We start from the raw sequence: 82262 nt of genomic DNA, 5'->3' as shown, positions 1-82262 counted from the left end.
GTAAAAGGAGTTTGAAGCACAACTGGAGCAATTAAGCATTAATGTGAGAAAAATTAGAGATGGGAACATCTATAAAACTGTACCGGTGGTGAGTCCCATTGACGGCATAATAAAAAAAATTGTTTGGTACAGATAGGTCAGTTTGTGAATGCCGAGGAGCAGAAATACTCAAGGATCATAAATATTGAATATGTACATGCCGATCTGATGGTTTCGAAAAGATGTCAATAAGGTCAAGGAAGGGGGAATGGTTATCATTTACAGTGGAATCGGTTCGGGTGAAATTTTATCTGCCAAAATTTTTCAGTAGGCAAAAACTTTGAACAAGGCGTAGGATAGTCCATGCTTGCATGCCGAGATCGATCAAAAGAAATTTTTCTTATTCACGGGATGTATATCAATGGAAAAATTTACACAGAAAGTATATCAGTAATAGCATTGCCTGAAGAAGCTATTGTCGTAGAGGGATGGTAAATCTTATATTTTATGGCGGAAGAACTCCAAGAAGATGGACAAACGGGTGGGGGTTTACCCCTGAAAATCAGAGCTGGAAACTCTGATGAAGGGTGGGTGGAAATCAACCTACTAGAATCGCTGCCTAAAGACGCGCAAGTGGTCTGGAACAATGCCTATTAACTTGATCGCAGAAAATGAAGAAAGGCGAGACCTCACACACGAACATTAGGTTTTCATTGCAGCCAATTCGCTAATATAAATTATGCATATCAGGGGGAAGTCTTGGTCTTAAAAAGTTATTTTATGGGTAAAAATTAGATGCTTCATAAAAAACACTATACAACAATCGGCCTTTTTCTCACTTTTGACCCATTGATTCACTAAACAAGAATGATGAAGCTAATCAAATGAGAAGGTTAACAATGGGACACAGCCACGATACCGAAAGTTTGGGTGATGGGCGTCTGTATGCTGCTGTTGCCGTCAATGTACTTGCTGACTGTGGCACGAAGTCATTGGTGGAAGTATCTCCGGTAGCTTGTCGCTTAATTTGCCGATGCGTTGCACTTCGCTTAAGCGATGCTGCTTCGCTTGGTATTGCGTTGTTTGCACGCAAGAACCGACCGCAAAGCCACCGGACAAGTTCAAGACCTTTGGTTATAAGCGAGCCGAAAATTATTGCTTTCTTCATATCAATCTTACTACGTTGATAATTATTGGTTTCTATCTCATCTATCAGGCAATGTGGCGTTTTGTAGAGCCTGAGAAAATTGAAGGTTGGATAGATTGTGATTGGCGGGAATTGCGCTCTGTATGAATGTGATCACCGCCACTTTAACCTACACCATGTCAAAAAAAGAGCGCAGATATCCAAGCCGCTTTTTTTGCGCAACGTATCGGACGCGCTGGCTTCTGTAGGTGTTCTAATTACCGGAACACTGATTTTGCTCTCTACTGGTTGGTATTGGACTGATGCGTTATTAACCCTCATGATCTGCCGATTACGTTTTATGGCAAGGAAGCTTCACCATGTTGCCAAAAACTATACACCTGCTTATGGAAAGTACGCCAGACCATCTCTCAATTGAAGAAGTTATCAGCGAGTCAATGGAGTTATTAGAAGGGTGTTGAAAACATCCATCATATCCACATATGGCAACTCGACGAACATCTCAACGCACTGGAAGCTCATGAAGTAATGCGCTCCAATGAGCTGGCCCAAATTGAGAAGAAATTAAAAGTGCACTGAAAAAATTGCCCAGTCGCTTTGAGATTGGCCATTCGACCTGGGATTGGAACACCCACGACTGTATTTGTGAGTCCTAGAAAACTGGATTTCAGAGAAAATATCTCTAAGGAATCCCGGGGGCTGAATTCGAATCTACTCAGCTGGTTTAGTAAATTCCACCCAAAGAAGGTGGAGGGTTCTTTCACTGCTGTTCGAATTTTGACGATCATTTTTTGAAAATTAATCAAAACTTCCAGCGGAAAGTTAATTCTCGGTATTTTTTGCTGCCTTGGCAGAATTTGAACGTGAGTTGATTAGTGAGCGAACAAAAGCAGCTTTAACGGCAGCAAGGGCAAGAGGAAAAAAGGCGAGTGCAAAATTCTCTTTAACTTCAGCTCAAGTAAGATTAGCTCAATCAGCAATGATTAAGAAAAAAGCAGTTATTTTCGAACTTTGCAAAGAGCTGGGCATCACCAAGCCTACTCTCTATCGTTACCTTTTTTTAATGGTGCGTTAAGAGATTATGGTAAAGGGTTTTGGGTGTTGACCAATGGTGTGCAGTAAAAATGGGGCCTTCTTTTCTTAGTTTTGCCACTAAATCCGTAGGCTTTAGAACCTTTTGTTTATTAGCACCTTACTGGCGCTACGGCAGGTATTATGTAATGCTTGTGCATTTTACTTGATGTTGATTCACGACTCACTCCAACCAGAGGATTTTATGACAGAAGAAAAACCGAGATGTCCATGTCCTTTGAAGTACGCGCGCCGCGTCGACGCGCACGGTGGCACTGGCACTACGTTGTCTAGATACTTCGCCGGCCAGGATCTCCGCAGCATGAGTGCATACCATCAACATAACTATCTCCGCATATTTATACCGGGTTGCTTTGCGACATTTGTGATGACCGCACGCATGAATCTACAGGCTAGAGCGACTATTACTTGCCTGAGAGCAGCATTACAATCCGATAGGAAATCATGTGTGAATATCCAATTGAACTCTTACACAGTCGGTACCCCAACGAATATTTGGTATTTATTTCAAGAAGTATGGAATTTATTGAAAAGTTAGCCGTTTTCACAGCTATGCGGCGCTAGGCCAAGCGGGAATGGAGGAACAAGAAATGGCAAGAACAATTAGCAAGGTTGCAAAAGAACTTGATATCAACATTGAAGCTGTCCGTTTCTATGAACGACGAGGTCTAGTGCGCAACCATCCAAGCCAGCGCAAGGCTATCGTCATTACCCAAGCAATACCGTCAACCGTATTCGCTTTATTAAACGCTCTCACAGGAATTGGGATTTACTTTAGACGAAATCGCCAATTTGATTAAGCAGAATGACACACCCTGTGGTCAAGTTCGAGGTTATTTGAACAAAAACTCTGCGCCGTGAGAAAAAAAATGGCGGATTTGCGATGTCTTGAAAAAGTTCTTAAAGAACTTCTTACTCAGTGCCAGAGTAATCAAGATGATAGTCACTGCCCGATAATAGACTCGTTACAGCCGTAAAATCACTCCAGCCATAAAATAAATTATAACGCTTGATTCCGTACCATAGTCGGCGTTTACTACTCTATAACTTGGTTAAGAGGAGTAAGTTGTGGCAAAAGAATCCTAAGCTTCAATTATTGGTGGAACCATTGCCGCAGTTGGTGCAGGAATATGTTGTGCAGGACCTTTAGTGCTACTGATGTTAGGAGTAAGCGGGTCATGGATTGCAACTTAACGCTATTAGAACCGTACCGCCCGTTATTCATTCTCGCTGTCTTTGTCTTGTTCGGTTGGGCTGGCTGGAACGTTTATCGCCCCATTGAAGATTGTGAACCCGGGGATCAGCATGTGCAGTGCCGCAGGTGCGTAAACAACGTCAGATCATTTTTGGTAACCGCTTTGATCGCGCTCGCTTTAGTGACCAGTGTTTACTGGATTCCAGTATTTATGTGAAAAATATAGCTTGTCTAACTATTGGAGAATTAACCATGAATAAAATTATTATTACTTTCGTACTCACCATTGTTAGCTTTACCGCTTGGGCTAGATCCGCAGACCGTTACTCTAGATTTGCCTACCATGAACTGTGCTATGTGTCCAATTGCAGTGAAAAAAAGCCTTAAATAAGGTAGATGGTGTAACCAACGCCGATGTCAGTTATAAAAAGACAAGCCGTGGTGACCTTCGACGACGACGCCACGAACGTTGAAAGCGCTCGTCGAGGCCACAACCAATGCCGGATACCCATCCACGATCAAGGGTAGTGTTCATGGATAAGAACAAGCTCTTGCTGCGTACTGGCGTGATTGGCACTCTGATTGTAGCCCTTTGCTTCCCGCCGCTGTTGGTTATTCTACTTGCTGCGGTTGGCCTATCAGCCTTTACGGGCCATCTGGATGTTGTCCTTTTCCCCGCTCTGGCATTTTTCATCGGCCTCACGGGATATGCCTTTTACAGAAAAAAAATCCCAACGTAATCCCGTATGTTACAATACCGATCGTCATGGCGGAGAAACCAATGAGTAAATTTTATTTTCAGATAGAAGGTATGACCTGCACTAGTTGTGTAACCCATATCAAGAAACACTAGAAGCCATTGAAGGGATCAATCGCGCAGATGTTTCTTATGCTAACGCCAGTGCCGACGTGGACACAAACGCCAACGTGAACGCCAATGATATCATTGGTGCTATCGAGCATTTGGCTATACGGTACAGGAACGGAGTTCACAAAGGCCGGCTGTGCATCTGATAACGTAGCCACTCAGGAAAGTGATGAATCTCTGCATGTGGCGATTAATGGCAGTGGTTCCGGGGCATTTGCGTGTGCAATCAAAGCGGCTGAAGGCGGAGCGCGAAGTCACCATCATTGAAGGTGCGGACGTTATAGGCGGTTGCTGTGTCAATGTGGGATGTGTCCCTTCAAGATTTTGATTCGGGCAGCACAATTGGCCGAACAACAGCGCAATAATCCATTTAAAGGTCTGGAAAATCACGCGCCACAATTAAGCCGTGCATTACTGACACAGCAACAAACCGCGCGCGTTGAAGAACTGCGAGCAGCTAAATATCAGAATATTCTCGAATCAAACCCGGCATTGAGTCTTGTAAAAGGTCATGCTCGATTTAAAACTACCGCGCCTTGGTTGGCAGAGCAAGCCCGATGGTAATGAGCAAGAAATTATAGCCGACCGCATTCTCATCGCAGCCGGTTCAACTCCAACTATCCACTCATTGATGGTCTGGCTAACACTCCTATTGGACATCCACGGAAGCCTTGTTTGTCGAGGAAACACCAGAACACTTGATTGTCATCGGTTTCCTCCGTGGTAGCGCTGGAAATCGCACAGGCCTATCGCCGCCTAGGTGCCCAAGTTACTGTATTGGCGCGACATGCTTTGTTATATGCTGAAGACCACTCTTGGGTGAAAAGCTCACAACATCCTTTGAGAAAGAAGATATTCGTATACTCCAACCATACCCGAGGCGAGCAGTGTCGACTATGATGGAAAACGCTTTACCTTGGAAACGAATGCAGGATCATTCCAGGTAATCCTTACTTAGTCAGTACAGGTCGTCATGCTAATACACGCCAACTCAATCTGGAAGCTGTCGGCATTAAAACCGAACGTAATGGTGCCATTACAGTTAACGACCATATGGAAACCACGGTGCCGAACATCTATGCGGCGGGTGATTGCAGTAACATGCCACAATTTGTTTATGTGGCAGCTGCGGCGGGTAGTCGAGCGGGTGTGAATATGACAGGTGGTGACGCCAAGCTCGATCTCTCCACTATGCCTACCGTGATCTTTACCGATCCTCAAGTCGCTACGGTTGGATTAACAGAAGAACAAGCTAAGGCACAAGGTAATAATACCAATAGCCGTGTTTTGGATATGGAAAATGTACCCAGAGCACTGGCCAATTTCGAAACCGATGGCTTTATTAAACTTGTGGCTGGAAGCAAATCAGGTAGGATCATAGGCGCGCAGATTTTGGCTCATGAAGGTGGTGAAATCATTCAAAGCGCGGCATTGGCCATTCATAATCGCATGACCGTGACGGATCTGGCAAATCAGCTATTCCCTTATCTAACAATGGTGGAAGGTTTAAAACTCTGCGCACGAACCTTTAACAAGGATGTGAAAGAGCTGTCTTGTTGTGCCGGGTAAAGCAGCTTGATTGTAGTGTGCTACAGGCTACCGATTGGCTATGGGTTATTGCAAACAAAAATTGATGCGCAGCTGACCTACTTGCATTCATTAGATTCACAACTACACCAATTAACCAGATAACTGAATAACGGAATACACGATGTCAGAGAAATATGAAGCCAGCACAAACGACTGGGTGGCTAATAAATCCCGGTTTTTTGCCGCATGGGATTGCCCACTTTTATTATGCTGGTTACGGTTGATGCAACTAACGCCACTGCTCACTGGTATTCTCTGGATGGGTGCTTTGAGTTGGATGGGGATTTCCTGTTTAAGAAATGCCCGTCAGTGTGGCCGAATACACTGTTTCTTCAGTGGCCCCTATTTTTGCTTTCTGCTGTTTTGGCGTTAGCCACTGGGATCCAATGGATACAAATCTTATCATTTAACGAATTAGGGCTCTTTCTATTAATTGGTACGCTGCTAGTATGCGTGTTGCCGGAAGTTTTCTGGGAAGATATAAAAGCCCAAGAGAGAAGTAATGGAATTTCAGCTTATCCAGCTTGGATGCTACCACTGATTTAGGTGCTGACATGAATACATGGTATTTTCCATTTTTAATCTCTTCCGGGTTAAATTCCTCGCCCCTTGGGGCGGAGGCTGGTTGAAAACCAGCAGCTTGAAGAAGTGCTCTTAATACCTCGCTGCTTGCGGCGGGGTGATTTATTCAATGATATTTCCTATGTACTCCTGCATCACCTTATGGGATCTACCCCTATGTAAAGATTATGCTGGAATAACTTATGCTTAAACAAATGCAGTTTAGTCGCCTCGCACTAGAACGCCAACAGGTATGGATCTATCTCGTCGCTATCATAGCGGGCTTGGTCTTTGGTAGTTTTCAATTCGAACTCGCAACGTTGTTCGAGGCGCTTTTATGGTCGGCACTTGGTTTATTGCTCTACGCAACTTTGCGCAGGTTCCACTGCTTCATCTGAATGATGCGTTCCTCGATCATCGCTTTATCAAGGCCGTACTGATCGGCAATTTCATTTTAATTCCGCTATTGGTTTGGGGGCTGGTGCAGTTTTTGCCTGACCACCCTGCATTACGCCTGGGCGTACTGCTGGTATTACTGTTACCTTGCACCGATTGGTTTATTACTTTTAGTCAACTGGGCGGTGGCAATGTGCCGCGTGCAATTAGCATAACACCCTATCAATCTTTTGCTACAATTGTTGTTACTACCGGTCTATCTGTGGTTAATGGTAGGAACTGAGTTGAGCGCAGATCCTGAAGCTAACTGATATTTGGCCAGTTATTGCCAGGTTCTAACTCCTCTACTGCTAGCAGCAGTATCGGAAAGCTGGATTGAAGCGCGGCCCAAACGTGCTTGTGGCGCGATCGTTTGGCTGGTTGCCGGTGCCGTTGCTTGCTCTGGTTGTGTTTCTCATTGCGAATACAGGGTGAATGTAGTAATCGGAGCACTTGCGTTCATGCCAGTTGTCGTGCCAATATTTGTAATATTTCTTTTACTGGCTGCGCTAATCGCATGGATACTTGCCCGCTGGCTAAGATTGCCAACTGATCAGGGACGGACGCTAGCCTTCAGTCTCGGTACGCGCAATTCTTTCATTGTCCTTCCATTTGCTCTGGCGCTGCCCGTAGGTTGGGAGGTGGTCGCCGTAATCATTGTTGTGCAATCACTGGTGGAGTTTTGGGATGGTTTTCTATCTTTGGTGGATTCCGAGGCCGACTGTTTAGTGCTGAAGACTCATCGCACCATTAAAATAGGCTATGTCATCGAACTGTGTAGAATCGTATTAATCTGGCTATGTCAGATGAATATTAGGGTTTAGTGGGAGCAAATCATGGAAAACTATTCAGTCGCTGGTGAAGCCGTTGGAATATTTCCACACAGTTCGATGACATAGCCTTAAAATAAGACGCTGATTAGCGAGTATCGCCTACGTTCACGGTAATTCTCGATATCTGAATGGCATGTTTCTGTTGGAGTCGTTTAAAATTTCCCCAAGAAGCAAAGGAGCTAGAGAGCCATGAAAAAACAAGGGAACATTGAATTTGAAAACAGCTCAGGTAATGTTTTTGATGATCTTGGAATAGATAATGCCGAGGAGCTACAAGCGCGCGGTATGGTTGGTTTTCATGTGGTTGAGCTTCTTAAAAGAAAAGATATGAAACAGCGGGAAATTGCTGAACTGTTAGGAATTAAACAAACTGAAGTGTCTCACTTGCTAAACGGCCATTTTAGCCGTTTTACCGTTGATAAATTGCTCGATTTTCTAAAACGGATGAATCAAAAAGTAACAATCCAAATAAGCCCTCATAAGCAAGGGGAACCCTATCATAACGTCGCTTTTGACGCTTAACTATACTGGTTACAGTATATTCTGAAGGTTAGGAGTTAATATATAACTAATTGATAATAAGTTATATATTTAATACTATTTAACATAATAAACATTATGAGCAATTTATAAAACCAGTATAACCAATTGATTAATAATATGTTCTTAACACATCTGGACCTCTGATGCGTAAATACATAAATGCTACAAAATAAGGAAATTAAACCGATCAGACGACAGCTTTCAGACCGCGCTTTTGCACCAGATGTAGCAACTTAAGAGCGGTTCCTGTTGGCCGTTTCTGTCCGATTTCCCATTTCTGTATTGTCGAAACACTTGTGTTTAGTATGGCAGCAAACACCGCCTGACTGACTCGTGTGGCTTCGCGAATTTCTTTTATCTGCTCCGGTCTCAACGGTTCAATAGGCGGCAAGCACAATCGATCGAATTCACGCAACGTAACTTGATCCAGCACGCCGGCTTTGTGTAAACCCTTTGCCGTGTCATATACGGCCTCAAAAATAGTTGATTTAGTCTTGCGCATCGCAATTAACCTCCATTAATTGTAACGGCTCGCGTTTAAAAACAGCCGCTTGCATTCAACGTTTTTTTGAACTCACAATAACTGCAAATGAAAATGCACTTGGGCTCACATTCAAATTAAAACGCCAGTTTTGGCGTAGCACCCTCCTAAAGGTTACCCTTAGAGAAGAATAATAGTTACCCCAATATACTCATCAGGTTGACGGACATACAATGGTTCCAAAGGGAAGTTATAGGAGAAACCATCATGAGAACAACGACCAAAAATATGTTTTAGTTTTTCGTTATTTATGTTCCTGATCTTCGGTGCCTCTATGAATTCTGTTGCATCTGATGATGTAAATCATGAGGTCCTGGCTAATAAATTTGAGTCCATGGCGGCAGAAATGGAAGCCAAGATTACCGAGCAACAAGAAATCTTCAAAAACAAACCACGTACCAGCCACTTCGGTATAAATGGCAAGAACATTAAATCGCACGTGATTTACAAGATTCGTAAATACGAAAAAGCAGCGGAAGAATATTTGGAGCAAGCTGCTCTTCACCACGCGATGGCAGCGGAGCAATCAGATATGAAATCAGTTTCAACCACAAATAAAACGAGTGGTAACGACGATTCATAAATATCGAAAATAATTGGTTTGGCTAAAAAGGGCAATGCGTATTTCTACGCATTGCCCTTTTATTTCTTTTTAGCTCCTACTAATCCTTCACAGGCCGGATCAAGTGTTAGGCATGTCAGCTAAAGCTCGTCCGCTAGAGTTAGCCTTTCGGGATAAACGTGTTCTTCGAATACGAAGGTATTGCCGACACGCTTACCTGTGATAGCTCTTTGATCGTAATCCGAGAAATTCGCGTCATCACATCCATAGTAGGCGGAATACTCGACTATGTACTTTATGAAGATTGAGTTCTTTTCGCACTCGATAGCTTCAATAGCGATTTCATCGATTTGGATGCGGTTGTCAGCGTCCTGACCCACATCGAGATCCATGGCGGGATGCAGATCATCGACGTTCTCTAGGAAATGTTGGTGTATGTCACCGTCATCCATATCCAACGAAAGTTCGATTTCTAGATGTTTGGTCACGATAAGCTTCCGGCCAGTGCCTGGCGGCCTAAACCTTTCCTGATTAGTTACCTGTCTCATCTAAGGCAGACGGATTGTTGGCATGAGTACAAGCTGAATGCCAAGAATTTCTCGCTTATGGAGATTTTGCTCTCTTCTTGATTGAGCTGATCATACTGCTTGGGCGTCTTTCGCATGAAAGGCAATAATGCTTCTAGCTACCAGGGTTTTATTGTACCTTTAAGCAAAATCAGATGCTTTTGTGATCGTTCGGGACAAACGTTGGATTTCGTCACCGGTAACGGACCGCTCACCAAGAAACTTCTTGTCGCCGCTCTAAAACCGACGCTGGATACGGATGCTCTTCTGGTCAGTGATGCTAATCCGACCTACAAGACCTTTTGCATGGCAGAAGGCATCAGTCACGAAATCGTCAATCTTAGCCAAGGTCAGCGGGTTCGTGGCGCTTATCATGTACAGAATGTTAATGCTTATCATAGCCGGCTTAAACGGTGGCTGGAGCGCTTTAACGGCGTGGCGACCAAATACTTGTCAAACTATCTGGGTTGGCAACGAGCTTTTGAACAGCACAGTCAAATCACACCAGAAACCTTGCTCAATTCTGCCTTGGGTGATTTCCAACAATTAACGGTGACATAGCCAATTCAATAGTCTACAAATTTATCGATAATCTCGCTTAATGCGACAGAGCCAAATCCTCATATATATTTTTTGTTGCATTGGAGGAAAAAACCTTTATCCTTTCTGTAGGATGAGCAGCAAGCCATACCGTGCGAGGATTGGGCACTGAAGATCATCCTTTTTACGCCGTCACGCGCTGTCATGAACAGAACATCGAAATATCTCTTGCAACAGGCATTCGCACTCGTCTTTTTCCTGTGCGCTACTGTGCCGGTCTGGGCAGTAGCGATACACGACCACTGCAATATAGTAGAGTGGACTCTCACCGCCAAGTTTCCCGACACAGAGAAAGAGGGGATTATGGAAAATGGTGGCTTGGTCATAAGGCCGATAAATCCCATTCCGGCTGCAGGGAACGGCACGCCTCAATGTCCGTACGAAGTCTCGGATGTGACTTTAGCCGAACTGACACTGACCTTTGAGGGCGCAACCGGCATGACTGCTAACAACCTACCATTGGGTGGGATCGCCCCAGTTACTCCTTTGGACGGGAGCGAAATCGATATTTCGTTTACCAGTGGCATCATGACCTCTATAGTCTACGCGGCGCACAATACCAACGGTATCATCGGCGACCCACCAACTGGGTCGGGCACCCCGACGAGCCTGTCCTTCCCCATGGATTTCATGAGCCTCACTTGGTATGGTACTTCCATTGTCGATATCGTACCATCGGGAGATTGGGGTATCACGTCAGCATTAGTCAATCTCAAGGGACATCACTACTATCGCGGTTTGCCGGTCCCTTCGACACCTATGCTGTTCGTTCTAGGTCTGCTGGTGATGGCTGGTTTTCGGAGCCGGCACGTTTCACGACCGGGTCTAAAAACGGCTCTGTTGCAAAAAATAGCGTTGGCTAGAGTAAATCTCTGATATTTTTGATTATGCGGTGTAAATATCGAATTGTCTTTCAATAAGACGGATTTCTCCTATGAGACCTTGCCCATATTTCCATGCCTCCATCTGTCCTTTCTTGAACATGTGCATGAGTTCAAACCCCTTGATCGTTGCATAGGCGGTCTTCATGGATTTGAACCCGCGTACGGGATTTATCAGCTGTTTGAGTTTTCCATGATCAGCCTCGACAATATTGTTCAAGTACTTTACCTGCCGGTGTACCGTATCCTCATGGCATTTCCCTTCTTCCTTCAACTCATCAATGGCAGGACCGAAAGTCGGCGCTTTATCTGTATTAATCGTCTGCGGATGTGCCCATGGTTTTATGGATTTGAGCGCTTTGCCTAGAAACCGTTTGGCGGCTTTCTTATTACGGGTAGGTGAAAGATAGAAATCAATCGTGTCACCGTGCTTATCAATAGCGCGGTACAAATATGTCTATTTCCCTTTAACCTTCACATAGGTTTCATCTACCCGCCAGCTGTAGCCCATCGTCGGCTTGTAGTACCACCGCATGCGTTTTTACATTTCGGGTGCATAATGTTGAACCCAACGATAAAGCGTTGTGTGATCGACTTCAAATCCACGCTCCAACATCATTTCTTCCAATTCACGATAGCTAATTCCGTACTTGCAGTACCATCTAACACAACCCAGGATTACACCGCTCTGGTAATGTCGCCATTTGAAATCCGACATTGAGAAATACCCTGAAAAAATTCAATAATGCACCAATTTGCTTATTTTTTGCAACAGAGCCAAGGATTTTACCGGGCGCGGTATCCGCGTCGAATTTGTCAAAGAACGTTTAGTCTTTACCGGTGAAGATTCACCGATGGCCAACCTGATGTTGTCAGTAATGGGATCTTTTGCGGAGTTCGAACGTGCCCTGATCCGTGAACGGCAGCGAGAAGGTATTGCGCTTGCCAAACAGCGTGGAGCTTACCGAGGTCGCAAGAGGTCACTGAATAGTGAGCAGGTTACAGAATTAAAGCGAAGAGTCATGGCAGGGGAACAAAAAGCACTGATCGCTCGTAACTTTGGTATCAGCCGTGAAACGTTGTACCAGTATCTGAAAACAGTGGATTGACATATCAGTCAATATGTTTTGGTTTTACACTTGACGCTTAAGTCTCCTTGATAGAGTTCCCTAATTCTTAGTTGAATTTATTCAAGTACCGGCTTGAACAGAAAACCAGGAAATCCGGATTTCATTGTGGGGTTTGTATGAATCGCATTGACCATGACACAGAGGAAGCAGTCCGTCGCTTCCTCACCTTGATCGGTAATCGCTACGACATAGCTGGGGTCATTGTCTATGGCAGCCGTGCGCGTGGCACACACCGCCCAGACAGCGATGCGGACGTTGCTGTACTCTTGCGCGGCGAGCATCAACGCTTCCTGGTCGCCAAACTGGATATGGCCGATGTCGCTTTCGATGTGTTACTCGAAACTGGCATTCTCATCTCGCCGCTTCCAATCTGGCTTAACGAGTGGGAGCAGCCGGAGAACTACGCGAACCCCGCCTTGTTACGCAACATCATCCGGGAGGGAGTTAGACTATGAGCAATCGACAACTAACACCAGACATCTTGCTGTCGAAGGCTGACACGGCCTGTTCGTCCGCGCGAGCCTTGCTCAATCTTGGTGACGTGGATGGCGCAACCAACCGTGCCTACTACGCTATGTTCGACGCTGCCCGCGCAGCGTTACTGGCGTCGGGTGCACCGGTAGAGCCGAATATTGGTCGCACCCATAGCGGCCTGATCGGGGCTTTCAGCAATTTTTTGGTCAAGAATGGCCCAGTATCGAAAGAGGTGGGACGCCTTCTAAACCGGGCGCACGAAATCCGGCTGGTAGCCGACTACAAAGGTGATTCCGTCGAGCTTGCCGATGCGCAGGAGATAGTAGAACAAGCTGAAATATTCGTTACCACTATACGGGCCAAGTTCATTCTTGATACGATTTGACAACAGTCAGTTGTCGGCTAAACCAGTCTGCTGCCAATTCCCCAAGGGGATGGAATTGATTGAGGTTACCGAGGATACAAGTGCAGTGGGCGGTGGATAGACTTAACCATCGACCACGCAAGGTGCTTGGATTCAGAGCTCCGTTTGAGGTATTCTTCGGGAAGACGGGTGCAGGAACACCGCAGTGAGTATCTCTCGCTGTGGTCGACGATTGAATCCATCGCGCCGAAGATCGGCTGTTCAGCCCACACATTGCTTGAATGGGTGCGCAAACACGAGACCGATACCGGCTTGCGAGACGGCGTGACCAGTGAAGAGCGCGACCGCATCAAAGCCCTGGAACGCGAAGTAAAGGAATTGCGCAAGGCGAATGAGATTCTGAAGCTGGCCAGCGCTTTTTTCGCTCAGGCGGAGCTCGACCGCAAACTCAAATCCTGAGGTCGTTCATCGACCGGTACCGCGACGCCCATGGGGTCGAGCCGATCTGCAAGGTTTTGCAGGTCGCCCCATCAGGGTGTCGGCGATATTCCGCGCAGCAGCGTAATCCGGCTTTGCGCTGTGCCCGCGTCCTGCGTGATGATGAACTGCTGCCGCAGATACAGCAACATGCAGGTCTACGGTGCCGACAAGGTCTGGCGTCAGCTTAAGCGTGAAGAGTCTTCCCCACGCATGTGGGGGAACAGGTTCTTAGGACAGCCACAGAACCAGGCCGAACACAGCAGCAAATATCCCTAGTCGCGTGATGATGAACCCGGTCCCATAATTTTTAAGATATTCATCTATCAGTTCACGCGGGATTGTAACTTTGCGCCGCTGTTCTTCATTCATCTCTGACCACACGGGTTGCTCGATCGACATCTGCACGCCCCGATCTGCTCCTACCGCTAAAACTTGTGAGAGAAACTCATCTGCTGCTTCCCGATTGCGAAATACACCGTACTTAGTGTATCTCAAGGCGAAATCGTATGCATGCTCAATCCGTTCCGGATGACCAGCAGAATAGCGCAAGGCTTCTAAAAGAACATTGCCATTCGCTTTCGAAACGAAGATTGGCGACCCTGGCATTAAAGTGTCAGAAGCCATACCTTCCATATATCGATCCACCACGAACTGACCCGGAAAATCCAGTCCGTATTTCTTTGCAATGAAGCGCCGATACCAATTGGGAAGTAACACGCGAGCACTTTCCAGTGACTTGACCACCCAATCAGGCACTGTTTCGCGGGTCGTAGTTGAGCGCTTTTCGAACAAGAATTGATAAAGCCAACTTCCGATGACGCTAGCGATAATCGCCAAAATAAACTCTAATACAGTCATTTCAGGATTCCTTGTCTTGATCAAGCCGAACCAATCTTGGCCAACGATCATGTATCCAGGCATATTCTGGCGGTGTGCTGACTGTTACCACATAAACCCGCAGCTCATCATTCCTTTCTGCCAATAGCCCTTGAATCATCATGCTTGTGCCTAAAGGTACCCAGTGGGATTGTTTCTCCTGGTCTTTTTCCATGAACTGATCAGCGACAATTAAGACTGGCCTTGGATGCCATGGCTTCCATTTGCCGCTCTTGATGGAATTGAGGCGTGCCCAACCGCCATTTGGAAATTTACCGAGGGCTTCGTCCTTGCGTCTGCCCCACGTTACCCAGGTGACATTGCCATTTCGTAAACGCACAGGCAGCCGCGCAATAATCAATGTGGTGTAACCCGATAATAAGTACCGCTTTGTTTCTTTATTAAACTCTCCCGCCCACACCTTTGAACTTTTCAACGAAACTAGCAATCTGTTGAAACACGCTTTGTTTCTTGGTGAGGTATTGTGGGTTTAACGGGCTCATCTTTGGCAGAATGGCATTAAGCTCTGTTCCTGCGTCGCTGGCGTACTCCCGCTTGAGTGAGTTGGTGATATAGCGTCGGGCTTCTTCCGCATTCAGGCTTTCTGTGTTGATCAGCTCCTCGGCTTCTCGTTGTTGCTCAACTTGGGCGAAGGAAAAGAAGGCCTCGATCACGCTGGACTTTTCACCGATCTGATCAAGGTCGGTTTGATTAATAAAATCCACAACCAGACTTTCTTTAGCGCGGTTGCCGAGGCTGGCGCGGATCACCCGGCGTACTTCGTCAACCAAATCGGCTTTGCTTTTGGTTTTCTTGTTGTGTTCGAAGATTAGCTCCAGAATGTAATCAAGGTTGATCTCCAGTGACTTGAGCAGGTCTATCTCGAACACCACGTCATCCCAGTCGATGGTGGATTTTTCTTTCTCTTCTGCTGATTTTTGTCGGCGCTGCCAATCGCGGATATCGTTGTAGATAGAACGGTAATCTTGAATCTTACGTTCGGCTGGCAGGCGTATTATCTGTAACTCAGCCAGTTTTTCATCATCCAAATAATGTTCTGCTTTAAACGCTTCAACCGCTTCGGGGTCCTTCATATCAAGGCTTTGCATGGCTTTCAGGCTGGCAAACTCATCATAGTTTTGCAGCACGTTCTCTACGCGTAGGTATTCGCCAAAGAGTTTGGCAAAGTCTTTTTTATCGGATTCTTTTTCAATGGCAGTCGCCGGATCAGGAAAGCGTTGCTCTAGCTCGCTCACCACATCCTTAAAGCCGCGTCTAGCTTCACCGGTCACCACATCGGTAAAGCCTTCCATGTATTCCTTGTAGCTTTTTTCTAGCACCACATTTTTGGTGTTTTTATCGCCAAACAGGGTGATAGCATCCACGGTTGCCATTTCCAGATCCCGGAATGTGACAATATTACCGAACGTTTTGGTAGCGTCATAAATGCGGTTAGTGCGCGAATAGGCCTGCATCAAACCGTGGTAACGTAGGTTTTTGTCCACAAACAGTGTATTGAGCGTAGGGGCATCAAAGCCGGTGAGAAACATTCCCACCACTATCAGCAAATCGATTTCCTTGGTTTTCACCCGCTTGGCCAAATCACGGTAGTAATTCTGGAAGCCGTTGTTATCGACACTGAAATTGGTTTTAAAGAAGGCGTTGTAATCGCCTATCGCCGCGTTCAAAAACTCTTTGGCACTGCTATTCATGGCCGAGACATCAAAGCTTTCATCCAGAATATCACCCACCGCATCCTGCTCTTCATTGGCAGCAAAGGAGAATATGGTGGCGATTTTCAGCGGCTTTTCGCTGTTTTTATTTGAAGGGTCAGCCTGCAAACTATTCAGCGATTCATAATAGAGCTTGGCGGCATCCACACTGCTCACCGCAAACATGGCATTAAAGCCCTTGGCGTTCGACTGCAATCGGTGGGTCTTCTGGCGATAGTTGTTCAGAATGTACTGGGAAATTTCGCGAATACGCTCTGGATGCAACAGCGCCTCTTTGTTTTCAGCGGCAGATAGTTTTTTCTCGTCCTGCTCAGTTTCAATGGCCTTAAATTTGTGGCGCACATCGTTGTAGTCCACCTTGAACTTAAGCACCTTTTCATCGCGTATCGCATCGGTAATCACATAAGAATGCAACTCCCGACCAAATACGCTGGCAGTGGTTTCTGCACCTAAAGCATTTAGCGGGAAGATGGGCGTGCCGGTAAAGCCAAACTGATAGAAGCGTTTGAATTTCTTGTTCAGGTTTTTTTGAGCTTCACCAAATTGGCTGCGGTGGCATTCATCAAAAATAAACACCACCTGCTTGTTGTAGATGGGTAGATCGCCTTCGTTTTTCATCAGGTTGTTGAGCTTCTGGATGGTGGTGACGATGATCTTGTTATCGTCTTTATCCAGATTGCGCTTTAAACCTGCGGTACTGTCAGAGCCATTCACACTGTCGGGTGAAAAGCGTTGGTATTCTTTCATAGTCTGGTAGTCGAGGTCTTTTCTGTCGACCACAAAAAACACCTTGTCTACAAACTCTAGTTCTGTGGCCAAACGCGCGGCCTTAAAGCTGGTTAAGGTTTTACCAGAGCCTGTGGTATGCCAGATAAAACCGCCACTTTCCGGGTTGCTCCAGTTTTTTGCCTCATGGGAACTTTTCACCTTCCACAAAATACGCTCGGTGGCCGCGATCTGGTAGGGGCGCATCACCAGTAATGTATCACTTACATCAAACACCGAATAATGCAGCAACACATTGAGCAGGGTGTTTTTTTGGAAGAAGGTAGCGGTAAAGTCTTTTAAATCCTTAATCAGGCTGTTATCTGCCTTCGCCCAGTTCATGCTGAAGTCGTAGCTGTTTTTGTTGCGCTGGGTGGTATTAGCAAAATAGCGGCTATCGGTTCCGTTAGAGATGACAAACAACTGCAAGTACTTATACAGCGAATCCTCGCCGTTGAAACTCTCTTTGCTGTAACGATGCACCTGGTTAAAGGCTTCACGAATGGCTACACCACGCTTTTTCAGCTCGATTTGTACCAGCGGTAAGCCGTTCACCAGAATAGTCACATCATAACGGTTGGCATGGCTGCCAGTTTGCTCAAACTGCTTGATCACCTGCACCTTGTTGCGGGTGATGTTGTTTTTATCCAGCAGATAAATATTTTTAATGCGGCCATCGTCAAACACAAAGTCGTGAATATAGTCATCATGGATCTTGCGGGTTTTATCAACGATAGTGTCACTGGGCTTATCCAGATAGGTTTCCACAAAACGCCGCCACTCACCCTCGGCAAACTCCACGTTATTGAGGGACTGCAATTGCACACGCACGTTAGCCAGCATGGCCTGCGGGTTATTCAGGCCAGACAGGTACTCATAGCCCTGGTTTTGCAAATCCTGAATCAGCTCGCGCTCTAAGGCGTCTTCACTCTGGTAGCTCTCGGCCACTTTCCAGTCTTTGTTGTATTTATCCAGTACGATAAAGTTATTGGATTCGGCTATGGTTTTATAATCCGTCATGCGTCTTTATCCTTGCTGTTCAGTAGCTTTTTTATTTCGCGATCAAAGTCTGATTCGATGCGTTGTTGCTTGTTGAATTTGTCGTATTCCGCATGGGCCTTTTGCTCTGCCAGCTGGCGCGACACTTTTCCGAAACCTTCCAGAATTTGATATTCATTAAAGGCGAGGAACTTGTTCACGCTCTCGGTAAACGCTTCCATGGTGAAGGTGTTACGCCGCTCTATGATGCCCTCGATGTAGTCAAAAAAAGCCGATACGCTGCGTTCCAGCTTTTTGATTTCATCTTCACTTAAATAATTTTTGGCCACTGAAGCGTCCGATTTTAATACCCGCCCGTCCGGTGCATTTTTATAGGTGCTCATGCCCATCAGGGGTTTGCTGGCATCGGCCTTCAGCGCAATGATTTCGGCGGCGGTATGGCCGGTGATAGCAAAATGAAACTTGTCCTGCACATGAGCGTAAAACAGCCGGGTGGTTTTTGATTTTGGATCGTAATCAATACTGCACTCGGCGAAAATATCGGTAATCTGCTGGTAAATGCGCCGCTCGCTGGCGCGGATGGAGCGTACCCGCTCCAGCAACTCGCGGAAGTAGTCCTTGCCAAAAAAGCGGCCATTTTTCAGGCGCTCATCATCCATGGCAAAGCCCTTGATAATGTACTCTTTGATGAGTGCTGTCGCCCAGATGCGGAATTGGGTAGCTTGGGTAGAATTGACCCGGTAACCGACAGAAATCACAGCATCCAGGTTGTAGTATTCGAGCTTACGCTTAACTTCGCGCCTCCCTTCTTGCTGAACTGTTTCCAAAAGGGAAATAGTTGCCTTTTGATCTAATTCACCGCTTGAATAGATATTCTCTAAATGCTTGGAAATGGCCGGTACGCCCACGCCAAACAGCTCGGCCATACGCTTTTGCGTCAGCCACAGAGTTTCGCCACTGAGCAGCACCTCGACTTTCACCGCCCCACTGGGTGCGGTGTAAAGCAGGAACTCCGTGCTTTGGTCTTGCAGGCTTAATTGCTTGGTCATAGGGTTCCTTCCTTATGGCTGTAGCTGGGAGCAGTTTGTCCCTACGGGTTTTAGATGATGCATTAGGCCGCTACCTCGGCACCCGGCTTGGGAAGTTCAACAACAAATCGCGGTAATACTCGTATTGCTTTTGGCGCAATTCAATTTCGCGGGGTAAGCCATCGCTGATGGAGTTGATTAGGGCATCGAATTTATCGAGAATAGAAACAATACGAGCTTGCTCAGCCAGCATTGGTAAGGGGACTTTAATTTCATTCAATATTGCTTGTGTAAGACTAGGCCTGCCAGAGCCAGTATCCAACTGCATTAAATCTAGCGTCTTCATAAAGTAATAGAAGAACTTAGGAATAATTTGGTCGGTATCAATCTCGGTGTAGTAAATCGTATCGACATTCCAAAATGGCGATTCAACATAAAAGATATTTGTGATTGATCCTTTTCTTGGAATCAACACCGTTGGCTTGTCATAAGCAAAAGTGTCAACATACAGCATGACACCGCCAGAACCGTATACAGGAATATTTCCAGCCCCTAACTTCTTCCAGTCTTTACCATTTTTTATATTTACTACCGACCCCAACGTCTTCCACTCCACTTCCCCTTCTTCAAAGCTCAATAACTGCTCGCGGTAGTAGTTGTATTGTTTTTTGCGGGCGGTCAGCTCGGTGGTCAGCTCGGTGGTCAGCTCGGTGGTCAGCTCGGTGAAGGTGTCCAGAATACGGACGATTTCGGTTTGGATTTCTAGGGATTTTTTGGGGTTGTCTGGGCAGGGGATTGGAATTTCTAATCTAGCCAAATCAGACTTATTGACAGCAGGAACTCCACCTTCTTTTTTTAAACCTAATAACAATGCGCTTTTTGATTGAAAAAATAGAAGATATATTTATTAATCAAAAAAGCATTATCAAGTGACTTCATCTTGTAGCACAAAGGACCTAACCAAAACGGATCTTTTTGATATCCTACATAACCGATCCCTCCTTGCCCTCGGGATGGAGTTGTAACCGTGTCACCTTCGCAATTGCTAGTTGCGCTATATCCTGACCTAGATGTACCAGCATTGATATAATCAAAATCTGTCGCACTATCAAGAATTTCAGATGGCTTTTGACCGGTATTAATCGCAACAACATCACCTAACGCCTTCCACTCTACCTCAACGCCATCAAGCAGCTTTTCCATATAACTCATGCTGCTCATGCTTCAACCTCATCGCCTTCAATCTCGGCAACAATCGCATCAATATCAATACGCAGTTGGGTGATCTTAGCGACAGTAATTTTTAGATCAGTATTTAGCTCAACAATGTTAGTCACTGTGCGGGTGTCTTTGGCTTCTACATAGCTGCTCACCGACAGGTTGTAGTCGTTAGCGGACACCTTCTCAAACGGTATGGATTGAGCGAAGTGTTCCACATTTGCTTTGCTATCGAACACCTGCATGATCTGTTCGATGTGGTCATGGGTAAGCGTGTTGGTATTGGTGTTTTTTTCAAATAAACCACTGGCATCAATAAACTGGGTGGTGGTGTCGGCTTTGTGTTTGGAGAGCACCAGAATGGTCACAGCAATGGTGGTTCCAAAAAACAGGTTGGGTGCGAGTGAAATAACCGTTTCCACATAGTTGTTATCTACCAGATATTTGCGAATTTTCTGCTCGGCACCGCCACGGTAAAAAATACCGGGAAAGCAAACAATGGCCGCGCGGCCTTTGCTGGATAAGTAACTTAGTGCATGCAGCACAAAGGCAAAGTCGGCTTTGGATTTAGGTGCGAGCACACCTGCTGGCGCAAAGCGATCATCGTTAATCAGGGTTGGGTCATCACTACCTATCCACTTCACCGAATAGGGCGGATTGGAGACGATGGCATCAAAGGGTTTATCATCCAGAAAGTGCGGGTCTGTTAAGGTGTTGCCCAGCTGCATATTGAACTTGTCGTAGTTGATGTTGTGCAAAAACATATTCATACGGGCAAGGTTGTAGGTGGTGTGGTTAATCTCCTGCCCCCAAAAGCCATCTTCAATAATGTGATTATCAAAGTGTTTTTTGGCTTGCAGCAGCAGCGAGCCAGAACCGGCCGCTGGATCATAAATTTTGTTAACGCTGGTTTGCTTGTGCATGGCAAGTTGGGCAATCAGCTTTGATACGTGCTGCGGGGTAAAAAATTCACCACCGGATTTACCGGCATTGGCGGCATAGTTGGAGATGAGGAATTCGTAGGCATCGCCGAACAAGTCAATTTGCGCGGCATCAGGCTTTTCATAAAAATCATGGCCAAAATCCAAGCCTGCCACGCCTTTCAAAACGGCCGCTAAACGCAGATTTTTGTCTTTAACGGTATTACCGAGTCGGTTACTGGTGGTATCGAAATCGGCAAACAACCCTTTGATGTCCGGCTCAGAGGGGTAGCTATTAGCGGAGGCTTCGATAGCGGAAAAGATCGCGGCCAAATCGGTGTTCAGGCTTTCGTTGTTGTTGGCGTTTTTAGCCACAGTGGCAAACAACTGGCTTGGGTAGATGAAGTAACCCTTGGTTTTAATGGCATCGTCTTTGATGTCTGGCGTGATCACCTCATCGCTAAGCGCAGCGTAATGAATACTGTCGTCACCGGCCTCAATATAGAGAGCAAAGTTTTCGCTGATGAAGCGATAAAACAGGGTGCCCAGGACATATTGTTTAAAATCCCAGCCGTCTACTGAGCCGCGCACATCGTTGGCAATGGCCCAGATCTGGCGTTGTAGGGCGGCACGTTGTTGGATGCTTGTCATTCTGTAGTTCCTGTTGTTTTTTTTTGGTATTAGTCGTTTATTGGATGTCGTTAAATGCCTTATCAAAGGGTCTTTATCTTTTAACGGACAAACCTGTTTATTGTTGGGTCAGCTCAAGTAGATCGCCTACTTGGCATTCAAACAGCAGGCACAGCTTCTCAATGGTTTCCAGATCCACTTTCTGCGCCGTTTCTTTATAGAGCAACGTCACCGTGGCGCGACTCAAGCCCGTTTCTCTGGCAACGTCGGCAATACGCATCTTGTGTTCGCCCATCATGCGGGCGAGATGGCAGCGGATCATGGCTTTACACTTTACGAATATTTGCGACAGAACCCATTAGAATTACTTCGTCACGCCTTCATGGGTAATCCACTTCAGCCTGCTTCATGCTGAGCTGTCACAAATATTTTTTGATAATTCTATATTGGTTTTTGTAAATTCCAACAAAACCACGCCATGCACATCAGGGTCCATTGCATTGATCTAGCCGAACCAACCTCGGCCAACGATCATGTATCCAGGCATACTCTGGCGGTGTGCTGACTGTTACCACATAAACCCGCAGCTCATCATTCCTTTCTGCCAATAGCCCTTGAATCATCATGCTTGTGCCTAAAGGTACCCAGTGGGATTGTTTCTCCTGATCTTTTTCCATGAACTGATCAGCGACAATTAAGACTGGCCTTGGATGCCATGGCTTCCATTTGCCACTCTTGATGGAATTGAGGCGTGCCCAACCGCCATTTGGAAATTTACCGAGGGCTTCGTCCTTGCGTCTGCCCCACGTTACCCAGGTGACATTGCCATTTCGTAAACGCACAGGCAGCCGCGCATCAGGTTGCGGGAAATAAATCTTCTGATTTTGGTATTCAATACCGCCGCACATCCTGCTCAACCTGTCGCCTAATTGAACGCTGCTTTGTTTGGAGAAAGGCAAAGAGATTGATCATTTTTTACCTGGCCAGTGCTCGTTTTTGCTGATTCTCCTGCTGGTTTTGTTCAAGACCGTTTGTCAATTTTCTAGCTCTGCCTTGATCCCTGGCTTGTTCCAATGCGCTCGCAGCAACAGAACCAACCTGGCGCTTAACACCCTCAACCCCTAAAGTGCTTTTATTCGCCAGATCATTAAAATCACTGAGCTTCATTGACACTTGCTCACCCGGTGCAAAAATCGGAAAAACTGCCTCGCCGTTCACCAGCTTTGCGGCTTCGATGGCTTTTTCCCGGCCAGGATTGGTACCATTGACCGATTCCTGTATGAAATCATCATCACCGGCGATCACAGTCGGCTTCTGCGGGTATCTTTCATGCAAGACTTGAGCGACCTTGGGCAGATTACCTGAATCAAATGCGGCAACCACCGGGCAATCCAGGCTTTGGGATAAAGTGTCGGCGGTCGCATAGCCTTCGGCGATGATGATCATCAGTGCATCGTCCAGGGCACCCACTCCTCTGCCCTGCCCATCAACCACGTAGAAATTACTTTCCTTTTTACTGCCGGTCACAAAAAACTTGCCTCCGCCAGGCTGTATGGTTTGCACACTCCAGATCTGGCCATCGATGTCTTGCACCGGTAACAATAAATCACCAGCGGTTAGAACAATACTGCCAGGATTTTCCTCACGCAATATCTTGGCTGCTTGCCAATCCTGACCGATTTTGATGATGGAGTCGTCTGGTAAATCATCCGCATTCTGTGGCACGATCTTTAAATCACCCGGTCGGGCATTTTTGTCCAACAGATAGGGATGCTCGGCATTGGCTAGCGGTGCGATTGCCAGCAATGCCTTGATTTCCCCAGCCACCTTCAATTGCTGCTCGTGTTGCTCGATTTTTCTGTTTTGCTGCTGAATGACAGCTTGTGCCGAAAGTACTGCTTTTTGCTCGTCATTTAAAGAATACCCCTTGGCTTTCCAGCGTGTCTCGGACTTGGTGCGGTTATTGATAAAGTATCCGGCAGGATGACCGTCAAGATGCGCGACATAAAAGCCCGATTTTTCGCCGGAAACGTCATGCTCGACTTTAATTCTTTGTTTGCTGCCATCCATCACCGGATGATGGCCGTCTACAATGCAGCCATGAGAACGTAATAATTCGGTAAATTCCGCCTGAGGATCTATTGCAGGTTCCGGTTGGTTGGCTACATTCTCCGGCAACCAGCGTTCTAGTGCGCGAATATCAGCATTGTCTCCGACGTACCAGGACTTGGCATGATTGTCCCAGCTCGCACCGGCAGCTTTGGCCTGATCTTTTTCAACATAAGGGACAGCCAGGTATTGGCGGGTACTGTCGGCCAGTGCGTCCTGTTTGATCTGATCCATCCTGATTTCCTCCTGTTCAACAACTTTTTGTTGCTGTGAGAATGAAAGCACATAATCCTGAATTTTCTCAGCATCGGCAGCCGCACGAAATATTTCTTTCGGATCGTCTTCCAACACCTTAATCCATGAACCCACATAAGCAGCATGTTGTTCTGGATCATGACCAATACCCAGTTCACCACCTAAAATCATGCTGGCAATTTCAGCGCGTAATTCTTCTTTTGCGTATGCTTCACTACCAAAAGGATTACCCAGATCACGATTAAGACGTGACTCATGCCCAGTCCAATGACCCAGTTCATGCAATGCGGTTGCGTAATATTGATCCGGCCTTTGAAATTGCTCTTTGTGCGGCAGGTGAATCTCGTCAGATGATGATCGGTAAAATGCCCGGTCATTTTGCCCATGATGGATGACGGCTTTGGATGCCTGTAATATTTGCTCAGCACGCTCTATCGGTTCCCAGTCAGGGGATGTAATCTCAAGTCTGGGTAGATTATCAATCTGTTCAGCATTAAACACCGTGGCGTAAAACGCTTTTGGACGTTCGAGCTTGAATTGTTCTTTAACAGGCTTGCCTTCGCTGTTCAGAATGGGCTGACCATGCTCATCTTTTTTAATGCGCTCATCATTGAACTTCCAGTATTGAATCAGGATGCTTTTCTCACCCTTGCGCACTTGCGCGCCCAGACTTGCTGCCTGTCTATACGTCATCCAGCGCGGATCAGTACGCCCCTGACTCATCAGATGGAGGATATTAATTCCACGGTAGCGTTTACCAGTTGTTGGATTGTGGGGTAATGTTAAAAGTGGATCACCGGGTTTCCACGGCTTTTGCCAGGGTGCAGTGCCCTGCCTGAGCTGTTTAATGAGGTTCTCAGCGACGGTTTCGTGAAATGATTTTTTTGGCTTGGTAGCATCGTTACGATTGGGTTTCATCGGATTACCTTAGCTATTATGATTAGGTGTGCTCGATTACATCAATGGCGCTTTCCCAGGCATCTTGTTCGCTCAGCGCATCTTCTTCAAATGCACCGATCCTGTCCGCTTCCAGCGGATTGAATTCAGCCGCAAAGCCCGGTGTTTCCATGTCGATGAGCTTCTCGTCAATCACTTCATCCATGGTTTTCAGGTCTGGTTCCTGACTTTCATTTTCTGACTTTTTCATTACACGCACTCCTTTTACAAAACACAAATGTGCCATCGGGTTTTTGCCCTGAATAAGGCAGCGGCAATGTCCATCGTGTACCCTCGTACTTAGGATGGTTGCCCACTGGTTACACACAGGGTTATCCCCGTATTTTGTGGATAACCCTGTCCATTACAAACAGCGAATCGGAATAAAACCTCGCATTACTTTTCTTGACGATTTGCTGTAATCAGGTAATTTTCGAGCCAGACTGCCCATTTTGCGGCTTTGGCAATTAAATCATCGCGGTACCTGGCGTTATATTCTGGCGTCCGGGAATGATAGTTAGCCGCCTTTGTCCAGATATCGCCCTGGTCATGTTTAAGATGTTGTCGCACCCGCCAGGCTGCTAAATCAAACGGATAACAACCTGGTTGCGCCACATCGTCCGCTGTGATCCCATGTGGTAGATAGGCCGTATTGAATTGCATGGTGCCCACATCGTGAGTGCCATTACGGTTGCTTACCCATTGACCCGGCTTGCCACCCTCTTTCTCAGCGATGGCCAGTAAAATATTGGCCGGTATTTCATATTTGATCGCTGCAGTCACTGAGCACACAATCCGTTCCTGCATGTCTGGCGGCAAGTCCATCATTTGTTAATATACCGGCTGGATTGGCTGTTGGTATTGTTGCTGCATTTGCTGTTGTTGTTGGTATGGTTGTTGTATTTGCTGCTGCTGTTGTTGCGGCTCGAACATAAAAACTTCTATCCGGCGGTTTTTCGCACGATTAACGGGGCTGTCATTGGGCGCTATCGGCTCGTAAGAACTGCGGCCATCAATGGCAATCCGATTCGATGCGATGCCCTGACTGACTAAATAGGCGCGTGTATTGCCTGCGCGATTAATCGAGAGCGGATTATTGATCTCATCGCTACCGGTATTATCGGTATGCCCGATAATCATGGCTTGTGACTGCGGATTACTTCGCAATCCATCAGCCAGGCTATTTAAAATCGGGTACATATCCGGTCTGATGGTTGCACTCCCGCTATCGAATGAAAAATCCCCTGGGATGTTCATCTTCAATTGATTGTTTTCGGTTTGCGTGACCTGGATATTGGTACCGGCAGTCGCCTGTTCCATACGTTTTTTCTGGTTCTCCATGTGTGACGACCAGATATAGCCACCGGCTGCACCTACACCGGCGCCAATCCCTGCACCAAGGGCGGGATCACCTGCAAGCGCACCAATGATTGCGCCAACGGCGGCACCTGCGCCTGCACCTAGTCCAGTGCCTTGTGCGGTGTTTTTCTGGCTCTCATTCATGCTGGCACACCCGCCAAGTAATAGTGCTAACACGACGATCATCATTAATTTGCTATGCATGGCGACTCCATTGTGAATAGTGTTTTGTTACAGGACACGTCCATATGCCTTGTTAATTTTGTCTCCCCATCCATTGTTGGCCGAGCACTGATTGAGGAATTTTCCACGCGCTTTAAATGTCCTGCTCCAACTAATTCCACCATGTAGAAATTTAACAATGCTGAAATAGTCTTCGACTGGTTGACTGCAATTGCTCACCACACCCGACCCTTGCAACATGCCTGCCATGCACAAGACTGTCGCGCAAGCGTCTTTGGCGTGAGCTGGGTTTGCGAGTAGCATCAGATAAATAATGACCGTTAATGTTTTCATCAGCGATACTTTTGCCTGGTCATATTATTTGGGTCTTTCAGGAGGAGTTCCAAAAGGATAGTTTGATACGCCCTTACTCTGCCTGGGCGGGCCAAATTCTCCCCCTATCGATCCAAAATCTGCTGACTTAACCGCATCCATTCCACTACTGCTGCCCATGGCGCCTTTCGCTGCTGAAGCGATTGATCCCAATGCACTTGCTGCCTTGGTCATCCCCATACTCGCAATGGCCAGCGATGTGGCTGCTGCGCCCATTACCTGACCCCCCGTATAATTAGTTACCCCGCTACTATTGAAACCACCGCCAGTCACAATGCTTGACAGCATTGAGGGTATTTTTGAAGTCAATATTAAAAATGCAATCGCAGAAATTAACATGACCCCCAGCTCTTCAAAGTTCAGGATGTTCTGGTTCATTTTTGCGTAATAATTACTCAGAAAGGAACCGCCAATGCCAATGATCAATGTCATCGCAAGCAATTCAATGCCGACGCTTAATACCGTCCTGAAATAGTTAATGGCGATGTCCGATGTCCACCGCGCACCACCAAAACCCAGGAAAAAGATACCGGCATACAACAGCACCCAGGAAGAAATTATGAGGAACAACATGTTGACTGCAATAACAGTTAAAACAATCATAATGATTAGGGTGAGAACAGCGGCAATAAAGCTATCAACTGGATTCCAGACAGATAAGTTTTGAGTGAGCGAGTGCCATAGCTTTATAGCCATCTCCACAATATTTCCGTGAGCCAGACCAGTCTGCCCTGAAGCTTGGCTACCCAATACCTGCATGGATTCAATAATGGTGCCGCCAATGTTGTGTCCTGATACAGCATTGGTTAGCAGCCAGAAAAAAAACCCTGTAAAGATGATGAAGCGGGTAAATTCAGCAAAGAAGTCCCCTATATCGGCCTTGCGTAGAATCATCATGCCAAATGTCCATACCATTGACATTAATACCAGTGACCAGAACAGGCGTGTCGCCGCTGCTTCCAAGATGATGTGCCAGTTTTTGGCTGAACTGAGGAACTTTTGAGTCACCTGGTCGAGGACACCTTGGTTCGTTGCTGGATCGATATAGGCCAACTCTGCAAATGCAGCAGTAGAGAACAGCATCAGCGTCAGGGCGCACAAAAGAAGGGCTAGGCTCGGTTTATTCAACGGTTTGATCCTCTAATAACAAGATTTAATGACTACTTTGCTTCTTCAGGTGCAATAAGGTTACCGGACGCATCAACCGGGCCGTTTATCGTCCAGTGCAACGCGTCTCCCTTTAGCTCTGGCTTAGGATCCTTAAGCTCTAACCCACCCTTTGGTTCCTCACATCCGACCAGGGTAAAAAGTAATACTGCAGTAGCTGCAAAGATAGTTGTTTGTTTGGTTCTCATGATTGACTCCTTTGGTTTAAATTAAAATATATCCCGAACATTCCATTTTTTTGCCGGTGGAAAATTAACTGGACTCAACCGTCTGGTTGATGCCTCGTGTGAGGCCTGCTGTATTGCTTCTTTATCGATACGCACTTGTTCTCTGGCGTTTTGCGCGTTGAATTGTGCAACCAGCATGGAGCGTAACTGTAATAACTGGTTGGAATGGTAAGCCGCCAGCTGATTGGCATACTGGATCGCTTCCATCTTCCCTTCCGCCGTTTGTGCCCGTGATTGCAGCACTTGCAAATGGGCGGCATCCATGGGCAATCTGCTTTCATGCACCTCCAGGCCCCTTAATGACGCATCGTTAGCAATTTTCTGTACATCGGTACTCCTGGTCTGCCCTTCCCGCATTAACCGCCAATCTTCGGTAGTACATTTAATGCCAAACTTGAAGCAAGGCGAGTTACTGTAGTAACCCGCGTTTCTGTACCGGTTCAGATAGTTGTCTATACCGCCTTGCGACTTATAGTATTTCAGTGTGTTCGTTGCCTGCACCAGCCTGTTCATCGTATATTCCGCTTGCGTCCACACATAAGCCGCTGGCGCAATGGTGTTTCTGATCATGTTTTCATACTGCTGCAATTGGGTTTGATATTGCTGGATTTGCTTGACGACCGCAGCCACATTCTCCATTGCCGATATAGTGGCTTGCGATACATTCATCGCATCCAGAACCGGAATGCCGCTGGTATGGGTTGGCTGCGCCAACCCCGCCATAAACAGCACCCCTACCCATTTAGCGACTAATTTCTTATGGAATTTCATGCGTTCATTCCTTGGTAGTATCAATTAATTGAATGCCTGATACGGTTTAGAAAAAACCATGTCTTTGGTCACCACTACATTGAATCTAAAGCCAGGGCGAATCTCTAAAGTTGGCGCAATATTGAGATTTTTCATCATCAGGCGCGTGGCGGCTTGCCCCAACTGCTGACCGAGTGACTGGCTCAATACGCTACCGGCGTTTTGTCGTCCGTATACTCCCCCTCCGCCGCCTGCATCGCGTTGACTATAGGTCGCGCCAGCGATCACGGCAGACATTAGTAATGCTGATCCGAATATCCGAAGATAGTGATTATTGGTCTTGTCATTGAATCCGGACTGACCAATTCCATCAGTCCCCGGCATGGCTCCGATATCCATTGTTTTACCATCAGGAAAAATGATTCGTTGCCAGGCAACCAGCACACGCGACTGACCAAACGCAACCTCACTGGAATACTCCCCGACCAGACGCGCCCCTTGAGGCATCAGACGGTGTTTACCAGTAGCGGTGTCATACACATCCTGACTGACTTGCGCCAGAATCTGGCCGGGTAGTTCTGAATTAATACCGGAGATCAAAACAGCCGGTATCACAAACCCGGGAAGCAGGCTATAAGGTGTTCTGGGTGCGACTGGCTGGCTATCCAGCTTCCAGCGATCTTCCTGCCCCGTTGCATCAAAGTTTGCATAGTCATTATTTGCGCGGTTGGTGTCCGCATGAAGCAAATGCGGGGCTAATCCATCAGTATCCGTACCATCACCCGCACCTCCAGGCCCACTGTCTTTAATTTGCTGTAACCGTGCCTGGTAAGCCGCCGTGGGATCATCATTGGCCTGGGCATTGATCTGTTGCCTGATCGCTGCCAATTGTGCCAACTGCTCAGCCCTGCCGGGTGCGCCGCCTGAAGCTGAAGGCGCATAACCAGGAGAGGATGCTGCGCTTCTTGGTGCGGTCATCGGGACGTTGGTGCGCGCCTTAACCGCATCTTCGAATTGCTGCATCTTCATCATGCGAATATGATTCAGATCAGGGTGGTTCCCGGCATGCATTTGCTCCCCAGGCGGCAATGGTGGCAAATCCAGATTCTCAGCATGATCCGGGTACGCAATGATTATCTCTGACTGCGTATCGGGAACAACCGGCGGTGCTGCTTTGGGTTCGATGATGCCCTCTTTAAAATCACCGGTAATCATGGCCGCCAATAAATTGGTATTTCCGGTTTCGGTAGCTGCTTCTTCTTCGTGCGCCACATTCTGTTGTTCCGCACGGTTCATCGCCACAACCATCATGATGAGCAAAAAGACCATGGCTATACCGACCACAATGTAGACAGGCAAATTGTTGACGCGGCGCACACCCGCTCTCCTTGGGGCGGTATCAGGTGAGGCATCAGGCAACATGGTGTCTGACATAGCCCCTCCTATTCCTTCATAACCCAGGAACCCGCAGGTTGCATCGTGTCTTGATGCGACACGTAAGCGCGGGTCAGTATCTGTTCATCAATCATGACGGAGAGACGATACAGACCACTGGATTGATCAAAAATATAGGCCAGCCTGATGCCGTCAGACGGCTTGACAGCCTGCTGATCTGGCTGTGCCAGACTGGTTTTAACATGCTCCTGGATGGCATACCCCCCCTTGCGCAGATTTTCCATAAAAGCAACGCCAAATGGATCAGTCGTGGGATGTTGCATATTGATTTTTGTGCTGGCAGGTGGATAAAGCTGCATGAGTTGATATGCAGCATCACTGGCGATCACGGCTGTGTTCTGGCTGGGCGCATCACCATCAACATAATTGCCATAGGGCGGGGTGGCACACCCTGCCACAAGCAATAGCAAAAGCGATGCCAGCAGCGATGGCTGATTCAACATCATTGCCCGCCCCTGCTAATGGTTACACGGTCCTGGCTGTTGCCGACACCCGCGATTAAAACTGCTTTGTCGAAAACATTGTCCACAATGTAACGATCTGCCTGTAAGCGGTAATTCACCAGCACCGTTTCTGCTTTTGAGAACACCCCCCCGTCCTTGCGCACGACCATCAGGATGGGCGCTTCGTTTTGGGAGAAGGTAGTGGGCATCTGAATGATGGTTTTCTTGCCATCGTTGTATACGCGCAGTGGTTTCCATGCAGCCGAGCCCGATACCGTGTACAGGAAATCAAGATCGCCAAGATATTCTCCCGTTGCCGGGATGGTTTGGGATTGCTTGATTTCCAGCGCATGATTTTCTCTTTTTTTGACGGAATCCCATTTTGCCTGGGCATCCTCGGGATAGATAAAGGCAACCCGTGGCATAAATTCATGGCGGTGTGATCTCAGCCGCAGGTGATAAGTGCGCCGGTCGGTTGTGACAACCAGGGACGTTTCCAGTCCCACATCCAGGGGTTTTATAATCAGATGCTGAATCTCAGAGCTGCCGCTGCCTGTAATGGCTGGGTCAACCTGCCAACGCACCTGATCGCCCAGGTGAATGGAATTGACCTGTTCTCCCGGCTGCAACTGGACATCACAAATCTGCAATACCGCACACACGACACTGGGTTGTTGTGCGCCAAACAAAAAACGGATCGATCCATCAGGCCCGGCAACGGGTTTAACCCCTGTCGCGCTGGTTGATTGCCATTTCCTGGCGATTGCAATGGATGCGCTTTCTTGTGGCGTAAGCGTTGGGTTGGCTTTTTCAAAATAAGCATCCGGAAAATTACCTCCGGCGCCTGCCAGCACGAAGGTTGGAAACAAGCTCATGCAAAGGGTAGTCAGGATTGATTTAGTGAGTTGCATTGTCGGTACCTTTAAGTCTATTGAGCCTTTAAACCTGCTTTGACCAGGAATAGTCCTGGATAAAAATCCCTAATGGGTTGTTTCTCATTTGCTCTTCAGTCGTACTTTTTGTTTGTGGCCGACTATAGACACGCAGCAAGGCGCGCATCTTAAATGGCGGCTCAGCCAGATTGCCTTGCCGGTCATAGACTTTTTCCAACCAATCCACCTGCCATGTTTCTGTGGTTTGTGGAATCACTGAAATGATCTCGACATTCACTGTTTCAGTGGTCGCCCGTTTAAAAGGATTGCTGTCCTCTGTCCCATTTAGCCATTCGTTGGTTTTGGCCGTGGCCGGGTCATTCGGTGAAAGCATCGCGTATACCCTGAAAATGGCGCGACGCTGCAAAGCAATGTCCGGCGTAACCATGCGTAAATTATTAATAAACTCTGAAACCGATGCATGAATCACCCGTGGATCAGCCGTCTGTGCCACATCGGCGCGAGAGACTGCGACGGCTTCACCAAGTTTGTCGACTTGCACCACATACGGGATAAACCTGGATTGACTGCCGATATAAATAATGCCGCCAACGGCTGCTAAAACGATCATCAGACTGAGAATGGCCAGGATTTGCCACATATTGCGCGATGCGGTGACTGCCGCCATGTGATCATTCCAGGTGCGACGCGCATTCAGATAAGGATTGGTGTTCTCCCCTTCCCTTCTGCCACCGTCGATTGGTTCATCATTCAAGCGTTCATTCGTGCCTGAATTGCGTGTCAGGAAAGCTTTAATTGCATTCATGCGGCGGCCTTGTCATCATTAAGTTTCAGTCCACTGATATTCAGGCCCTTGATATCCAGCCATTGGTGCACCCAGTCATCACCATACTTCGCGATTAAATGTTTAATGGTGGCAATGGATTCCTTGTCGGATGCGCCGACAAAGGCCAGGGTGATGGGGCCTAACGCCAGGTCATACAGTCGTCGACCATTTTCTGATACGGAGTAATATTGACGTTTGGGTACGGCTGTCGCCAGGATTTGAACCTGACGGTTATTCAGCCCCATACGCCGGTAAAGTGCGCTGGCATCTTCATCCCGGGCATGCACATTCGGTAGAAATATCTTGGTGGCGGTGGATTCAACAATGATATCGAGAATGCCACTGTTGACCGCGTCCGACAGGTTTTGTGTCGCCATGAGTACCAGACAATTGGCCTTTCTCATGACTTTTAACCACTCACGAATTTTTTCCCGGAATGCTTTATGACCGAGCATCATCCAGGCTTCGTCCAGAATGATTGCCGCCGGTTGGCCATGTAGACTGCGTTCAATGCGCCGAAACAGGTAGAGCAACGTCGGCAGCGCATATTTATCGCCGAGATTCATTAATTCTTCAATCTCGAAGGTCGTGAAATCGCTTAGTTCCAGGCCATCTTCTTCGGCATCGAGTAAGTGTCCCATCATGCCATCGACGGTATATTGCAGGATCACTTCACGAATGGCCTCATCCTGAATCGTCACTGAAAATTCAGATAAGGTGCGCGCACCACTTTGATGCATGCTGGTCAGGGCGCTGCTTATTTCGTTGCGCTGGTTCGGTGTAATGACCAGGTGATTGAGTTCAATCACGGTACAAATCCATTCCATCGCCCAGGCACGATCCCCTTTGGTATCCAGGAACTGTAATGGGCAGAACGCCAGCGCCTCATCATCTGAGGCTACGGTGAAATGTTTACCGCCCACTGCTTTGGTCAGTGGATACATTGACATGCCCTTATCAAAGCAATAGATCGACATGCCCTGGTAACGACGCAGTTGCGCGGCGATGAGTGCCAAATGAGTTGATTTCCCTGCACCCGTTGGCCCAAACATAAAAGTATGTCCAATATCGCCGACATGCAAATTCAATCGGAAAGGTGTCGCGCCTTGCGTAACGCAATGCATGAGCGGCGGTGCCATCGGTGGATACATTGGGCAGGGTGCGGCAATTGCGCCCGTCCAAATCGTGTTGAGCGGCATTAAATCTGCCAGATTCATGGTGTTTAACAAAGGGCGGCGAACGTTCTCGACACCATGACCAGGCAGGCTGCCCAGATACGCATCGATAGTATTGATGGACTCAATACGCGCGGTAAACCCCAAATGATTAACGGCTTTGGCAATGTACATTGCCGAGGCTTCCAGTGTTTCCCTGTGCTCATCCATCAACACGACGACACTCGTATAGTAGCCTTGTGAGATAAGACCACTATTGGTCTCTGAAATGGCGGATTGCGCATCCTGCGCCATGTTTTGCGCATCTTCGTCGAGGTTGTTGCTTTGCAAATGGAAAACCTGATCCCAAAACCCACGGATTTTTTGTTTCCATTTCCTGCCAAATTTCTGGAGATGCGCGACAGACTCATGATTGTCCATGAAGATAAAACGTGTTGACCAGCGGTATGCGCAAGGCAGTTCCGACAAGGCCGTGAGCATGCCGGGCGAGGATTCGAGCGGGTAGCCATCGATTGATACCACCTGAATGAAATGGCGGCCAATCTTGGGAATGGTTCCTCCAAAGAATTCCTGGCCGGAAATCACCCCATCCAGATAGACGCGATTTTCAGGTAAAACCATTGGATGATCCAGGCCGGTTATACAAAACTGTATCCAGCGTAAAAAATCATCATGGGTCGTGGTCGAGTCGTCCTCATTGGTTATCTTTTTACTGGCCAATCGTGTCAATTCGATCACACCAGACAAGCGCGACTCAATATTCAAGCACTCGCGTGTAAAGTAATTAATTAAGTTAAATGTTTGTGATTTTTTGTCTGGTGCGCTTTGGTCATCATCAAACATCAGATCCACAAATTGGCGCTCAGCAAGCAAAGGAGGCAAGTAAGTCAACGTCAAAACAAAGTAACTCTCGAACAAAGTACCGACACGCTCGAAAGCCTTGCGCCGCTCGGCATCAATGGCCGCTGAAACCGGATCGGGAAAATGGGATAGCCCCTTGTCTGAATAACCCGCTGCGGGTTTGCGCACCGCATCTATGTGTACCATCCACCCGGAACCCAGGCGTGATAACGCTTGATTCATGCGTAGAGAGACATGATTACGCTCTTCATCCGTAGTGCTTGCCATGTCAGCGCCCTGATAAACCCAGGCTGTCATCAGCGCTCCATTTTTACCAACAATCACGCCATCGTCGACAACCGAAGCATAAAGAAGCAAATCGACAAAGCCTGGTTCTTGAGATCGGTGTCGGTCTAATTTATATTGGCTCTCAACCGAGCGGATTCGCATGAATAGCACAGACAAAAGCACGATTCCGCTGCCAGAGAAAAAGAAAATGATGCTCTCGATCATCGGTATTGACGCGCTTGCGTTCTGGTGTTGGTGTAGAACGGAGTGCTTCGTGCGGGGTAATACGTCCGATAAAGGCGGTGACGCAAATAGACCTGGCGCAATTGCGGGTCACTCTTTGCCATCAAGCGCAGGGCGTACAGGGCAAAGCTCCATAAAATAACGCCAAAGAAAAATGCCTTGAATTCAAAGGCGCTGAACATCAGGGTGAATGCCAGCAATCCTGAGAACATGACCAGCTCACGATCACCGCCCATAAAGAGATTGGGGCGATTCGCGGACTGGCGGATCAATGTGGTGCGCAGCGCCATTAATCAGCCTTATTATTTGGCGTAATCATGGGTTGTGAAGTACCGGAAAATGCGGCTTGTTCTGGCAGGGTGATGACAGCACCGCCAAACAGGTTTGTCATGATATTTTGTGCGCCAACCAATAACGCCATGACCAGCACAATGAAAATTAACGATCTGAAAAACGCATTCAACTCGCCGCCAAAAATCAAGATGCCGCCGGCAACGACAATTCCGACAATCGATAATGAGAATGCAACCGGGCCGGTCACTGAGTTTCTGAGATTGACCAGCCAGGACTCATACGGCAAACCACCGCCGCTGCCAACAGAGGCCAGCGCCAAGTCAGGGACAAGCAGGAGGATTGCAGCGATTGCAATCAGTGAGGCGTTAAGAACCGATAATTTAAGGCTTACTGGTGAAAGTGCATAGTTCATTTAAAATTCCTTTGATACTGATTAAATTTTCTGGATGCGGTAACTGCCTCGTTTGTAACCATTTACTTCTAAAACTTCCTGGACGCGACGACCGGTTGGTGTACGCGACACATGCACAACCAGATGCACCGCATCTCCGATGAGCGGCTGAATAGCCTTTGGTGCTGACTTGTGTCTTGTAATCAGGGATTCAAGTCTGGTTAAACCAGATAATGCGTCGTTGGCGTGAAGTGTTGCTGCACCGCCTTCATGCCCTGTATTCCAGGCATCGAGTAAATCCAGGGCTTCTTCTCCCCGCACCTCCCCGACCAATATTCGATCCGGACGCATACGCAAGGTCGTTTTAAGCAGCTGGGTCATCGATACATCCAATGTGGTGTGATATTGCACACAGTTTTCAGCGGCGCATTGAATCTCGCCGGTATCTTCAATGATGAAAATACGTTCTGATGGGTCCTGTATGACCATCTCATTAATGATTGCATTAACCAGGGTGGTTTTACCCGAACCCGTGCCACCCACGACGAGGATATTGCGGTGATCTGCAATGGCTGATTTAATTTTCTGATATTGCTTTTCCGTCACGATGCCCTGCTCCACGTACTGTTCTAACGTGAATATCGCAATGGCTTTCTTACGGATAGCAAAGGTTGGTGAGGTGACAATGGGCGGGAGTTGACCGGCGAAACGTGAGTTATCGAGTGGAAACTCACCTTCTATGATGGGTTTTAATCGAGTGATTTCTTTGCTGTGATAGCCAGCCACTGTTTTGATAATTGCTTCAGTTTGGGCAGGTCGTAGATTACCGATACATGCCATCGCTTCACCCAGCTTTTCTTGCCAGATTCGGCCATCAGCATTGACCATGATCTCAACTGTTTTGGGATCACCTAATGCAGCAACTAATAATGATCCCATGTCCCGCGCCAGCTTTGCCCTGGCGCGTTCTTTCAAATTTGTACCATTAACATCTGTATCTGACAGTTGCGCTTGCATATTTTTTGCTCACCATTATGCGGAATAAATATCACAATATAATGAATAAAAAATATAAGCAACATATTTCTTTTATTTAATCTTTAATTTCCTGTTCTTTGAGACTCGTTTTTGGTTTTCGGCATTCCAGAGACTGACTTGGTAGGCTTGATACTCGGTAAGCACTCCACAAGCGTGTACTAATCCCTTGGGCAAGCTGGAGCGAGGAGCTTCGCTTTTCCTTAGTTCATTCATATCTTCTTCGGAGAGCGTCGTTTGCTCCAAAAGAATAGGAAGTGGCGTTTGCAAGGCATTTGCAATCGCTTCCATGATCCTCAGTGACGGATTTGCTCTGTCCAGGGTCACGCCCGATAAAAAGGTGACCGAGATACCAGCTTTTTCAGCTAACTCTAGTTTGGTCATTTTTAGCTCATCCAGTATCCGAGCTATATTTGTAAGGAATATTTGGTTGTACAAGCCGACTGCCTCCTTTGATCAGCTTTTTTCAATTGGCTGTATTGGTATTTTCTAAGCAGCTTAAGTGTTAATTTTTTGAAGCATGATGCAATAAGTGGCCCGTATTACATTTAACTTTAGTTAATATATACTTAAAGATAGTTGATATACCGCTCTGCGTTCATTATAAATTCCAAATAGATTTAGGTAATCTAATTAAAGATTAATAGCTTATGCAATGAAAAATGCTACTAAAGAGACAAAAAAAAATAAATTTGTCACAGCTGACTCATTAGAAATTGATCTAAGTCTGATTGACGAAGACCCTGACCAGCCGCGCACAGAGTTTGACCCTGTTACTTTACGAGAACTTGCAGATACCATCCGGCTTCGCGGTGTAAAAACCCCGATATCAGTACATCCCAATCCGCAATCGGAAGGACGCTTTATCATCAATCATGGTGCGAGGCGGTATCGAGCATCCATACTCGCCCAGAAGAGAACAATCCCTGCATTTATTGACACAGACTATTCCAACGTTGACCAAGTCATTGAAAATTTACAGCGAGACAACTTAACCCCAAGAGAAATCGCTAATTTTATAGGCTATCAATATTCCAAGGGGTTTAAGAACGGGGACGTTGCCAAGATGATCGGTAAGTCTACTGCGTTCGTTTCACAACATTCCATGTTGTTAGATTTGCCAAACCCAATTGCAGCATTATTAGATTCTGGCAGAGTCCGAGATACGATAATTATCAATAAACTTGTCTATGCCTTTAAAGAATCACCCGAAATCGTAATTGACTGGATTAATAATCCAGAGCAAGAGATCACACGCGGATCAGTCGATCTTTTACGTCAGTTCATCAAAATAAAGTACAGAAAAAATACAAGAAATAAAAATGAACCACTCTCTAAAACTATTGATAAGACTAAGAATATAGAGAAAGACCGGTCTTCCCCCGAAAAGACCGAGAAATTAGTATCACTTTTCAGCCGGTTTTATGAAAACTTTGACTCAAGAAAAGATATTTCTGTTGAAGCGCTTAGTAACCTGACAACGAAAGAACAAATGAATTTATCAGTTTTACTGAATAAAATAAATAATTTTGCAGATCCTTAAAAATAGATATATTATGCTTATATAACTTTTTAATAAAAATAGTATGTTTTTGCTTGATATCGACCTTCGAATATGAATAACTCTAGAATTATTGAGTTAAAACATTTAAAAAGTGACGTTTCAATATGAGAAAGCGATTAATCGTCATGAATGGACAGAAATTAGTTCAGAACGACATGAGCGGAGAATGGAAAACAGAAAAAGTTAAGAAAGCTCATGGAATAAACCCTGGTATATATAATTTGTACAATGCAGTAGATGCCAATACATCAAAAGATAATATTGGGGAAGTCGTTCATATTGATAAAAAAGATAATGTGCTTTACCAAAAAAAAGAATCACAATACATTAAGCACATTCTGAGTTGTTTTGACAAAATGCCAGAAACAGGTCGGTTGATGAATATCAAGTACGAAAATAATAAAGCTACTACGACTGAGATATCAGAAAAGCTCAGTAAAGCAATTAAATTATAAGTAGTGCGGAAAAACAATGTATAGTACGTTGGGATAGTATTTTTCTAATTTCTAATTTTTAAATTAAAAAAGAAAAATAAAAAGTGAAGTCAGGAAGATTCACTTGTTTTTGAACTTAACTGAAGCAGAAAAGAAAAACCCGGCTGGGAGGCCGGGTCACACAGTTAAGTTCTTTCCACGCCAAGCAGTTAGAAACTAGGAAACAGTGTGTTGATGCATTATAACAAAACTTTGGGTTTAGCAACAAGATTTTCTACTAAATCACAAAAAAGTTTAATCACAACTCAATTATTCCTAGTGAAAAAAGATACTAGGAATAATTTTGATACCGAGAAAATTCACAAAAAGAATTAACGGTGGTGGCAACTACTGCGGCCATAATCCAGTAGAACCGGTATTAACACTTGTTAAGCCTGCGCTGGTAGGTAAAGGTGGTATTCCCCGCATACTCACGTTATGTATGGAACGCCTCGATGCATATTTCATTCGACCAAAATTAATTCCTTCCCTGAACTTCGCAAATGGCAGCACGCGTAAACAACGTAGTGAACGCCGCGAATCTTGCGTACTCTTGCTTAAAGCGCTGTTAAAACGTGTAGATTTGGTTAGTTTAAGAGTCGGAAATCCTACTCCGGATGGATTTTTAAACTATACGCTTGAGTACATTGCGCTTGATACGGGGATGAAAGCCAGGCGAATAGAGCGTGCGATTCATGATCTCAAGATCGCTTGCATTGTCACTGTGTCACAGCCACGCGAACAACAACCCGACGGGTCATGGAAAGGATTGGCAGCTGTTAAGACAATTACAAAAGATTTGTTTGGACTTCTCGGTCTTGCTGAAATGCTGAAAAAAGAGCGCTGCAAAGCCAGTAAACGTCTAAAGGATAAAATAAAAGACTGGGCAGAAAAGTTAGTTACCCGAACCAGTCAAGCCAGAAATACCCTCTCTTTAAAATCAGCCTATAAAAAGGCCAGTAAGGTCAGTCAAAAACAAAATAATCATACCAAAAATAAAACCACTGCCCCACCCGACATAGAATATCGAAAGCGGCTACAGTTAAAAGCCGCCGAGCTGAAAGAAAAGAATATGGACTGGGACAGAGATAAATGTTTCGAAGAGGCTGAAAAACTGCTGCTTTAGGATACCCCGTTTCCTAAAAATTACTAGCAACACCAATTAGTACTAATGGTCTCCTTTTATGGGCTTAACCTCCCCTCATGAGGCCATTCATTCCTTCCAAAAGAAAAACTCTCTCTTTTCTAGCTTAAATAGCCGCTGAAAAATAGCCGCATTGTGCATAACTTTGCATAATTAAAATTAAGTGTCGGTTAGCTCAAATATTAAGTGTCGGACATTAATCAGATAGTTTTTTATAACAAGAAGAAATGTTTACCTTCGTATGAAAATACCAATTCATTCAAACCAAAAACATTTTATTGATCGCTACGCTCACAATTACAAAAAACAATCCATAACCTATATCGGCACAGAACTTATCTACTTTAGAAATATTTTATATTCCACTAAAAAAACTTAAATCATTAATAAGACAACTCTTAGTAGTAATTTACGCTTAAAAATTCAAAAAAATTTACGCCAAAAGAAAAACAAAAGAACCAAACCACGAGCAGTATCTGTATTGGACTCTGTCGCAAATATTCGTAAAGTAGAAATCAGGAAAGTAGCAAATATATACAACAAGAGCTTGACGCGCGAAGCGATACGCGATACGGTACGATATGATTGACAATTTTAAGCATCGTGGCTTGAAGCGTCTTTATCAGGCAGGCGATAAAAGCAAATTACGCCCCGATATTGCAGATAAAGCCGAACGCTTCTTATCTGTTTTGGATGAAGCGAGTTGTCTAGAAGATATTGATATACCCGGTTATGGGCTGCATGCTTTGACGGGAAATAAACGCGGCTTCTATAGCGTTACCATGTCTAGAAACCACAGGATTATTTTCAGATTTGAAGATGGCGTGTCCTATGATGTTGATTTGGTAGATTATCATTAGGAGGTAAAAAATATGGTTATGAAGAATCCGATACATCCGGGGAAAATTATTAAACATGATTGTATAGAGGCTTTAGGGCTGAGTGTTACCGATGCCGCAGAAGCTTTGGGTGTAGTGCGAACAACCCTTTCCAGAGTTATAAACGAAAAAGCATCTGTATCGCCAGAAATGGCTATTCGTGTTTCAAAGGCTTTTGGCGGAACACCGGAACATTGGCTCAAAATGCAGCTGGCCTATGATGTGGCACAAATGCGCGATCAAATAGATCGTATTCAGGTTAAACGTCTGCATATGCTGAATGAATCGAAAACATCAGCCTAAGAAAGGGTCACTTCAGGTGATTCAGGTAGGCCATGAGTCAGGCGGTGCTAGCTACCATAATGATCAGCTACGAAGTAGCAAACACGATCAACAGCAGATCCTTTCACTTACGCTTGATGCCAAAATACGGAAAGAGAAGAGGGGATAGAAATGGAATAAATGTCGGGGGCAGTGTATGCGCTGGAATTCAGGGAGCAGGCGGTACGGATGTATGAAAAAAGTAGATTGTCTTCGGCGTAGTGCGCGCAACGACTGTTAATACCGAAGGGGTTGCTGAAGCATTGAGTAAGTGCATGGGATAAAAATGTGTATTTTGATAGTACCGAATTCATCGAGCGCTTACCTGGCTTTCCCGGAACCTGGTTAAATTATGGGCTGTATGCTGATGCAGCAATTCGCTAAATTTGTCTGCTGTTACAGGCTTGCCCAGTAGGAATCCCTGTACTTCATCACACATCATGCTTTTTAATTTCTTGAGTTGCGAATCGGTCTCAACACCCTCAGCCACCACATCCATTCCGAGTGTATGGGCAAGTTTAATTATTGCAGAAACGATAACACTGCCTTCAGGCCCGCACTTATCCATACCACTGATAAAAAAACGATCTATTTTCAGTTGTTTGGCACGGAAGCGTTGTAAGTAGGCAAGGCTCGAATAACCTGTCCCGAAATCGTCGATGGCAATCTCGAAGTTGTTTTCCTGGAACTTACGGATCATATCAGTTGTTTTAAGTGCATCCTGCATCGCCGCGGTTTCCGTGATTTCAAACATAATCTGTTCACATGGGATTTGCTCAGATTGGACAATATCCAGCATCATCGTGATCAGATCCGGCTGTTCTAGTTGTCGGGGAGATAAATTGATTGCCACCTTGATTGCTGGCAAACCGGCTTCCTTCCAGCGGCGTAGTTGTTGACAAGTTTCACGTACCACCCAATATCCTATTGGGACGATTTGTCCGGAACGTTCAGCGATCGGGATAAACCCCATTGGTGACAAAAATCCAAGTTCTGGATGGTGCAGACGGAGTAGCGCCTCGGCACCGACTAGCTCGCTATTGCTACCACGGAATTTTGGCTGGAAATGCAGTGAGAAGTAACCGGCTTTGAGTGCTTCGTGCAAGGCACGCTGAATCTGCAGCGTGCGAGTGGCCGCTTCATTCATACTTATCTCAAAAAATCGGTAGGTGCCACGTCCACCCCGTTTTGCTTCGTACATCGCGGCATCCGCATTCTTCAGCAGTTCTTCAACGGTATCCCCGTCTTGTGGAAACAGTGTAATTCCGATACTCGGCATCACCTGTAGAGGCTGATCTTCGGCCCATAGGCCTTGGCGCATGCGGCTGAGTATGCTGTCCGCCATTTCTGCTGCATCGTCCGTAGTCGCTATATTTTCGAGCAATGCCACGAATTCATCACCTCCCAGCCGGGCGACCGTGTCGCGGCCACGCACGCAATGCAGCAATCTCAGCGCGAACGCCTTCAGGACTTCATCCCCAGTTGAGTGCCCAAGAGAATCATTGATGACCTTGAATCCGTCGAGATCCATGAACAGAATGGCAAACATATTTCCGTCACGCTTGGAAGCTCCAATCGCACGTTCCATTCGCTCTATAAGCGTCCAGCGGGGCTCTGTCGCATTAAGGAACCTCTGAAAAACAAACATTCTGAACGGCAGTCACTCAAAAACTGACCACTACTTCAAATAGTGACGCTGATTTTTATGAAAACAGCCGTTCCTCTCTGGAAACAAGCTCATTTACTGGCTTGTTTTCAAATTTCAGACGCAACAAGACATCGACGTTCATAAGCATCACCACGGATGACGTTGGCAATGGCTGTCAGGAAGGTCAAACGGGCCGCATTTTTGGCCAGGCCGCGATAGCGATTTTTAGCATACCCAAAGCGGATTTTGATATCCCGAAACACGTGTTCGACTTTGGCGCGGCGTTTCGCCAGTTCGCGGGCGGCCCCGCGCAGTAGTTGAGCCGCGCCGGAATCGTCTTTCGTGAGCCTGGCCAGTTTGCCCGGACGCATCGTGATTACGCAGACTGGAGGGTTTTCTGCCGGCATCTCCGGGCGTTTATCCAGCCCCTGATATCCGGCATCGCCATGGACAAACTGTTCCTCGCCATGCAGCAGGGCGGCGGCTTCGGCAACGTCGCTGACATGCCCCGAGGTTACTTTGAGCGTATGCACCAACCCGGTTTCATGATCGACGCCGATATGAAACTTGCTGCCGAAAAACCATTGATTGCCCTTTTTGCTGGAATGCATTTCTGGATCACGCGACCGGCTCTTATTTTTGGTTGAAGTCGGCGCGGCAATCAGGCTGGCATCGACGATGGTGCCGGCTTTCAAGAACAACCCACGCTCACCCAGCGTTTGGTTGATGACCTGGAAGATCTGATCCATTAACCCGTGTTTTTCCAGTAAATGCCGAAATTGCAAAATGGTGCTTTCATCCGGCACGGCTTCCAGACGAATGCCGCAAAAACGGCGCAGTGATTCAATCTCATACAGCGCATCTTCCATGCCCGGATCGGAATAGTTGTAGATAATTTGCGCAACATGCGCGCGCAGCATCAATTCCAAGGCAAATGGTTTGCGGCCACGCCCATTGCCTGGCGCATAGTGTGGTTCAATAACATCAATCATAGCCTGCCAAGGCAATAACCCGTCAAGTTGATCGAGAAACTTCTCGCGGCGCGTGACTTTGCCCTTATTGGCGTATTCGGCATCAGCAAAACTCATCTGTTGGTAAGGTTTCATGAATAGCTTCTCGAAAAAGTTTGATGCAGAATTATATTACTTGCGGGGAATTAATCAGAGGTTCCTTAAGCGTTTTTCGACCAAATCTCTCAATGATTTCATTGAAGAAAAATTGCCAAGAATTGCTTAATGCGACAGATCCAACAATCAAGCATTCAGCCGCTTGACTACCTACCTACTAGTAGGTAGTATACTGACATGCATAAGTGAAATGCATGCTTCTCTTCCATTAATCTATTTAAAGGTACCTCATGACTTCTTCGCTCAATGGCATCAATGTAGCTGCTCTCACACAGTTTGCCGAAGGTATCCGTCAAAACCCCAGCAATGCCGAGGCTAAATTTGAAGTCCATACTCGCTGGGATGGTCAGACGCGCTCGGTGGCGACCGTGAAGTCCTACGGCTTGCGCGGGCAGAGTCACGCACGTGACTTCACCATCGTGGCCGATGAGCCTCCCGAACTGCTGGGCGAAAATTCCGCGCCAAATCCACAGGAGTTGCTGATGGCAGCACTCAACGCGTGCATGACTGTAGGCTATGTGGCCACCGCGGCCGGCATGGGTGTTACGGTGCGTTCTTTAGAGATCGACACGACGGGCGCGCTCGACCTGCGCGGTTTCCTGGGTTTGGACAATGGGGTCAATCCTGGCTACGACGAGATTCAGTACACCGTGCATATCGATGCCGATGGCACCGCCGAGCAAATGGAGAAAATCCATCAGGAAGTCATGCGAACCTCGCCAAACTTCGCCAATTTCGCCCGTGCCATCCGCATGGTCCCTAAGCTGGTCGTGAACGGGAAGTAGAGTTACTACCATGAGCCACCCCGTGCCTTCTAGCACACGAGAATCCCTCATGCAGACAGCTGAGTCGCTGCTGCGTTCCAAGGGCTACTCTGCCTTTAGCTATGCAGATTTGGCAAAAACCATCGGCATTCGCAAGGCTAGCATTCACTATCACTTCCCCAGCAAAGAAGACCTTGGGGTAGCTGTCGTGCAAGCTTATGTCGAGCGGGTTGCGCTGGCTTTCGATGAAATAGAACGAGTGCATTCATTCGTGGGTGACCGCTTGGTGGCTTTTGCCAAGTGGTTCATGGCAAGCGCGAAAGAAGGGCGGTTGCCGCTATGCGGTGCACTGGCCGCAGAAATGGCGGTGCTGCCCGAGCGTTTGCAGGAACTGACTAGATATTTCTTTCAACTTCAACTCCAGTGGCTGCAAAAATTGCTTGATGAAGGCTTGACTAGTCAGCAGATACAGCGTGGCACTGATACAAAGGCGTGCTCCCGTCAGATTCTGAGTTTGCTGGAAGGTGCCAGCTTTGTCGACTGGACACTGGGTGACCACACGAGTTTCGATGCCCGTGTTCTATGCCGTATCGCCGGAGTAACCGATGACAGCCAAGCGCTGCACTGATAGAGGCAGAAGATTATTGAGGCACTATCTTTGGCGAGCATCACCAATGGGTGCGTTTAAACAAACGGCACCAAAGTTTCATAGAATTTTGTTGGACGGGTTATCCAGTATGTCATTCAGGGGGCATCTCAGAAAACGGAAAATAAAGCACGTTAAAGCCGGTAGCAGCGGTCGCAACGGCCTGAACTTTCCCGCGCCAACCTTGGCGCTGCTACGCCAGAGGTAATCTACGGCCAAAATTATTTGGCCGTATCTCAAAGCACGGCATGTAGTTTCCCCACATGTCAGAGCTTCGTCTTGCATAAAATTTCATGAGTTAAGCTACTTTTGTACTTGTGTTGTAGGGGACTCTCACCCTTTACTCCTTCACAGTTTCCCGGCGCATTAACGTGCTTTATTTTCCGTTTTCTGAGACGACCCCTAGGGTCTGTTGACATTTCACATAGATAGCCACAGATATCCACAAGCCATAGCAACCATACTTTCGTAATTTCTCTTCAGCTTGTCATATCGTGTTGCCACTGCGCGATACTGCTTTAATCGCGCAAAAGCGTTTTCCACCAAATGCCGATATTTATATAATCCCCAATCCATGTCTGCATTACCTTTCAATGAATTGCGCTTTCTTGGTATTACAGGCCTAGCTCCCTTCTTTGTTATCTGCTCCCGTATACAATCACTGTCATAGCCTTTGTCCGCTACTATCGTTTCCGCGTCAGGTAACCTGGCAATCAAATCGGGTGCTGCAGAACAATCATTGACTTCTCCACCGGTGATCTCAAACTCAACTGGCAAACCATAACTATCAACCACCAGATGAATCTTCGTGGTATTCCCCGCACGGCTTTTCCCGATGGCCTGCAGCTTCTTACCAACCGCTCCCGCACTATGCTGATGTGCTTTAACGTAGCTGCCATCAATAAATCCCCACTCCCAATCCGGGTCAATGATCAGCGCCTTGAAAAGCCTGCTCCACTTGTTACTCAATGACCACGCATTGAATCTTTTGTAGACAGAATTCCAACATCCAAAAGCCTTCGGCAAGTCTCGCCACGGACAACCAACTCGCATTCGATACAGCATGCCTTCTATCGTCATGCGCAAATTACGCTTGTTATAAATGGCTTCCTGAAGCAGAATCTTCTCTAGCTTCGACCAGAACTCATCACTGAGCATCAATCGGGGCATCGCAAACTTGTTTTATTGGTGGTATAGGAATCTCAATATTACAAGTTTGTCTCTATTTATTAAATAGTTGTATTGAAATGTCAACAGACCCTAGTACACTTGAAACGATCCACGGCTTTTGCTGACTTTGCGCAAGCTCATTACTGATTCATCACTGCTCCTTATACTTGGTCGTTTAAGAAGCTCCGATACTACCGCAGCTCGCTTCCTGAACTTCCTTATAAAAGTTGCACTTCAAAGTTGAACCCACCCCTTATTATTCAGATAATTTGGCACTTATATAACGATTCAGACTAACTCCTTGTTCGCTTGCAATCACTGCAAGATTACGATGTTGTTCCGGTGGAATTCGGACTTGAAATTTTCCACTAAAATGCTTTTCAGAAAGAGGAACTGGTATGGTTTCACCGTTGGTTTGCATGTCAGTTACTACGTCTTTTATAAGATTAAGTATACCTTGCATGGCATCTATATGGTTTTTGTCAAGATGAGACAGACTTGGAAATTCAGCACACAGGCCAACATATTCTTTGTCATCTTCTGACCAAAGAACGCGGTAGGTATAATGTTCATAGTTCACCATTTTTTTCCCCCCTTTAATTTGTTGATAGCTGCAATTACCTGCATAACTTGGTAGGGCTTTGCTTTGCCGTCCTTGTCTTTTTGAATATTTATTCGTGGATCGCCTTTCCACGGAATTTTATAGATTATATGGCTTGTTCCTTGCTGCCTTGGTTTTCCAAAATACTGGTTGCATATTTTTACCAGATCAGAAAACCTGACATTTTTAGGATTCGCCTTAATAGATTCTAATAGCTTTTCTGTCTGTGTCATAAGACTACCTTTCTATTATAGTATCATTATTGATACTATATAAAGATTTGTTTGTCAAAAAACTTTTATTGAAATTATTGTGTTTTCAGCAGGCTGGGGATGCTTCACAAAACGGAAAAAATAGCACGCTAGTGCGCCGGACCTATCGTGAATCGATATGAATAGATTCAAGCAAGCGTGAAACTGGTGTTGGGGTTTGAAGTCCTCCGGTACGGAAACGTACGCGAAGGGAAACCAGACCCGCTTTAGCGGCTAAAAAAATAGATTAATAAGTGGGCGCCTCGAAAAACCTCGACTCGCCCACTCTTGATAGACTTGGTAAAATTGCGCTATCCTGAAACCCATTCTTCTCCTGCCGATGAAACCACATAGCGCCATCAAGCTCGACCTGTTCGCCGACGAACACCACCGCAAGAAAATCGACTCGCTGGGTGACCCACTGGTTGAGATCGAGTCGCACATTGACTTTGCTGCCTTGGCGATGGAGGTTGATCGGGTGGCACCCCGTCCGATGAGTCCGCAGGGCGGACGTCCGCCGTACCCGACCGAGACGATGGTTCGCATTCTTGTTCTGAAACGTCTGTACAACCTCTCGGATGAACAGACGGAGTACCAGTTGCTCGACCGCATGAGCTACAAACGGTTCTGCGGCCTGGCGAACGCGACGAACGTCCCCGACCGCACCACCGTGTGGACCTTCGAGAACCGGATCGGTGAAGCAGGGGCCAAGGCGCTGTTCGACGGCGTCTCCGCGCAGCTGCTCCAACATGGATTCATCGCGCGTGGCGGTCAGATCATCGACGCCACGCTGGTGCCGGCGCCCAGGCAGCACAACAGCCGAGGCGAGAAAGGACTCATCAAGCAAGGCGCGATGCCCGCCGACTGGAAGCCGGCGAAGCGGCGCCAGAAGGACACCGACGCGACCTGGACGAAGAAACACGGCAAGAGCCACTTCGGCTACAAGCTGTCAATCAGTGTCGACAAGAAGCACAAGATCATCCGCCGGATTGAGACCGATACCGCCTCCACGCACGATAGCCAGCACTTTGACAACGTCTTTGACACGAGCAACACGAGTCGTGATGTCTATGCCGATCGAGGCTACCCGTCGGAGGAGCGTGCAGCCTGGCTCAAGGAGAACGGTTTCCGAAACCAGATTCAGCGGAAGGGCAAGCGCAACAAGCTGCTGTCCGAGTGCCAGCAGCGACGCAACAAACGTATTGCCAAGACGCGCGCACGGGTCGAGCACGTGTTCGGCGCTATCGAGCAGATGGGCGGCAAGTTGCTGCGCACTATCGGTCAGGCGCGGGCCAACTTTGCGATGACGATGGTGGCGGCCTGCTACAACCTGAAGCGACTGGTCTACTTCGAAGAGACAGGAATCAGGGCCTTTTAACACCCGAAATGGGCCGAATCGCCAATGTCCAGGGCGATTCGGGGTAAAAACGGCGCGACATCGCCAGGAAAAGTGGCGATTTGTCGTGGAAATCGAATCGAATTCGGTCGCGGTCATCATTTTGCGGCAGGATTTACTGAAAACATCGGGTTATTCGAGGTGCCCAAGTATTAATACCGGTTCAATAACATTGAATGGCATAAATAATAATATTTAGCGCTATATTTCTTAACCTTATAACTGACAACAAATCAGAATGTTACTGCTTAACGTACGTTTCCGTACCGGAGAACTTCAAACCCCGTTAGCGAACGGTTCGACTCAGAAGTTTATTGCCAAGCGCTATCATAAGACTGACGCAAATCTGCATAATTGGCTTAAGAAAAACGGGTTGAAGGCAGCCAAAGCCAGCATCCCTTTGTGAATCAGAGGATACATTATGAGTGAAACAGAGCGGGTGCCAGCTGTGCTGCAGGGAAAATACGACGAAATTGCAGCGCTTACAGATCAATTCTGCCAGCAGCATTTGAACAAAGAGTATCAGGACCTTTGTAGGCGCATGACAGCCAAGCTTTGCTGCAAGCGTTCATCACCGGTCGTCACTGGAAAAACCAATACGTGGGCCTGTGGCATTGTTTACTCGGTGGGCCGAGTCAACTTTCTGTTCGACAAGAGCCAAACGCCGCACATGCGGGCGGATGAGTTGTGCCAGCACTTTGGTCTCAGCCCGAAAACAGGTTCTGCGAAATCGACAGCGATTATGAAGTTGTTGAAGTCTGGACAGGCTGACCCAAACTGGACACTCCCAAGTCGTATGGCAGACAATCCAATAGTCTGGCTAATCCAGGTGAACGGTCTTATTGTTGATGTCCGACATGCGCCACGTGAGATCCAAGAGGAAGCCTTTAGGCGTGGGTGGATTCCTTATCTGCCGTGAGCGTTTTTATGAAGCAGGCGAAAAAGAAAAGATACTCGAAATCCTATGGGACTTTAGTGTCGTTTGTTAAATTCACCCTTTATTGAAATAATTGTGTTTTCAGCAGGCTGTTTTCCTTAAATTAAGGCTCAATTCGCGTTAAGTAATGACAGCGAGCTCTGAGAGTCAGGGCGAGTAATGACGCAGGCGATGCGTTGGCCAGAGTTGACCGTTCAAGGGTGCGGAACCAAGGAAGATAAGAAGCGAGGTGCTTGGGGGAGACGCCATGGAATCGGTGCATCTGTATCTTGAGACGACTGTCGTAGGCATTGGCGTTCTGGATATGATAAACGCCGGCAAGGGCACGCCACAGACTTACTCTTTATCTCGATCGCCTCGATCACCGCTGCCCCCTCGTCCTCGGCAACCAATTCTTCCTTCAGTGCCCTGCCCTGCCCTGCCCTGCGCGTACGTCAGCGTTGCTAACACTCCTGTGAGTTTCCTCCATTCACGTTGCATAATTTCACCCTTCTGACGTTCTGATACTGACATCACTTTGACAGCGCCAAGGATCACTGGTTGTGGGTTCACTATTTAATGTGGTGAGCCTAAATTAAACCATGGTTATAGTTCACAACTTTATAAAATTTGTACGTAAAGAAGTGTTATTAAAATAACAATTATTAACTTCATAATTATTAATTTAATAACTAATAATTTATTAATTAATAACTATGAAGTTATTATTATATTAACTTAATAACCGCTGGACAAAAGTAGTGCAATGTGGGATTCTTAATAACATAATAATTATTATGTTATTAATTACGATCATCACGACTTAATAATTGTTTTATTCATAGTTAATAACTATGAACTTCATGACTAAAAAGGAGAGTCTATGCCTGTTATTGTATTTGCCAGTCCAAAAGGTGGTGCGGGGAAAACCACTTCCGCTTTTCTATTGGCAACAGAGCTTGCCAACAGAAATATGAGTATTACCATCGTTGATGCAGACCCCAATCATCCGATTGAAAATTGGAGGAAAGGGGGAGGGAAGGCCAATAATCTTACTATCATGGTCAACAAAAATGAGGAATCTATCCTTGATGATATCGACACAGCAGCAGGAGAAAGTGATTTTGTTATTGTTGATCTTGAGGGAACCGCAAATTTATCCGTTGCTTATGCAATTTCAAGGGCTGATCTGGTCATTGTGCCTTCACAGCGTTCGACACTGGACGCAGGAGAAGCGGCAAAGGCCCTTTCCCTGGTCAAGCGGCAATCCAGTGTAGCTCGGCGTGAAATTCCCGTAGCATTACTTTTGACGCGAACCAGCCTTGCCATTCGCAGCAAAGGATTAAAGCGAATGCTTGAGAGTTTAGGGGCAAACAAGGTTGAATCTTTCATCGTGGAAATAAACGAACGCGAAGCTTTTAAAGCTGTTTTTGACCATACATGTACATTAGCTCAACTAGAAGATTCGCAAGTCAGTGGATTAGACAAGGCCCGTAAAAATTCTGCTGAATTTGCAGCCGAGGCAATCCAAAAATTAGACAGTCTACAACCCAAAAAAACTAAAATATTTAAAGGTGTGGCATGAGCAACCCAAAAAATGATCCTGTAGATCCCTTTGTGGGCATCGATCTTGATAGATTTAAGACAGAACAGGGGAAGAAAAAAACGTCTCTTAGAAAACCACAGCCAGATAAGGAAGCTATAAAGGCTGTTGCCGAGCAAAATGATTTCCAAAGTCGGCAAGCCGCACCAAAAAAAAAGAAAATAATTACAAAAACATTTTCTTTATTTCAAGATGAATGCAACATTATCAATGATGTTTTGAGGGCTTATCTGAATAATCCAGACGAAGGACTCTCACAGCCTTCCGGATCAGATATTGTCCGAGCCGCCTTGCATATTTTTGCTGAAAAAAATTCGCAGGAACAAGTGAAACTTATCAAAGAACACCGGGGCAGGGGACGGAAATAACCCTCCTTAAAGGAAGCTATAGAGCAGGGACAATTAAAAGCGTATAGATACGTGAAAAGTATAAATAAATATTTACATATGCTTAAAGAGTTTATGAGATGTCAAAGTGAAAAACGCCAGAAAAAAAACGGCTCTGTCGCATTAAGCGAGGTGATCTTGTCATCAAAGCCAACTCTGCAAGTTTGGTGCTTGGGAATAATTTGTGGCTCGAAACTGACTTAACGGTCACGAGGAATCTCGATGGGCAATTCACCGAATTCACCTTTTAGGGTCTTACGACTTTTATCATTTCTGGCATTGCCAGTGGAATTTGTTACAGTTTCGTGCTTATCGTGACAAGGGTGCCTGGCTATTTCTGCTTGCAGGGCACATTCAACCAACCGTGCTTATCCGGTTAACTCCCAAGGTAGCTAGATGTAGTAGTGGGCCGTGATTTTTTTGTATAAAGTTCAGCATAGGTCGGCGCAGTGACATCACCAGCAATGCCAAGCAGGGAACGGAATGCGTTGAAAGGGTAGAAACGGCGGTTGAATCGAAACGTGAATTCGTTGAGATAGGCTTGCAGGTGTTGCGGGCTGACGCCGTGGTGAATGCCACGTAACCATGTTTTGAGATTGGAGAACACGAGGTGAATGATGGGCAGAAAAGTTTCGGCAACTTGCATGTCGCCACGTTCCGCAACGGCGGTATGAAGATACCCTCGCTTTTCAAGCGCCGCGTAGCCGCTCCAGTCATCGGTAATGATGGTGGCGCCTGGCGTAACGACGCGCTCAATGAAACCGCCCAACGATTTGGCACTGCGGTCTGGCACCACAGCGAGCCGAACACGTCCGGCGTAACGCCCAGTCCTCCGCTTATTGAGGCTGCCACCGTGCTTGCGCTGTTTAACCTCGACCGCACCGGCGACGAGAACCATGTCGTGAACGCCTCGACCCTTGCCGCGAGTACGTCCTCCGACGTAGGTTTCATCGGCCTCGACGGCATCGAAGGGGTTGCCACCAATCCGATCTTGGTCGGGACGCACCATGCCGACCCGCAGTTTGTGGAGAATCTGGAAAGCAGTCTCATAACGCGACAGCCCGAGTTGCCGCTGGAATTGGGCAGCAGACATACCGGGTGTTTGGCTGGCAACCAAGTAGGCTGCCCAGAACCATACGGAGAGAGGTTTGTGGGTGCGTTCCATGACGGTGCCCGCAGTGAGGCTCGTGTCTCGGTTGCAGTGACGGCACCGACAAACGCTGGGGCGATTGGCGAAGCGATGATATGAGCTGTCAAAAATGGAGTCCATCGGTTTAAGCAACAAGCAGATTTGCATAATATTGCTGCGTAAATTGTGCTGGTGACAAGTAGCCCAGCCTTTTCTGTTTTCGCTGCCGGTTATAGAAGATTTCTATATATTCGGTAATCTCCTGAATGGCTTGTTGTCGTGTTTTGAATCTCCGATGATGCACCAGCTCGGTTTTAAGTATTCCCCAGAAACTTTCCATCGGCGCGTTATCATAGCAATCACCCTTGCGACTCATGGAAGCGATCATGCCAAATTGTTGCAATAAATTCTGGTAATCATGTGCACAGTATTGGCTGCCGCGATCTGAGTGAGCAATCAGTCCCTTACCGGGATGTTTACTTGCAGTTGCACGAAATAATGCCTGTATAACCAGGCTCCTAGTCATTCTCTCATTCATGGCATAGCCTACCAGCTCTCCATTAAACAGATCCTTTACGCCAGCTAAATACAACCAACCTTCGTCTGTAGGGATGTAAGTGATGTCACTGACCCACACTTTACCCGGTGCGTTAACAGCAAATTCCCGGTTCAGAATATTGGGCGCAACCGGTAAATGATGTTTAGAATCGGTTGTCGCCTTGAGTTTCAGTTTTTGCTTACAACGCAAGTTCAATTTCTTGCGCAATGTTCTAACGCGGTATGGTGTGGTTTGTACTCCGTGATCCGCCAAGTCATGATGCAAGCGCTCGGCACTGTAGGTCTCTCGTGTACGTTGGTGTGCGGCCAGTATTTCTATTTCCAGTCTTGCATTCTCCTGCTTACGCTTACAGACTGGGCGAGTCCTTTGGACATGAAAGCCGCTCTCGGAAACATCAAATGCCCGGCACATGAGCGCAATCGGATATCTTTGTCGCATCGATTCAATCAGACCGTATCTCACCGCGACCCCTTCGCGAAATACGTCGCACACTTTTTTTATAAAGTCACGCTCCATCTTCACTTCTGCTAATTCTCGTTTAACTCTGGATAGCTCTAATTCAACTTCAGTCAGAGGCTTCTGATGCTTACCTACCAATGCGAGTTCTCCTCGTTTGTCAGCATAAACCCAATTCTTTAATGTTCCTTTCGGTAAAGATAGCCGTTTTGCCGCCTCAACCAAAGTTAATCCACTTTCTTTAAAAAACTTAACTGATTGCTCCCTAAATTCCTGGCTATATTGTGCGCGGCGTAATTCCATCTCCATCCTCCATTTCATGTCTTCATTTTATGAAACTTCGGACTCCATGAAAATCAGCATACCTCAGTTGCTTGAGAAGACGATTCTCACCGGTTAATTATTCTAGTTTTCTGTAATCAGCCAACTGACTATCAATTAAGTCGGTAGGTAGGAATTTGCGTGTAGTCAGCTTCACTCCAAATGTAACTTTGCATTTTATGAATATTGGCAACGGAACCGTTAAATCCCATCAACATAAAGGTACGTAATTTTATGTATGGCAGTGCGTGTCTTGGAATGTTAAAAATAACAGCACTGGTCTCGTCAGGCGATGACCGCCCAGTGTAGAACAAACACTAGAAATATAACTTATTTAACTTATAGGAATTTATCATGGCAATAGCAATTGATGCTTTACCTCCCGGAATTAGCATTTCAGAAGCGCGTGATTTTATTTTCGCGAATGTTGATCAACCCGGTATTATTTTTAATAAAGCAGCAGAGTTCGGTATAACCACTGAAATGCTTAGCGAAATCACAGGATACTCATCTGCTGTAATCAGTGGTTATCTTGCATCTTTTGGATTGGATACTAAATTACTGGACGAAGTAAAAATATTAATCAATTCTGATCCAGGAGATCTGTCTTATCTTATTGACTTCAACGATCACACTGGTGTTTTATCCACAGCCTCTTTGAGAGATCAAGTTAAAGCATTATTAAAAAATCCTGGTGACTATGACTCTTTTTTTGAACCTGTGTTCTTTTATCAAAATAAGGATAATGTATACACACCAGATGAACTGGGTGTTTCTCATTTAGGTAATGTGCCAGCAAATAGCGAAAGCCTAGAATCCATATTTTTCGGCACATTGATAAATATAACTAATTCTTTAGACGCTATAGAACTTAAAAGAATTATTGATTTCCCGCCACTCGATTTAAACAATCTTAATGATTTTATTGCGATAGTGGCCGATGCTTTGAGTGATCCTGCCGCGACACCATATTCAGACGAATTCTTAGTAGACTTTACGGTACAAAATGCCGTGGATGAGATTGAAGAATATTGGGCTGGTGACTCTAGTCTTGTCGGTATTCTTGATAGTAGTCCTTTTTTAGGGTTAGTTATTTCTTAACTTTAAATAATGCGACAGAACCGATCTGCTTCCTCATCATGAGTCATCAATGCGCTGATGCTAGAAATGCCCTGTGCAAGCAGAAATCAGCTTGAACTCCTAACCATATCGTGGAACTATTTTAATGAAAATCATGGTCGCCTTTACAATTTCCGCCACGCTTCTTTTCTCAGGGTGTGCATCAGTACAGATGGCCCCAAAGGCTGAGTCAGCAAAAGCAAAGGAATTCAACGCTCCAAGCCAAGGTAATGCCGGCGTTTATCTCTATCGTAATAGCTTCGTTGGAAAGGCCCTCAAGAAGGACTTATGGATTGATGGAAAGTGCATCGGTGAGAGTGCGCCTGATGTATTCTTTTATACAGAAGTTGAGGGCGAAAAACTTCACAAAATCGACACCGAATCTGAGTTTTCACCAAACACCCTTGAGCTGGTGCTAGAAGCCGGAAAGAACTATTTCATTCGGCAGTTCATCAAAATTGGGGTATTTGTTGGTGGTGCCGGAGTGGAACAAGTCCCTGAAGAACAAGGCAAAGCCGATATTACCAAACTCGAAATGGCGACGCCTGGCAAGTGCAGCGCTGCGCGGTAAGGCTGATTCGTCCAGGCGAACGTCACTTTAGGTTACGATATAAGGCATAACCATTCGCTCAATCCGCCACAAAAAATCATCCTGATAAAGCCTTTACTGCTAGAGATTCAGGTCATATTTTATGAAATCGTTCCCATAACCACCAGATGCGTTTTCAATGACCGCATGATAAGCAATCCAGACATTAAAAACTTGAGTGTCGTTCGTGGCATTGCCATACTCTACGTATACCGGTTTACCGATACTCGATCCATTTCCTTCACGTAAGTCAATGATGTAATCTTGAAAGCCAGTGTATATAACCCAGTCAGTTCCACCACTATCCCGGATGGTCTCATGGTAAGTCTGTGCGTCATTAAATAAATAATTATCATTTCCATTATGGTACGTATTGTTTGGGCCGTATATAGACTGGATAGCCTGAATATCTAATGGCATAGGGGTCGTGGGATAATACGGAAAAATTGAGTTTTTATTCCCTGTAATGGCTGAATAACTCATGATAGTTTCAGATTGTGAATCCCAAGAGACTGGAAGCGTCAGTGAACCTTCGAAAGGATGCTTAAGTCCTAGCGTATGGCCAATTTCATGCATTATTGTTCCTGATTAGCAACGAACGTCAGCCATTCGAATAGAGCGCAGGGGCTGCGGAGTGGTCGAAGCAGCGGCGATCAGCAATCGTTCGTGCAGTGCGCAAAGATCAAAACGCCAGTTGAATCGGTAACTGAAGGCAGCAAGATAGCGAGCGGCATACTTGCGGAAGTTGAACGCATGGTAACAACCCGACAAGCTGGTCTTGAGATTGCCGAGGATAGTGTTGATCCACCGGAACTCGGGAGTCTCCTTTGGTTTGCGTCCGGCGATAACTGTAAAATGGTGGCTACAGCCAATTTCAGTAACGGCACCAAAGCATCCGAGAATACCGTGCTGCCGGGCGCCAGACAATCATTTGCCCAGGCTGAAATTGCCTTTTGCGTAAATCCCGAGACTGGGGTAAGCCTCACGCGCAAAGGGTGATCATCCTCAGTCAGAGACACAGCGGCAACAATGGGCAGCTTATTCTCTGAACCTCTACCCGCTTTTCCTCCCGCACGCTCTCCACCAAGATAAGCATCATCGACCTGGATGAATTCGATTCATCGCCATGATCGATAACTCCTTGTATCATTTAACAGCTATAATTTTTATGTCGCAACAAACTCGTCAGACAAACCTTGCTGACGTTCGTTGCTAATCAGGTTATTGTTTGATATTCGTAGGAACCAGGTATCCACTCCTGAGATGCATTAGTGCTATCTATACCAACCCAGATATCACCAGAGTAAGCATACCCATTCTGGGGCAAGTATGTATGAGCTTGTTCGCCTGCATCAACCGAAGTATAAGCCACCCGAATATCACCAACATCATTAGAAGATTCCGTGCTTATCCGGTTAACTCCCAAGGTAGCTAGATGTAGTAGTGGGCCGTGATTTTTTTGTATAAAGTTCAGCATAGGTCGGCGCAGTGACATCACCAGCAATGCCAAGCAGGGAACGGAATGCGTTGAAAGGGTAGAAACGGCGGTTGAATCGAAACGTGAATTCGTTGAGATAGGCTTGCAGGTGTTGCGGGCTGACGCCGTGGTGAATGCCACGTAACCATGTTTTGAGATTGGAGAACACGAGGTGAATGATGGGCAGAAAAGTTTCGGCAACTTGCATGTCGCCACGTTCCGCAACGGCGGTATGAAGATACCCTCGCTTTTCAAGCGCCGCGTAGCCGCTCCAGTCATCGGTAATGATGGTGGCGCCTGGCGTAACGACGCGCTCAATGAAACCGCCCAACGATTTGGCACTGCGGTCTGGCACCACAGCGAGCCGAACACGTCCGGCGTAACGCCCAGTCCTCCGCTTATTGAGGCTGCCACCGTGCTTGCGCTGTTTAACCTCGACCGCACCGGCGACGAGAACCATGTCGTGAACGCCTCGACCCTTGCCGCGAGTACGTCCTCCGACGTAGGTTTCATCGGCCTCGACGGCATCGAAGGGGTTGCCACCAATCCGATCTTGGTCGGGACGCACCATGCCGACCCGCAGTTTGTGGAGAATCTGGAAAGCAGTCTCATAACGCGACAGCCCGAGTTGCCGCTGGAATTGGGCAGCAGACATACCGGGTGTTTGGCTGGCAACCAAGTAGGCTGCCCAGAACCATACGGAGAGAGGTTTGTGGGTGCGTTCCATGACGGTGCCCGCAGTGAGGCTCGTGTCTCGGTTGCAGTGACGGCACCGACAAACGCTGGGGTGATTGGCGAAGCGATAAGGCTCTCCGAGTGTGCCGCAGTAGTCACAAACGAATCCGTCGCTCCATCGGGCGCGCTCAAGATAGGCCGCGCAGGCCGCTTCGTTCGGGAACAGTCGCTGAAAATCAGGAAGCGAGCGAGGGAACGGCAAATCGTCTCGCTCAAGCACGTCGATAACCATGACCACCTCAGGTTGGCGCAGATGCTCAACATACTACCGGTAGTGGGCTTGGGAGACAACCGGATAAGCACGGAAGAGGAAGATTCTATAATTAATTTAAATTGTACATTTGCGACATCTCCCCACTGTTGCAGTGCATCATTAAAACGATCCTGATCAGATAAGGTAATAGGTGCAAATAATAAACTCCAGGGTTCGCTTTGAGTATCAGTATTTGGGCCATAACCCTTTATTGGATCAGTTGACCAGTAAGAATCTCTAGTAGGAAAGCTATATGTAATTAAATTGCTTGCCCATTGAGTACCCGACAATAATGCATCTATCAGATTGTTACCGGTTAATGGCCTAAAAATAATTTTTTCAGAGGTACTTGGTGCTGTCATAAGGTTTAGTCCTTAACTAATACCGAGTTAAATAACATTAAGTAATTATTTTTAATATTTATTCTCATGTTTATAACACTCCTAAATCGCAGGATATGAGATAAGAAAGTTACAAGAGGGCACCTCGAATAACCCGAGGTTTTCAGTAAATTCTGCCGCAAAATGATGACCGTGACCGAATTAGGTTTGATTTCCACGACAAATCGCCACTTTTCCTGGCGATGTCGCGCTGTTTTTACCTCGAATCGCCCTGGACATTGGCGATTCAGCCCATTTCGGGTGTTAAAAGGCCCTGATTCCTGTCTCTTCGAAGTAGACCAGTCGCTTCAGGTTGTAGCAAGCCGCCACCATCGTCATCGCAAAGTTGGCCCGCGCCTGACCGATAGTGCGCAGCAACTTGCCGCCCATCTGCTCGATAGCGCCGAACACGTGCTCGACCCGTGCGCGCGTCTTGGCAATACGTTTGTTGCGTCGCTGCTGGCACTCGGACAGCAGCTTGTTGCGCTTGCCTTTCCGCTGAATCTGGTTTCGGAAACCGTTCTCCTTGAGCCAGGCTGCACGCTCCTCCGACGGGTAGCCTCGATCGGCATAGACATCACGACTCGTGTTGCTCGTGTCAAAGACGTTGTCAAAGTGCTGGCTATCGTGCGTGGAGGCGGTATCGGTCTCAATCCGGCGGATGATCTTGTGCTTCTTGTCGACACTGATTGACAGCTTGTAGCCGAAGTGGCTCTTGCCGTGTTTCTTCGTCCAGGTCGCGTCGGTGTCCTTCTGGCGCCGCTTCGCCGGCTTCCAGTCGGCGGGCATCGCGCCTTGCTTGATGAGTCCTTTCTCGCCTCGACTGTTGTGCTGCCTGGGCGCCGGCACCAGCGTGGCGTCGATGATCTGACCGCCACGCGCGATGCATCCATGTTGGAGCAGCTGCGCGGAGACGCCGTCGAACAGCGCCTTGGCCCCTGCTTCACCGATCCGGTTCTCGAAGGTCCACACGGTGGTGCGGTCGGGGACGTTCGTCGCGTTCGCCAGTCCGCAGAACCGTTTGTAGCTCATGCGGTCGAGCAACTGGTACTCCGTCTGTTCATCCGAGAGGTTGTACAGACGCTCCAGAACAAGAATGCGAACCATCGTCTCGGTCGGGTACGGCGGACGTCCGCCCTGCGGACTCATCGGACGGGGCGCCACCCGATCAACCTCCATCGCCAAGGCAGCAAAGTCAATGTGCGACTCGATCTCAACCAGTGGATCACCCAGCGAGTCGATTTTCTTGCGGTGGTGTTCGTCGGCGAACAGGTCAAGCTTGATGGCGCTATGTGGTTTCATCGGCAGGAGAAGAACGGGTCTCAGGACAGCGTAATTTTACCAAGTCTATCAAGAGTGGGCGAGTCGAGGTTTTTCGAGGCGCCCAAGAATGTTTTAATTTCTTCCGGGTTGAATTTGTTCCGGATCTTTTCCACATTACGTTCGCTAATTGCAAGGGTTTTCGCAATCAATTCAGGTTTTACTGCGTAATGTAGTAATTCCAGTACAGCTACATCTTCTGATGAAATATCTCGTTTATCTTCAAGTTCACTATATTTATCAATGGCTTCCCTAATTAACTCTCCCCGACTCAGGCCATTACATTTTCTTTTTATATTTACGAGATGCGTTTGCACAGTTGTTGTTTGAGATTCGAGGCGCATAGTCCCAGTCTTATCACACACTTCATCCATATATTCATCTATAGTCTTATATTTGTCTGCGAATCCCATTTCATTTTTGGTTTTATTCAGGAATTTTTTTCTTAAAAGCGCAATTGCGATTTTCTGATTTGATTTTCCTTTAGCAAGCTGCTCCATCACTTTTATTTCCGTTTTGGTCAGGTTTGAACTTGAGTTTGTATCAAGCCAGACTTCTTCGCCACGCATAACTTTATCAATAGCGACTTTAATTTCAATGTTTCTGCTTTCCTTCGGCATATAGCCGTGCGCACCAGCATTTTTTGCCTTATTCACATCTACCGATCGAATATTTACGCTCCAGAAGATGATTTTTATATCTGGATATTGTTTTACAATATATTTGGTAAGCTCCACCCCCCAAAGGTCTTTTTCCTCCAATCTATAATCCATAATCACCAGATCAATTTTCGTGGTTTGTAAAATTTCCAGTGCTTTCTTGCCATTGCCGGTTTCTGCAACAAACTGATAATTTGAATCAACCCCTTGAAAACCATTTTTGAGACTCTCTTGCATCCGCTGGTTATCTTCTATCAACAGAATCTTGATGGGGCCTATCATACTTATTGACGTTTCATCAGACATAGCAGGTAACTCCCGATATTGTGGCTTAACGGGACTGTGACTGTTATGGTTGCCCCTTCTTTTGAAGGCGATGATGCAACATGAAACGTCCCGCCTATTTTTTTGATGTTCTTTTCCATGGTATTCAACCCTGTTCCTCTCTGGGCATTACCAGGTTCAAAGCCAGCTCCATCATTTTGAATACTCAGAATGACATTACAGACATTCACTTGTAGCTGTATGGCTACTAGAGTGACACCTTTTACGTGCGCACCTATATTATTCAGCGCTTCTGTAGCAATCTCAGTCAAAACTGATTTTTTAGTTTCAGATAGATTATTCAATTGAGTGCCTAGCTCATTTGATGGAGAGAAATTAACAGCAATATTCTCTTCCCTCTCTTTAAAGCACTCTATGACTTCATTTAATCTATCGACTAATGCAAGGTTATTGGGATCTTCTCCCGCAATAAAAGCACGCATCCATTTCAAACTACGTTGCGCAGAGGCATCTATTTTTTTAAGCAAATACAAATCACCAGAAACATCTGATAATTCGTTAGAATTTTCTAATTTATTACCTATTTCACGTATTATAAAAGCTGATTCCTGTTTCACATTATCATGCAGCTTCGTGGTTATATCGCTTAACGCAACAATCTCCCCAATGCGCCTTTGAGCAAAACTCAGAATTAACAGGCCCAGGAATGCAATCAAAGCAATCCATGCCATTGAATTACGTATATAGTTCGATACCGCCACCTCAATACCATTAAGGAAGCTATCTATATCATCCTGATATGTTCCCGTTCCAAGAACAAAATCCAATTCAGGCAACACAACTACGTAAGCAAGCTTGGATCTTCCCTCATCATCAACAACAGAGGGTTTCCGAAAAATATACTCTTCAAATCCGTCACCTTCACGAGCAGCCTTAATCAGGTCTCGTATTACAAATTTCCCATTTTGATCCTGGTAATCCCATTTATTTTGGCCAATCCAATCTCTTAAAAAGGGATGGAAAACAGCAGTTCCATCAAGCTGAAAGCCAAAGAAATAGCCGTCTTCCTCACTATATCTTAAGTTTGTTAGAATCTTTTTAGCCTCTTCTTTTGCTTCATCATTTGTTAGAATTGATCCTGGCTTATATAAATGCATGATGGCCTTTGTCGCCATTTTGATATGCCCCCTGAGATCATTCTTTTTAGCTTCAAGATAGTCTTCTTTTATTTTCTCGCGCATTTGCTGTGGCAATGTGTACGCTTGGTAAAAAACGACAAGGCCAACAGCCAGTATCGTCAGAATCATAACCAACGGACCAATTGCCAATAAATCCTTGTCTCGTAATTTCATTAACCCCTCTTCTTCAATTATTGTTTCGAAACAAAATTATGAAGCATATTAAATGAAATTAAACTACGTAAAATTAAGTACCTTGACTATTTTTCCGTATAGACAAAGGATCTAAGTGAATGCGTTGTATGCTTGATCTTATTTGCTGTTTTTTGTATTGATGTGATTAATGTAACAAGACCATTCCATTTGACTAGCTCTCAAAACAAAATTAAATAGCTGGCGGAACAGCCGATTAATACAGTTAATCCAAGCAAACACCAGAGCAACATAAGTTTTCCAGGGCGATATTGCTGAGGAATGGTTTTATCAAACATCGCCAGTGTATTAAGTATTGCCAGTACAGGCGCGGCGACAAATGCAACCACCGTAGCGATCTTTACCATCTCCGCCATGGAAGGCAAGAAAAAGAAAAGTATCAGAAGTGTTCCAGCAATTGTAATCACTAACCAGGTAAGGTAAATGGTTCCATTTTTACGATGATTGATGCGCTGCGGAAACAATAGCTCCAGCGACACACCGATGCTGCGTGGAAAGGCATCCAGTAAGGTCAGTGTCGTGCTAAACATGGTGGTAAGCGCAGCAAGAGCAACAATTGGATAGGCCCAGTCACCGAGCGCCTGTTGATACATTTCCAGTAATTGTTCTGCAAATTTAACGGCATTAGAATCGAATGATTTGCCGCTTCCATACATCACTAGAGCGCCGAGCGCTAGAAAACATATTGCTAGAAAAGCAGTTCCAAAAAATCCCACCCTGAAATCAAAGATGGCTTCCTTCACACTGGTAATCCTGCCATCACTTTCATTCTTACTTTGCGACCATATTGAATGCCATATTGAGAGCTCAAGTGGCGCTGGCATCCATCCCAATAGTGTTATAAGAAATAATAAGTGCGTAGCTTCACTTAAAGAAAAATGAATTGTCCCGGATTCATAGTGACCGAGGTTATCAAATAGCAGCGCTATCACAGCACCAATAGTCGTAACTGATAGCATTAGAATAATGACTTTCATCAATTTATCCAGCAACACATAGTGCCCACTTGACAGTAACGTGAAACAGATAAGTAGAAGCAAGCTACTTATGATTGCGGCAATTATTTGTGGCTCATATCCACCTAATGTTTCAAGTTCAAAAATATGAGCAAACAGTCCTGCGGTTACAACAGTAACTGTAGCCTGGATAATGAACATGGTTGATAGTGTCATCAATAGATACGCCCAGACTGCCCACTTGCCTAGCTTCATGTAGCCATGCAGAATGTTCTCGCCGGTAGCTGCCGTGTAACGTGGTCCGAATTCGAAGAATGGATACTTGATGAGGTGAATAATCACGATAGCGAGAATCAGTTCGAACCCAAACATTCCGCCAGCGCGTGTTGATTGCACTAGATGCGATACACCAACAGCCGCTCCAGCATACAATAACCCTGGCCCTAGTTTTGAGAGAAAACTATTGAAAATTTTTTTATGACCCATCATTTTTATCCATTTATTTAAGATGTTATAAACAATATTCAAATTTAGTTTCTAAAAATCGCATCTTATAAGTAGATAGCCAATTTATGAATACTGAGTTTTACGTATAAGGGCCACTGATAAAGCAAGTTGGATCTATTGGGTTACGAGGATTGATTGATCGTCACCTTAGCAATCAAGAACTGAGATTGATTGGAGAATCAATTGACCGAGGGGATATATGGCGCGATGACATCGAAGAATCGTATTTCACTGAAAGCTCTATTGATTCCATGAGAAGGCTGCTTGAGTCTCCCCGGTTTACAGGAGACTCTATTTCTTGAGAGGGCTCTGTTGCAAAAAATAATTAAATTGGTGCGATATTGAAATTTTAAGGATATACCGCAATGTCGGATTTCAAGTGGCGGCATTACCATCGTGGCGTGATTCTTGGTTGCGTTAGATGGTACTGAAAATATGGAATCAGTTACCGTGAACTGGAAGAGATGATGTCGGAACGAGGGTTCGAAGTTGATCACACAACGCTTTACCGCTGGGTAAAGCACATTATGTGCGTCAGAAATTGAGAAGTGCTTGAGATGGCACTATAAAGCGGGGATTGCTCGCAGCAGGCGAGTAGATGAGACTTATGTAAAAGTTAAAAGGGAAATGGGCTTACTTATACCGGGCTGTCGACAAGTCTGGTCACACAATTGATTTTTATTTGTCCTCTATTCGCAGTTCTAAAGCGGCCAAGCGTTTTCTCAGCAAAGCACTCAAGCCCATAAAACCATGGGTACATCCAAAGATGATCAATACAGACAACGCACCGGCTTTCGGCCCCGCCATTGCTGAATTGAAGGAAGAAGGAAAATGCCCGAAGGATACGGTACATCGACAGGTGAAATACCTGAACAATATTGTCAAAGCAGATCATGGCAAACATAAACGTTTGATAACTCAGGACTGATTTAATTGTTTGCTGACAACTATCATTCAGGTATACCGCTATTTTTCAACCGCTCAAACACCAGATTTAGTTATAACTCGGTTAAGCTAAGAAATAACTAACCCTAAAAAAGGACTACTATCAAGAATACCGACAAGACTAGAGTCACCAGCCCAATATTCTTCAATCTCATCCACGGCATTTTGTACCGTAAAGTCTACTAAGAATTCGTCTGAATATGGTGTCGCGGCAGGATCACTCAAAGCATCAGCCACTATCGCAATAAAATCATTAAGATTGTTTAAATCAAGTGGCGGAAAATCAATAATTCTTTTAAGTTCTATAGCGTCTAAAGAATTAGTTATATTTATCAATGTGCCGAAAAATATGGATTCTAGGCTTTCGCTATTTGCTGGCACATTACCTAAATGGGAAACACCCAGTTCATCTGGAGTTATAAAAGCAGCTTCCTGCTAAATGACCGTTTACACTTCCGTTATTTTTTAATACAAATAATTATCATTATCTATTTTTAGTTGATGAACTATACGACCCGGTTTGCAAATCATGCGGATCCAGATTATGTCTGCAAGCCGGAACGCTTGATCGATCCCATCACACTTTCCCTGCAGCAGTCAGTGCCGCATGGATAGTTTTGAAAGGTAGTAACAAAGATAAAGGTGCATCCAATAATGGAACAGCGCCATAACTGGTATACCACTGAGCAACTTGCTTATTCATGGCGTCAATCAAAAGTGCTACACCGCCCGCCTGTGTTGCAACCAAAAGACAACGTCTTCCTGCCGCGAGCAATAACTGTCCCCCTAGTCCTTGTTTTTGTACTGATACGTCCACCGCCAGTCGTCCGAGCCTGAATACCGGTACTTCATGTCTAGCCAGGCCACGCTTAATCACTTCCGGAGTTAGTTCGTAAGCAATGGAAGCCGGGCAAAGACTGTAAAATCCAAGTACCTTTTTATTGTCGCTATCAGGAACGGCAATATAAGTTTTTGCTCCTCCTTTCTCGTGGCTCTGCCTTGCATGGCAATGTAAAAACTGATTCAAGGTATCGTCACCGCAGTTGAAAGCGATCCGATCATGATACTTGGCGATAGATTCTTCGTGCCAAGCCGGAAGCGTCATGCTCGTTTTGGTAAGGAGAATGCTGCAGACATCAATTTTTCATTGGGTGCCGGAGGATTATCCAGAAGATCCAGAACATGCAAACTATCTCTCTCGTTCAGTTCCAGTCTTTCGTTCTCGTTGATGATCTTGCGAGCCACTGACACCGCATTGTTGATCACAAACTCTGTCAAATTAGTGTGCTGTAGTGCGGCTGCCCGCATCAGCAGAGATTTCTCTTCTGATGCGATACGTAATGACATACGGTCATTGGTTTCTATTGGAATTCTAGGCATGGTTAGGCCCTTATGGTTGTACACATTGAAATAGTACATTAAAATTATCCTGCAAGCAATATGTACGCCTTGAAAGCGTACAATATATTATCTCAAAAACGAAGGTTTTTGAGATATGCCAATACTTCACTGAAAAATATCCAAAAATAGACGTTTTTATATCTTAAAACTATCTCTTGAAACATGGCATCTAAAAAGCTAACATGGGAATGAGTTTTAGGAGGAATTAAGATGCTTGTTGGCTATGCTCGCGTTTCAACGCAAGACCAAAACCCAGAATTACAGATTGATGCGCTAAATAAAGTTGGATGCGTTAAGCTTTTTATCGAAAAAGCATCAGGGGCGCAGCGCGACCGCTATGAATTAAAAGCCGCATTAGAATACATGCGCTCAGGAGATACGCTGGTGGTGTGGAAGCTCGATAGGCTTGCCCGTTCCATCAAGCAGCTTATCGAAACGGTCGAGGGATTAGAAAAACAAGGCATGGGCTTTCAATCCTTGACCGAATCTATTGATACCACTACATCAAGCGGTCGTTTAGTGTTCCACATCTTTGCTGGTCTTGCTGAATTTGAACGTTCGATTATTCGTGAGCGCACTAAAGCCGGTCTTGAATCAGCCAGGGCGCGTGGGCGCTTGGGAGGAAGACCAAAGTCTATGAATGAGAATGATATTGCAGCAGCTAAAGCGATGCTTAAAGACCCAGAAATAACAGTAGCCCAAGTTGCAGAGCGTCTCGGTATTGCAGCTTCTACTCTCTACCGGCATATGCCTGGGGGAAGAAGTATTTTATGAGCAAAGCCGTTATTGATCCACAAGCATTGCAGTGTTTTAAAAGCTTCTGTCGCATTAAGCAATTATTGGAAATTTTTATTCAATAAAATAAATGAGAGATTGGGATGAAAAATGCTTAATGCGACAGAACCTCGAATAGTACCGTCAGCAGCTTGTTTTTTTTCGCCATCGTTTATAACTTAAACTTCATTCATCCAATCTTCGATAGTCAAAATACCATCGGGAACTAGGCTGAATGCTTTATCATGGGTGACAAGTATTGTATTGGCGGCTATTGCATGCGCGGCGATCATCATGTCGAGTGCCCCAAGTGTAATGCCAACCGACATGCAAGAAGCGCGTAAATCGCCATAAACGGTGGCAGCTTGCTCTTCCCAGGGCAATGTCTCAACACGAAATAGAAATTCCCGGATAAGTTTTGCAAGGGTGGCCGGATGTCCCTTGCGGGCTAAGCCATATAAAAGCTCGCCTTGTGTGACTGCGGATATGGTAATACTGCCCATCGGCAGCGCCGCCAGCCGGTGTCGAATCTCCGGGGGATGGCTTTTGATAATATAACTGGCCATATTTGTATCCAGCATATAACGCATCAAAACAAATCTCTTTCTTGGTTCGGCAGGTCTTCACGATTCGCCATGAAATCGGCAGGAATCTTTGTGCGATCGGCAAGCTCGAAAAACTCCGCCCAGGATGCCGGTTTTGGCGACAGTATGACTTCGCCAGTTACAGGATCGCGACGAATAAATACTTCCGTTCCCGGAAAGCGGAATTCTTTCGGAAGCCGTAGTGCTTGGCTCCGGCCAGTGGTAAATAACTTGGCAGTAGCATGCATATTAATCTCCTATTAAATAGATACCAAAAGTATATATCATAAATTAGTATGTATCAATGATATTTATCAATTCGAGTTCTGCCGCATTAAGCGAGATCATCGATACCTTCGTGTAGATTGTTGACATCGAAAAAATAGTGAGGCTACATGCTGGTTATGAAAGGAATGCGATTCCAGATTGAGGTAATTCTGGTCTGTATCCGCTGGTACGCAGCCTATCTATCCGTTAAGTTGCCGGCACCTGGAAGAAATGATGGAGGCGCATGGTGTATCTGTAGATCATTCTACAGTGAGCCGTTGGTCGATCCGGTTTTTACCAAAATTGGAGAATATTTTCTTCTGAAACTATTTTCCAATAACGGTAGAAACCGGATTGCCCAACTACAAGCCGTATGAACCTTTTGCATTCCTTAGAATAAATGACGGGTTAAGTGACAAATTTTGACGGCCTAAACTTTCCGGTGCACACTGTCACATAATCGAACGTATATGTGACAGGAGGAATAGGTGCTGATTGGCTACATGCGAGTTTCAAAAGCGGACGGATCACAGTCGACGGACTTACAGAAAGATGCTCTGCTGTCTGCGGGTGTTGATCCTTACCAGCTCTATGAGGATCAAGCTTCCGGTAAGCGCGAAGACCGGCCAGGACTCGCGGCGTGCCTCAAAGCACTACGCAAAGGGGATACGCTCCTGGTGTGGAAGCTGGACCGCCTCGGGCGCAACTTGCGGCACTTGATCAACACCGTGCATGACCTTACCTCGAAAGGAGTTGGACTCAAAGTGCTCACTGGGCATGGCGCGGCCATTGATACAACCAGCGCTGCCGGGAAACTGGTTTTCGGTATTTTCGCAGCTTTGGCCGAATTCGAGCGGGAACTGATTGCAGAACGTACCAAAGCTGGCTTGGCTTCAGCCCGGGCACGTGGCAGAAAAGGCGGTCGCCCTTTCAAGATGACTACTGCGAAACTCCGATTGGCTATGGCGGCAATGGGTCAGCCAGAAACTAAGGTGAGTGATTTGTGCCAGGAACTCGGTATCACGCGGCAAACGCTGTATAGACATCTTTCACCAAAAGGTGAGCTGCGCCCAGATGGGAAAAAATTGGTGACCGGGCAGTAGACCGGTGAAAGTGCTGTTTAAAGAAAGAGAGAAAATAGTCGTTAATGACATTTAATAAACATGATCGCATTGCCCTATCTATTTATACTGCTTGCTCACAAAATTTTGGTTTCTATGTGAAACAAACATTTGTATTTATTGACAAATAAATAATATAACTGCAAAAATTTGACTAACAAAGTGTATATTAAATCGTCTTCTTAACTATTAATTTATTTACATAAATGAATTTAAATAAAGTTAATAGTGTCAACTCCGATTTTTTGGACAAAATGTCTTATATATTGTGTTGGGCGGCAAGACAAACGAACCTGCGTCAGCCCAGTATGCTCATGCCGTAGGGTCATGTCACTCGGCAATAAGACTGGGGGACGAATGGAACAAAATAAAACAGCTATTTCTCACGCTTTGGAACGTATCTATAAAGAGGCGGGTAACTTTGTCGTTATCGGATTGACTGGCCGTACTGGGTCGGGATGTTCAACGGCCGCCAGCGTGTTGTCATCTAAGGCTCTAGATTTACCTGATGTCAGTCAGTCTCATTACGACGGCAATGAGAAAAGAAAATTTCGCATTGTTAAATCCTACATAGAAAAAAACTGGACATCGTTTCATTGGCTGCAGGTTCGCTCCATTATAACAAGATACATTTTGACCCTGAATTTCAAGTGTCTAATAATAAACGTATCTAACATACTTGAAATAGAAATAGCCGTAATAAAGAAAAGTCTTGATCCATTTAAGACGGAATACGACGATGCGCATGACAAGATAAAAGAATATTTGGCGCTAACAGAAAAAACAAGTGATCAAATTAATTTAAAGAAAGAGACCGCTTATCAAATCTATTTCAAGTGGCTGCCGAGTTTTTCTGACAAATTTAGAGAGCGCCTAAGAGGCATTTCTCAAAATTCGTATACCAAGTTCTACCAAGCGGTCGGGGACAACAAGTAGTTGCAGTGGGGCGTCATGAGTAAAGGAGAAGGTACATGAAAAGGGAAATGTCAATTAACTTTCCTGCGTTAATTGTCCTAATATTAAGTATGACAGGATGTGCTTCAGTGCATTATATGAAAATGTCACCTATCAAAACTGAGGGACAAGAGTTTGTTTATGATGATGGAAAGGAAACGATCATATCTAAGAAAACACACTTTGTAACGCTAGCCCCTTATAGCCACCTGAATAACGCAACCTCATTTACATCATATGTTTTGTATGTACAAAATTTAGGCAAAGAGTTTATAAATATAAGTAGTGACAATATTCGTGTTTCGTTAAAGGTAAAAAGTGCTGGTCAGCCTGCCTCTAATACTCAACCAATAAACGTACTGTCTTACTCAGATATAATGATGGAAATAGAGGAAGAAGGAGGGAGACGTAAAAGAGCTGCGGCATGGGCTGCTGCTGCAGGCGCACTAAGTGCATCAAGTGCGGCTTATAGTACTTCAACTACATATAATACTGGTAGAACATACGGATCCTATAGTGGCTATGGAAGTTACGGATACAGACCATATACTGCTGGTATATCTGGCAACTACTCTGGTTCATACAGTGGTATTTCTACCACAACCACTTATGACCCAGCTAAAGCGCGAATATTGGCGAACCAGAATAGTCAAAATTTTAGAAATAACTTAGACTCAATAGCAGCCAGTGCCCAGAACAGCAGACAATTAGCGGAACAACTAGTTATGAAAGCGCAAACAATAGCACCTGGTGAAGGGCATGGGGGGTTGATAGTCACCGATACTAGGGGATTAACTCATAAAACCGAAGGTGAATTTGAGATCGAAGTCGACGTGGGAGATGAACGGCATGTTTTTTTTGTGAGACGGTCATTCTATAAGAACGAAAAATAGTAACTCAGGAGTAAGAAGGGGCAGTCCTACATTTAATATTTTAAAATATAGACCTGTCCCCCAAGAGTGCTCGCCTCTGAACTCAGTTGTTAGGTGTAACGGCTCGCGTTTGAAACCGGCCAAGCTCGCATTTGACGCCGTTGCTGGCTCAGATTAACTGCAACTGAAATAACCAGCGGGCTCACATTATCTGCAAATGAGCTTGCATTTATCCGCGCCGGCTTGCATTCCAGGGTCGTGGGCTCGCGATAATTGCAAATGTAATGTCTGTCTCCAGACCATCCACAATAGACGCAATGCAATGCAGCGAGCTTCTGAATACAAGCCGACTGTCCGATTTCGACGCACAGCAGTCAGATAGACTTTCTGAAAGCAGACACGTGCCAGGTGAAGGGTGCGGAGCGAGCAGGCGAAGCCCGCATGATGGGTAGCCACTCGCGAGGTAATGAACTGACAACATTCGTCGCGTCTCTCTATTTGACTAAACGTAAAAAGATTACTAGAAGAATGGACAGCCACAGAGCGATCGCGACTACGCGTGCGCCATCACGAATGGAGTTCCGTGCAGCCGTCCAGTGTCTGCGTTTCGGGTCGATAGACTCGACACGCCAAAAATCAATGTAGAACCTCTCAAGATAGTCGTCGAGCTTTCGCCGTCTTGTGTAAAACGCTAGAAACCAACGGGTTCCCCAATATTGGTTCACCCCAGCGCTCGTAAGGCGCGAGAAGGTGCTCTACCAACTGCGTAGCACATCCACTGGCTTATTATAGCATTCGGATGCAAAAGGTTTCCTGATTAGTTACTTGTCTCAGAAATTCTCAATGTACCGAGCGGAAGAGGTTCTGTCGTTGCGGCGGCGCGCAGCAATCGCGGCACCATGGCAGCCAAATCAAAACGGCGATTGAAGCGATAGGAGAATTCTGCAAGATAGCGCTGTGCATACTTGGCGTGATTGAATGCATGGTATGTTCCACTGAAGGCAGTCTTGAGATTGCCAGGAAGCGTATTGACCCAGCGAAACTCGGCACGCTGCACAGTGATATGTGCTGTCAAAAATGGAGTCCATCGGTTTAAGCAACAAGCAGATTTGCATAGTATTGCTGCGTGAATTGTGCTGGTGACAAGTAGCCCAGCCTTTTCTGTTTTCGCTGCCGGTTATAGAAGATTTCTATATATTCGGTAATCTCCTGAATGGCTTGTTGTCGTGTTTTGAATCTCCGATGATGCACCAGCTCGGTTTTAAGTATTCCCCAGAAACTTTCCATCGGCGCGTTATCATAGCAATCACCCTTGCGACTCATGGAAGCGATCATGCCAAATTGTTGCAATAAATTCTGGTAATCATGTGCACAGTATTGGCTGCCGCGATCTGAGTGAGCAATCAGTCCCTTACCGGGATGTTTACTTGCAGTTGCACGAAATAATGCCTGTATAACCAGGCTCCTAGTCATTCTCTCATTCATGGCATAGCCTACCAGCTCTCCATTAAACAGATCCTTTACGCCAGCTAAATACAACCAACCTTCGTCTGTAGGGATGTAAGTGATGTCACTGACCCACACTTTACCCGGTGCGTTAACAGCAAATTCCCGGTTCAGAATATTGGGCGCAACCGGTAAATGATGTTTAGAATCGGTTGTCGCCTTGAGTTTCAGTTTTTGCTTACAACGCAAGTTCAATTTCTTGCGCAATGTTCTAACGCGGTATGGTGTGGTTTGTACTCCGTGATCCGCCAAGTCATGATGCAAGCGCTCGGCACTGTAGGTCTCTCGTGTACGTTGGTGTGCGGCCAGTATTTCTATTTCCAGTCTTGCATTCTCCTGCTTACGCTTACAGACTGGGCGAGTCCTTTGGACATGAAAGCCGCTCTCGGAAACATCAAATGCCCGGCACATGAGCGCAATCGGATATCTTTGTCGCATCGATTCAATCAGACCGTATCTCACCGCGACCCCTTCGCGAAATACGTCGCACACTTTTTTATAAAGTCACGCTCCATCTTCACTTCTGCTAATTCTCGTTTAACTCTGGATAGCTCTAATTCAACTTCAGTCAGCGGCTTCTGATGCTTACCTACCAATGCGAGTTCTCCTCGTTTGTCAGCATAAACCCAATTCTTTAATGTTCCTTTCGGTAAAGATAGCCGTTTTGCCGCCTCAACCAAAGTTAATCCACTTTCTTTAAAAAACTTAACTGATTGCTCCCTAAATTCCTGGCTATATTGTGCGCGGCGTAATTCCATCTCCATCCTCCATTTCATGTCTTCATTTTATGAAACTTCGGACTCCATGAAAATCAGCATACCTCAGCTTTCTTTCGTTAATGCGACAGAACCAACCGACTCTCAGGTAACTTTTTAAAGCCTCATGATTATTTGGCTATCGTAATACTCGGCACACCGTTGCGAGGGGCGTTGTTGAATAAATCGAACTGTCGGTAAAAAGATGGCACATCTGGCATAATTCTGCAGGATTTCACCTGCAGAGAAGCCAATGCCTTATAAACACAACGAAAGTCGCCGTCATAAGATCGAAAAATCTCGTTATAAAGTGATGAACTGGCATGAGTATAACAACGGATTGCGGCGACGGGGTGATATCACGATTTGGTTTACGGAAGCGGCAATTGCTGAGTGGCGCCCCACCAGAACGGGAGCTCGCGGCAGGCCGCAGGAATATTCTAATCTCGCCATAGAAACAGCTCTATTTATCCGCCAGGTCTTCCATCTGCCCTTACGTCAAACCGAAGGTTTCATGAACTCGCTTGCCGGTATCATGAAAGTTGACATCACCATTCCTGACTTCAGTAGCCTGTCCAGGCGCAGCATTAAGTTACCTCAGCATACCCTAACCAAAGCGATGGAACCGGGTAGTCTTGTTATTGTTGATTCAACCGGTCTCAAGGTTTACGGCAAAGACGACTGGCACCAGGAAAAGCATGACGTTGCGGCCCGGCGCACTTGGCGTAAATTGCATCTTGCGGTCGATGAGAACCATCAATTGCTGGCGTGCGAACTGACCCCACCTGAAATAGGCGACCCCACTGCAATCCCGGATTTGCTTGCCCAAATTGATACGCCTTTTGATACCTTCATCGCCGATGGCGCCTATGATGGTGAACCGATTTCCCAGGCGGTTTTGAATCATCAACCTGATGCACAAGTGATCATTCCACCGCACAAGACTGCCGTCCGCTCCGCTACAGGCGACAGTCAGCGGGACGGTCATATCAGGGTAATTGAACAGCATGGCCGCATTGCTTGGCAAAAGAAGACAGGATATGGTTTGCGCAACTATGCCGAGCTTGCCGTGCAACGCTACAAGCGTATTTTTGGCAACGCCATGAAAGCGCGTGCACTCCCACAGCAAAAAACAGAAGCGTGGATTAGTGCGTCTGCACTCAACAGAATGGCCAATCTAGGCATGCCGGTGTCCGTAAAACTCTAACAATTAACGGCAGAACGGAGCCATTTGGCTCATTTTGATTTATTCAACAACGCCTTTTATAATCCGTCATGCGTCTTTATCCTTGCTGTTCAGTAGCTTTTTTATTTCGCGATCAAAGTCTGATTCGATGCGTTGTTGCTTGTTGAATTTGTCGTATTCCGCATGGGCCTTTTGCTCTGCCAGCTGGCGCGACACTTTTCCGAAACCTTCCAGAATTTGATATTCATTAAAGGCGAGGAACTTGTTCACGCTCTCGGTAAACGCTTCCATGGTGAAGGTGTTACGCCGCTCTATGATGCCCTCGATGTAGTCAAAAAAAGCCGATACGCTGCGTTCCAGCTTTTTGATTTCATCTTCACTTAAATAATTTTTGGCCGCTGAAGCGTCCGATTTTAATACCCGCCCGTCCGGTGCATTTTTTATAGGTGCTCATGCCCATCAGGGGTTTGCTGGCATCGGCCTTCAGCGCAATGATTTCGGCGGCGGTATGGCCGGTGATAGCAAAATGAAACTTGTCCTGCACATGAGCGTAAAACAGCCGGGTGGTTTTTGATTTTGGATCGTAATCAATACTGCACTCGGCGAAAATATCGGTAATCTGCTGGTAAATGCGCCGCTCGCTGGCGCGGATGGAGCGTACCCGCTCCAGCAACTCGCGGAAGTAGTCCTTGCCAAAAAAGCGGCCATTTTTCAGGCGCTCATCATCCATGGCAAAGCCCTTGATAATGTACTCTTTGATGAGTGCTGTCGCCCAGATGCGGAATTGGGTAGCTTGGGTAGAATTGACCCGGTAACCGACAGAAATCACAGCATCCAGGTTGTAGTATTCGAGCTTACGCTTAACTTCGCGCCTCCCTTCTTGCTGAACTGTTTCCAAAAGGGAAATAGTTGCCTTTTGATCTAATTCACCGCTTGAATAGATATTCTCTAAATGCTTGGAAATGGCCGGTACGCCCACGCCAAACAGCTCGGCCATACGCTTTTGCGTCAGCCACAGAGTTTCGCCACTGAGCAGCACCTCGACTTTCACCGCCCCACTGGGTGCGGTGTAAAGCAGGAACTCCGTGCTTTGGTCTTGCAGGCTTAATTGCTTGGTCATAGGGTTCCTTCCTTATGGCTGTAGCTGGGAGCAGTTTGTCCCTACGGGTTTTAGATGATGCATTAGGCCGCTACCTCGGCACCCGGCTTGGGGAAGTTCAACAGCAAATCGCGGTAATACTCGTATTGCTTTTGGCGCAATTCAATTTCGCGGGGTAAGCCATCGCTGATGGAGTTGATTAGGGCATCGAATTTATCGAGAATAGAAACAATACGAGCTTGCTCAGCCAGCATTGGTAAGGGGACTTTAATTTCATTCAATATTGCTTGTGTAAGACTAGGCCTGCCAGAGCCAGTATCCAACTGCATTAAATCTAGCGTCTTCATAAAGTAATAGAAGAACTTAGGAATAATTTGGTCGGTATCAATCTCGGTGTAGTAAATCGTATCGACATTCCAAAATGGCGATTCAACATAAAAAGATATTTGTGATTGATCCTTTTCTTGGAATCAACACCGTTGGCTTGTCATAAGCAAAAGTGTCAACATACAGCATGACACCGCCAGAACCGTATACAGGAATATTTCCAGCCCCTAACTTCTTCCAGTCTTTACCATTTTTTATATTTACTACCGACCCCAACGTCTTCCACTCCACTTCCCCTTCTTCAAAGCTCAATAACTGCTCGCGGTAGTAGTTGTATTGTTTTTTGCGGGCGGTCAGCTCGGTGGTCAGCTCGGTGGTCAGCTCGGTGGTCAGCTCGGTGAAGGTGTCCAGAATACGGACGATTTCGGTTTGGATTTCTAGGGATTTTTTGGGGTTGTCTGGGCAGGGGATTGGAATTTCTAATCTAGCCAAATCAGACTTATTGACAGCAGGAACTCCACCTTCTTTTTTTAAACCTAATAACAATGCGCTTTTTGATTGAAAAAAATAGAAGATATATTTATTAATCAAAAAAGCATTATCAAGTGACTTCATCTTGTAGCACAAAGGACCTAACCAAAACGGATCTTTTTGATATCCTACATAACCGATCCCTCCTTGCCCTCGGGATGGAGTTGTAACCGTGTCACCTTCGCAATTGCTAGTTGCGCTATATCCTGACCTAGATGTACCAGCATTGATATAATCAAAATCTGTCGCACTATCAAGAATTTCAGATGGCTTTTGACCGGTATTAATCGCAACAACATCACCTAACGCCTTCCACTCTACCTCAACGCCATCAAGCAGCTTTTCCATATAACTCATGCTGCTCATGCTTCAACCTCATCGCCTTCAATCTCGGCAACAATCGCATCAATATCAATACGCAGTTGGGTGATCTTAGCGACAGTAATTTTTAGATCAGTATTTAGCTCAACAATGTTAGTCACTGTGCGGGTGTCTTTGGCTTCTACATAGCTGCTCACCGACAGGTTGTAGTCGTTAGCGGACACCTTCTCAAACGGTATGGATTGAGCGAAGTGTTCCACATTTGCTTTGCTATCGAACACCTGCATGATCTGTTCGATGTGGTCATGGGTAAGCGTGTTGGTATTGGTGTTTTTTTCAAATAAACCACTGGCATCAATAAACTGGGTGGTGGTGTCGGCTTTGTGTTTGGAGAGCACCAGAATGGTCACAGCAATGGTGGTTCCAAAAAACAGGTTGGGTGCGAGTGAAATAACCGTTTCCACATAGTTGTTATCTACCAGATATTTGCGAATTTTCTGCTCGGCACCGCCACGGTAAAAAATACCGGGAAAGCAAACAATGGCCGCGCGGCCTTTGCTGGATAAGTAACTTAGTGCATGCAGCACAAAGGCAAAGTCGGCTTTGGATTTAGGTGCGAGCACACCTGCTGGCGCAAAGCGATCATCGTTAATCAGGGTTGGGTCATCACTACCTATCCACTTCACCGAATAGGGCGGATTGGAGACGATGGCATCAAAGGGTTTATCATCCAGAAAGTGCGGGTCTGTTAAGGTGTTGCCCAGCTGCATATTGAACTTGTCGTAGTTGATGTTGTGCAAAAACATATTCATACGGGCAAGGTTGTAGGTGGTGTGGTTAATCTCCTGCCCCCAAAAGCCATCTTCAATAATGTGATTATCAAAGTGTTTTTTGGCTTGCAGCAGCAGCGAGCCAGAACCGGCCGCTGGATCATAAATTTTGTTAACGCTGGTTTGCTTGTGCATGGCAAGTTGGGCAATCAGCTTTGATACGTGCTGCGGGGTAAAAATTCACCACCGGATTTACCGGCATTGGCGGCATAGTTGGAGATGAGGAATTCGTAGGCATCGCCGAACAAGTCAATTTGCGCGGCATCAGGCTTTTCATAAAAATCATGGCCAAAATCCAAGCCTGCCACGCCTTTCAAAACGGCCGCTAAACGCAGATTTTTGTCTTTAACGGTATTACCGAGTCGGTTACTGGTGGTATCGAAATCGGCAAACAACCCTTTGATGTCCGGCTCAGAGGGGTAGCTATTAGCGGAGGCTTCGATAGCGGAAAAGATCGCGGCCAAATCGGTGTTCAGGCTTTCGTTGTTGTTGGCGTTTTTAGCCACAGTGGCAAACAACTGGCTTGGGTAGATGAAGTAACCCTTGGTTTTAATGGCATCGTCTTTGATGTCTGGCGTGATCACCTCATCGCTAAGCGCAGCGTAATGAATACTGTCGTCACCGGCCTCAATATAGAGAGCAAAGTTTTCGCTGATGAAGCGATAAAACAGGGTGCCCAGGACATATTGTTTAAAATCCCAGCCGTCTACTGAGCCGCGCACATCGTTGGCAATGGCCCAGATCTGGCGTTGTAGGGCGGCACGTTGTTGGATGCTTGTCATTCTGTAGTTCCTGTTGTTTTTTTTGGTATTAGTCGTTTATTGGATGTCGTTAAATGCCTTATCAAAGGGTCTTTATCTTTTAACGGACAAACCTGTTTATTGTTGGGTCAGCTCAAGTAGATCGCCTACTTGGCATTCAAACAGCAGGCACAGCTTCTCAATGGTTTCCAGATCCACTTTCTGCGCCGTTTCTTTATAGAGCAACGTCACCGTGGCGCGACTCAAGCCCGTTTCTCTGGCAACGTCGGCAATACGCATCTTGTGTTCGCCCATCATGCGGGCGAGATGGCAGCGGATCATGGCTTTACACTTTACGAATATTTGCGACAGAACCCATTAGAATTACTTCGTCACGCCTTCATGGGTAATCCACTTCAGCCTGCTTCATGCTGAGCTGTCACAAATATTTTTTGATAATTCTATATTGGTTTTTGTAAATTCCAACAAAACCACGCCATGCACATCAGGGTCCATTGCATTGATCTAGCCGAACCAACCTCGGCCAACGATCATGTATCCAGGCATACTCTGGCGGTGTGCTGACTGTTACCACATAAACCCGCAGCTCATCATTCCTTTCTGCCAATAGCCCTTGAATCATCATGCTTGTGCCTAAAGGTACCCAGTGGGATTGTTTCTCCTGATCTTTTTCCATGAACTGATCAGCGACAATTAAGACTGGCCTTGGATGCCATGGCTTCCATTTGCCACTCTTGATGGAATTGAGGCGTGCCCAACCGCCATTTGGAAATTTACCGAGGGCTTCGTCCTTGCGTCTGCCCCACGTTACCCAGGTGACATTGCCATTTCGTAAACGCACAGGCAGCCGCGCATCAGGTTGCGGGAAATAAATCTTCTGATTTTGGTATTCAATACCGCCGCACATCCTGCTCAACCTGTCGCCTAATTGAACGCTGCTTTGTTTGGAGAAAGGCAAAGAGATTGATCATTTTTTACCTGGCCAGTGCTCGTTTTTGCTGATTCTCCTGCTGGTTTTGTTCAAGACCGTTTGTCAATTTTCTAGCTCTGCCTTGATCCCTGGCTTGTTCCAATGCGCTCGCAGCAACAGAACCAACCTGGCGCTTAACACCCTCAACCCCTAAAGTGCTTTTATTCGCCAGATCATTAAAATCACTGAGCTTCATTGACACTTGCTCACCCGGTGCAAAAATCGGAAAAACTGCCTCGCCGTTCACCAGCTTTGCGGCTTCGATGGCTTTTTCCCGGCCAGGATTGGTACCATTGACCGATTCCTGTATGAAATCATCATCACCGGCGATCACAGTCGGCTTCTGCGGGTATCTTTCATGCAAGACTTGAGCGACCTTGGGCAGATTACCTGAATCAAATGCGGCAACCACCGGGCAATCCAGGCTTTGGGATAAAGTGTCGGCGGTCGCATAGCCTTCGGCGATGATGATCATCAGTGCATCGTCCAGGGCACCCACTCCTCTGCCCTGCCCATCAACCACGTAGAAATTACTTTCCTTTTTACTGCCGGTCACAAAAAACTTGCCTCCGCCAGGCTGTATGGTTTGCACACTCCAGATCTGGCCATCGATGTCTTGCACCGGTAACAATAAATCACCAGCGGTTAGAACAATACTGCCAGGATTTTCCTCACGCAATATCTTGGCTGCTTGCCAATCCTGACCGATTTTGATGATGGAGTCGTCTGGTAAATCATCCGCATTCTGTGGCACGATCTTTAAATCACCCGGTCGGGCATTTTTGTCCAACAGATAGGGATGCTCGGCATTGGCTAGCGGTGCGATTGCCAGCAATGCCTTGATTTCCCAGCCACCTTCAATTGCTGCTCGTGTTGCTCGATTTTTCTGTTTTGCTGCTGAATGACAGCTTGTGCCGAAAGTACTGCTTTTTGCTCGTCATTTAAAGAATACCCCTTGGCTTTCCAGCGTGTCTCGGACTTGGTGCGGTTATTGATAAAGTATCCGGCAGGATGACCGTCAAGATGCGCGACATAAAAGCCCGATTTTTCGCCGGAAACGTCATGCTCGACTTTAATTCTTTGTTTGCTGCCATCCATCACCGGATGATGGCCGTCTACAATGCAGCCATGAGAACGTAATAATTCGGTAAATTCCGCCTGAGGATCTATTGCAGGTTCCGGTTGGTTGGCTACATTCTCCGGCAACCAGCGTTCTAGTGCGCGAATATCAGCATTGTCTCCGACGTACCAGGACTTGGCATGATTGTCCCAGCTCGCACCGGCAGCTTTGGCCTGATCTTTTTCAACATAAGGGACAGCCAGGTATTGGCGGGTACTGTCGGCCAGTGCGTCCTGTTTGATCTGATCCATCCTGATTTCCTCCTGTTCAACAACTTTTTGTTGCTGTGAGAATGAAAGCACATAATCCTGAATTTTCTCAGCATCGGCAGCCGCACGAAATATTTCTTTCGGATCGTCTTCCAACACCTTAATCCATGAACCCACATAAGCAGCATGTTGTTCTGGATCATGACCAATACCCAGTTCACCACCTAAAATCATGCTGGCAATTTCAGCGCGTAATTCTTCTTTGCGTATGCTTCACTACCAAAAGGATTACCCAGATCACGATTAAGACGTGACTCATGCCCAGTCCAATGACCCAGTTCATGCAATGCGGTTGCGTAATATTGATCCGGCCTTTGAAATTGCTCTTTGTGCGGCAGGTGAATCTCGTCAGATGATGATCGGTAAAATGCCCGGTCATTTTGCCCATGATGGATGACGGCTTTGGATGCCTGTAATATTTGCTCAGCACGCTCTATCGGTTCCCAGTCAGGGGATGTAATCTCAAGTCTGGGTAGATTATCAATCTGTTCAGCATTAAACACCGTGGCGTAAAACGCTTTTGGACGTTCGAGCTTGAATTGTTCTTTAACAGGCTTGCCTTCGCTGTTCAGAATGGGCTGACCATGCTCATCTTTTTTAATGCGCTCATCATTGAACTTCCAGTATTGAATCAGGATGCTTTTCTCACCCTTGCGCACTTGCGCGCCCAGACTTGCTGCCTGTCTATACGTCATCCAGCGCGGATCAGTACGCCCCTGACTCATCAGATGGAGGATATTAATTCCACGGTAGCGTTTACCAGTTGTTGGATTGTGGGGTAATGTTAAAAGTGGATCACCGGGTTTCCACGGCTTTTGCCAGGGTGCAGTGCCCTGCCTGAGCTGTTTAATGAGGTTCTCAGCGACGGTTTCGTGAAATGATTTTTTTGGCTTGGTAGCATCGTTACGATTGGGTTTCATCGGATTACCTTAGCTATTATGATTAGGTGTGCTCGATTACATCAATGGCGCTTTCCCAGGCATCTTGTTCGCTCAGCGCATCTTCTTCAAATGCACCGATCCTGTCCGCTTCCAGCGGATTGAATTCAGCCGCAAAGCCCGGTGTTTCCATGTCGATGAGCTTCTCGTCAATCACTTCATCCATGGTTTTCAGGTCTGGTTCCTGACTTTCATTTTCTGACTTTTTCATTACACGCACTCCTTTTACAAAACACAAATGTGCCATCGGGTTTTTGCCCTGAATAAGGCAGCGGCAATGTCCATCGTGTACCCTCGTACTTAGGATGGTTGCCCACTGAGTTACACACAGGGTTATCCCCTGTATTTTGTGGATAACCCTGTCCATTATAAACAGCGAATCGGAATAAAACCTCGCATTACTTTTCTTGACGATTTGCTGTAATCAGGTAATTTTCGAGCCAGACTGCCCATTTT

General features: G+C 46.2%; 76 protein-coding genes, 20 pseudogenes and 1 other annotated feature. Of the genes and pseudogenes, 36 read left to right on the top strand and 60 right to left on the bottom strand.

The features are described 5' to 3' along the window. Positions 1 to 1973: 1973 nt before the first annotated feature. The 8 genes and pseudogenes from IPG31_13635 (at position 1974) to IPG31_13600 (ending at position 8222) form a co-directional block, all read left to right on the top strand. Positions 1974 to 2201 carry a hypothetical protein gene (locus tag IPG31_13635; protein ID MBK6619322.1) on the top strand — a complete coding sequence of 76 codons (228 nt, stop codon included), beginning with the start codon at positions 1974 to 1976 and terminating at the stop codon, positions 2199 to 2201. A gap of 607 nt (positions 2202 to 2808) precedes the next feature. Further along, positions 2809 to 3195, top strand: a pseudogene (gene merR, locus IPG31_13630) (Hg(II)-responsive transcriptional regulator). A 115-nt stretch (positions 3196 to 3310) separates the two neighbouring features. Continuing rightward, positions 3311 to 3630 (top strand): annotated as a pseudogene (locus tag IPG31_13625) (mercury transporter). A gap of 316 nt (positions 3631 to 3946) precedes the next feature. Beyond that, positions 3947 to 4153 (top strand): mercury resistance system transport protein MerF, encoded by a 207-nt coding sequence (merF, locus tag IPG31_13620; protein ID MBK6619321.1) that lies wholly within the window; start codon positions 3947 to 3949, stop codon positions 4151 to 4153. 41 nt (positions 4154 to 4194) lie between these two features. Next, positions 4195 to 5850: pseudogene (gene merA / locus IPG31_13615) on the top strand (mercury(II) reductase). A 142-nt stretch (positions 5851 to 5992) separates the two neighbouring features. Beyond that, positions 5993 to 6345 (top strand): annotated as a pseudogene (locus tag IPG31_13610) (hypothetical protein). 302 nt (positions 6346 to 6647) lie between these two features. Beyond that, positions 6648 to 7596, top strand: a pseudogene (locus tag IPG31_13605) (arsenic resistance protein). Positions 7597 to 7889: 293 nt separating this feature from the next. Next, the gene (locus IPG31_13600; GenBank protein MBK6619320.1) at positions 7890 to 8222 is read left to right on the top strand and encodes an XRE family transcriptional regulator; all 333 of its coding nucleotides are present in this window, start codon (positions 7890 to 7892) and stop codon (positions 8220 to 8222) included. Positions 8223 to 8430: 208 nt separating this feature from the next. Here the strand turns inward: IPG31_13600 and IPG31_13595 are convergent, their stop codons facing one another. Next, on the bottom strand, positions 8431 to 8745 hold the full coding sequence (locus tag IPG31_13595) for a DNA-binding transcriptional regulator (GenBank protein MBK6619319.1): 315 nt from the start codon (positions 8743 to 8745) through the stop codon (positions 8431 to 8433). Between the two features lie 313 nt (positions 8746 to 9058). Here IPG31_13595 and IPG31_13590 point away from each other — a divergent pair, with 313 nt between their 5' ends. Beyond that, on the top strand, positions 9059 to 9367 hold the full coding sequence (locus IPG31_13590) for a hypothetical protein (protein MBK6619318.1): 309 nt from the start codon (positions 9059 to 9061) through the stop codon (positions 9365 to 9367). Between the two features lie 119 nt (positions 9368 to 9486). Here IPG31_13590 and IPG31_13585 read toward each other — a convergent pair whose 3' ends face one another. Further along, the gene (locus IPG31_13585; GenBank protein ID MBK6619317.1) at positions 9487 to 9834 is read right to left on the bottom strand and encodes a hypothetical protein; all 348 of its coding nucleotides are present in this window, start codon (positions 9832 to 9834) and stop codon (positions 9487 to 9489) included. Between the two features lie 243 nt (positions 9835 to 10077). Between IPG31_13585 and IPG31_13580 the strand changes: the two are divergent. After that, positions 10078 to 10473: pseudogene (locus tag IPG31_13580) on the top strand (IS1595 family transposase). A 183-nt stretch (positions 10474 to 10656) separates the two neighbouring features. Further along, the gene (locus tag IPG31_13575; protein MBK6619316.1) at positions 10657 to 11388 is read left to right on the top strand and encodes a hypothetical protein; all 732 of its coding nucleotides are present in this window, start codon (positions 10657 to 10659) and stop codon (positions 11386 to 11388) included. 9 nt (positions 11389 to 11397) lie between these two features. Here the strand turns inward: IPG31_13575 and IPG31_13570 are convergent. Beyond that, a pseudogene (locus tag IPG31_13570) lies at positions 11398 to 12111 on the bottom strand (IS6 family transposase). A 76-nt stretch (positions 12112 to 12187) separates the two neighbouring features. On the opposite strand from IPG31_13570, the pseudogene IPG31_13565 reads away from it, so the two are divergent. The 4 genes and pseudogenes from IPG31_13565 to IPG31_13550 all read left to right on the top strand — a co-directional run bounded on the left by IPG31_13565 (position 12188) and on the right by IPG31_13550 (position 14036). After that, positions 12188 to 12502, top strand: a pseudogene (locus tag IPG31_13565) (recombinase family protein). A gap of 137 nt (positions 12503 to 12639) precedes the next feature. Beyond that, positions 12640 to 12978 (top strand): nucleotidyltransferase domain-containing protein, encoded by a 339-nt coding sequence (locus IPG31_13560; protein MBK6619315.1) that lies wholly within the window; start codon positions 12640 to 12642, stop codon positions 12976 to 12978. Then, on the top strand, positions 12975 to 13382 hold the full coding sequence (locus tag IPG31_13555; protein MBK6619314.1) for a HEPN domain-containing protein: 408 nt from the start codon (positions 12975 to 12977) through the stop codon (positions 13380 to 13382). The genes IPG31_13560 and IPG31_13555 overlap by 4 nt, the downstream gene beginning before the upstream one ends. 108 nt (positions 13383 to 13490) lie before the next feature. Next, positions 13491 to 14036 (top strand): annotated as a pseudogene (locus IPG31_13550) (IS3 family transposase). Next, positions 13775 to 13891 (top strand) — a sequence feature (AL1L pseudoknot). Its footprint overlaps the pseudogene before it by 117 nt. Before the next feature lie 33 nt (positions 14037 to 14069). Here the strand turns inward: IPG31_13550 and IPG31_13545 are convergent. The 26 genes and pseudogenes from IPG31_13545 to IPG31_13420 all read right to left on the bottom strand — a co-directional run bounded on the left by IPG31_13545 (position 14070) and on the right by IPG31_13420 (position 37689). Further along, positions 14070 to 14699 (bottom strand): hypothetical protein, encoded by a 630-nt coding sequence (locus IPG31_13545; protein MBK6619313.1) that lies wholly within the window; start codon positions 14697 to 14699, stop codon positions 14070 to 14072. 121 nt (positions 14700 to 14820) lie between these two features. Next, positions 14821 to 15078, bottom strand: a pseudogene (locus IPG31_13540) (hypothetical protein). A 40-nt stretch (positions 15079 to 15118) separates the two neighbouring features. After that, a complete protein-coding gene (locus IPG31_13535; GenBank protein ID MBK6619312.1) occupies positions 15119 to 18235 on the bottom strand; it encodes a type I restriction endonuclease subunit R in 3117 nt (1038 codons plus the stop codon). Then, entirely contained in the window at positions 18232 to 19263 is a 1032-nt protein-coding gene (locus IPG31_13530; GenBank protein MBK6619311.1) for a virulence RhuM family protein, read from the bottom strand. Before IPG31_13530 ends, IPG31_13535 begins: the two co-directional genes overlap by 4 nt. Positions 19264 to 19333: 70 nt before the next feature. Then, positions 19334 to 20146, bottom strand: a complete 813-nt coding sequence (locus tag IPG31_13525; protein MBK6619310.1) for a restriction endonuclease subunit S — start codon at positions 20144 to 20146, stop codon at positions 19334 to 19336. Next, positions 20104 to 20463 (bottom strand): restriction endonuclease subunit S, encoded by a 360-nt coding sequence (locus IPG31_13520; protein ID MBK6619309.1) that lies wholly within the window; start codon positions 20461 to 20463, stop codon positions 20104 to 20106. The genes IPG31_13525 and IPG31_13520 overlap by 43 nt, the downstream gene beginning before the upstream one ends. After that, a complete protein-coding gene (locus tag IPG31_13515) occupies positions 20460 to 22031 on the bottom strand; it encodes a type I restriction-modification system subunit M (protein MBK6619308.1) in 1572 nt (523 codons plus the stop codon). The genes IPG31_13520 and IPG31_13515 overlap by 4 nt, the downstream gene beginning before the upstream one ends. A 97-nt stretch (positions 22032 to 22128) precedes the next feature. Then, complete coding sequence (locus IPG31_13510; GenBank protein MBK6619307.1) at positions 22129 to 22332, bottom strand: helix-turn-helix transcriptional regulator; 204 nt, start codon at positions 22330 to 22332, stop codon at positions 22129 to 22131. Positions 22333 to 22495: 163 nt separating this feature from the next. Further along, positions 22496 to 22918, bottom strand: a complete 423-nt coding sequence (locus IPG31_13505; GenBank protein ID MBK6619306.1) for a hypothetical protein — start codon at positions 22916 to 22918, stop codon at positions 22496 to 22498. A 67-nt stretch (positions 22919 to 22985) separates the two neighbouring features. Beyond that, the gene (locus IPG31_13500) at positions 22986 to 25292 is read right to left on the bottom strand and encodes a DUF1738 domain-containing protein (GenBank protein ID MBK6619305.1); all 2307 of its coding nucleotides are present in this window, start codon (positions 25290 to 25292) and stop codon (positions 22986 to 22988) included. Between the two features lie 22 nt (positions 25293 to 25314). After that, positions 25315 to 25521, bottom strand: coding sequence for a conjugal transfer protein TraD (locus tag IPG31_13495; GenBank protein ID MBK6619304.1), 207 nt, complete (start codon positions 25519 to 25521; stop codon positions 25315 to 25317). A 185-nt stretch (positions 25522 to 25706) separates the two neighbouring features. Beyond that, complete coding sequence (locus IPG31_13490; protein MBK6619303.1) at positions 25707 to 26138, bottom strand: conjugal transfer protein TrbN; 432 nt, start codon at positions 26136 to 26138, stop codon at positions 25707 to 25709. A gap of 3 nt (positions 26139 to 26141) precedes the next feature. Next, positions 26142 to 26873, bottom strand: a complete 732-nt coding sequence (locus tag IPG31_13485; GenBank protein MBK6619302.1) for an OmpA family protein — start codon at positions 26871 to 26873, stop codon at positions 26142 to 26144. A gap of 27 nt (positions 26874 to 26900) precedes the next feature. Then, a complete protein-coding gene (locus tag IPG31_13480; GenBank protein MBK6619301.1) occupies positions 26901 to 27185 on the bottom strand; it encodes a conjugal transfer protein in 285 nt (94 codons plus the stop codon). A 24-nt stretch (positions 27186 to 27209) separates the two neighbouring features. Then, on the bottom strand, positions 27210 to 28307 hold the full coding sequence (gene trbL / locus IPG31_13475) for a P-type conjugative transfer protein TrbL (GenBank protein MBK6619300.1): 1098 nt from the start codon (positions 28305 to 28307) through the stop codon (positions 27210 to 27212). Between the two features lie 77 nt (positions 28308 to 28384). Then, on the bottom strand, positions 28385 to 28579 hold the full coding sequence (locus IPG31_13470; protein ID MBK6619299.1) for a hypothetical protein: 195 nt from the start codon (positions 28577 to 28579) through the stop codon (positions 28385 to 28387). A 21-nt stretch (positions 28580 to 28600) separates the two neighbouring features. After that, positions 28601 to 29389 (bottom strand): P-type conjugative transfer protein TrbJ, encoded by a 789-nt coding sequence (gene trbJ / locus IPG31_13465; protein ID MBK6619298.1) that lies wholly within the window; start codon positions 29387 to 29389, stop codon positions 28601 to 28603. A gap of 24 nt (positions 29390 to 29413) precedes the next feature. Continuing rightward, positions 29414 to 30802 carry a TrbI/VirB10 family protein gene (locus tag IPG31_13460; protein ID MBK6619297.1) on the bottom strand — a complete coding sequence of 463 codons (1389 nt, stop codon included), beginning with the start codon at positions 30800 to 30802 and terminating at the stop codon, positions 29414 to 29416. An 8-nt stretch (positions 30803 to 30810) separates the two neighbouring features. Next, complete coding sequence (locus IPG31_13455) at positions 30811 to 31269, bottom strand: conjugal transfer protein TrbH (protein ID MBK6619296.1); 459 nt, start codon at positions 31267 to 31269, stop codon at positions 30811 to 30813. Next, positions 31266 to 32177, bottom strand: a complete 912-nt coding sequence (gene trbG, locus IPG31_13450; protein MBK6619295.1) for a P-type conjugative transfer protein TrbG — start codon at positions 32175 to 32177, stop codon at positions 31266 to 31268. The genes IPG31_13455 and trbG overlap by 4 nt, the downstream gene beginning before the upstream one ends. A gap of 28 nt (positions 32178 to 32205) precedes the next feature. Continuing rightward, positions 32206 to 32964 carry a conjugal transfer protein TrbF gene (locus IPG31_13445; GenBank protein ID MBK6619294.1) on the bottom strand — a complete coding sequence of 253 codons (759 nt, stop codon included), beginning with the start codon at positions 32962 to 32964 and terminating at the stop codon, positions 32206 to 32208. Further along, a complete protein-coding gene (locus IPG31_13440) occupies positions 32961 to 35513 on the bottom strand; it encodes a VirB4 family type IV secretion/conjugal transfer ATPase (protein ID MBK6619293.1) in 2553 nt (850 codons plus the stop codon). The genes IPG31_13445 and IPG31_13440 overlap by 4 nt, the downstream gene beginning before the upstream one ends. Next, the gene (locus tag IPG31_13435; protein MBK6619292.1) at positions 35510 to 35821 is read right to left on the bottom strand and encodes a VirB3 family type IV secretion system protein; all 312 of its coding nucleotides are present in this window, start codon (positions 35819 to 35821) and stop codon (positions 35510 to 35512) included. Before IPG31_13435 ends, IPG31_13440 begins: the two co-directional genes overlap by 4 nt. Then, the gene (locus IPG31_13430) at positions 35821 to 36237 is read right to left on the bottom strand and encodes a TrbC/VirB2 family protein (protein ID MBK6619291.1); all 417 of its coding nucleotides are present in this window, start codon (positions 36235 to 36237) and stop codon (positions 35821 to 35823) included. The genes IPG31_13435 and IPG31_13430 overlap by 1 nt, the downstream gene beginning before the upstream one ends. A 21-nt stretch (positions 36238 to 36258) precedes the next feature. Continuing rightward, on the bottom strand, positions 36259 to 37233 hold the full coding sequence (gene trbB / locus IPG31_13425) for a P-type conjugative transfer ATPase TrbB (protein ID MBK6619290.1): 975 nt from the start codon (positions 37231 to 37233) through the stop codon (positions 36259 to 36261). Between the two features lie 72 nt (positions 37234 to 37305). After that, positions 37306 to 37689, bottom strand: a complete 384-nt coding sequence (locus tag IPG31_13420; protein MBK6619289.1) for a helix-turn-helix domain-containing protein — start codon at positions 37687 to 37689, stop codon at positions 37306 to 37308. Positions 37690 to 37906: 217 nt separating this feature from the next. On the opposite strand from IPG31_13420, the gene IPG31_13415 reads away from it, so the two are divergent. From IPG31_13415 to IPG31_13395, 5 genes are all read left to right on the top strand, one after another. After that, positions 37907 to 38794 (top strand): ParB/RepB/Spo0J family partition protein, encoded by an 888-nt coding sequence (locus IPG31_13415; protein ID MBK6619288.1) that lies wholly within the window; start codon positions 37907 to 37909, stop codon positions 38792 to 38794. A gap of 146 nt (positions 38795 to 38940) precedes the next feature. Next, entirely contained in the window at positions 38941 to 39270 is a 330-nt protein-coding gene (locus IPG31_13410; GenBank protein ID MBK6619287.1) for a conjugal transfer protein TraO, read from the top strand. Between the two features lie 322 nt (positions 39271 to 39592). Then, the gene (locus IPG31_13405; protein MBK6619286.1) at positions 39593 to 40414 is read left to right on the top strand and encodes a hypothetical protein; all 822 of its coding nucleotides are present in this window, start codon (positions 39593 to 39595) and stop codon (positions 40412 to 40414) included. Between the two features lie 599 nt (positions 40415 to 41013). Further along, on the top strand, positions 41014 to 41292 hold the full coding sequence (locus IPG31_13400) for a type II toxin-antitoxin system RelE/ParE family toxin (protein MBK6619285.1): 279 nt from the start codon (positions 41014 to 41016) through the stop codon (positions 41290 to 41292). Between the two features lie 12 nt (positions 41293 to 41304). Continuing rightward, positions 41305 to 41613, top strand: a complete 309-nt coding sequence (locus IPG31_13395; GenBank protein MBK6619284.1) for a HigA family addiction module antidote protein — start codon at positions 41305 to 41307, stop codon at positions 41611 to 41613. A gap of 328 nt (positions 41614 to 41941) precedes the next feature. Here the strand turns inward: IPG31_13395 and IPG31_13390 are convergent. Further along, positions 41942 to 43240, bottom strand: a pseudogene (locus IPG31_13390) (EAL domain-containing protein). Between the two features lie 146 nt (positions 43241 to 43386). Beyond that, positions 43387 to 44367, bottom strand: a complete 981-nt coding sequence (locus IPG31_13385; protein ID MBK6619283.1) for an IS5 family transposase — start codon at positions 44365 to 44367, stop codon at positions 43387 to 43389. A gap of 269 nt (positions 44368 to 44636) precedes the next feature. On the opposite strand from IPG31_13385, the gene IPG31_13380 reads away from it, so the two are divergent. Both IPG31_13380 and IPG31_13375 read left to right on the top strand, forming a co-directional pair. Then, positions 44637 to 45191 (top strand): OsmC family protein, encoded by a 555-nt coding sequence (locus IPG31_13380; GenBank protein ID MBK6619282.1) that lies wholly within the window; start codon positions 44637 to 44639, stop codon positions 45189 to 45191. A gap of 22 nt (positions 45192 to 45213) precedes the next feature. Further along, complete coding sequence (locus IPG31_13375) at positions 45214 to 45798, top strand: TetR/AcrR family transcriptional regulator (GenBank protein MBK6619281.1); 585 nt, start codon at positions 45214 to 45216, stop codon at positions 45796 to 45798. Between the two features lie 438 nt (positions 45799 to 46236). Here the strand turns inward: IPG31_13375 and IPG31_13370 are convergent, their stop codons facing one another. The 3 genes from IPG31_13370 to IPG31_13360 all read right to left on the bottom strand — a co-directional run bounded on the left by IPG31_13370 (position 46237) and on the right by IPG31_13360 (position 47820). Beyond that, positions 46237 to 46986 carry an IS5 family transposase gene (locus IPG31_13370; protein ID MBK6619280.1) on the bottom strand — a complete coding sequence of 250 codons (750 nt, stop codon included), beginning with the start codon at positions 46984 to 46986 and terminating at the stop codon, positions 46237 to 46239. A gap of 256 nt (positions 46987 to 47242) precedes the next feature. Further along, on the bottom strand, positions 47243 to 47569 hold the full coding sequence (locus IPG31_13365; protein MBK6619279.1) for a type II toxin-antitoxin system HicB family antitoxin: 327 nt from the start codon (positions 47567 to 47569) through the stop codon (positions 47243 to 47245). Continuing rightward, positions 47563 to 47820 (bottom strand): toxin HicA, encoded by a 258-nt coding sequence (locus tag IPG31_13360; GenBank protein MBK6619278.1) that lies wholly within the window; start codon positions 47818 to 47820, stop codon positions 47563 to 47565. The genes IPG31_13365 and IPG31_13360 overlap by 7 nt, the downstream gene beginning before the upstream one ends. Before the next feature lie 358 nt (positions 47821 to 48178). On the opposite strand from IPG31_13360, the gene IPG31_13355 reads away from it, so the two are divergent. The 5 genes from IPG31_13355 (at position 48179) to IPG31_13335 (ending at position 52121) form a co-directional block, all read left to right on the top strand. Further along, positions 48179 to 49216 (top strand): IS5 family transposase, encoded by a 1038-nt coding sequence (locus IPG31_13355; GenBank protein MBK6619277.1) that lies wholly within the window; start codon positions 48179 to 48181, stop codon positions 49214 to 49216. A 256-nt stretch (positions 49217 to 49472) separates the two neighbouring features. Then, positions 49473 to 49640, top strand: coding sequence for a hypothetical protein (locus IPG31_13350; GenBank protein ID MBK6619276.1), 168 nt, complete (start codon positions 49473 to 49475; stop codon positions 49638 to 49640). 15 nt (positions 49641 to 49655) lie between these two features. Beyond that, positions 49656 to 50153 carry a hypothetical protein gene (locus tag IPG31_13345; protein ID MBK6619275.1) on the top strand — a complete coding sequence of 166 codons (498 nt, stop codon included), beginning with the start codon at positions 49656 to 49658 and terminating at the stop codon, positions 50151 to 50153. Between the two features lie 880 nt (positions 50154 to 51033). Next, entirely contained in the window at positions 51034 to 51735 is a 702-nt protein-coding gene (locus tag IPG31_13340; protein MBK6619274.1) for a ParA family protein, read from the top strand. Further along, positions 51732 to 52121, top strand: coding sequence for a hypothetical protein (locus IPG31_13335; GenBank protein MBK6619273.1), 390 nt, complete (start codon positions 51732 to 51734; stop codon positions 52119 to 52121). Before IPG31_13340 ends, IPG31_13335 begins: the two co-directional genes overlap by 4 nt. Before the next feature lie 137 nt (positions 52122 to 52258). Here IPG31_13335 and IPG31_13330 read toward each other — a convergent pair. The 3 genes and pseudogenes from IPG31_13330 to IPG31_13320 all read right to left on the bottom strand — a co-directional run bounded on the left by IPG31_13330 (position 52259) and on the right by IPG31_13320 (position 54592). Continuing rightward, positions 52259 to 52504 (bottom strand): annotated as a pseudogene (locus IPG31_13330) (transposase). Positions 52505 to 52515: 11 nt separating this feature from the next. Further along, a pseudogene (locus IPG31_13325) lies at positions 52516 to 53379 on the bottom strand (IS1595 family transposase). Between the two features lie 34 nt (positions 53380 to 53413). Continuing rightward, positions 53414 to 54592, bottom strand: coding sequence for an IS3 family transposase (locus tag IPG31_13320; protein ID MBK6619272.1), 1179 nt, complete (start codon positions 54590 to 54592; stop codon positions 53414 to 53416). Between the two features lie 366 nt (positions 54593 to 54958). On the opposite strand from IPG31_13320, the gene IPG31_13315 reads away from it, so the two are divergent. Both IPG31_13315 and IPG31_13310 read left to right on the top strand, forming a co-directional pair. After that, positions 54959 to 55705 (top strand): hypothetical protein, encoded by a 747-nt coding sequence (locus IPG31_13315; GenBank protein ID MBK6619271.1) that lies wholly within the window; start codon positions 54959 to 54961, stop codon positions 55703 to 55705. 124 nt (positions 55706 to 55829) lie between these two features. Beyond that, positions 55830 to 56294, top strand: coding sequence for a DUF2846 domain-containing protein (locus tag IPG31_13310; protein ID MBK6619270.1), 465 nt, complete (start codon positions 55830 to 55832; stop codon positions 56292 to 56294). A gap of 99 nt (positions 56295 to 56393) precedes the next feature. Here IPG31_13310 and IPG31_13305 read toward each other — a convergent pair whose 3' ends face one another. The 7 genes and pseudogenes from IPG31_13305 to IPG31_13275 all read right to left on the bottom strand — a co-directional run bounded on the left by IPG31_13305 (position 56394) and on the right by IPG31_13275 (position 64254). Then, positions 56394 to 56888 carry a zinc-dependent metalloprotease gene (locus IPG31_13305; protein MBK6619269.1) on the bottom strand — a complete coding sequence of 165 codons (495 nt, stop codon included), beginning with the start codon at positions 56886 to 56888 and terminating at the stop codon, positions 56394 to 56396. A 12-nt stretch (positions 56889 to 56900) separates the two neighbouring features. Next, a pseudogene (locus IPG31_13300) lies at positions 56901 to 57421 on the bottom strand (IS1595 family transposase). Positions 57422 to 57727: 306 nt separating this feature from the next. Then, positions 57728 to 58756: an IS1595 family transposase gene (locus IPG31_13295; GenBank protein ID MBK6619268.1), complete on the bottom strand. Its 1029-nt coding sequence runs from the start codon at positions 58754 to 58756 to the stop codon at positions 57728 to 57730. Between the two features lie 665 nt (positions 58757 to 59421). Beyond that, positions 59422 to 60459, bottom strand: a complete 1038-nt coding sequence (locus IPG31_13290; GenBank protein MBK6619267.1) for an IS5 family transposase — start codon at positions 60457 to 60459, stop codon at positions 59422 to 59424. Between the two features lie 20 nt (positions 60460 to 60479). Continuing rightward, entirely contained in the window at positions 60480 to 61442 is a 963-nt protein-coding gene (locus tag IPG31_13285; GenBank protein MBK6619266.1) for a response regulator transcription factor, read from the bottom strand. Beyond that, positions 61421 to 62773 (bottom strand): cache domain-containing protein, encoded by a 1353-nt coding sequence (locus IPG31_13280; GenBank protein ID MBK6619265.1) that lies wholly within the window; start codon positions 62771 to 62773, stop codon positions 61421 to 61423. Before IPG31_13280 ends, IPG31_13285 begins: the two co-directional genes overlap by 22 nt. A 200-nt stretch (positions 62774 to 62973) precedes the next feature. Further along, the gene (locus IPG31_13275) at positions 62974 to 64254 is read right to left on the bottom strand and encodes a divalent metal cation transporter (GenBank protein MBK6619264.1); all 1281 of its coding nucleotides are present in this window, start codon (positions 64252 to 64254) and stop codon (positions 62974 to 62976) included. Between the two features lie 640 nt (positions 64255 to 64894). Between IPG31_13275 and IPG31_13270 the strand changes: the two are divergent. Beyond that, positions 64895 to 65203, top strand: a pseudogene (locus tag IPG31_13270) (DDE-type integrase/transposase/recombinase). A gap of 86 nt (positions 65204 to 65289) precedes the next feature. Here the strand turns inward: IPG31_13270 and IPG31_13265 are convergent. From IPG31_13265 to IPG31_13255, 3 genes are all read right to left on the bottom strand, one after another. Next, the gene (locus IPG31_13265) at positions 65290 to 65601 is read right to left on the bottom strand and encodes a hypothetical protein (protein MBK6619263.1); all 312 of its coding nucleotides are present in this window, start codon (positions 65599 to 65601) and stop codon (positions 65290 to 65292) included. 196 nt (positions 65602 to 65797) lie between these two features. Further along, the gene (locus IPG31_13260) at positions 65798 to 66325 is read right to left on the bottom strand and encodes a GNAT family N-acetyltransferase (protein MBK6619262.1); all 528 of its coding nucleotides are present in this window, start codon (positions 66323 to 66325) and stop codon (positions 65798 to 65800) included. Further along, the gene (locus IPG31_13255; protein ID MBK6619261.1) at positions 66322 to 66600 is read right to left on the bottom strand and encodes a DUF1778 domain-containing protein; all 279 of its coding nucleotides are present in this window, start codon (positions 66598 to 66600) and stop codon (positions 66322 to 66324) included. Before IPG31_13255 ends, IPG31_13260 begins: the two co-directional genes overlap by 4 nt. 231 nt (positions 66601 to 66831) lie before the next feature. Between IPG31_13255 and IPG31_13250 the strand changes: the two genes are divergently transcribed. Beyond that, complete coding sequence (locus IPG31_13250) at positions 66832 to 67395, top strand: recombinase family protein (GenBank protein ID MBK6619260.1); 564 nt, start codon at positions 66832 to 66834, stop codon at positions 67393 to 67395. Positions 67396 to 67574: 179 nt separating this feature from the next. Here IPG31_13250 and IPG31_13245 read toward each other — a convergent pair whose 3' ends face one another. Together IPG31_13245 and IPG31_13240 are read right to left on the bottom strand one after the other, a co-directional pair. After that, entirely contained in the window at positions 67575 to 67976 is a 402-nt protein-coding gene (locus IPG31_13245; GenBank protein ID MBK6619259.1) for a type II toxin-antitoxin system VapC family toxin, read from the bottom strand. An 8-nt stretch (positions 67977 to 67984) separates the two neighbouring features. Further along, the gene (locus IPG31_13240; GenBank protein ID MBK6619258.1) at positions 67985 to 68227 is read right to left on the bottom strand and encodes an AbrB/MazE/SpoVT family DNA-binding domain-containing protein; all 243 of its coding nucleotides are present in this window, start codon (positions 68225 to 68227) and stop codon (positions 67985 to 67987) included. A gap of 147 nt (positions 68228 to 68374) precedes the next feature. Here IPG31_13240 and IPG31_13235 point away from each other — a divergent pair. The 4 genes and pseudogenes from IPG31_13235 (at position 68375) to IPG31_13220 (ending at position 71214) form a co-directional block, all read left to right on the top strand. Further along, a pseudogene (locus tag IPG31_13235) lies at positions 68375 to 68561 on the top strand (IS6 family transposase). Between the two features lie 173 nt (positions 68562 to 68734). Then, the gene (locus IPG31_13230) at positions 68735 to 69349 is read left to right on the top strand and encodes a recombinase family protein (protein MBK6619257.1); all 615 of its coding nucleotides are present in this window, start codon (positions 68735 to 68737) and stop codon (positions 69347 to 69349) included. 375 nt (positions 69350 to 69724) lie between these two features. Next, the gene (locus IPG31_13225) at positions 69725 to 70303 is read left to right on the top strand and encodes a hypothetical protein (GenBank protein ID MBK6619256.1); all 579 of its coding nucleotides are present in this window, start codon (positions 69725 to 69727) and stop codon (positions 70301 to 70303) included. Positions 70304 to 70338: 35 nt separating this feature from the next. Further along, on the top strand, positions 70339 to 71214 hold the full coding sequence (locus tag IPG31_13220) for a hypothetical protein (GenBank protein ID MBK6619255.1): 876 nt from the start codon (positions 70339 to 70341) through the stop codon (positions 71212 to 71214). Between the two features lie 796 nt (positions 71215 to 72010). Here IPG31_13220 and IPG31_13215 read toward each other — a convergent pair. Both IPG31_13215 and IPG31_13210 read right to left on the bottom strand, forming a co-directional pair. Next, positions 72011 to 72235, bottom strand: a pseudogene (locus IPG31_13215) (transposase). 50 nt (positions 72236 to 72285) lie between these two features. Then, positions 72286 to 73463 (bottom strand): IS3 family transposase gene (locus tag IPG31_13210; GenBank protein MBK6619254.1). Its coding sequence is split into 2 segments (ribosomal slippage): positions 72286 to 73190 and positions 73190 to 73463, totalling 1179 coding nucleotides; the frame shifts between segments, so codons are not numbered across the junction. A 244-nt stretch (positions 73464 to 73707) separates the two neighbouring features. Here IPG31_13210 and IPG31_13205 point away from each other — a divergent pair. Then, entirely contained in the window at positions 73708 to 74661 is a 954-nt protein-coding gene (locus tag IPG31_13205) for an IS5 family transposase (protein ID MBK6619253.1), read from the top strand. Between the two features lie 66 nt (positions 74662 to 74727). On the opposite strand, the pseudogene IPG31_13200 reads toward IPG31_13205, so the two are convergent. The 9 genes and pseudogenes from IPG31_13200 to IPG31_13160 form a co-directional block, all read right to left on the bottom strand. Beyond that, a pseudogene (locus IPG31_13200) lies at positions 74728 to 75760 on the bottom strand (virulence RhuM family protein). A 62-nt stretch (positions 75761 to 75822) separates the two neighbouring features. Then, positions 75823 to 76185, bottom strand: a complete 363-nt coding sequence (locus IPG31_13195) for a restriction endonuclease subunit S (GenBank protein ID MBK6619252.1) — start codon at positions 76183 to 76185, stop codon at positions 75823 to 75825. After that, positions 76169 to 76963 carry a restriction endonuclease subunit S gene (locus tag IPG31_13190; protein MBK6619251.1) on the bottom strand — a complete coding sequence of 265 codons (795 nt, stop codon included), beginning with the start codon at positions 76961 to 76963 and terminating at the stop codon, positions 76169 to 76171. The genes IPG31_13195 and IPG31_13190 overlap by 17 nt, the downstream gene beginning before the upstream one ends. Next, positions 76960 to 78530, bottom strand: a pseudogene (locus tag IPG31_13185) (type I restriction-modification system subunit M). The gene IPG31_13190 and the pseudogene IPG31_13185 overlap by 4 nt, the downstream one beginning before the upstream one ends. Before the next feature lie 96 nt (positions 78531 to 78626). Continuing rightward, entirely contained in the window at positions 78627 to 78830 is a 204-nt protein-coding gene (locus IPG31_13180) for a helix-turn-helix transcriptional regulator (GenBank protein ID MBK6619250.1), read from the bottom strand. A 163-nt stretch (positions 78831 to 78993) separates the two neighbouring features. Further along, the gene (locus IPG31_13175; protein ID MBK6619249.1) at positions 78994 to 79416 is read right to left on the bottom strand and encodes a hypothetical protein; all 423 of its coding nucleotides are present in this window, start codon (positions 79414 to 79416) and stop codon (positions 78994 to 78996) included. Between the two features lie 67 nt (positions 79417 to 79483). Then, positions 79484 to 80314, bottom strand: coding sequence for a toprim domain-containing protein (locus IPG31_13170; protein ID MBK6619248.1), 831 nt, complete (start codon positions 80312 to 80314; stop codon positions 79484 to 79486). Beyond that, positions 80293 to 81788: pseudogene (locus IPG31_13165) on the bottom strand (DUF1738 domain-containing protein). Before IPG31_13165 ends, IPG31_13170 begins: the two are co-directional and overlap by 22 nt. 22 nt (positions 81789 to 81810) lie before the next feature. Then, positions 81811 to 82017: a conjugal transfer protein TraD gene (locus IPG31_13160; protein ID MBK6619247.1), complete on the bottom strand. Its 207-nt coding sequence runs from the start codon at positions 82015 to 82017 to the stop codon at positions 81811 to 81813. Positions 82018 to 82262: the final 245 nt, after the last annotated feature.

The organism is Nitrosomonas sp. (assembly GCA_016703745.1).
Lineage (GTDB): Bacteria > Pseudomonadota > Gammaproteobacteria > Burkholderiales > Nitrosomonadaceae > Nitrosomonas.
This window is presented reverse-complemented; position numbering and strand designations above follow the sequence as displayed.

Excerpts from the sequence above, each read along its gene's own strand:
- merF (MBK6619321.1), top strand. The coding sequence starts at position 3,947 with ATGGATAAGAACAAGCTCTTGCTGCGTACTGGCGTGATTGGCACTCTG.
- IPG31_13600 (MBK6619320.1), top strand. The coding sequence starts at position 7,890 with ATGAAAAAACAAGGGAACATTGAATTTGAAAACAGCTCAGGTAATGTT.
- IPG31_13595 (MBK6619319.1), bottom strand. The coding sequence starts at position 8,745 with ATGCGCAAGACTAAATCAACTATTTTTGAGGCCGTATATGACACGGCA.
- IPG31_13590 (MBK6619318.1), top strand. The coding sequence starts at position 9,059 with ATGAATTCTGTTGCATCTGATGATGTAAATCATGAGGTCCTGGCTAAT.
- IPG31_13575 (MBK6619316.1), top strand. The coding sequence starts at position 10,657 with ATGAACAGAACATCGAAATATCTCTTGCAACAGGCATTCGCACTCGTC.
- IPG31_13560 (MBK6619315.1), top strand. The coding sequence starts at position 12,640 with ATGAATCGCATTGACCATGACACAGAGGAAGCAGTCCGTCGCTTCCTC.
- IPG31_13555 (MBK6619314.1), top strand. The coding sequence starts at position 12,975 with ATGAGCAATCGACAACTAACACCAGACATCTTGCTGTCGAAGGCTGAC.
- IPG31_13545 (MBK6619313.1), bottom strand. The coding sequence starts at position 14,699 with ATGACTGTATTAGAGTTTATTTTGGCGATTATCGCTAGCGTCATCGGA.
- IPG31_13535 (MBK6619312.1), bottom strand. The coding sequence starts at position 18,235 with ATGACGGATTATAAAACCATAGCCGAATCCAATAACTTTATCGTACTG.
- IPG31_13530 (MBK6619311.1), bottom strand. The coding sequence starts at position 19,263 with ATGACCAAGCAATTAAGCCTGCAAGACCAAAGCACGGAGTTCCTGCTT.
- IPG31_13520 (MBK6619309.1), bottom strand. The coding sequence starts at position 20,463 with ATGAGCAGCATGAGTTATATGGAAAAGCTGCTTGATGGCGTTGAGGTA.
- IPG31_13515 (MBK6619308.1), bottom strand. The coding sequence starts at position 22,031 with ATGACAAGCATCCAACAACGTGCCGCCCTACAACGCCAGATCTGGGCC.
- IPG31_13510 (MBK6619307.1), bottom strand. The coding sequence starts at position 22,332 with ATGATCCGCTGCCATCTCGCCCGCATGATGGGCGAACACAAGATGCGT.
- IPG31_13505 (MBK6619306.1), bottom strand. The coding sequence starts at position 22,918 with ATGTGCGGCGGTATTGAATACCAAAATCAGAAGATTTATTTCCCGCAA.
- IPG31_13500 (MBK6619305.1), bottom strand. The coding sequence starts at position 25,292 with ATGAAACCCAATCGTAACGATGCTACCAAGCCAAAAAAATCATTTCAC.
- IPG31_13495 (MBK6619304.1), bottom strand. The coding sequence starts at position 25,521 with ATGAAAAAGTCAGAAAATGAAAGTCAGGAACCAGACCTGAAAACCATG.
- IPG31_13490 (MBK6619303.1), bottom strand. The coding sequence starts at position 26,138 with ATGATGGACTTGCCGCCAGACATGCAGGAACGGATTGTGTGCTCAGTG.
- IPG31_13485 (MBK6619302.1), bottom strand. The coding sequence starts at position 26,873 with ATGCATAGCAAATTAATGATGATCGTCGTGTTAGCACTATTACTTGGC.
- IPG31_13480 (MBK6619301.1), bottom strand. The coding sequence starts at position 27,185 with ATGAAAACATTAACGGTCATTATTTATCTGATGCTACTCGCAAACCCA.
- trbL (MBK6619300.1), bottom strand. The coding sequence starts at position 28,307 with ATGCTGTTCTCTACTGCTGCATTTGCAGAGTTGGCCTATATCGATCCA.
- IPG31_13470 (MBK6619299.1), bottom strand. The coding sequence starts at position 28,579 with ATGAGAACCAAACAAACAACTATCTTTGCAGCTACTGCAGTATTACTT.
- trbJ (MBK6619298.1), bottom strand. The coding sequence starts at position 29,389 with ATGAAATTCCATAAGAAATTAGTCGCTAAATGGGTAGGGGTGCTGTTT.
- IPG31_13460 (MBK6619297.1), bottom strand. The coding sequence starts at position 30,802 with ATGTCAGACACCATGTTGCCTGATGCCTCACCTGATACCGCCCCAAGG.
- IPG31_13455 (MBK6619296.1), bottom strand. The coding sequence starts at position 31,269 with ATGATGTTGAATCAGCCATCGCTGCTGGCATCGCTTTTGCTATTGCTT.
- trbG (MBK6619295.1), bottom strand. The coding sequence starts at position 32,177 with ATGCAACTCACTAAATCAATCCTGACTACCCTTTGCATGAGCTTGTTT.
- IPG31_13445 (MBK6619294.1), bottom strand. The coding sequence starts at position 32,964 with ATGAATGCAATTAAAGCTTTCCTGACACGCAATTCAGGCACGAATGAA.
- IPG31_13440 (MBK6619293.1), bottom strand. The coding sequence starts at position 35,513 with ATGATCGAGAGCATCATTTTCTTTTTCTCTGGCAGCGGAATCGTGCTT.
- IPG31_13435 (MBK6619292.1), bottom strand. The coding sequence starts at position 35,821 with ATGGCGCTGCGCACCACATTGATCCGCCAGTCCGCGAATCGCCCCAAT.
- IPG31_13430 (MBK6619291.1), bottom strand. The coding sequence starts at position 36,237 with ATGAACTATGCACTTTCACCAGTAAGCCTTAAATTATCGGTTCTTAAC.
- trbB (MBK6619290.1), bottom strand. The coding sequence starts at position 37,233 with ATGCAAGCGCAACTGTCAGATACAGATGTTAATGGTACAAATTTGAAA.
- IPG31_13415 (MBK6619288.1), top strand. The coding sequence starts at position 37,907 with ATGAAAAATGCTACTAAAGAGACAAAAAAAAATAAATTTGTCACAGCT.
- IPG31_13410 (MBK6619287.1), top strand. The coding sequence starts at position 38,941 with ATGAATGGACAGAAATTAGTTCAGAACGACATGAGCGGAGAATGGAAA.
- IPG31_13400 (MBK6619285.1), top strand. The coding sequence starts at position 41,014 with ATGATTGACAATTTTAAGCATCGTGGCTTGAAGCGTCTTTATCAGGCA.
- IPG31_13395 (MBK6619284.1), top strand. The coding sequence starts at position 41,305 with ATGGTTATGAAGAATCCGATACATCCGGGGAAAATTATTAAACATGAT.
- IPG31_13385 (MBK6619283.1), bottom strand. The coding sequence starts at position 44,367 with ATGAGTTTTGCTGATGCCGAATACGCCAATAAGGGCAAAGTCACGCGC.
- IPG31_13380 (MBK6619282.1), top strand. The coding sequence starts at position 44,637 with ATGACTTCTTCGCTCAATGGCATCAATGTAGCTGCTCTCACACAGTTT.
- IPG31_13370 (MBK6619280.1), bottom strand. The coding sequence starts at position 46,986 with ATGCCCCGATTGATGCTCAGTGATGAGTTCTGGTCGAAGCTAGAGAAG.
- IPG31_13365 (MBK6619279.1), bottom strand. The coding sequence starts at position 47,569 with ATGGTGAACTATGAACATTATACCTACCGCGTTCTTTGGTCAGAAGAT.
- IPG31_13360 (MBK6619278.1), bottom strand. The coding sequence starts at position 47,820 with ATGACACAGACAGAAAAGCTATTAGAATCTATTAAGGCGAATCCTAAA.
- IPG31_13355 (MBK6619277.1), top strand. The coding sequence starts at position 48,179 with ATGAAACCACATAGCGCCATCAAGCTCGACCTGTTCGCCGACGAACAC.
- IPG31_13350 (MBK6619276.1), top strand. The coding sequence starts at position 49,473 with ATGTTACTGCTTAACGTACGTTTCCGTACCGGAGAACTTCAAACCCCG.
- IPG31_13345 (MBK6619275.1), top strand. The coding sequence starts at position 49,656 with ATGAGTGAAACAGAGCGGGTGCCAGCTGTGCTGCAGGGAAAATACGAC.
- IPG31_13340 (MBK6619274.1), top strand. The coding sequence starts at position 51,034 with ATGCCTGTTATTGTATTTGCCAGTCCAAAAGGTGGTGCGGGGAAAACC.
- IPG31_13335 (MBK6619273.1), top strand. The coding sequence starts at position 51,732 with ATGAGCAACCCAAAAAATGATCCTGTAGATCCCTTTGTGGGCATCGAT.
- IPG31_13320 (MBK6619272.1), bottom strand. The coding sequence starts at position 54,592 with ATGGAGATGGAATTACGCCGCGCACAATATAGCCAGGAATTTAGGGAG.
- IPG31_13315 (MBK6619271.1), top strand. The coding sequence starts at position 54,959 with ATGGCAATAGCAATTGATGCTTTACCTCCCGGAATTAGCATTTCAGAA.
- IPG31_13310 (MBK6619270.1), top strand. The coding sequence starts at position 55,830 with ATGAAAATCATGGTCGCCTTTACAATTTCCGCCACGCTTCTTTTCTCA.
- IPG31_13305 (MBK6619269.1), bottom strand. The coding sequence starts at position 56,888 with ATGCATGAAATTGGCCATACGCTAGGACTTAAGCATCCTTTCGAAGGT.
- IPG31_13295 (MBK6619268.1), bottom strand. The coding sequence starts at position 58,756 with ATGGTTATCGACGTGCTTGAGCGAGACGATTTGCCGTTCCCTCGCTCG.
- IPG31_13290 (MBK6619267.1), bottom strand. The coding sequence starts at position 60,459 with ATGAAACCACATAGCGCCATCAAGCTTGACCTGTTCGCCGACGAACAC.
- IPG31_13285 (MBK6619266.1), bottom strand. The coding sequence starts at position 61,442 with ATGTCTGATGAAACGTCAATAAGTATGATAGGCCCCATCAAGATTCTG.
- IPG31_13280 (MBK6619265.1), bottom strand. The coding sequence starts at position 62,773 with ATGAAATTACGAGACAAGGATTTATTGGCAATTGGTCCGTTGGTTATG.
- IPG31_13275 (MBK6619264.1), bottom strand. The coding sequence starts at position 64,254 with ATGGGTCATAAAAAAATTTTCAATAGTTTTCTCTCAAAACTAGGGCCA.
- IPG31_13260 (MBK6619262.1), bottom strand. The coding sequence starts at position 66,325 with ATGACGCTTCCGGCTTGGCACGAAGAATCTATCGCCAAGTATCATGAT.
- IPG31_13255 (MBK6619261.1), bottom strand. The coding sequence starts at position 66,600 with ATGCCTAGAATTCCAATAGAAACCAATGACCGTATGTCATTACGTATC.
- IPG31_13250 (MBK6619260.1), top strand. The coding sequence starts at position 66,832 with ATGCTTGTTGGCTATGCTCGCGTTTCAACGCAAGACCAAAACCCAGAA.
- IPG31_13245 (MBK6619259.1), bottom strand. The coding sequence starts at position 67,976 with ATGCTGGATACAAATATGGCCAGTTATATTATCAAAAGCCATCCCCCG.
- IPG31_13240 (MBK6619258.1), bottom strand. The coding sequence starts at position 68,227 with ATGCATGCTACTGCCAAGTTATTTACCACTGGCCGGAGCCAAGCACTA.
- IPG31_13225 (MBK6619256.1), top strand. The coding sequence starts at position 69,725 with ATGGAACAAAATAAAACAGCTATTTCTCACGCTTTGGAACGTATCTAT.
- IPG31_13220 (MBK6619255.1), top strand. The coding sequence starts at position 70,339 with ATGAAAAGGGAAATGTCAATTAACTTTCCTGCGTTAATTGTCCTAATA.
- IPG31_13205 (MBK6619253.1), top strand. The coding sequence starts at position 73,708 with ATGCCTTATAAACACAACGAAAGTCGCCGTCATAAGATCGAAAAATCT.
- IPG31_13190 (MBK6619251.1), bottom strand. The coding sequence starts at position 76,963 with ATGAGCAGCATGAGTTATATGGAAAAGCTGCTTGATGGCGTTGAGGTA.
- IPG31_13180 (MBK6619250.1), bottom strand. The coding sequence starts at position 78,830 with ATGATCCGCTGCCATCTCGCCCGCATGATGGGCGAACACAAGATGCGT.
- IPG31_13175 (MBK6619249.1), bottom strand. The coding sequence starts at position 79,416 with ATGTGCGGCGGTATTGAATACCAAAATCAGAAGATTTATTTCCCGCAA.
- IPG31_13160 (MBK6619247.1), bottom strand. The coding sequence starts at position 82,017 with ATGAAAAAGTCAGAAAATGAAAGTCAGGAACCAGACCTGAAAACCATG.